77 protein-coding genes (1 of these 77 only partly in view) are annotated in these 114,697 nt (G+C 55.4%); 9 read left to right on the top strand and 68 right to left on the bottom strand.

Annotated elements, in window-relative coordinates; genetic code table 11:
* Nucleotides 1-1,218: 1,218 nt before the first annotated feature.
* From DFP98_RS16680 to DFP98_RS16610, 15 genes are all read right to left on the bottom strand, one after another.
* Nucleotides 1,219-2,808, bottom strand: a complete 1,590-nt coding sequence (locus DFP98_RS16680; protein WP_116061740.1) for a response regulator transcription factor — start codon at nt 2,806-2,808, stop codon at nt 1,219-1,221.
* Nucleotides 2,809-2,870: 62 nt separating this feature from the next.
* On the bottom strand, nt 2,871-3,689 hold the full coding sequence (locus DFP98_RS16675) for a carbohydrate ABC transporter permease (RefSeq protein WP_116061739.1): 819 nt from the start codon (nt 3,687-3,689) through the stop codon (nt 2,871-2,873).
* Entirely contained in the window at nt 3,689-4,558 is an 870-nt protein-coding gene (locus DFP98_RS16670; RefSeq protein WP_116061738.1) for a carbohydrate ABC transporter permease, read from the bottom strand. The genes DFP98_RS16675 and DFP98_RS16670 overlap by 1 nt, the downstream gene beginning before the upstream one ends.
* 100 nt (nt 4,559-4,658) lie before the next feature.
* Nucleotides 4,659-6,026, bottom strand: coding sequence for an ABC transporter substrate-binding protein (locus DFP98_RS16665; RefSeq protein WP_116061737.1), 1,368 nt, complete (start codon nt 6,024-6,026; stop codon nt 4,659-4,661).
* 107 nt (nt 6,027-6,133) lie between these two features.
* Nucleotides 6,134-7,957, bottom strand: coding sequence for a cache domain-containing sensor histidine kinase (locus tag DFP98_RS16660; RefSeq protein ID WP_116061736.1), 1,824 nt, complete (start codon nt 7,955-7,957; stop codon nt 6,134-6,136).
* A 77-nt stretch (nt 7,958-8,034) separates the two neighbouring features.
* Nucleotides 8,035-11,244, bottom strand: coding sequence for a glycoside hydrolase family 2 TIM barrel-domain containing protein (locus DFP98_RS16655; protein ID WP_116061735.1), 3,210 nt, complete (start codon nt 11,242-11,244; stop codon nt 8,035-8,037).
* 19 nt (nt 11,245-11,263) lie between these two features.
* Nucleotides 11,264-12,661 carry a four-carbon acid sugar kinase family protein gene (locus DFP98_RS16650; RefSeq protein WP_116061734.1) on the bottom strand — a complete coding sequence of 466 codons (1,398 nt, stop codon included), beginning with the start codon at nt 12,659-12,661 and terminating at the stop codon, nt 11,264-11,266.
* 5 nt (nt 12,662-12,666) lie between these two features.
* Entirely contained in the window at nt 12,667-13,926 is a 1,260-nt protein-coding gene (locus tag DFP98_RS16645) for a ribulose-bisphosphate carboxylase large subunit family protein (protein ID WP_116061733.1), read from the bottom strand.
* Between the two features lie 46 nt (nt 13,927-13,972).
* Complete coding sequence (locus tag DFP98_RS16640) at nt 13,973-14,689, bottom strand: aspartate/glutamate racemase family protein (RefSeq protein ID WP_116061732.1); 717 nt, start codon at nt 14,687-14,689, stop codon at nt 13,973-13,975.
* 21 nt (nt 14,690-14,710) lie between these two features.
* Nucleotides 14,711-16,435: a glycoside hydrolase family protein gene (locus DFP98_RS16635; protein WP_116061731.1), complete on the bottom strand. Its 1,725-nt coding sequence runs from the start codon at nt 16,433-16,435 to the stop codon at nt 14,711-14,713.
* A gap of 31 nt (nt 16,436-16,466) precedes the next feature.
* Nucleotides 16,467-19,118, bottom strand: coding sequence for an alpha-L-rhamnosidase (locus DFP98_RS16630; RefSeq protein WP_116061730.1), 2,652 nt, complete (start codon nt 19,116-19,118; stop codon nt 16,467-16,469).
* Between the two features lie 73 nt (nt 19,119-19,191).
* Complete coding sequence (locus DFP98_RS16625) at nt 19,192-20,697, bottom strand: FGGY family carbohydrate kinase (RefSeq protein WP_116061729.1); 1,506 nt, start codon at nt 20,695-20,697, stop codon at nt 19,192-19,194.
* Nucleotides 20,694-21,653, bottom strand: coding sequence for a transketolase family protein (locus DFP98_RS16620; RefSeq protein WP_116061728.1), 960 nt, complete (start codon nt 21,651-21,653; stop codon nt 20,694-20,696). The genes DFP98_RS16625 and DFP98_RS16620 overlap by 4 nt, the downstream gene beginning before the upstream one ends.
* Nucleotides 21,646-22,506, bottom strand: a complete 861-nt coding sequence (locus tag DFP98_RS16615) for a transketolase (RefSeq protein ID WP_116061727.1) — start codon at nt 22,504-22,506, stop codon at nt 21,646-21,648. The genes DFP98_RS16620 and DFP98_RS16615 overlap by 8 nt, the downstream gene beginning before the upstream one ends.
* Nucleotides 22,507-22,508: 2 nt before the next feature.
* Entirely contained in the window at nt 22,509-23,939 is a 1,431-nt protein-coding gene (locus tag DFP98_RS16610; RefSeq protein WP_116061726.1) for an L-fucose/L-arabinose isomerase family protein, read from the bottom strand.
* Nucleotides 23,940-24,233: 294 nt separating this feature from the next.
* On the opposite strand from DFP98_RS16610, the gene DFP98_RS16605 reads away from it, so the two are divergent.
* Together DFP98_RS16605 and DFP98_RS16600 are read left to right on the top strand one after the other, a co-directional pair.
* Nucleotides 24,234-25,313: a LacI family DNA-binding transcriptional regulator gene (locus DFP98_RS16605; RefSeq protein ID WP_116061725.1), complete on the top strand. Its 1,080-nt coding sequence runs from the start codon at nt 24,234-24,236 to the stop codon at nt 25,311-25,313.
* 797 nt (nt 25,314-26,110) lie between these two features.
* On the top strand, nt 26,111-27,733 hold the full coding sequence (locus DFP98_RS16600) for a hypothetical protein (RefSeq protein ID WP_116061724.1): 1,623 nt from the start codon (nt 26,111-26,113) through the stop codon (nt 27,731-27,733).
* Nucleotides 27,734-27,854: 121 nt separating this feature from the next.
* Here DFP98_RS16600 and DFP98_RS16595 read toward each other — a convergent pair whose 3' ends face one another.
* The 22 genes from DFP98_RS16595 to DFP98_RS16490 form a co-directional block, all read right to left on the bottom strand.
* Nucleotides 27,855-29,645 (bottom strand): L-fucose isomerase, encoded by a 1,791-nt coding sequence (locus DFP98_RS16595; protein WP_116061723.1) that lies wholly within the window; start codon nt 29,643-29,645, stop codon nt 27,855-27,857.
* A complete protein-coding gene (locus DFP98_RS16590) occupies nt 29,642-30,508 on the bottom strand; it encodes a sugar phosphate isomerase/epimerase family protein (protein WP_116061722.1) in 867 nt (288 codons plus the stop codon). The genes DFP98_RS16595 and DFP98_RS16590 overlap by 4 nt, the downstream gene beginning before the upstream one ends.
* Nucleotides 30,509-30,521: 13 nt before the next feature.
* Nucleotides 30,522-31,445 carry a phosphoglycerate dehydrogenase gene (locus DFP98_RS16585; protein WP_246016572.1) on the bottom strand — a complete coding sequence of 308 codons (924 nt, stop codon included), beginning with the start codon at nt 31,443-31,445 and terminating at the stop codon, nt 30,522-30,524.
* Nucleotides 31,446-31,450: 5 nt separating this feature from the next.
* Entirely contained in the window at nt 31,451-32,035 is a 585-nt protein-coding gene (locus tag DFP98_RS16580; RefSeq protein WP_116061720.1) for a glucose-6-phosphate isomerase family protein, read from the bottom strand.
* A 44-nt stretch (nt 32,036-32,079) separates the two neighbouring features.
* Nucleotides 32,080-33,036 (bottom strand): shikimate dehydrogenase family protein, encoded by a 957-nt coding sequence (locus DFP98_RS16575; protein ID WP_116061719.1) that lies wholly within the window; start codon nt 33,034-33,036, stop codon nt 32,080-32,082.
* 22 nt (nt 33,037-33,058) lie between these two features.
* Nucleotides 33,059-34,573, bottom strand: a complete 1,515-nt coding sequence (locus DFP98_RS16570; protein WP_116061718.1) for a xylulokinase — start codon at nt 34,571-34,573, stop codon at nt 33,059-33,061.
* A 17-nt stretch (nt 34,574-34,590) separates the two neighbouring features.
* Nucleotides 34,591-35,634 (bottom strand): alcohol dehydrogenase catalytic domain-containing protein, encoded by a 1,044-nt coding sequence (locus tag DFP98_RS16565; RefSeq protein ID WP_116061717.1) that lies wholly within the window; start codon nt 35,632-35,634, stop codon nt 34,591-34,593.
* A 28-nt stretch (nt 35,635-35,662) separates the two neighbouring features.
* Nucleotides 35,663-36,679 (bottom strand): Gfo/Idh/MocA family oxidoreductase, encoded by a 1,017-nt coding sequence (locus DFP98_RS16560; RefSeq protein WP_116061716.1) that lies wholly within the window; start codon nt 36,677-36,679, stop codon nt 35,663-35,665.
* Between the two features lie 82 nt (nt 36,680-36,761).
* Nucleotides 36,762-40,442, bottom strand: a complete 3,681-nt coding sequence (locus DFP98_RS16555) for a hypothetical protein (RefSeq protein ID WP_116061715.1) — start codon at nt 40,440-40,442, stop codon at nt 36,762-36,764.
* A 31-nt stretch (nt 40,443-40,473) separates the two neighbouring features.
* Nucleotides 40,474-41,358 carry a carbohydrate ABC transporter permease gene (locus tag DFP98_RS16550; RefSeq protein WP_246016571.1) on the bottom strand — a complete coding sequence of 295 codons (885 nt, stop codon included), beginning with the start codon at nt 41,356-41,358 and terminating at the stop codon, nt 40,474-40,476.
* Nucleotides 41,359-41,371: 13 nt separating this feature from the next.
* Nucleotides 41,372-42,268 (bottom strand): ABC transporter permease, encoded by an 897-nt coding sequence (locus tag DFP98_RS16545; RefSeq protein ID WP_116061714.1) that lies wholly within the window; start codon nt 42,266-42,268, stop codon nt 41,372-41,374.
* Nucleotides 42,269-42,326: 58 nt separating this feature from the next.
* Nucleotides 42,327-43,835, bottom strand: a complete 1,509-nt coding sequence (locus DFP98_RS16540; RefSeq protein ID WP_220377118.1) for an extracellular solute-binding protein — start codon at nt 43,833-43,835, stop codon at nt 42,327-42,329.
* A 289-nt stretch (nt 43,836-44,124) separates the two neighbouring features.
* The gene (locus tag DFP98_RS16535) at nt 44,125-45,801 is read right to left on the bottom strand and encodes a response regulator (protein WP_116061712.1); all 1,677 of its coding nucleotides are present in this window, start codon (nt 45,799-45,801) and stop codon (nt 44,125-44,127) included.
* Nucleotides 45,798-47,534 carry a sensor histidine kinase gene (locus DFP98_RS16530; protein WP_116061711.1) on the bottom strand — a complete coding sequence of 579 codons (1,737 nt, stop codon included), beginning with the start codon at nt 47,532-47,534 and terminating at the stop codon, nt 45,798-45,800. Before DFP98_RS16530 ends, DFP98_RS16535 begins: the two co-directional genes overlap by 4 nt.
* Nucleotides 47,535-47,558: 24 nt before the next feature.
* Nucleotides 47,559-49,943, bottom strand: a complete 2,385-nt coding sequence (locus DFP98_RS16525) for a glycoside hydrolase family 2 protein (RefSeq protein ID WP_181917729.1) — start codon at nt 49,941-49,943, stop codon at nt 47,559-47,561.
* A 552-nt stretch (nt 49,944-50,495) separates the two neighbouring features.
* Nucleotides 50,496-52,904: a glycoside hydrolase family 95 protein gene (locus tag DFP98_RS16520; RefSeq protein ID WP_116061709.1), complete on the bottom strand. Its 2,409-nt coding sequence runs from the start codon at nt 52,902-52,904 to the stop codon at nt 50,496-50,498.
* 23 nt (nt 52,905-52,927) lie between these two features.
* Nucleotides 52,928-54,001, bottom strand: a complete 1,074-nt coding sequence (locus tag DFP98_RS16515; protein WP_116061708.1) for a Gfo/Idh/MocA family protein — start codon at nt 53,999-54,001, stop codon at nt 52,928-52,930.
* Nucleotides 54,002-54,194: 193 nt separating this feature from the next.
* The gene (locus DFP98_RS16510) at nt 54,195-55,538 is read right to left on the bottom strand and encodes an alpha-L-fucosidase (protein WP_116061707.1); all 1,344 of its coding nucleotides are present in this window, start codon (nt 55,536-55,538) and stop codon (nt 54,195-54,197) included.
* A gap of 16 nt (nt 55,539-55,554) precedes the next feature.
* Nucleotides 55,555-56,424 carry a helix-turn-helix transcriptional regulator gene (locus DFP98_RS16505; RefSeq protein ID WP_116061706.1) on the bottom strand — a complete coding sequence of 290 codons (870 nt, stop codon included), beginning with the start codon at nt 56,422-56,424 and terminating at the stop codon, nt 55,555-55,557.
* A gap of 8 nt (nt 56,425-56,432) precedes the next feature.
* Entirely contained in the window at nt 56,433-57,254 is an 822-nt protein-coding gene (locus tag DFP98_RS16500) for a carbohydrate ABC transporter permease (RefSeq protein ID WP_220377117.1), read from the bottom strand.
* Nucleotides 57,251-58,123: a carbohydrate ABC transporter permease gene (locus tag DFP98_RS16495; protein WP_116061705.1), complete on the bottom strand. Its 873-nt coding sequence runs from the start codon at nt 58,121-58,123 to the stop codon at nt 57,251-57,253. Before DFP98_RS16495 ends, DFP98_RS16500 begins: the two co-directional genes overlap by 4 nt.
* A 90-nt stretch (nt 58,124-58,213) precedes the next feature.
* Nucleotides 58,214-59,566 carry an ABC transporter substrate-binding protein gene (locus DFP98_RS16490; RefSeq protein ID WP_116061704.1) on the bottom strand — a complete coding sequence of 451 codons (1,353 nt, stop codon included), beginning with the start codon at nt 59,564-59,566 and terminating at the stop codon, nt 58,214-58,216.
* Nucleotides 59,567-59,754: 188 nt separating this feature from the next.
* Here DFP98_RS16490 and DFP98_RS16485 point away from each other — a divergent pair, with 188 nt between their 5' ends.
* Complete coding sequence (locus DFP98_RS16485; RefSeq protein ID WP_116061703.1) at nt 59,755-61,659, top strand: sensor histidine kinase; 1,905 nt, start codon at nt 59,755-59,757, stop codon at nt 61,657-61,659.
* 3 nt (nt 61,660-61,662) lie between these two features.
* Nucleotides 61,663-62,388: a response regulator gene (locus DFP98_RS16480; protein ID WP_116061702.1), complete on the top strand. Its 726-nt coding sequence runs from the start codon at nt 61,663-61,665 to the stop codon at nt 62,386-62,388.
* Nucleotides 62,389-62,988: 600 nt separating this feature from the next.
* On the opposite strand, the gene DFP98_RS16475 is transcribed toward DFP98_RS16480, so the two are convergent.
* From DFP98_RS16475 to DFP98_RS16405, 15 genes are all read right to left on the bottom strand, one after another.
* Nucleotides 62,989-63,915: a nucleoside hydrolase gene (locus DFP98_RS16475; protein WP_246016570.1), complete on the bottom strand. Its 927-nt coding sequence runs from the start codon at nt 63,913-63,915 to the stop codon at nt 62,989-62,991.
* A gap of 293 nt (nt 63,916-64,208) precedes the next feature.
* Nucleotides 64,209-65,867 (bottom strand): hypothetical protein, encoded by a 1,659-nt coding sequence (locus DFP98_RS16470; RefSeq protein ID WP_116061701.1) that lies wholly within the window; start codon nt 65,865-65,867, stop codon nt 64,209-64,211.
* Between the two features lie 18 nt (nt 65,868-65,885).
* Nucleotides 65,886-66,926: a Gfo/Idh/MocA family protein gene (locus DFP98_RS16465; RefSeq protein ID WP_181917728.1), complete on the bottom strand. Its 1,041-nt coding sequence runs from the start codon at nt 66,924-66,926 to the stop codon at nt 65,886-65,888.
* Between the two features lie 44 nt (nt 66,927-66,970).
* On the bottom strand, nt 66,971-67,798 hold the full coding sequence (locus tag DFP98_RS16460; RefSeq protein ID WP_116061699.1) for a carbohydrate ABC transporter permease: 828 nt from the start codon (nt 67,796-67,798) through the stop codon (nt 66,971-66,973).
* Between the two features lie 27 nt (nt 67,799-67,825).
* Nucleotides 67,826-68,722: a carbohydrate ABC transporter permease gene (locus DFP98_RS16455; RefSeq protein WP_116061698.1), complete on the bottom strand. Its 897-nt coding sequence runs from the start codon at nt 68,720-68,722 to the stop codon at nt 67,826-67,828.
* Between the two features lie 114 nt (nt 68,723-68,836).
* Nucleotides 68,837-70,312: an ABC transporter substrate-binding protein gene (locus DFP98_RS16450; RefSeq protein ID WP_116061697.1), complete on the bottom strand. Its 1,476-nt coding sequence runs from the start codon at nt 70,310-70,312 to the stop codon at nt 68,837-68,839.
* Between the two features lie 141 nt (nt 70,313-70,453).
* Nucleotides 70,454-72,028 (bottom strand): response regulator transcription factor, encoded by a 1,575-nt coding sequence (locus tag DFP98_RS16445; protein WP_116061696.1) that lies wholly within the window; start codon nt 72,026-72,028, stop codon nt 70,454-70,456.
* Nucleotides 72,029-72,043: 15 nt separating this feature from the next.
* Nucleotides 72,044-73,822, bottom strand: a complete 1,779-nt coding sequence (locus DFP98_RS16440) for a sensor histidine kinase (protein WP_116061695.1) — start codon at nt 73,820-73,822, stop codon at nt 72,044-72,046.
* A 366-nt stretch (nt 73,823-74,188) separates the two neighbouring features.
* Nucleotides 74,189-77,608: an S-layer homology domain-containing protein gene (locus DFP98_RS16435; protein WP_116061694.1), complete on the bottom strand. Its 3,420-nt coding sequence runs from the start codon at nt 77,606-77,608 to the stop codon at nt 74,189-74,191.
* Nucleotides 77,609-77,644: 36 nt separating this feature from the next.
* Nucleotides 77,645-79,264: a hypothetical protein gene (locus DFP98_RS16430; protein ID WP_246016569.1), complete on the bottom strand. Its 1,620-nt coding sequence runs from the start codon at nt 79,262-79,264 to the stop codon at nt 77,645-77,647.
* A 33-nt stretch (nt 79,265-79,297) separates the two neighbouring features.
* Nucleotides 79,298-81,112, bottom strand: a complete 1,815-nt coding sequence (locus DFP98_RS16425) for an extracellular solute-binding protein (RefSeq protein ID WP_246016568.1) — start codon at nt 81,110-81,112, stop codon at nt 79,298-79,300.
* A 56-nt stretch (nt 81,113-81,168) separates the two neighbouring features.
* Nucleotides 81,169-82,065: a carbohydrate ABC transporter permease gene (locus tag DFP98_RS16420; protein WP_116061692.1), complete on the bottom strand. Its 897-nt coding sequence runs from the start codon at nt 82,063-82,065 to the stop codon at nt 81,169-81,171.
* Nucleotides 82,059-82,934: an ABC transporter permease gene (locus tag DFP98_RS16415; protein ID WP_116061691.1), complete on the bottom strand. Its 876-nt coding sequence runs from the start codon at nt 82,932-82,934 to the stop codon at nt 82,059-82,061. Before DFP98_RS16415 ends, DFP98_RS16420 begins: the two co-directional genes overlap by 7 nt.
* Before the next feature lie 210 nt (nt 82,935-83,144).
* The gene (locus DFP98_RS16410) at nt 83,145-84,761 is read right to left on the bottom strand and encodes a response regulator transcription factor (protein ID WP_116061690.1); all 1,617 of its coding nucleotides are present in this window, start codon (nt 84,759-84,761) and stop codon (nt 83,145-83,147) included.
* A gap of 7 nt (nt 84,762-84,768) precedes the next feature.
* Nucleotides 84,769-86,547 carry a sensor histidine kinase gene (locus DFP98_RS16405; RefSeq protein ID WP_116061689.1) on the bottom strand — a complete coding sequence of 593 codons (1,779 nt, stop codon included), beginning with the start codon at nt 86,545-86,547 and terminating at the stop codon, nt 84,769-84,771.
* 183 nt (nt 86,548-86,730) lie between these two features.
* Between DFP98_RS16405 and DFP98_RS16400 the strand changes: the two genes are divergently transcribed.
* Both DFP98_RS16400 and DFP98_RS16395 read left to right on the top strand, forming a co-directional pair.
* A complete protein-coding gene (locus DFP98_RS16400; RefSeq protein ID WP_116061688.1) occupies nt 86,731-87,768 on the top strand; it encodes a hypothetical protein in 1,038 nt (345 codons plus the stop codon).
* Nucleotides 87,765-88,628, top strand: coding sequence for a hypothetical protein (locus tag DFP98_RS16395; protein ID WP_116061687.1), 864 nt, complete (start codon nt 87,765-87,767; stop codon nt 88,626-88,628). The genes DFP98_RS16400 and DFP98_RS16395 overlap by 4 nt, the downstream gene beginning before the upstream one ends.
* A 265-nt stretch (nt 88,629-88,893) precedes the next feature.
* Here the strand turns inward: DFP98_RS16395 and DFP98_RS16390 are convergent, their stop codons facing one another.
* Nucleotides 88,894-89,889 carry a Gfo/Idh/MocA family protein gene (locus DFP98_RS16390; RefSeq protein WP_116061686.1) on the bottom strand — a complete coding sequence of 332 codons (996 nt, stop codon included), beginning with the start codon at nt 89,887-89,889 and terminating at the stop codon, nt 88,894-88,896.
* 119 nt (nt 89,890-90,008) lie between these two features.
* Between DFP98_RS16390 and DFP98_RS16385 the strand changes: the two genes are divergently transcribed.
* Nucleotides 90,009-90,812: a Cof-type HAD-IIB family hydrolase gene (locus DFP98_RS16385; protein ID WP_116061685.1), complete on the top strand. Its 804-nt coding sequence runs from the start codon at nt 90,009-90,011 to the stop codon at nt 90,810-90,812.
* A 205-nt stretch (nt 90,813-91,017) separates the two neighbouring features.
* Here the strand turns inward: DFP98_RS16385 and DFP98_RS16380 are convergent, their stop codons facing one another.
* The 12 genes from DFP98_RS16380 to cysT all read right to left on the bottom strand — a co-directional run bounded on the left by DFP98_RS16380 (nt 91,018) and on the right by cysT (nt 108,771).
* On the bottom strand, nt 91,018-94,074 hold the full coding sequence (locus DFP98_RS16380; protein ID WP_116061684.1) for a discoidin domain-containing protein: 3,057 nt from the start codon (nt 94,072-94,074) through the stop codon (nt 91,018-91,020).
* 432 nt (nt 94,075-94,506) lie between these two features.
* A complete protein-coding gene (locus DFP98_RS16375) occupies nt 94,507-96,060 on the bottom strand; it encodes an ABC transporter substrate-binding protein (RefSeq protein WP_246016567.1) in 1,554 nt (517 codons plus the stop codon).
* Between the two features lie 206 nt (nt 96,061-96,266).
* On the bottom strand, nt 96,267-97,208 hold the full coding sequence (locus DFP98_RS16370) for a carbohydrate ABC transporter permease (protein ID WP_116061683.1): 942 nt from the start codon (nt 97,206-97,208) through the stop codon (nt 96,267-96,269).
* 12 nt (nt 97,209-97,220) lie between these two features.
* A complete protein-coding gene (locus DFP98_RS16365) occupies nt 97,221-98,129 on the bottom strand; it encodes an ABC transporter permease (protein WP_246016566.1) in 909 nt (302 codons plus the stop codon).
* Between the two features lie 170 nt (nt 98,130-98,299).
* Complete coding sequence (locus tag DFP98_RS16360; protein ID WP_116061682.1) at nt 98,300-100,036, bottom strand: sensor histidine kinase; 1,737 nt, start codon at nt 100,034-100,036, stop codon at nt 98,300-98,302.
* Nucleotides 100,033-101,652, bottom strand: a complete 1,620-nt coding sequence (locus tag DFP98_RS16355) for a response regulator (RefSeq protein ID WP_116061681.1) — start codon at nt 101,650-101,652, stop codon at nt 100,033-100,035. Before DFP98_RS16355 ends, DFP98_RS16360 begins: the two co-directional genes overlap by 4 nt.
* A 125-nt stretch (nt 101,653-101,777) precedes the next feature.
* Nucleotides 101,778-103,805, bottom strand: a complete 2,028-nt coding sequence (locus DFP98_RS16350; RefSeq protein ID WP_246016565.1) for a GTP-binding protein — start codon at nt 103,803-103,805, stop codon at nt 101,778-101,780.
* A gap of 78 nt (nt 103,806-103,883) precedes the next feature.
* Entirely contained in the window at nt 103,884-104,855 is a 972-nt protein-coding gene (locus DFP98_RS16345; RefSeq protein WP_116061680.1) for a GNAT family N-acetyltransferase, read from the bottom strand.
* Between the two features lie 118 nt (nt 104,856-104,973).
* A complete protein-coding gene (locus DFP98_RS16340; RefSeq protein ID WP_116061679.1) occupies nt 104,974-106,056 on the bottom strand; it encodes a sulfate ABC transporter substrate-binding protein in 1,083 nt (360 codons plus the stop codon).
* Nucleotides 106,057-106,104: 48 nt separating this feature from the next.
* Entirely contained in the window at nt 106,105-107,169 is a 1,065-nt protein-coding gene (locus tag DFP98_RS16335; protein WP_116061678.1) for a sulfate/molybdate ABC transporter ATP-binding protein, read from the bottom strand.
* 1 nt (nt 107,170) lies between these two features.
* Nucleotides 107,171-107,968 carry a sulfate ABC transporter permease subunit gene (locus DFP98_RS16330; RefSeq protein ID WP_116061677.1) on the bottom strand — a complete coding sequence of 266 codons (798 nt, stop codon included), beginning with the start codon at nt 107,966-107,968 and terminating at the stop codon, nt 107,171-107,173.
* The gene (cysT, locus tag DFP98_RS16325) at nt 107,965-108,771 is read right to left on the bottom strand and encodes a sulfate ABC transporter permease subunit CysT (protein ID WP_371822890.1); all 807 of its coding nucleotides are present in this window, start codon (nt 108,769-108,771) and stop codon (nt 107,965-107,967) included. Before cysT ends, DFP98_RS16330 begins: the two co-directional genes overlap by 4 nt.
* A 358-nt stretch (nt 108,772-109,129) precedes the next feature.
* Here cysT and DFP98_RS16320 point away from each other — a divergent pair, with 358 nt between their 5' ends.
* Entirely contained in the window at nt 109,130-109,531 is a 402-nt protein-coding gene (locus DFP98_RS16320) for a secondary thiamine-phosphate synthase enzyme YjbQ (protein ID WP_116061675.1), read from the top strand.
* 467 nt (nt 109,532-109,998) lie between these two features.
* Here the strand turns inward: DFP98_RS16320 and DFP98_RS16315 are convergent, their stop codons facing one another.
* A complete protein-coding gene (locus DFP98_RS16315) occupies nt 109,999-110,634 on the bottom strand; it encodes a YigZ family protein (protein ID WP_116061674.1) in 636 nt (211 codons plus the stop codon).
* 300 nt (nt 110,635-110,934) lie between these two features.
* On the opposite strand from DFP98_RS16315, the gene DFP98_RS16310 reads away from it, so the two are divergent.
* Nucleotides 110,935-111,306 carry a helix-turn-helix domain-containing protein gene (locus DFP98_RS16310; RefSeq protein ID WP_116061673.1) on the top strand — a complete coding sequence of 124 codons (372 nt, stop codon included), beginning with the start codon at nt 110,935-110,937 and terminating at the stop codon, nt 111,304-111,306.
* Here the strand turns inward: DFP98_RS16310 and DFP98_RS16305 are convergent.
* Both DFP98_RS16305 and DFP98_RS16300 read right to left on the bottom strand, forming a co-directional pair.
* On the bottom strand, nt 111,292-112,254 hold the full coding sequence (locus DFP98_RS16305) for a hypothetical protein (protein ID WP_147310208.1): 963 nt from the start codon (nt 112,252-112,254) through the stop codon (nt 111,292-111,294). The genes DFP98_RS16310 and DFP98_RS16305 overlap by 15 nt on opposite strands.
* Nucleotides 112,255-112,316: 62 nt before the next feature.
* Nucleotides 112,317-114,697: the 3' portion of a hypothetical protein gene (locus DFP98_RS16300; RefSeq protein WP_116061671.1), read on the bottom strand. Its footprint extends 151 nt past the window's final position; the window shows 2,381 of its 2,532 coding nt (coding positions 152-2,532); its start codon lies off the right edge, out of view; it ends in the stop codon at nt 112,317-112,319.

Below are 114,697 nucleotides of genomic sequence, written 5' to 3'. Positions count from 1 at the left end.
TCGGCGGCTTTCCTGGGGCCTATCTCATCGCTCAATCTGACTGCTTCCTCTTTAAATGCCTTGTCGTATCTGTTCATTGTCACTCGTCCCCTCGTTTGCTTTCATTTTATTTCATACGAGGGTGTATTTCGACTGCATTTTTATCGTAGCACTCCACAGTCAGCTTGCAGCCCCATCGATCCCTCATTTACCTCGCTAACCCGACTCAGTCTGCTTGCAGCCCCACCAATCCATCATTTACCTCGCTAACCTCACTCAGTCAGCTTGCAGCCCCACCAATCCATCATTTTCCCTCTCTAACCCTACTCAGTCAGCTTGCAGCCCCACCGATCCATCAATTTACCTCTCTCCCCCCTCAGTCTGCTTGCAGCCCCACCAATCCATCATTTACCTCTCTAACCCCACTCAGTCAGCTTGCAGCCCCACCAATCCATCAATTACCGCTCTAAGCCGAACCAGTGTGCTTACAGCCCCACCAATCCATCATTTTCCCTCTCTAACCCTACTCAGTCAGCTTGCAGCCCCACCAATCCATCAATTACCGCTCTAAGCCGAACCAGTGTGCTTACAGCCCCACCAATCCATCATTCACCGCTCTAACCCGACCCAGTCAGTTTGCAGCCCCACCGATCCATCATTTTTCCTCGCTGACCTCACTCAGTCAGCTTGCAGCCCCACCAATCCATCATTTACCTCTCTAACCCGACTCAGTCAGCTTGCAACCCCATCGATCCATCATTTACCTCGCTAACCTCACTCAGTCAGCTTGCAGCCCCACCAATCCATCAATTACCGCTCTAAGCCGAATCAGTGTGCTTATAGCCCCACCAATCCATCAATTACCGCTCTAAGCCGAATCAGTCTGCTTGCAGCCCCACCAATCCATCATTCACCTCTCTAACCTCACTCAGTCGGCTTGCAGCCCCACCAATCCATCATTCACCTCTCTAACCTCACTCAGTCAGCTTACAGCCCCACCAATCCATCAATTACCACTCTAAGCCGAACCAGTGTGCTTACAGCCTCGCCCAACCGCCGTTTGCTGCTTCTAAGCCGAACCAGTCTGCTTATAGATTTACGATATAGGCTAGTTAGATTAATCGTTTCGAACTGCTAGCCATAATCGTTATTGCGCTACTAGCCAAGACAAAAAAGCGCACATAGCCCCTAGGAGCATATATGCACTGCGCTTCGCCTTTTTAATCTTGTAAGGCATGATCATTCCAAGGAGCTGCGGAACTCGCCCAACGTTTTGCCGGTCTTCTTCTTGAAAATCTGGCTGAAATACCGATAGTCCTCGTATCCGACTTTCCGGGCAATTTCATAATTTTTATAGGTCGGAACCCGCATCAGCTCAATCGCTTTCCGAATGCGGGTGTCCGCCAAGTAGTCGACGAAGTTTTGCCCGGTCATCTTCTTGAACAGCCGGCTCAGATAGTCCGCATTGACGAAGCGGCTTTCCGCAATGTGCTGCAGCGACAGCGGCTGGTCGTAGTGCGATTCGATCATTCGCTGCATCTCGCGGACGATTAGCTCTCCTTGCGTCGCCCCCTGCTGCTGGATCGACGCCAACATGGCAGGGATAAGCTCTTCTACGAACAGAGCCCGTACCGAGCCCGGATCGCCCCTATCCCGCAGCGCCTCGATCAGTTCCAGCGGCGGCTTGCCGCAGGTTTGCTCCAATCCGGAATCGTTGGCGCGGAGATGGCGTTCCAGCGCGTGAACGAGCAGGATCGCGCCTTGCTTAAGCTGGCCCACCGTCGCCGATTCATCGCCGATGGAACGCAGCAGCAGCTCGAATTCCCGTTCTGCCTCCTCCCGGTTTCCCATCTGCAGCGCAAGCAGAAACGCCTGCTCATGCCTATGCGGATAAGGCGGCGAGACGGAGGAGCCCGCTCCCGCCGCAGAAACCGAGGCAAGCAGAACGGCTTCCTTCTCGGATAGCTTCCTCCCCGCCAGCGCGGCCAGCGCTTGCTCCAATGCGCGCTTAAGCCAGCCCGCCTCCGCCAAAGCGGTCTCGCATACGCCGATACTGTAGCCGCAACCGGCAAGCCGTTTTAGTTCGGCTTGAACGGCTTCGAGCAGACGCTTCAGCTCTCCCGGCGGCAGCTGGCCCGAGGCGACGGCGACAGCCCCGACTGCCCCCGAGCGACCGTCCGGTAGCGGCGACAACGCCGCCTCCCATGCGCCGCCGAAATAAAAAGCCCGCTCCCGGACAAGCTTATCGCGAAGCGAACGCAGCAAGACCGCACCGCCGCCTTGATCGTCACGGTACAAGTCGGCCTGAACGACGAAGACGGCAGCCGCTTTGCCCGCCCAAGAAGCCGGTATGCTGCCGCTCTCCCGTCCTTGACCCGCCCGCTCCAGCAGCAGGTCGCGGAACCAGCCGTCGCTTCGATTCGCTTCCTCTACTTTACGCCGCTCCCCTTCCCGCCGCTCCAGCTCGACCACCGCCTTGTCCAACACCTCGGCGAGCTCGTCCTTCTTGACCGGCTTAAGCAAATAATCGAAGGCGTGATGAATAATCGCCTGCTTCGTATATTCGAAATCCGAGTAGCCGCTGACGACGATCGTAAGCAGCTCCGGCAGCTCGGCATCCATCCGCGCCAGCAATTCCCTGCCGTCCAGTCCGGGCATCCGCATATCGAGAAACAGCAAGTCGGGCCTCAGCTCCAGCGCCATATCGTAAGCGTCCTGACCGTCTGCGGCCTCGCCGACAAGCTGGAGGCCCAGCTTGTCCCATGGAATCGATTGAATCAGCCCGCGTCGAACCCATTTTTCGTCATCGACTACCATCACCTTGCGCATGCCGGACCTCCTTTCTCTTCTATAACGTAAGAACGTATCGTATCCTCGCAGCGGCGATGCGGTTAGCCTTTAACCGATCCAGCCGTCAGCCCGTCGATAATGTATCGTTGCAGCAGCAGATACACGAGCATCACCGGCAGCACAACGATCACCATAAAGGCGAACACGACGCCCCAGTTCGTATTGTACAGCGACACGAAGTTGAAAATTTGCAGGACGATTGTCCATTTTGTGCTATCTGTGACTAGATAAAACGGCCCGAAAAAGTCGTTCCACACGGATACGATAACGACGATCGACACCGTCACAAGCACCGTAATGAGCAGAGGCAAGATTATTCGGGCGTACAGCCGGAAAAATCCCGCCCCTTCGATCTGAGCCGCCTCGTCCAGCTCTCTGGGAATCTGCTTCATAAAACCAACCAGCAGGAAGACGGAAAAAGGCAGCAGCACCGCCGTGTAGTACATCACCATGCTGAAATAGGTGCCCTTAACGCCCAGTATGTCCATTAATCGGATCGTCGGTACGATCGATACCGGCACGATCAACCCGATTATAAACGTCAAATACAAGCCGCGCATCAGCCTGTCGTCTCGCCGCTGGATGACGAACGCGGCCATCGAGGCGAACAGATTGACGCAGAAGACGGTCAGTCCCGCCAACAGAAAACTGTTTTTGAAGCCGCGCAGAATGTTGCCTTGCTCGAATACTTTTTCATAGTTGCTGAACAGCCACTCGGACGGCAGTCCCATTCCGAACAAAGCCGATTCGCGGACGCCTTTGAACGAATTGACCAGGATCATGTAGAACGGAATGAGGATGACGAGCGCGCCGAGCAGGACGAAGAGGTGCAACGCCAGCTTTTTTCCTCCCTGTCTCATCACATCTCCACCTCCCGTTTCTTAAGCGCGGCAAGCACCGGAAGACCGACAAAGGTAACGAGCGCAAAAAGAACGAGGTTGATCGCCGTCGAGTAGCCCATCTGGCCCATGCTGAACGTGCTGCGGATGTAAGTATAGAACACTTCCGTCGTATAGCCCGGACCGCCGTCCGTGAGCACCATGACCATCTCGAACACCTTCATCGACCCGATGAGAGACAGCAGAATGTTGACTGTCGTGGACGATGCGACCAGCGGCAAAATAATGTTTTTGAGACGATGCCAGTAGTTGGCCCCGTCGATGGCCGCGCTCTCCAGCAAATCCTTCGGAATAAATTGCAAGCCGGCCAAATAGATGACCATCGTAAAGCCCGATACTTTCCACAAGTCCGTCAGAATAATCGAAAACAGCGCCCATTTCGGATCGTTCAGCCAATCCTGGGCCATGAAGCCGAGGCCAACGCCCTCCAAAATCGTGTTGACGATGCCGTGCTCGGGGTGATAGATCGCGCGGAACACGTAACCGATGACGATCGGCGCAATGATGTACGGCATAAAGAACACCATGCGGAAAAAATTTCTCATTCGAATCGATTCGTTCATGACAAGCGCGAGCACGAATCCGATGACGTTCTGCAGGACGGTGACGGCCGCCGCGAAAATCAATGTATTGCTGAGCGCCTTCCCCAGCCTAGGTTCCTGGAAAAGAGCCGCGTAATTGTCGAAGCCAATGAATTTCACCGAATCGGCGTTAATGTTCCAATCCGTAAAGCTGTAATACACTCCGAACAGAGTCGGGGCGATAAAAAAGATCAGAAAAACGGCGACTGCAGGGTACGAAAAATAGAGCGGGTATTTGCGTCTTTCCATAGTCTCGCCTCCTCCCTCCAAGGTGGATGGGGCCGTTCCGCGGACGACTGTATAGCCATCGCACGGAGGCGGCCCCGTCGTTTATCTCTGGTTGATCGAATTAGAAGCCTTCCAGCAGCTTGGCTTTGCCATCCTTCTGATAGTTGGCGCTGAATTCTCCAATCGCTTCGTCGATATCGCCTTTGAGGAAGAAGTTTTGCAGCGTCTTCGAGAAGTCCACGAACGACGCGGTCAAACGGTTTTGAATGTTGACGCGGGACTTGCCGGCGTCAATATAAGCCTTAACGTCCTGCTGCACCGGGTAGAGCTCGCTGGTTGCGCCCTCGAAGATCGGAATACCCGGCTTGTTCGCATAAAACAGGTTGACGTTGTCCGGCTGAAGCATGAACTTCACGAGCTCGATCGCCGCGTCTCTGTTCTTGGCTTTCTCCGGTACCATCAGCTGGTTCGGAGGCGTGATCATCGCCGTTCCTTGATCCGTAGCGGACGGGAACGGGAAGAAGCCGAGATTGTTGTTCACCCAATCCTTGCCGAATTTCTGTTCCAGCTGCGAGACGATGCCGTCCAGCATAAACGCCATGGCTACTTTGCCGTCGCCCATCTCGTTTTGCATTTCGTCGTAGGTCCCGGCCATGACGTTTTTCTGGTACAGGTCCAGCTCCTTCAATTCCTTCTGCTTCGCGAACAGGTCTTTCAGCTCCGGAATGTCGGCGAACTTCAGCTCGTTGCGGTTCAGCTTGGCGACGCCTTCGTCGCCGATCGCCGGATCGACCTGCGTCACCCAGCCCGTGTAGTAGAACACTTGCGGCGGCCAAGCGTCTTTGACGCCTTCATAAAACGGAGTGAAGCCCGCAGCCTTGATTTTCTTGGCGATCTCGATCAGGTCGGCGTAATTTTTCGGCACGTCCACGCCCGCCTGCTTAAACACTTCCTTGTTGTAGAACACGCCCATCATTCCGGTGGAGCCGTACGGCACGCCGAAAATTTTATCGTTTTCCACCTGTGCCTGCTTGATCGAATCGAATACGTTGTCCCAAATGCCGGATTCTCCAGACCATTCGTGCAGCGTTTCGGCCGCTCTTAACTTGACGTACTGCTTCGTGCCCGGCTGCATCAGGAACAGGTCGGGAAAATCTCCGGTGGAGAAACGCGTTTTGATCAGATTGTCGTAATCGCCGCCTGGCAGCGCCTGAAGCTCGACCTTATTGCCCGACTGCTTCTCGTAGGCTTCGAACACTTTCGTAAACGCCGTCGTATCCTCGGTGTTGGAGATGACGAACGTCAAAGTGACCGGGTTGCTGTTTTTGGCGCTTTCCGAAGCTCCGGCCGATGCCGACGGGGAGGCGCTGCTTCCGCTGCTATTGCTTCCGTTGTTGCTGCTTCCGTTGTTGCTGCTTCCGCAGGCTGCGAGCGACGCGCTCAGCAGGCCGACGGCAACCGCTGTCGATACCGCTTTCATATGTTTCATTGTGTGTGACCTCCCAAATGATAATGATGAACTGATGACGTTTTCATTATACGGGAAGCGCTTTCTCTCACCCCATTCATAGATTCGACTCGTTTTGTTGAATAATCTTACTTTTCGAAGTCGTCAAGCGGCAGCGTAAGCTTGATTTGCGTTCCGGCTCCCTTCCGGCTGTCGATATCGAAGCTCTGCCGCTCCCCGAAATGAATGGCGTAACGGGAGTAGACGTTGCGGACGCCAATGCCTCCATCGGCGACCGATACCGTCTCCTCGCTGTGCAGGGACTGCTTCAGCTTCGTCCGCAGGTCCCCGAGATGCTGCTCGGACATGCCGACGCCGTCGTCGGATACGGTCAGAACGAAATGTCCCTCCTCCTTCCACGCGGCAATGCGGATCGTCCCCTTGCCCCGCTTGCGCTCCAGCCCGTGGAAAACGGCGTTTTCGACTAGCGGCTGCAGCGTCATTTTCAACACCGGGTAATTGTACAGACTCTCGTCCACGTCTACTTCGTAGGCGATTTTGTCGTCGAATCGGATGCTCTGGATTTTCATGTACGCCTCGATCTGATCCAGCTCCTCCTGCAGCGTGACGATCTCGTCGCGGTTGCGCGTATTGTAGCGGAACATATCCGCCAGCGCATGGGCGATCTCCCCGATTTCCGGCGCGCGGTGATAGTCCGCCATTGCCCGGATGATGTCGAGCGTATTGTACAGAAAATGCGGATTGATCTGCGAATACAGCATCGCCAGCTCCACTTCCCGCAGCTTGATCCGGTTGACGTACGTGTTCTCGATCAGGTGGCGCAGTTCATCTTGCATCGCGTTGATATTGGAGGCGATCAGCCCGATCTCATCGCCCCGCTTCAGCTCGACCCGCTCGGAGAAATCCCCGCGCTTGATCCGATTGACATGCTTGTACAGCGTCAGGATCGGCTGCGTCATCCACCGCCCGAACAGGACGGACAGAATAAACGTCAGCGCAAAGGCGCCGAGAGCCGTCGCAATGACGATCGTCTTGATCTTGTCGATGGGACCCAGAATGTCCTGGCGCGGGGTCGAAATGACCACTTTCCAGCCGGTCGATTCGGAAGAGATATACGATACGAATTGCTCGTCGTCCTCCCCATCCGTCCAGAATTTTCCTTCGGCTCCGATCAGGCGGTTCAGCAACTGTGTCTCCGGTTTCTTGTCGACCGCTCCCGCCGAATCATAGACAGACACATTCTGCCCGTCCAGGATCAGAATCCGGCTGCCGGCGGACAAGTCGTCATTGCGGCCGATCGCGCGAAACAGATGATCGCCGTATTCGACGCGTACAACGATAAAACGCTCCGGGCTGGAAAAATCGCGAATGAGAATAGACGAGGAGTACGCCGTCTCGTCGGTGTCGGTCGTGCCGTCGCCCGAGCTTGGACCGTTGAAGAACACTTCCCCGTCCTTGGCCACCGTGCGCAGGAACCACTCGGAGTTGCGCACTTGAACGGGAGTCCAAGGCTTATAATCGCCTGAAGCGGCCAACAGCTCCCCGGTGCGATAATAAATCTGAAACCGGATAAAGCCGCGAATCGGCGTAGCGTTAAAGCTCTTCAGATACAGGTTCTCCAGCTTCTGCCGGAACAAAAACTGGTTCTGCTCGCTCATCTCCGGGTAGGCGTTGATGCCGTCGATATATTCCTGATCGTAGTAAGGAGCGAGCAGCAAATTGCGTTTACTGCGAAAATCGTTGTCCATGTTGTTGGCGATTTGCCGCACCAGCTGCACGTTGGCCGACTCGACCCTTCCCTTGATGGTGGAGGAGGAAATGTAAAAGGAGATCGTTCCGACGATAAGAATGGATAGTAGAATGAGAACAAAATAGCTGAACAACAAAACCGTGCGGATTCGGGAAAAGAAGTCGCGAATTTTGCCGACAACCGACTTTCCGCCTGCTTTCATCTTCCTTTCCCTCCCCGTCGCATTTCTGTAGTCTGCGTGTGCTTACAAATTATAATCCGATCCGGGCCGGAACGCCATTAACGCTTCGGACTCCCGCACGGACGAATGTCCAGCGCGAAGGAGAGCGGCCGAGCGGGGCGCAGCAAGTAGGACTCAAGCGTTGGCGCATAACCGCAGCTGTGGTTGCCGATGCCGCTTTGGGCCGCGTCCAGCTTCACGATCGTCTCGCTTAACCTAGTCAGCCGATGAACATGACTCGTCCGGGTCAAATCCTCGGTCGTGTAATGATGCGCGCTGGCATTAAAATGATGATTGCCGACGGCCTCAAAGCGGAGACCGAGACCCGAGGCGTTCGTCAACGAGGCCCAGCGGACATCGGCTTTGTTGCCGTTCTCCTGCGGCTTGATGTAGGGCACGAACTGCTCCTGCACCGTACCGCCGTGGATGCCGAGCTTGCCGCTTTCCTTGCGGTCGGCGTAGCACTCATGCGGCCCCCTGCCGAACCAGTCCATCCGCTCGAAGCCGGCCGGCATCGTCAGCTCGAAGCCAAAGCGCGGCAGCGGAGGGAGCGGCAGCAGCCTCTCTCTCGGCACGATGCATGCTTCCAGCCGAAGCCCGCCGTCGGCGCTAACCGACGCTGTCGTTCGCGCCTCGAATGCGATGCTTTCGCCTTTTGCGCCGATGATCGAGTTAACCGTAACGGAAAGCCGGGATTCGTCTGAGCGGTCGAACGCTACGTCGCGAACATGGGCCGCAAGTCGGTGATACCCGGCCTTGGTCCATTCCTGCGCCATACGGACGTCATTGTCGAGCGGAGCGCGCCAGAAATTCAGCTTCGGTCCCGAGCTCAGCAGCGGAACGCCTTCGACCAGCCATTCCTCAACCTGCCCCGTCCGCTCGCAGAATGCCAAAACAAAGCCGTCTCCTTGAACGCGGACCTGCCCGTCGATCTCCTCGACACGCAGCTTTCTTTCAGCGGCAGGTTTCGCAATTGCAGCCACGGTCGCAGCCCCCCGCTCCGTCTGAGCTTTCGGCACGACAAGCAGAGGCAGGTCCGCCCAGGCCGTCTCAAAGCCCTGTTCCGCCCAAGGCGAACTCTCACTTAGCACGAACCGGGCATGCACCCAGTATTCTCCGGCTTCGAGCACACGCTCTCCCAATTCGCTCTTACGCTCGACGGCGAACGCAGACAGCCAATCTTCCGGAAGCGGGATCTGCACCGTCTCCGTCTCTCCCGGTCCGGCGGACAGCGCGGGCAGCTCGCCGCTCGCTATCGTTGCGCCGTCCCGCTTCAGCTCCCACTCTCCTTGCAAATAGGCGAGGGAAAGGAAGTCGAAGCGATTGCGGACCGTCCATTCGGAGGTGGAGGCGTTCCAAAGTTCCGTTTTGACCGGTTCGAGCACCTTCTTGTACTCCAGCAACGAGGCTTTGGGCGTTCCGTCCGGGAACAGCAGACCGTCGAGACAGAAGTTGCCGCTGTGCGGCTCATCCCCGAAGTCGCCGCCGTACAAATAATAGGGCTCTCCGTCCTCGGTCCGCTGCCCGATCGCCAGATCGGCCCATTCCCAGATCAGACCGCCGAGCAGACGCGGATACCGGTAGACCGCATCCCAATATTCCTGCAAATTGCCGACGGAATTCCCCATCGCATGGCCGTATTCGACCATCAGATAAGGGCGATCATCCGGCTTGTTCGCTTCGGCGATCAGCATATCTACGGACGGATACATCGTGCTGACGATATCGACGACCGGCGCGTCATACGCCCGCTCGTAATGAACCGGACGAGTCGGATCGGCTTCACGAACCCAGGCGGCCATCGCATCGTGATTCGCGCCGTAGCCCGATTCGTTGCCAAGCGACCAGACGATAATCGACGGGAAATTGCGATCGCGCTCCACCATCCGTCTCGCCCGGTCGATATACGCCTCCGTCCAGCCGGGATGCTTGGACAGATAGCTTTCCGCCGCCCCTTTGGCAAAGCCCGGCGTCTCCTGATTGACGCGTTCGCCGGTAAAAGCGAAGCCGTGCGTCTCCAAATCCGCCTCGTCGATCACATACAGCCCATAGCTGTCGCACAGCTCCAAAAATCTCGGATCGTTCGGATAATGGGACAGCCGAACCGTATTGATATTGTGCCGCTTCATCAGCTCAACGTCCCGCTTCATCGCTTCGTAGGTCACGGAGAAGCCGCGCCAAGGATCGAACTCGTTGCGGTTGACACCCTTGACGATGATTGGTCGCCCGTTAACCAATAGCTTGCCGTCCGCAATCCGAACCTGACGGAAGCCGACGGCGATCCGCTTCACCTCCGCCGCTCGTCCGTCCGGATTCGTCACCGTAAACAGCAGCGTGTACAAATGAGGCGTTTCCGCCGTCCACAGCTTCGGACGTTCCAGCTCCTCGTTCAGCGTCACCTTAAGCTCCTCTCCCGGAAGCGGAGCCACCGTCTCGCAGCGATCCAGCACCGTTCGACCCTCCGCATCCAGCAGCTCGATCCGCAACTCGCACGCCGGCTGCTCCGATCGCGTTGCGTTCGCGACGGCCAGCGTCAAACGCAAATTGGCGTCGCCGCCGCTCTCGTCCACCTCGGTGACAACCTTTGCGTCCCGAAGCGTAATCGGAGCAGATGCCAGCAAATACACATCCCGGAAAATCCCGCTGAGCCGCCACTTGTCCTGACTTTCGAGATAGCTCCCGTCCGACCACTGATACACCTTGACCGCCAGCACATTTTCGCCCGAAACGAGCCGATCCGTGATGTCGAACTCGGAAGCCATATGGCTTCCCTGGCTATATCCGACCAGATCGCCGTTAACCCAGACATGAAACGCAGAGTCGACCCCTTCGAAAACAAGGCGGACGCTGCGGCCGTCCCATGCCTCGTCCACGCGGAAAACGGTCCGATAGCACCCGGTCGGGTTGTCAAACGGCACATTAGGCGGATCGACCGGAAACGGATACGGACAGCTGCTGTAGTGCGGCCGCCCGTATCCGTGCAGCTGCCAATTGCCCGGCACGGGCAGTTCGTCCCAGTCCCTGTCGGCATAAGCCGGCTCCTCGAACTTTAAGGGAGCCTGATCCGGAGATTCGCTGTAACGAAACTTCCAAATTCCGTTCAACAAATGAAAAAAAGGGGACGCTTCGCGCGCCTCCTTCATAGCCGACTCGCGGCTCTCATAAGGGATCAGATAAGCATGGGGAGGCTCGGTATTCCTCCCCAGCACGTCGAGATTCATCCAATCCGGCGCAGCTTCCCGTTCCTGCTCAAGTCGCAATTCCTGCATCTCTGTTTCCTCCGTCTTTTTATTGCCCCTGAAGCACTCTTTCGAAAAACCGCTCTCCTCCGACCTGGCCGCCCTTAAGCACAAGCTCCAGCCCGTCGAGCGTCGTGTCGTTCGAGAACGCCCGGCAGAGCGGCGCTCCCGGAGCGAGCGCGGACACGCATTCGAGCGCATAGATGCCCAGCTGCCGCGCGACGTAGCCCGACGTATCTCCGCCGGCGATCAGCACGCGGGACAGTCCCGTCTGCGCGACAATCGTCCGCGTTAGAGCGCCAAGCTCGCTTCCGAGCACCCGGCTGCTGTCTTCCGCTCGCAACCCTTGGGCCTCAAGCGCCCGACGCAGCTCCGCGATGCTCGGATCGGCGGGCCCGGAGGCCGAATACAGCACGACGCTCCGCCCGGACCGCAGCTGCTCCTCCGCTTCCGCAAGCAGCCGTCTTTTCGCCTCATCGGCCAGCTCGGGGCGAATCAATTCGTGCACAGGCACGCGTATTCCGGCAAAGCCGGCGTCGAGCGCCTCCGCGATCTGCCGTTCCGTCACTGGCGAACAGCTCCCGGAGACAACCAGCAGCCGGTCAACCGGGCTAACGGCCGTCTCCGCCGAAGCGCCGGCAGCCGAGCCGGTCTCCTTCAGGCATGCGCCGAGCGCGTACTCAACGCCCGACGAGCCGACGACGAACAGCGGCCCCGCACGCTCCGCTTCCTCCAGCATCAGCTTTCCCGCCGTCTGCAGCCGCTGCTCGTCGAAGGCGTCGAACAGAACGATATCCGGCGTTTCTGCATGCAGCAGCGCTTCCATCCGCGAACGAACGGCCTCAATTGCGCCGTCCAGCGCCGTTATATCCATCAAAGATGTGCGAAGCGTCGTTTGCTTGGACAGATGAAGACGCAAATCCGCTTCGTCCATCGGCGTCACCGGATGGCGCGACATCGTCGGATGGCGATCGAGCCGGAATACGTTCTCTCCCGCCGCGGCGAAGTGATGGCCGAACAGCGTGTAGCGACCCAAGTAAGGCACGCCGACCAGCAGCGGAATATAGCGGCCGCCGAACACCTCGCGGCCGATTTCCGCCGCTTTGCCGATGCTGCCCGTATTCGGGGACGAGTCGAACGTCGAGCAAATTTTATAATGCACGATTGCGGCGCCGGCGCCCTTCAGCGTCTCGAAGATCGGCCGCAATTCGCGCTCCATCTCGTCCGGCGTCATCGAGCGGCCTACGCCCGCCACGCCGAAAGCGTCCGCTTGGGCAAAGCGTCCCTCCAACTGGTCCCCGGTCGGCGGCTCCAGAAACAGCACCGGCTTCATGCCGGAGCGGAACAACGCCTCCAGCACGTCCGTCGATCCGGTAAAGTCGTCGCCGTAGTAGCAGATCGGCCGTCTGCTTGCCGCAGACGAGCGAGCCGTTTCGTTCGCGTTCATCCGCGTCAGCCCTTTCCGTATTTGTCGATGGCGCGCTGCAGAATCGGATGACTAAGCGCGTATTCGCTCAGCGGAATGCCCTGAACCGCCGCTTCCCAGCCAAGCTTCATACTCTCGAAGCCTGCGGTCGGGCCGTCCGGGTGCGCGAGCATGCCGCCGCCCGCCAGATGCATGACGTCGACGCTTCCCGTTGCCTCGTAGGTTGCCGGAGCCGTTCCCGCCCATTGCGCCGACGATACGACCGGCATCGCCTCATAGCTGCCGAGCAGCGGCGTCGTGCACGCTTTAATCGAACGCAGCACCGATTCGTTGCTTTCGTAAAACTTGCTGTTTAGGCCGTTGACGTGCAGCTGATCCGCCCCGGCCAACCGGCACAGCTTCTGGTAAGCGGTAAATTCGAAGCCAAGCAGCGGCGCTCGCGTCAGCATGCCCCACTGGTTGCGATGGCCGTGGATCGGCACCTCGCTAAAGCTGTTCAAATACGCCAGCCCGGCTAGTCCGACGCTCAAAATGCTGACCATGACGCAAGTTCCGCCCGAGCGGACGACCAAGTCGTGATTGGCTTTGAGCTCATCGATATCTCCGGTAATGTTGAACGCGTACATCAGCTTGCGTCCGGTAACGTCGGCAGCCCGCTCCACGGCCTCCATTACCGTCTTCACCTTTAGCTCCAACGGAAAATAGGGCGGATTGGCGTTCAACTCGTCGTCCTTGATAAAATCCATTCCGGCCAAAGCCAGGTCGTACACCAGCTTGCCCAGCTCCTCCGGCGACAGCCCGATGCTCGGCTTCACGATCGTGCCGAGAACCGGCCGCCCGTAGACGCCCGCCAGCTTTCTCGTGCCCTCGATGCCGAACTTCGGCCCCGGGTAACGCCCGGCGAACGATGCCGGCAGCTCGAGATCGACGAGCCTTAGGCCGGACAGCTCTTGCAGCTCGTACAAATTGCCCGCCACCGCCGACATCAGGTTCGGGATCGACGGCCCAAAATTGTGCAGCGGAAACGATACCGTAATATAGCCCCGCCGATACTTGCCGTCATGTCCCTGCGGCAGCTTCGAGCCGGGCAAGGAGGGGGCGTCAGCCTCCTCCAGCGCCTCGATCGCTTCCACTCTGGCGGCATGCCGCTCCTTCAGCGCATCCGTCTCGCCGGGAACCGCCGTGAACGTACCGGTCGACTGTTCCCCGGCAATGATCTGCGCTACCCTCTCCAGCGAATAAGGCGTTTCCGCCAAGTAGACCGCCTTCACGCGTTCCTCGCTCATCTTTCGTTCCCCTTTCAAGTTCCGCGCTTCCGGCTTGCCTAACGGCTCAGCCGCAAACCTGCGTCGCCCCGCCGAAGCTAGGCCGCTCAATCGGTTCGCCCCGGCTCAGCTTCTCCAGCGTCTCCCTTACTTGCTCAACGCCAAGCCGCGGGCTGGATAGCACCGGCTTACCCGTCTCTTCGGCCAAAGCCTTCTCCATCCTAGCCATCGAGCCCTGCGCCAATACGATCGCATCTGCGTCCTTCGCGACGCGCAGCGCCGTCTCAAGCAGGATTCGATCATGCTCCTCCGGCCTGCCGCCGGTCAGCGCCTCGAACGCGCCCTCCGCCAGGCCGTTAACGAGCTTGACGTCGCGTCCCAGTTCGGCCGCTTTGGCTTCGATCAGACGCATCGTCGGCTGAAGCGTCGACGGCAGCGTAGCCAGCACCGCGACCCGGTCGTAGGCCGCGGCCGCCTTGGCCGCCATCGCGTCGTCGATCTTGACGATCGGAACGCCGATGAGCTTGCGCGCTTCCTCGGCGACCTCGCCGACCGACGAGCACGTATTCAGAATGACGTCCGCGCCCAGCTCCTCGCCGTGATGAAAATATTGCACGAGGCGGCGCGCCACGCCCGGCGGAATATGCCCCGCCTGGACGACATCCCCGATCAGGGAGTCGTCAATGATGTTCACCAGCCGCACGTCCGGCAGCACTTCGCGAAATACCGCCTTCAGCGGATCGGCCAGCCCTTGGCCGGTATATACGGCAACGACAGTTTTCATCGTCCTATTCCTCCTTAGGCATTACCATACGATTTCATTGCTCGGCCGCTGGTATTCGCCTTCGCGCATCGGCGCGGTATCGAACACCTGGCGTCCGCTGTAGAACGGATGATAACGTCCTTCCGGGGAAATGCCGACGACGTCGTCTCCGCGCCATTGCGTCAGGAACGTCTGCCCGATCGCCGTCTCGACGGTCGTGCGCGTATCCAGCGGGAACGTCACCGTAATCTTTTCTCCCTCGCAAGCCTCGCCCAGCAGCAGGAAATGCTCCTGTACCCAACTGCTCGGGTCCATGCCGCGGCCTTCCGTAACGTCGTCGCCGCGCTCGCGGACGATTCTCACCTTCGTATAACCGGCCCATTCCGGGATGCGGATGCGCAGCTCCGAAATGTCGCGGCGAACGTGCAGCACCACTTTTCCTTCATGCGGCAAATAGCTGTCCACATCCAGCCAGACGGAGCCGCGGTTGAGCAGGAAGTTGACGCTTACGCTGCCGTTTTTCTCCGTGATCGTATTGCTCCAGCCCATGTACAGGCCGCGAGTGCCGGAGCCTAGGCAACAAATTTGCAGATCGTTCGTATGGCCGCGCCCATGATTGACGTCGCAGCAGAAATCGTTCGGAGCGGAATAACCGGCGAACGACCCGCGAGTGCGCTTGGCGACGTCCGTATAGCTGATATGGCCCGGGACGTTGCCCGACTTGTCGGCCGTCTCCTTCACCCAATCCAGATCGAGCAGCTGCGATTCCGCCAGATGATTGCGGAGGAAACGTTCGACCGTTCCCCAATATTTCGTGTAGCCGTTTTTCGCCAGCGTAATTCCCGTCGCGATCAGATCGACAAGGGAGCAGGTTTCGTGCTCGTACGCCTGTTCCTTCAGATCTCCCGGAGTCCATCCGAACGCGGTACATTTGGTCAGCGCCCAAGCATAGCTCTTCTCCACCCAGGCGATCAGTTTGGCGTCGCCCGTGAAAGCGCCGAAGCGAGCGATGGCGTCCAGCGTGCCAAGACGCGTATGAAAGTGGCCGCTCCGGTATGCTAAACCGTCGTTAAAGCTGCCGTCCTCGTTAAACACGCCGCTGCGCTCGACGATCAGTGCGGTGAAGAAACGGCACAGCTCGAAGGCGTCCTTGTTGCCGGTTACCTCGTAATACTTGAGCAGCGGCATGACGAGCCGTCCGCAGAACGCGGCCGGGTCGGGCGCAAGGCGAAGCAAAGCGGCGTTCTTCGACGGCCATCCGCCCTCCATGTATTCCGACGCCGGGTAGTACCAAACCTCGCGCTCCTTGATCGCGATCCGCTTCAGCGCGGCGACATGACGATCAGCCGCCTCCTTGACCTTCGGATCGCCCGTCGTCATGTACCAGGTCGTCAGCGACAAAATGACGGCCCGCTGATCGATCAAGTTGGCGTTCTGCTCCCAGTCGAAGTTCGGATTGTGCTGCCTGTAGCTAAGTCCGTCTTCCTTGAAGAAGGTCATCAAATTTTCGCGGTACTTGGCCTCGATCTCCTCGCCCAGCGTCTCTCCCGACATAAGGCGGGCCAAAATCATGCCGTCGATCATGCGGCCGTGAGAGGATCCGAAATCCCAGTCTCCGTGCGTCAGGTTGGCCGGCTCGGTCATCAGGTTCGCCGCGAAAAAGGGATAGCCGTGAAAATCGGGATCGGACATACCTGTCATCGCGTTCAGGGCGTGCCCGCCTCTTTCCTCCAGCATCAGCGTATCGGGAATCAGTCGTTTTGCCATGCTTCATCGCTCCTCTTTTTATCTATTGCCGTTAAACGCCTGTAGAAGAAATATGGCTTTCGAATACGTACTCGCCCGAGCCGATCTCGATTGCGAGCGACATTCCGGCACCCGATACAGGCTGGCCATCCATGCGGACGTCCGCTCCGGGTACGAAGACGGCTGCCGTCGCGCCTGCCGGCACGCGGACGTTCAAGCGGAAGCGGCCGTCAGGGGACAGCTTCCAGTCGGTCGACAGAACACCGTACAGCGACTCGTACTCCGCCTTCGCCTCGGTAAGCCGTCCGCCCGGAAGCGGCCGGACAATCGCGCGGCGGAAGCCGGGCTGCGCCGGATCGGCTTCGAGGCCCGCCATGTAGCGGAACATCCACTCGCCGACAGAGCCGAGCGAATAGTGGTTAAACGAGTTCATCGACGGCGTCTGGAAGCCGTTATGCTCGGTCCAGCCGTCCCAACGCTCCCAGATGGTCGTCGCGCCGTGCTTGATCGAATACATCCAGCTCGGGAACGCCTCCTGAGTCAACAGCGTATACGCCACGTCGAGCTGTCCGTTGTCCGTCAGCGAAGGCAGCAGATAGCCGACGCCGAGGAAGCCGGTCGACAGCCGGTTGCCCCGAGCGCGGATGTTATCGACGAGACGGGCGATCGCCAGCTCGCGAACGCGGCCTTCCAGCAGCTCGAATTGCAGCGCGAGCACGTATACGGTCTGCGTCTCGCCGTGGATGCGTCCTTCTTCGTCCACGAAGGCGCGGCGGAAGGCGGCGGCGATATCCCGGAACAGTGCGTCGTAATGCGCTTCGTCTTCCGTTCGGCCCAGCACGCCGGCAATACGCGACAGCAGCTTGGTGCTGTAAGCGAAATAGGCGGTGGCCAGCACTTCTTTAGGCGTATCCGCGTCGATCGACAGCCAATCGCCGTAGTTGGCGTAGTCCGGACGCACGAGTTCGTTCGTATTCGCCTTCAAATACTCGACCCAGCGAACCATCGCTTCGTAGTGCGTGTCCAGAATGCGCGTATCCCCGTACATCAGGTACAACGTCCAGGGAATGACAACGCCCGCGTCGCCCCATCCGGCATTGTCCGGCGCGAACCAGTTCAGGCGAGTGCTCCACATTTTGTGACGAATCCAGCCTGCATCCGGAGCAACGTCCGTGAAGGCGCCGGACGGCTGCTGAGCGTCGATCATATCCCACATAAATTTGGTGAAAAAGCGGGAGACGTCCATGTTATAGGAAGCCGTTCTGGCAAAAATCTGCGCGTCTCCTGTCCAGCCGAGCCGCTCGTCGCGCTGCGGGCAGTCTGTCGGTACGGACAGGAAGTTGCCTCGTTGACCCCAGACGATGTTCGAGTAGAGCTTGTTGACCATTTCGTCGTTCGTCTGCAGCCGGCCCGTGCGAGGCGTGTCGGAGTGAATGACCTTGCCGACGATCGTCTCCAGATCCGCTTCGCCCGGATAGCCGATCAGCTCTACATAGCGGAAGCCGTGGAAAGTGAAACGAGGCTCGTAGCTCTCCTCGCCTTCTCCTTTCAGAACGTAATGATCCTGCTGCACGGCGACGCGCAGGTTGTCCAGGTACAGCGAGCCGTCCGGGTTCAGCATCTCCGCATGGCTCAGCGTCACCTTCCGCCCGCGTTCCCCGCGAACCTTCACTTCCGTCCAGCCGACCATGTTTTGCCCCATATCGTAAATGTACGAGCCGGATTCCGTGCGACGAACGGAGATCGGCTTTAACGTCTCGGTAATCCGCACCGGCGGCTCGATCGAGGCAGTCAGCAATCCGTTGTAGCCGGGCCGAACGTCCGGCTGCTCCCAGCCCGAATCGTCGAAGCCCGGCCGATCCCAGCCGTCCAGCTCAAGACGGGCGTCGTACGCTTCTCCCTTAATCATATCGGAGTATTGCAGCGGACCGCGGTTCGTCCGCCAGGACGAATCGGTCGCAACGATGCGCTTCGTGCCGTCTGCCAACTCGATGTGGATCTGCAGGAGGAAAAACGGGCGCTCCCCGTACACCTTATCGCCCAGAAACCCGACGGTTCCGCAATACCAGCCGTCGCCCAGCACCGCGCCGACCGCGTTATCCCCTTCCGTCAGAAGACGAGTCACGTCGTAGGTTTGCACCTGCACCCGCTTGTCGTAATCGGTAAAGCCCGGCGCGAACAGATCGCCGACCTTCTCCCCGTTCACGCGCAGCTCGTACAGTCCGAGCGCCGTCGCGTAAGCGGTCGCTCTCTGAATCTTGCCTTCGACGGCAAAAGATTTGCGAACGTACGGTGAAGGCTGCATCTGAACGTTAGCTTCCGTCTTGCGGCCGATCCAGCCGGCTTTCCATTCGCCGCGGTCGAGCAGCCCCATCGTCCAGAATGCCGTTTCGCTCCAGTCGGACGGCCGATCTGCGCCGTCCCATACTTGCACCTTCCAATAATAGCAGCCTTCGGAAACAAGCGGCTTGCCGTCGTATTCGATCTGGATCTGACTTGAGGACGCGACTTTGCCAGAATCCCACTGATCTCCTTCATGGCGATCCAGCGCCTCCCTCGAGGAAGCGACGAGCACGCGATAGGCGCTCTGCGCGGCTCCCCGTTCCGTCGAATCCAGACGCCAGAACAGCCTTGGCTTTTTCTCGTCGAGTCCAAGCGGATTTACGACATATTCTGTTTTTAAGTGGACGACGCGCAGTGACATTTGGCGATTCCTCCGTGTTCCTGTATTGGTGTTGGCGGCACGCCGGCTTCCACAGTCGGCCGACGTCCGCAGCTTAATCGTCTCGCGACGTTTCTTCGGCGACGAGCACTGCTTTCACGGCGGCCTGCCAGCCTCGAATCAGTCGCTCTCGCGTATCCTTAGCCATATTCGGCGAATAAACCTTAACCTTGCGGTAAAAAGAAAACAGCTTCTCCCGATCCCACCATCCGAGGGCGAGCCCGCCCATATAAGCGGAGCCTAGCGCAGACAGCTCGGCCGCATCGGAACGGACGACCTCCGCATCCAGCAAGTCGGCCTGGAAGCGCATCAGCAGCTCATTGGCGGTTGCGCCTCCATCGACGCGCAGCTCGCGCAGCGGCTCGCCGGTCTCCGCCGACAGCAGCCGAACCGCGTCCGCGACCTGGAAAGCGATGCTCTCCAGCGCGGCGCGCAGCAGATGGCGCCGATCCGACGAGCGGTTCAGGCCGATGACGGCCGCACGAGCGCGAGCGTTCCAGTGCGGCGCGCCGAGCCCGACGAAAGCCGGGACGAGATATACGCCGCCCGTATCGGCAATCTCGGCGACGGCCGTCTCCAGCTCGGAATAATCGGAGAACAAGCCAAGCTCGTTGCGCACCCAGTTCAAGCAGTCGCCGGTAGAACGGATGACGCCTTCCAGCGCATACTCCGCTTTGCCGTCGATGCTCCAGGCAATCGCCGCAACCAATCCCTGATTGGCTTGTACCGGCTTGTCGCCCGCATACATCAGCACAGACGTTCCCGTGCCGTACGTGCCCTTGGCCATGCCCGGCAAGGTGCACTGCTGTCCGAACAGCGCCGCCTGCGAGTCTCCGATGACGCCCGCAATCGGCTTCGGAACCGGAAACAGCTCCGGCTCGTCCGTCATGCCGTACAGGGAATTGCTATCTCTCGCTTCGGGAAGCATGGACAGCGGAATGCCGAACCTCTCCGCCAATTCCTCGTCCCACATCAGCGTATGAATGTTGAACAATTGCGTCCGGCTGGCATTGGTGTAATCGGTTGCATGTACGCTGCCGCCCGTCAGCTTCCAGATCAGCCAGCTGTCGACCGTGCCTGCGGCCAGTCGCTCGGCCGGGATGCCGCCAGCGGCGTGATCCAGCAGCCAGCGCCACTTGCCTGCCGAGAAATAAGGATCGAGCGGAAGTCCGGTTTTGGAGGCGACGAGCGGCTCCAGCCCTTCCCGCTTCATCCGTTCGCACCAGCCGGCAGAACGGCGGCATTGCCAGACGATTGCATTGCCGACGGGCAGCCCGGTCTCGCGATCCCAGAGCAGCGCCGTCTCGCGTTGATTCGTAATCGTCAGGGCCGCGACCTCGTTTGGTCCGATGCCCGCCTGCTCCATCACGCCGCGAATGACGCCTTTAACGTTATCATACAGCTCTAGCGGATCATGTTCCACCCAGCCGTCCTGCGGATAAATTTGGCGATGTCCCAGCGAGCAGCGGTGCCGGATGCGTCCCTCCCGATCGGTCAGTACGGCTTTCGTGCCGGCCGTGCTTTGATCTACGGTGAGCAGATAGCGATCCAAGCCGCTCATTTCGCCTGTACACCGGTCCGCTTCAGCAATTGTTCGGCCAGCTCCTTGACGTGCTCCGCAGAAATCCCATAATGGCGGAACACTTCGGCCGTCTTGCCGGCGATTGCGGGCTCGTCGGGAATGCCTAGAATCCGCAGAGGAACGGGACAATGCTGCGCCGTCACTTCGGCGACGGCGGCTCCAAGCCCGCCGAATACGCTGTGCTCCTCAAGGGTAATGATCGCCCCCGTCTCTTCGGCTGCGGCGACGATCGCCTCCTCGTCGAGCGGCTTGATCGTATGCATATTCAGCACGCGAGCCCGAATGCCGTCCTGCGCCAGCAGCTCAGCCGCATCCAGCGCTACCCGCACCGTCTCGCCTGCCGCGATCAGCGTCAGATCGGTGCCGTCCTTCAGACGGACGGCTTTGCCAAGAACGAACTCGCGGTCGTCGTTCTCCTCGTACACGTCCTCGACCGGGTTCCGGCCGATCCGCACGTAGACCCCGCCTTCGTATTCGGCGATCGCCTTCGTCATCTTCTTCGTCTCGTGGCGATCGGCCGGAAGTACGACGGCCAACCCGGGGATGGCCCTCGTTACGGCGATGTCCTGCACGGAGTGATGGGACATGCCGAGCGCGCCGTAGGAGATGCCGCCGCTAATCCCGACCAGCTTCACGTTAGTACCCGAATAAGCGACATCCACCTTGATTTGTTCGATGCTTCGCATGCTCAGGAAGCATGCCGGGGAAGTCACGAACGGCGTCTTGCCGCTATGCGCCAGCCCCGCCGCAATGCCGACAATATTTTGTTCCGCAATGCCGGTCTCCACAAACTGCTCGGGGTAGCGCTTGGCAAACGGCGCCATGGCCGCCGAGCCGCGCGAATCGCTCGCCAGCACCATAATATCGCGATCGCTCTCGGCCAATTCGAGCAGCGCCTCGCACATCGCCTGGCGGTTCGGAATCGTATTAGGCATGAGTCCCGCTCCTTTCCTCTTCGCCTTCAAGCGCGGCCAGCGCAGCGTCGAGCTCCTCGTGCGCCTGCTTCAACTGATCGTCGCTCGGGACATGGTGATGCCATTCCGGTTTGTTTTCCGCAAAAGAAACGCCCTTGCCCTTGATCGTATTCGCCAACACCAGCGTCGGTTTGCCGTCCGCCTCCGGAGAGCCGCGAAGCGCCTTCAACAGTTCGTCGTAATCGTGTCCGTCCACGGTGACGACATGCCAGCCGAACGCCTCCCATTTGCGATCCAGCGGCTCCAACGCCATGACGTCTTCCGTGCTGCCGCTAATCTGCAGCCGGTTGCGGTCGATGATGCCGACGAGATTATCGAGCTTGTAATGGGCTCCCGCCATCGCCGCTTCCCAGATCGAGCCTTCGGCCTGTTCGCCGTCGCCCATCAGGCAAAATACGCGATAGGATTTGCCATCTCGCTTGGCGGCCAGCGCCATGCCGACCGATACGGCGAGGCCGTGGCCGAGCGCTCCGGTGTTCATCTCAATGCCGGGAACTTTATTATTCGGATGTCCGATCAGCCTTGTGCCGAACTGACTGAACGTGGCCAGCTCCTCCTGCGGAAAATAACCGAGATCGGCAAGAATGCACCATAGCGATTCTACGCAATGCCCCTTGCTCGCCACGAAGCGGTCGCGATCAGGCAGCTTCGGATGGTGCGGGTCGTGCTTCATCACCTCGTAATAAAGCGCCGTCAGAATGTCCGCGTTGCTGAGCGAGCCGCCGGTATGGCCGCCCTTCGCTCCATGGATCATCGTCAGCAGCTCCTTGCGGATTTGCAGCGATTTGCGTTTCAGCTCCAGTACAGTCGCCATCGTTACACACTTCCTCTCAGCCAAGCGCGAATCTGCTCTTCTGTCGGGTCGACCGGGTCCGGCGTGAGCCCCGGAATATACTGACAAGCTTCATATAGCGCCGGAATAACGTTGGCGTGGATGCCTACGGAATGATGCACGTACGGCCCCTTCACCAGCTTCTCCTCCCACAGCGGCCAATCGTTCACCTCTACCCATACATATGAGCCGCGCGTATAGGGTCCCGCAATCCCCTTCGCCTTGCCGAGGAACAACTGGTATTCGCCATTGTCGCCGTCAAAGCGAGCCAGCGTCATGCTGCCGCCGCGAATCTCGCCCTCGTGCGTGCCCGGCGAGTGATCGTCGAACAAGAAGTGCTTGCGCATTTTCGGCTTGTTTTCCACGCTGAGCGACACGGGAAAGTTCCCGCAGTGGAACAGCAGCTCCCCATTGTCGTTCTCCGGGTGACGGACCGTAATATCGGCGAAAAAGGTCGGCGCCTCGTTCATCGCCGCCGCCTGAACCATAACGGATGTAATCGCTCCGTGAATATCGGTCTCGCAGGTGACCGGAATTTGCTCGTCGGTCAGAATCGCGTTAGCCAGGCATGGCATAATGCCGATCGCATCCTGCAGCGCGGACCAGCATTGAATCGCGATGGCGGTGCTGCCGGAATCGACCGCCAGCTTCTTCATCGCTACCTTGAGCGCGGCCACCCGTTTGACGTCGTCCTCGGTCACTTCGGCGATGTCCAGCTTATCGCGAATGTATGCGATTGCTTCCGTCAGCTCGGGGCCGCCCGATTTCTCGACCTTCTTCGCCGCGTTCGTAATGTCCACCAGCGTAATCGGATGCAGCTCGATGCCGAAGCGCTCCAGCAGCTCGCCTTCGTTGCACATCATCGTCCAGAAAGAGGTCGGGCGAGGTCCGATCTGCAAAATCCGCAGGCTGCGGAAATGGCGCACGACATTGGCGGCCGCCACGAAGTTTTTGAAGCCGCGTTCGAAAACCGGATCGTCCAGACGGCTGTTCGTCACATAGGTGAAAGGCATCCCGAAACGGCGCAGCACCTTGCCGGTCGCGAACAGTCCGCACTGAGTGTCGCGCAGACGCATTCCGTTCTCGAGCGGCGCTTCGTCGCGCGGTCCCCACAGCAGCACCGGCTTGCCGATCGCCTTGGCGACCCGCGCCACCGTGTCCTCCGTACCGAAGTTGCAATGTGGAAAAAATACGGCGTCGACCTTCTCCCTCTGCAAATGCTCGGCAATCTGCTCCGCTCCGATCCGGTCGTCGTACAGCAGTCCTTCTTCGTTCAATCCTTCCAGATCGACGATATCGATATCCATTCCGAATGAGTCCATTTTGTTGCGGATCTGCACCTTGTACTTGAAGGCATCCTCCGCGCTGAACGTAAACCTGCGAGTCGGCGCGTATCCCAGTTTCAGCTTTTTCATGTTCAGCCTCTCTTCTCCGTTAGTAGCGTTTTCCGTTTGTCATCGTCAGCAGAACTAAACATTCAGATAACAACTAAACTAATTCGAAATAAACAATTTAGTTAGTTTAGCGCTTTACCCTATCGTATCATCCCTAAAATAGACCGTCAACTCGATTTTTAGCTGTAGTTTAGCTGATATAACTAAACAAATTAAGTTGTTAAGTTTATTCTGTTGCGCAAGTGGAAAGATTAGTAGTAAACTAAACTTAATGACGCAAGCTATACATTCAGTTGATAGAACGGAGAAAATCCGATGAGAATGGAAGATATCGCTAAAATCGCGCAAGTGTCCAAATCCGCCGTCTCTTTGGCGTTCAGCGGCAAGCCCGGCATCGGGAACGAGACGCGGGAACGCATTTTGCGCATTGCCCGGGAAATGGGCTATAACGCCAAGCCCCGCGTCACCGCAACGGTACAGGAGAAAAGCTCGAAACAGCTCGTATTTCTCGTTATCACCAATCTGGGGATTATATCGGAGGAATATTATCAGCAGCCCTTTTTCCGGGAACTGATTCATTTCGTCGAGGAGCGCTGCCGCTCCAAAGGATATTCCGTCGTTTTTTCATCCGTAGATATGGAGCATTTCGATCAGAGCATCCGCGCCGTTGCCGACGATCACCGCAACAGCGGAGTCATCCTGCTCGGCACCAATTTGAGTCGGGAACAGATCGCCTTCGTCGCGGACAAGCTGCCGCAGCTCGTCGTGCTCGACACTTGCTACGATACGCTGCCGATTCACTTCGTCGAAATCAATAATGCAATGGGCGCCTATCAAGCGGGTGCGCATCTGTGCGACATCGGCCACAAGGATATCGGCTACGTCGCTTCCAACGTGCGAATTCATAACTTCGAGGAACGCAAAGCGGGCTTTGCCGCCGCGCTTCGGGAGAAGGGCTTAGAGGTCGCGCCAAGCCGGACGTTCTCGGTCGCGCCGACGTTGTTGTCGTCGCAGGACTCGATGCGCCAACAGCTTGAGGGCTGCCTTCACGCCGAGGGCAAGCTGCCTACGGCGCTTTTCTGCGAGTGCGATTATATCGCCATCAGCGCAATGAAGACGTTGACCGAACTTGGCTATCGCGTTCCCGAGGACATTTCCGTCATCGGCTTCGACAACATCAACGAGTCCGTGATCGTGACTCCGGAGCTGACGACGATCCATGTCGAGAAGGAGAAGATGGCCCGACTGGCCGTCGATCTGTTGACCGATCCCGCCGAACACGGCTCCAATGCCCGCAGCAAAACCCGAGTGGACACCCGTTTCGTCGCTAGGCTGTCTACCTGCGCTCCGACCGCCGCTGTCGGGGTTGGCAGCTCAGGCTCGAAGCCCGGTTGAGCGCGATCTGGCAGGCCGTTCGTCGCCGCTTTCCAACACGATATGAAATTTCGAAATTTCGAATTTCCGCTCAAAAGAATTCGGCCCTCTTCGTCTATTTGAGACCAACTTGTACGATTAATCATACAAATCTGCCGCCCCGACCGCTCCAATGCCGTATTTTGTACGATCAATCCTACAAAATAGACGCAGCGCCCAACAAAATCGCGGCATTTGTACGGTTAATCATACAAAACCCATATTCTTCAAACTAAATACGTCACCTGTCTAAAAAAGAGAGTCTCTTTCATACCTTGCTGAACCGCTTAAAAAAGCTCGAATCCCTTTACACCTAGGGCTGCGAGCTTTTTTCTATGCGTTTAACGCGAGCTTTCCCGAAGATTGAAACTCGAAACTTGAAGCTCGAATCCCGAGGATCGAAACTTGAAGCTCGAAACTCGAAGTTCAAAACCCAAGCTCGAAACCCGAAGCTCGAAACCCAAACTCGAGTCCCGAGGCTCGAAACCCGAAGCTCGAAACTCTAAACCCAAGCTCGAATCCCGAGGCTCGAAACCCGAAACTCGAAACTCAAGCTCGAAACCCGAAGCTCGAAGCTCGAAGCTCGAAACTCTAAACCCAAGCTCGAATCCCGAGGCTCAAAACCCGAAACTCGAGGCTCGAAACCCGAAGCCCAGCCTAAAACTCCGCCTAAAGCTCCACCGCCCGGACAAACCTTCCTAAAATGCCGCCCGTTTGAGCAGGAATCCTCGCAATCGCTATGGTACGATTCCCCTATATTGATTGATGGAGGAGATTCGATGAACGTTCAACCTAAGCTCGGCATCCAGGGGCCGGTGCTCGGCTGGAACGATCCGTGGAATCGCGCCGGCTCCGGTCGGCTGATGCGGACCGGAACCGGCAGAATGATTCCGCCGCAGGAGCCCGACGTTGCGCCGGAGTCGTATATGGCGTTACTGAAGGAGCTGGGGGCCGAATTTTACGTCCACCACCTGTTTCCGGATTTGCAGGAGCTGCCCGCACTGATCGAGGACTGCCGGAAATTCGGCCTTCGTCTAGTCGTCGGCAACGAATACGGCAATATCAACGGTCCGTGGAGCGAAGGCGCCAATCGTTACGACATCCCCCCGGAGGCACTGCGGACGCTAGCAGACAGCGGGCTGCTGGAAGCGCTGCTGCTCGACGAGCCCGAGCATCTGCAGATCAACGCGGCACAATACCGCAAGAACGAATGGTTCCCGCACTGGGGCAAGCTGCAGGCGGACAGCCTGCAGGAAGCGCATGGGCAATTCGTAGAGAAGGTTCAAGAGGGGCTAGTGCCGCTAAAAGCAGCCTTGGAAAGTAAGCAGCCGGTTCTATCGGAACAGGTTTTCCCTACGCTGTTCCATGCCCAGGCGAGAGCCGGCATGACCCCGGCGCCGAAAATTATGAAGGAATCGTTCCATCCGCTCCAGCTCGGCACGGCGCTTGGAGCGGCGAAGCAATACGACCGAGCGCTCTGGATTTGCGCCGACCTGTGGGGACCGGACGTAGGGGCGTGGCCGACTCGCCTCTCCGGCTTTCCCGGACATTCGCCGACCGAGTTTGCTTCCGCTTTGCGGCTGGGTTACCATATGGGACCGTCTCATCTGTTCGTGGAAAATATAGACGGACTGCTTCTTACGGGTGAAGGAAGAAAGCTAGAATCGACCGTTTTCGGGGAGGAGTGGCTGCGGTTCGTGAGAGAGTATGTGCCTGCCCATCCGCTGCCTTACAATCATCGGCAAGCGCGAGCGACTGTCGCGATCGTTCACTCGGACGACAGCAATTACGGGCAGAACGAGCGGCCGTTCGGCATTCGAGAGCTTCCTATGCCCGAGCACAGCCAGTCGATCTTTCACGCCTGGCATTTGGCGACGCAAGGAGCCGTCCCCGCCCATGGCAGTTGTCTGCATATTCCCGGCTACAGCTTCCCGCGCCATGCGCTGCAGTTCAGCGAGCCGCCGGCGGAGTATCCGCTGAGGGAAGGCGTGCATGAAGAGAAATACGGCGAGCCGATCCATCCGTTGTTCCAGCCGGCGAACAGCGTTCTGGCCTTCGACGCCTATGCGACGGCTGAAGCGATCGGCGAGCCTGAGCTGATTCTGCTAGCCGGCAGTTACATCAGCGACGATACGTTGGCGGCTTGCCGCAGGCTCGCCGAACAAGGCGCGGCCGTCATTGCCGGCAGTTGGCTGCTGCCCGAAGAGCTGCGGCGCCCGCAGCGATGGAACGGAGGCGGTTGCTGGTTGCCGGTAGATAGCCTGCTCGGCGAAGACGCGCGAGAGCTAGCCGCTCCTTATCTCGGCTCCGACAAGCTGTGGCGGCAGCGCTTCGGCGAGCACACTGTCCGCATCTCCCCCGCTGACGAGAGAGGCTTCTCGCTTCATATTGAAATTGAATAAGTTTTCGGCTGCCCCATCAGTGAGGTCGTACAGATAATCGATCAAGAAAAAAGTGCATGTAACTCCTGAAGATTGCCACATACGTTCCTTAAATCACCTTATCAAGGGTTAACTCTAGAGCTTAGCCGTACAATGGGCCAAAAGCCGCACAAGCGCGGAAATCCGCGCTTTCTGCGTCCTTCGTGCCGAAGGCTCCCCACGCGCTCGGACGAAAAAGCTTCTTGGCGGGAACGTTATGCATATTGACCGGAATGCGCAGCAGGCTGGCCAACGTGATGAGCTCCCCGCCGATATGTCCATAGCTGACCGCGCAATGATTGGAGCCCCAGTTCTCCATGACAGTGTAGACTTCGTCAAACACCGGATCGCCCGGAATCAGCCTTGGCGCGAACCAGGTTGTCGGCCACGTCGGCGTCGTCCGGCTGTCCAGCTTCTCATGCACTTCCGGAGGTAGATCAAGCGTATACCCTTCCGCGAGCTGCAGCACGGGACCGAGTCCCTCCACCAGATTAATACGCGCCATCGTCACCGGCATGTTGCCGCGCGTCAAATAATCGGAAGAATAACCGCCTCCGGCAAATTGATCCCGATAAGTCGGACGCCAGGAAGTGGCGTTCAAGCATCGCTCCGCTTCCTCAGCGCCGATCTCCCAATGCGGCTTCATAACGGGCATTCCCTCCCGCTGTTGCTCCCCGGTCCCGTCGAGCGCTGCCGGACCGGAGTTGATTAAATGCAAAATGCCGTCCGAGGCCGGTCCCGTCAATTCGTAACCCGTCACCCGCTTCACGGCCTCCGGGCTCCAGTAGGTGCGCACATCTGCGAAAATTTGCGCCGCGTTCGTCAGCAGATGACCCATCAGCATTGTGACCGCATTTAAATTATCGTTCTCCGTCGCTACCGTATAGGGTTCACGAATTCCGTTCCAATCGAATGAGGAGTTCAGGATCGCTTCAAGGAAATCGGCACTCGGATAATGATCGGTCCATTCCCGTTGTCCCTGAAAACCGGAAGCGATCGCATTGTAGCCGTAGGCCTCTTCCTCATATCCCCGATCTGCCAATTTCGGGTTGCCGACCATCAGATCGCGCACGATCAAAGCCATCTTGACCGACGTCTCCCAATCGGCCTTCTTCCTGTTCGGGTCAAGCTGCGCCTTTAAGGGATTCGGATCTTCTCCTTCCCGGCAATGCTCTCGGACCCAGGCCATGGCCCGATCGAACTCCTCACCGTCGAATATGCCGTACTCGATGCGTCTTGTCACCTCCGTCATATCGACGTAGGCGTTTCTCATCCCGAGATACCGTTGGAAGAAAGTCTCGTTCACGATGCAACCCGCAATGCCCATCGACACCGAGCCGATCGACAAATACGTCTTCCCCTTCAGAAGCGCAAGAACCAGGCCGGCCCTTGCGAACTGCAGCAGCTTCTCCTGCACATCCGACGGGATGGAAGCATCGTCCAGATCCTGGACGTTCCGTCCGTAGATCTTGAATGCGGGTAATCCTTTCTGATTATGGGCGGCATGCAGCGCAGCCAGATAGACGGCACCGGGCCGCTCCGTGCCGTTGAAGCCCCAGATGGCATGGGGCAGCTGCGCATTCGTCTCAATCGTTTCCAACGGATAACACCAGCCGGAGGCCACCGAGACGATGACGCCGACGCCTTGCTGAGCGAAATAATTGGAGCATTGCGCCGCTTCCTTGACGCCGGAGATGCAAGTATCGTTGACCACGCATTGGACCGGCGACCCGTCCGGATAACGCAAATGTCGTGACAACAATTCCGCTACCCCGGCGGCCAATTCCAGTGTCATGTCCTTGAGTGCGGCTTTGACCAGCCTGCGACGATCAATGATTGGACGAATGCCGATCTTCGGAAAACCTGCCCCGTATCGATGCGAAGAGCTAGTCATTGGGAACCCCTCCCGTCCGAAAGGCCGTGCTTGCGCATCATTTCCCGAATGAAGCGGACGCCTTCCTTGACGAGTGTATTCCCGTCTGGCGCCAACTGCCTCCACACCCAAGTGTTCATATTGTCCGTCACGTCAACGAAGGATTCGAGCGCCGCATACCCTTGGTAATTCATTTCGCCCAACGCGCGGAACAGCTCGTCCCAGTTCACCAATCCGGTGCCTGGAATCCCGCGGTCGTTCTCGCACAGATGGAAGTGGTTCAATTGGTCTCCGGCAGTTTTGACCGCGTCATAGAAGCTCTTTTCTTCAATGTTCATATGATAAGAGTCGAGATGGATTTTAACGTTCGATTCTCCGATCCTCTCTTTCAGCTTCAGCGCCTGCCCGCAAGTATTCACCAAATTTGATTCGTAGCGGTTGACCGGCTCCAATCCGATCTGCACGCCGAAGGACTGCGCATATCGCGCAACCTCCCGCAAGGCTTCCGCCGAATACTCCCACTCCGCTTCCGCGGGCCTTGCCTTCCCCGATTTGACATGCTGGGAATAGACGACGCCGGACAGATTCGTTTTGCCGATTTCCGCTGTCGCCTGAACGCAAGCTTTCAAGTATTCCACGCCCTTGCGCCGAATTGCCGGTTCTTCGCTCGTGATGTCGGTACCTTCCAGCAGCACCGTGGACGTCACTGCGTCGAGTCCGGCGTCGTTTAATCTGGAACGCACGGCCGTGGCATCGAACGTGTCCAGCTTCATCAACGGAATTTCAATAAAATCGAGCCCCAGTTCCTTCACCCGATCGATCAGATGCAGGGTGCTGTTGCTCCATTGCGAGCACCAAGCGTAGGCATGAATCCCAAGCTTCATGAACGGAACCTCCCTATAGGTAACGAATCAGATTTTGCGAGGCGAGTATCCCCATATTGTCGATCGCGCTTACCGTCGACGCCGCGCAATGCGAGCCGATCACGAGATTGTCCAGTTCCAGCAAGCTTGTGTTGCGCGGCGGCTCTTCCTCGAAAACGTCAATGCCCGCTCCCCAAATCCGCCCCGTGTGCAATGCTTCGAACAACGCCTCTTCGTCGATCAGACCGCCGCGCGCGGTATTGACAACAACGGCTGTTTCCTTCATCAGAGCGAATTGCGCCCTTCCGATCAGATGGCGCGTGTCGTCCGTCAAGGGTAAATGAAGACTGATGAAATCTGCCTCTTTGAGCACCTCATCCATCGACTCCGTATAAACGATTCCGTGTTGCGCGGCATACGCCTCATCCCGGAACCGATCGAAAGACAGAATTCGCATATCGAAACCCGCCGCCCGGCGAGCTACGGCCTTGCCGATCTGGCCGAGCCCGATCAAACCGAGCGTCTGTTTGTGCATATCGACCGTCGTCCGCTTCGACCAATTACGTTGTCGGCAGGCCTTGTCGATTTCGTTCAGCTTTCGCGCTGAAGCCAGCATCAGCGCGATCGTAAAATCCGCAACCGCGTCGGTATTGGAGCCCGGGGTAACCGTAACGGCGATGCCGCGTTCCTCGGCATACCGCAAGTCGATGTTGTCCGTTCCGACTCCGTATTTAGAAATGACCCTGAGCCGCTCCGCACGCTCCAATACCTCCCGATCGAGCGGATCCACGCCGACGATAATGGCATCGGCGTCGCCGATCATCGAAACAAGCTCGGATTTCGTCATAATTCTGCCATAAGGATTCAGCGACACTTCGCATCCGTTGCGAAGCAGAATTTGCATCGGTTCATCGCTGTGCGCGGCGAACGAACGCGGTGTTACCACAACCTTGGACACTGAACTCACTTCCATTTCGGATTGTCTACGATGCTCGGGTGGCCGCCGTCAGGGTCCTCGACTACGATTTTCCGAAAGCCCTTCGTTTCGATCGTCCCGTAATCGTGCCCGGCGTCCGCGCGGAAAACATAGAACGTGATCAGCGGCTCCTTGCCCGTATTGATGCTGCGGTGCGCGTACCTCCCCGGCACATAGACCGCATTGCCTGGAGCAAAAGGCTGCGCATCCCATTCCCCTTCCGGATTCTCCATTAGCATCAGGCCGTGACCGCCGATGCAATAATACACTTCCGCCGTATCGAGCACGTTATGGTAATGCCCCTTGGTCATGTAGTACTCCGCGCCGACTTTACCCGGATAGACGATGCTAGTTCCGAAAGCCAAGTTTCCGTCGCTTTCGGGAATACCGAGTTCATGAAACTCGTAGGCCAATCGATCTCCTTCACCGATTGCGGCTCTGAACGCTTCATCGTCCGCATACATACCCGGCATCTGCGACAAAAAACGCCGCAAGGCCGGCTTATTGTCGGAAAGCCCGTTATTCAGGCTGAAATAGGCCGTGAACGGCTTGACGATTTCGTTTATAGTCATGTGTGACTTCCCCTCGTTCCTTGTTTCATGCCCTTACGCTTCGGTTATTGCGAAGCGTTCCGCAAATTCATCGCGATTTGCTCCAGACGACCGAACATCTCTCCGGTTATCTCGATATGGAAAACCTCCTGTATAACCTGGGTCCAGCCGTGGATAAAGTAGATCCATCCGTCCTCCACATGCAGCCGCTTTAGTTCCCGTTGGCGCAGCGCCTGGTGCATGAAGTCCAGCGCGCCGCGATAGTTCAGCTCCCATACGAGGCTGTCCGCAGGAAATTCCGCTTCATCCGTCAACGGCGATCCGGGGCGGTCTTTCCCGAGGCCGGTCGCATTAACTACAAGCGAATTGGGCGGAAGCTCCCGCAGAACGTTGTCGTTGTCCTCCGGCTCCGGGCATAGACGGTATTCGAATTGGACCGGCGTGTCGATCCTGCCCAGCAGCGCTTCCGCCGACTCGAGTCTTGCGCGGCTGCGGTTCGTCAGGATGATTGTGTCCGGCACGTCATCGCTTCGTTCCTTGTCCCTCCGTGTCAAATAGGAGCTGATGGCGAGTGCGCTTCCGCCCGCTCCCATCAACATGGCGTGTCCGCCGCGGCGCCAGAAACCTTCCGGCACGAACGCCTCCTTCGACAAGCCGCTGGAGATCGGATCTTTGGCGTGAGCTGCCAGTGAGGCTCCGTTCTTGGAAATGGACGAAACCTCCTCAAATCGGCGGGCGTAATCGTCAATTTCCCCGAACAGATCGGCTGCGGCGTGATACAGATCGATCTTGTGCGTCGTCACAAGCGCCCCGAGCGACAGGAGGTCCTCTTTAATGAAGCGGACGCACGCTCTGTATAGTTCCGGGTCGGCGTGGATGCCGATATCGATGCCTTTGATCTGCGCATCCTTCAGCCCCAGCTCCCGGGCCCAAAGCGGAAACAGCTTCATAATGGATGATTGCGCCGTCGTGACGCCAATAAAGTACATCGTCGGCGCTTGCGCCGGTGTCGGAAGCTTCATATCCGTCTCCTCTTCTTCATCTTTATTTCAAGTTCCGATACAGTTCGGTCAAGCATTCGATTGCCGTCCGGTAGCGGGCCGCATGCTTGGCATACAGGAGGTGTGCGGAATAGTCGGGGCTGAAGGCGGTCTCCGGTATGGCCATGCGTTCGGCGGCAGCGGCCATATCGGGATAAAGTCCCACGCCGTAACCGGCGATGACGGCATTGGCGATCAGCGCCGTATCTTTGACCTTCAACGTTTCGTAAGGGATGCCCAGCACATCCGCTTTAATGCGGTTGAACAAAGCGCTTTTGGCCCCTCCGCCGACGACCCGCACCCCAGTATAAGCCACTTCCCCCGCCAATCCCGTCAACGTGCGAAGATAAGAATGGTACTCGTAAGCGATCGACTCCAGGATGGAGCGATACAGGGCTCCGCGTTCGTGCGCCCATTCCATACCAAGCCATGCGCCCCGCAGATCGGGATTGTTCGGACATACCCTGCCGCCGAAATGCGGAACAAACAGCAGTCCCCCGCAGCCGGCTGCAACCGCTTCGGCGGAGCTGTTTAAGTCGGCGTAACCGAGCCGCCCCCCCTCTTCCGGATGGCCCCAATGATCGCGGAACCAGGATAGGCATTGCCCGCCGCCATTGATGTAGGCAAGCGGAGTCCATAGGCCCGGCAGCACGGAACGCGCATAGATCAGTGTTTTACCGGCCGTATCCGGCGTATAGGCGTCCACGCAGCAGGACAGCACGGAAGCCGTCCCCGCTACATCGAACAACTGACCCGGCCTCACGATTCCCGCGCCGAGCGTCGCGGCCGCTGTATCGCCGCAGCCTGCCACAATCGGAGTACCGGTCATCAGCCCTGTCTCCCTGGCGTACGTTTCCGTCAAACAGCCGATCGTTTCCCACGGACTTACGATCCGCGGCATTTGCTCCGCCTCGATGGAGAAGGCTTTCAACAATTCGCCTGACCATTCCCCTTCGGAGGTATGGGCAAATCCGGTAAAATGCAAATGAGTATGGTCGATATAAGCCTGTTCGGCACGCAATCCGGCAAGTTTCCCGGCGATGTATGCGCTCGGAACAACAAATTTCCTGATCCGTTTGTACACGTCCGGCCGTTCATGACGCCACCACAGAATCTTGGGTCCGTGCGAATAAGTCACCGGACAGCCGGTTATTCGGACGATGTCCTCTTCTCCCCAACTTCTAACCATCGGCATGTAGGCTTCGCAGCGGGTATCCAGCCAGGAATCATAGGGCGTCACCGGGTCCCAGTCTTCATCGATTCCGATGATGCCGGCCATCTGGCCATCAAGCGAGATGGCCGCAATTCGGTTGGCGGATACCCCCGATTGCTGCATCACCGCTTGAATTCCTAGCACGACCGAAGCAAACATCTCTTCCGGATCTTGCTCGACGTGCCCGCCAGCCCGTTTGTACAGAACGGAAGGATGAAAGGAAGAGGCGACGATCTTTCCCCTCTCATCCAGCAAGGCGGTCTTTGTTCCCTGTGTGCCGATATCCGCTCCGATTACGTATGGCATGCGGCAAATCCCCTTTTCTAATCGAAAGCGATCAACGTCTTCACGCCCTGAGAGCTCATCGCATATTGAATCGCTTCTTCGGCCTGCCCGATCGCATATTTGGCCGAAACCAGCAGTTCCGCCTTAAGGATGCCGCTGCCGATGAACTGAAGCGTTTTGCGAAAATGGTGGTTGTTCGCTTTGGTTGAGCCCGTTACTGATAATTGCTTGTAGTGAATCGCATTGGTATTAAGGGTCACTTGCTCCGAAGCCTTGGGCAACCCGCCAAAAAAGTTGATTTTTCCGTTCAAACCGACCAGCTCTACGGCGAGCTGCTGCGCCTCCGGAGAAGCGTTGGCCGTGACGCACACATCGACGCCTCTGCCGTCCGTCCATTGCCCGATTCGCTCGCGGATCTCTTCGGCCGGCGCAGTCAGGAACGAATCGTCAATCCGCTTGGCGATTGCCAGACGTTCCGGCGACCGATTAGTCAAGATGACCCGCGCCGCGCCGCACATTTTCGCCATTTGGGCATACATCATCCCGATCGGACCTGCACCGATAATAAGAACATCGTCCCCGACCGCAATCGGGCACTGGATAATGCCGTTATAGACACAGGATAGCGGCTCGTTGATTGCCGCTGCATCGAACGAGATCGTCTCCGGAAGCTCGACAAGGTTGCCGAACCGGACGGCTTGCTCCGGAATGCGGACATACTCCGCGAAGCCTCCATCCATTTGAATGCCCAGCGCTTCGTATCGGGCGCATAAGTGCTGGTCTCCCCGAATGCAACAATCGCATATTCCGCATCCGAAATTCGGGGCGATCCCCACTCTCATCCCTTTGCGATAGTTTTTGACGCTCCTACCGACTTCGGCGATGATCCCTCCGATTTCATGGCCAAGCGTTCGCGGCGTTTGCGGTCCGACGCCCGTAATACCGTTCCTGATTATTCGCAGATCCGTACCGCAAATCCCGACGCTTTTGACCTTTACCAAAACCTCATGATCGCCGATATCGGGCACCGTTACTTGCACCACACGCACATCTCCGGGACCGAACATTCGCAATGCTTGCATTCTGTCGCTTCCTTTCCGCAACTCTGGTTCAACCAAGCCGTATCACTTCGCCTTTTCGAATCGAGGCATTTCCGGCATTGACTGCGGCAACGGCCATTTTCCCGTCATATCCGGACACGCGAGGCTGAACATCTTCAAGGATGCAGGCAATAAAGTGCCTCGCCTCGCTCAAGTACGCGTCTTTGTACAACGTCTTCCAGCTGTTCATAAACGGCCTCGTCAACTGTTTGTTTTTATCCGCTGTCACCAATGTGCGTTCATGCGTTTGTCCGATGAATATCGCGCCTTCGGTACCGACAACCTCCACGCGCGCATCGTACCCGTACTGGGCCGACAAAGCGCCGTCGATCACCCCTTGCTTCCCGTTTTTGAACGATCCCGTCAGCACGACATTATCGTAGAAATCCGGAAATTGCTCCTGAATTTCCTTGCAACGATAATTGCCTCCGATTGCATACACGGAAGCGAAGTCGGAACCCGCAAACCATCTGAGCGTATCGATATCGTGACTGTTCACTTCCGCCAAAGGTCCGTTGCTCAGACGCAAGTCGTACATCCACGGCTGCGGCTTGCTTGGTCCGCGCGTCAACGACTTGACCAGGATTACTTCCCCGATAACCCCCTCCTCCGTCAGCCGTTTGGCTTCGAGAAAACTCTCATCGAAGCGTCGCATGAACCCTATCTGCAGCTTTACCTTCGCCTGGGTGCAAGCATCGATCATTTCATCGCATTCCGCCGCGTTCATCGCCATCGGCTTTTCGCACAGCACATGCTTGCCCGCTTTCGCCGCGGCCACGACAATCTCTTTGTGGTATTTGGTTGGCGTAACCACGACAACGGCGTGAATGCGTTCATCAGCCAGCAATTGACGGTAGTCGGTGTACCAATCGCCGATCTCCAATTCCGTTGCCGCCTGTTTGGCGATGCTTTCGTTCGGATCGGCAACGGCGACCAGCCGCGCGTTGTTCAAATTGCTGCGAAAATGGCGGGCATGAATCATACCGGCCCGGCCCGCTCCGATTAATCCTATTCCGAGTTTATCCACTGTCCTTCTTCCTCTCTTCGTCTGGAGGGGCTCCTTAGGCTGTCTAGCTTCCCGGAAGCCCCGCCGACGTACAACTGCCAAACTACGAGACGATTTTTACGACCTTGACTTCACCTGGATTTATACTGACCGCGAACGTGTTATTTGTGATCGCTACGGGCGATCCCGATAACATTTCCGTCGCACTTGGCGAACCGTTTATGCCCAAAGAGCCCGGCGCGAATGAAATAACGGCGCTGTTCGTTGTCGTCGATTCGTTCATGAGCGTAAGATAGACGGCCGATCCTCTTCCATACCTTTCGACCAGAATGCTCGCATTGGAGCTTTCCGCATAAGTCAAAGGCTCCCACCCCGCCTCGGCAACTTCTTTGATCACGGGCACATACTGCACGAACAAATCGCGGTCCCGTTCGAAGTACTCGACGCAGCCGGGCGTACTGTCGCACGCTACCCAGTAATTACTGGTGTTGCTGGCATTCGGGCTAAAGGCGCTTGGGAAAATGCCGTAAAACAGGCTTCGCTGCATATACTTCTCCATGTGCTCGTAGCTGAACTTGCTGAAGTCCGTGTTCTGCAGCATTAAAAATGGCTTCTGATAAGCGAGCGTGCGATACTTGCTTAAAATTTCGTCCCCGTCCGGAGCAAAGGAATCGCTCGCGCCAAGCCAATTGCGTTCGATTCCCATGGCATCCAGCCACGGTGTATAGATGGAATACGAATGCGGCGTGCCATTGGCCATTGTGAAATTGTCCATGCTGTGCATGCGGTCCGCAATGCGTTTCGTCGCTTCCCAATTCGTAAATCCGCGATGAACGGCAGGTTTGTAATTAAGCTTGGAGAAGGTCAACGGCGCGATCGCATAAGGGAAATGGGCACGGTTAAAGTTCATCGCATATGGCCATCCGTCCAACGTGTCCAGATACTCGCCATTCGTCTTGGGCGCCGAGGGCGGCGTATCGTACCTGTCTTCGAGCTTCTCTTCGCTGTAGTAAATCTTGTAACCGTTCGTCGTGCCGGGTAGATCCGGATTGGCGTTGATCATCCACAGGGCGCCGCTGTTCCACGGCACATCTACCCACCTCAGATAAGGGCTTCCTGCCGAATTGAGCATTGCGGCAGATTGACCCATCTGCGACTTTTCGTCTCCGTTGAGAGCCTCGGCGTCGCGCACGGCAATGGCGTTGGCAATCGTTTTGTCCTCTTCCGGATCGAGCGGCTGCCACCACGAGCCAAGCTCCTCATAATGGAACACCAGAATATCGTTCTGATTGGAGAAGAGGGTGTCGGAGGCATCGTCATCTCCTTCCTTGAATTTAAAGCCGAAATCCTGCCAGTCCGGCAACGCGCCGATCGGTTTGAACGGCATCCAGATTCCCTGATCCTGTATTCGAACCGTATAGTGCTCCGGAAACAGCTTCGTATATTGATCGAAGGCGCTGCGGAAGCCCCAATCGGCGTCGAATCTATAAATGACGAAGGAGAAATCCGCGCTGGACGGGAAATTGGCCGTATCCGGCGCCAGTCCGAACTCGAACGTAATGAGCAATTGTTTCGTACCGCCGTTGTAATCCAGACGGTAGTGTGCCGGCTTACCGTAATCCAAGCCCATCGATAACGATTTATTCCCTTGCTCGTCGTAGATGGCGGAGATCGGATAGATGGACATTGCGCCCGTTTCAAAATCGACCGGATCGCTATTCGTGAACACATGACCCGCTTGGCCCGTTTGGATCGTTTGCGCCGAGCGGATATAGTCCCCCCATTTCCAATTGTCGGCATCGACGGGCAGTGCAAAGGTGAGGCTTACCGCCCGGTCGATTTCCTTGGTGTCTGTCAACCTTCCGGACACCTTGATCCCTTCGGCGACAGCCGTGAAATCGGCGTCGATCTCCAACCCCAAATCATCGGCCCGGCCCTTGAATTTATTGGGATTGCTATGCGGCACTTTGTTGAAGTAATACACATCGGATTTAGCCGCGTGGTCGCGCACTAGAAAACCGGACGGAATGGCCGAATTGGAGATGACATTGCCATCCAGATTGACGGAAGTGACCGAATGATTGCCCAGGGACAGGCTCAATCCGTTCGAGGTGGTTACCGTCATCGCGGAAGTTTGGGCCGGGACCGCAAGCGGCTCAACCAGCGCATCCTCGAAACTGACCGCTTCGGTTGTCATTTTCCGGACAGACAAATCATCGAACCATACCTTGCCGACTTTCCCCCGCAGCATCGCATAGAACGATAGGGTCGCCACCGGCTTCTCCGGGTAGTAGTACAGCTCGCGATACTGCCAGTCGTGAGCGCCGGTGGAGAAAGGTACCGTAACCGCGTATTTGCTCGTTCCGTCGGTATAGAAAATATCCATATAAAGCGCATATCCGTTATCGGGATCGCCGGTTACTCCCGCATTGCCCGCAACTCCGGAGGTCGCCGCCGCTTTGCTCCATCCACTGATAATCAGAAGCGGATCGGAGTTGTTCAGATACAGGGTCTGATACAAGCTTTTTGACTCGTTATCGCCCGTGTTTTCCAGCACAACCGCCTTGGAACCGTTTCTTCCTCCGTTCGGATCGATCCCGTAGCTCTCGAAAGTCCCCCAATTGTCAAAGGCGCTCCCCGTTACCGATTCGTAAGAACCGTTGACAAGCAGCTCCACACCCATTCCTGAAGAGTTCAGCTTGTTCATCGCTTTAACGGACGGGCTCTCATTGAGCAACTCCTCGACGGAAATGTTGTCGAACAGGACCGTTCCCGTATGATTGCGGAAGAGACCATACACGGTAATCGACTTGACCGGCTTGACCGGATCGAAGTAAATTTGTTTCATTTGCCAATCATGGGTGCCAGTGTCGAAAGGCATGTTCAATCCCCACTGGGCCGTACCGTCGTAGTAAAGAATATCCGCATACAGGGAGTAGTCCACATTGGTGCTGCCGCCGACCCCGGTTGCCTTGCTCCACCCCGTTACAAGAAGCGGGCGCGTGTACGTGCGATTTAGCTCTTTATGCTGGAATACGCCGTAGGTTTGATTCGGGGTCGCGGCCGACATTTTCGCGGCGCTGCCGCCTCCCCGCCCTTCCGTGCCGGCTACCGTGTATCCGTTGCCATGCGTTCCCCAGTGGGTGAAAACGCCGCCGCTGCTTAACGAGAATGAATTATCCTGCAGCAGATTGGCTTGAACTTCTTCGACTTTAATATTATCGAACCAGACTTGACCGGTTTTATTGCGGAATAGCACGTACAAGGTAACAATCTTCACCGGCTTTTCGGGATCGATATAGAACTCCGTATATTCCCAATCGTGAGTCCCCGTTTCAAACCCCAGCGCTTCGCCGAATAACGTCGTGTTGTCCTGGTAAGTAATGTCCGCGTACAGCGCGTAATCGGTATTTTTTTCCCCGCTGGCGTTGGACGATTTGCTCCATCCGCTGATCCTAATCGGGTACGTATCCGACCTGTTTAGCACAAGGCTCTGGTAAGCGCCGCATTGTGCCGTTGCCGTGCTATTGCTGCAAGTGATCGATTTGCTTCCGTCCTTGTAAACGGCAGAATCGACAGCGTAAGCGGCCCCCCATGCGTACCAATAATCAGAGGCGGATCCCGTTACGGTCTCGAATCCTCCATTCTGCAACACATCGTTCACTTGGTGGTTATAGGAAGCAGGCTGTTGAAAATGAGCATCGACAGGGGAAACCGTTGAGAATGTCTGAAGCAGCAAAACCAGCGCCAATAACATAACCGCCGTGTTTTTCAACTTACGCATCGCATGAAATCCTCCTTTGGTTTCTTAACGCTTACTCTTTCACACTTCCAAGTACGATCCCGCTGACAAAATACCGTTGCAGGAAAGGATAGATGACCAGAATAGGGAGGGTGGCCACAAACACTTGCGCCGCCTTGCTTGTTCGTTCCGATACATGGATCAGCGATTTTACTTCTTCCGGCGTAATGAAGCTGGTATCCCGCTTGATCAGGATGGTCTGCAGGTAACTCTGCAGCGGATAATTGTGCGGATTGTTCATAAAGATAATGCCGTCGAACCAACTGTTCCAATGCCCGACAAGCGCGAATAACGTAATCGTTGCAATCGCGGGCATGGCTAGCGGGATATATATCGCCCACATGATGCGATAGTGACCGGCACCGTCGATCAACCCCGATTCCTCCATTTCCTTGGGCAAGGAACGAAAGAAATTCAGCAGCAGAATGACATTAAAAACGGGTACGGCAGCCGGCAAAACCAACGCCCAGATCGAGTCGATCAAACCGGTGCTTTTAACCGTCATATAATAAGGGATAAGCCCTCCGCCAAAAAGCATCGTAAAAACGAAATACCAGGCGTAAACGCTTCTCGAGCGGAACGACCTCGAATCCTTCGACAGCGGATAGGCTATCAGAATCGTCAACAAGCAGTTGATAGCCGTACCCAAGACCACACGCTGGACCGAAACCCATGTCCCTTGCAAAAATTGCTCCTTGAGGACGACGAATTTGTACGAAGACAGCGTAAAATCGACCGGCCACAGTAATACCTCTCCCGACCCGGCTGCGCTTGCCGAGCTTAAAGATACGGCAAACACATGAATGATCGGCACCAGACAAAGAAAGGCAGCGACCGATAAGAACGTGTAATTGAACCATTGAAAAGCTTGAGAGCCTGTTATCTTAGATCCGCTCACGGAAACACCTGCTTTAGAAGATTCGATAGTTGGCGAACCGAAAAGCCACGAAATAAGAAGTGGCAATCAGAACAAAAGAAACCAGAGACTTGAATAAGCCGAGAGCCGTAGCAACGCCATACTGCGCGCTTTCCAATCCCAAACGATAGATCAGCGTGTCGATGATGTCTCCCTTTTCATAGACCAAAGGGCTGTACAGGTTATAAACTTGGTCGAATCCGGCATTCAGAACGTTACCCAAGCTCAGCGTGCCTACCAGTACGATCATCGGCACAATGCCGGGGAGCGAAATATGCAGAGTTTGTTTCCAGCGGTTGGCACCGTCGATCTTCGCCGCTTCGTACAGGGAAGGATTTATGCCGGTCAGAGCGGCCAGGTATACGATTGTGCTGAAGCCGAATTCCTTCCAAACATCGGAGATCACCAGGACATAAGGAAACCAGTCGTTGCGGCCCAGGAAAAACACGGGCTCCAATCCGATGAAAGTCATTGCTTTGCCGACGAGTCCGTTCGACGGAGAGAGAATGTCGATCAGAATCCCTCCCAGAATGACCCAGGACATAAAGTGCGGCAAGTAGACGAGCGTTTGGACGGTTCTCTTAAACAGCATCTTCCTGACTTCGTTTAGCAACAGGGCAAACAGAATGGGCACGACGAATCCGACCACGATCTTCAGCACGGCAATGAATACGGTGTTATAGATAACCTGAAGGGTATCTTCCATCGTGAATACGAACTTGAAATTGTCCCAGCCGATCCAAGGCGAATGAAAAATCCCTTTGCCGGGAATAAACTTTTGGAAAGCAATCATTATGCCAGCCATCGGGATGTAGCAATAGATGAACACCAACAGCACGCCGGGAAACAACATGGTATGGTAGGGCCAAATTATTTTGTTTCTTTTGCTCATTTGCGCTCCTGGCTTTCTTAAATAATAAGGGAGGACCTTCCAGACCTCCCTTGCGATGCTATTGTTTAACGGATTGGTGCCACTCGTTCACTTCTTGGGTGATGTCATTGCCGCCCAAAGACTTCCATTGTTCGACGAAGGAATCGAATTCTTCCAGCGGCGCGGCGCCGACGATAATCTTCGTGAAAACCTCATCCTGCTTTTTGGTCAATGTGCTGTTCTTCTCGGCCATCGAGGGGGTCAGTGCCCCGTAAAATTCATTAAAGACAAAGCGGTTTTCTTGGGTATATTGATACATGGTTTCCAGCGTGCCGCCTTGTTCCAACTGTATGGCATAACCCCAATGGTCGGTATTTCCGTTCAAATAATCGGTCATGAAATTGTACAAAATTAATTCTGAGTCCGGTAGAAGAGTCGGGTCCTTTTCGGCCAGCGCCTTCGAGATGGTTTTGCCTACCACCGGGAAACGGTCCTGCTTGCCTACGAATGTCGGATTCAATACATAATAAGTCTGATCGGCTCCGCCTTCGATTTGAATTTTCCCTTTGACGTACTTCACGGCGTTCGGATCCGAGGCCGGAGCATCCATTGCCCAGATGGATTGGTTATACATTTTAATAATCGCTTCGGGATTTTTGGCTTTCTTGGATACCACATAGTATAATCCGGTCGATTTTTGCAGCTGTGTCTTGGCGATCTGATCATCCGCCGCCACAATCGGATATACGCCCCAATCCTGAACGACTTTGCCGTCCTTTACAGCCCCGGATTGCAGAGGATAATTGCCGGTCCAGAAGAGGCCGTAGGTAATGCCGATTTTGTCCTGAGCGATCAATTCCGCTTCTTTGGCCAAATCCTTGACGCCAAATTCCTGGTCAATTTCGCCGTTCTTGTACATCTCTTTCAGCTTGGCCAAAGCGTTTCTCACTTCCGGTTGAATGCTGCCGTATACGAGTTCGCCCGCTTCGTTCTTGAGCCAGATGTTGGGATAGGCGTGGAATCCGTTAAAAAAGCCTTGCAAGCCCAACGATCCGCTCATAAGATCCTTTTGAAGCGCCAAGCCGAATGTATCGTCCTTGCCGTTGCCGTCCGGATCGTTGCGGGTAAACGCCGTCGATATTGCCTCCAGATCCTGCATCGTCTTGGGCGGTTGCAAGCCCATCTTGTCAAGCCAATCCTTGCGGATAAATAGAAAGGTCGAGTCATTATGAACGCCGTTCGTATAGGGCAGAGCCATCATCTTGCCGTTGATTCTCGTAGAATCGAGCTGCCCGCCGCCGTCTCTGGTCACGTATTCTTTGGTATAAGGAGTGGCGTATTTCTCAAACGCCTCCCCAATATCCATGATCATATCCGCATCCAGCAATTGTTGGAATTGAACGCTGTTCACTTGCATAAGATCGGGAATATCGCCACTTGCGATCGCAATGTTCACCTTCTGGTCGTATTGGGAACTGTCCACGCTCCACAGATTTCTGATCTTGATCCCCAGATCGTTCTCGTAGGCCGCGTACACCCCGTTGCGTTCGTAGCTTTCGCCTTCGTCCCACACAATCGAAGGGTTCATGGACCTTACCGTCGTAACCTCGATCGGCGGGTCATATTTCTGCATAGGGTCAAAATTTTGTTCCGAAGAATTAGACGATGATGCCGAAGCGGTCTCTTGTTGCGCTGTTGAAGACGATCTTTCCTGCGGTTCGTTGCTGCTGCACGCCGAGAGCAAAAGGCATGCCGCGACAACTCCCCCTAATGCGAGTTTCCTGTACACTCTGAGATCCCCCCTTGATTTCTTGGATGAATGCGTTCTCATCTCAGTTTGATTATAAGCAGCGTGACTTCCTTATGTTAGATGCGAGTTATGACCTCTTTTCCATGCTTTTCTTTACTTCGCGGTATTCTTGCGGGGTCATTTGCGTCTGACTTTTGAAAAACCGGCTGAAAGCCAAACTGGACTGATAGCCCACTGCTTGCGCAATATTCTGAACCTTCATATCGCTTTCAAGCAGCATATATTGAGCCTTCTCCAGCTTCAGATCCAATACGTATTCCCGCAAGCCTCGACCGGTCATTTGCTTGTACAGCCTGGACAAATAAGAGGAGTTAAAATTCACGAGCTTCGCCAAAGTCGTCAAGGATACGTCGTTCATCAGGTTATGTTCGACATAATTTTGAATTTTTTCGATCACGCCGTGGGATTGCTCCCGTCGTTCTTTCTCGATGCAATCGAAAATATATAACGCCGCTTCGGTAAATCGGCTTTTGATTTCGCTGGCGGATTCCGAATCGATCGCCGAATAAATGCGTTTGGGGTCGTACAGTTCGTGATTTACGGCTCTTCTGTTGGTTTTGGAAATATAGTAAACAAGAATGGAAGCCAATCCGTGAAGATAACCCAACCGATGATAGACGGCCGTCCCGCTGTTGAAGGAGATATCCAAATATTCTTCAAAGGTTTGGAAAAAGAGCCACCGTTGATTGTTTTCCAGATAATCCGTCAGTTGATTCAGTCTTTCGAATCGCGGCCGCCCTTCTTCGCCTTCTTCCGGTAAGTTCTCGTCATGATTGGCAGTGCGATCGGTCAATTCTTCGTCCGTCACTAGAATTTCCCGATTTACGCCCAGTCCCCAACCCAATTCCAAACAGAGATCGTCGTATTTTTGCGCAATGTCGCGCCAATCCACAGGCTTGCTGCCGATCAATACGGAAAGGGGAATCTGAAACAGGTTTCGGCAGGTGTTCTGAACGTCCTCGAATATTCCGGTCAACCAGGAAGAAAACGAGTCGGATAGCGTATCGCTTTCCGCTCCGCTTTCAATCCGTTGGATGAGCCAGATACATTTGGAAGGTTCATTCGGAATCGCGAAATAGCGAAACCTGTCCGGTGCATATTCTTCGAATACGTGCTGCACCAAATAAATCGACTGGATCTCCTCTGGCTCCAGGTTATCGCTTGCCTGTCTATCTATGCGACCAATCGTCACGAATACAGGCTTTGCCGGATCAAGCGGGATTTGCAACAAATCGAATTGATGTCTTCTGACTTCAGCGGACACCTGTTTGCCCCTCAGCAGGTCTCCGAGGTAAGATCTTTGCGTGTAAGGAAGCGACTCCTGCAATTGCTCCTTCGTTTTGGCATAGAGCTCGTCCCGCTCAAATTCTTCGTTCAACGCTTGAATGGCTTTATCGACAGTTTCAACGATGATCTCATCGTCTTCGGTCTTCAGAATGTAATCGAACGCCCCGAGCGAAATGGCTTCCTTCGAATATTTGAAGTCGCTATAGCTGGTCAGGAAAATCACTTTACACCGCGGCCAGTGCTCTTTGATTTGCTTCAACATCTCCAAGCCTGTCATACCGGGCATCTTGATATCGGTCAATACGATATCGACTTTGACGGATTTCATTAGATTAAGCGCTTCCATTGCCGAGCCGGCAGACAGAATCTCCAGGTCCTCGCGATGTAAATCCTCGAACAACTGCACCATACTCTGCACGATAATAGTCAAATCGTCGACAATCAGTAATCTGTTCATAACGATCCGCTCCCTCCTCTTATCCTGATTTCCACTCTTAATCCGCCCAAGCTGCTGCGGGACACTTGGATACCCGACTCGTCGCCGAATTTGATCCGCAGCCGATTGTGAATATTGATCAAAGCCGTCCCTTCGCCCACGGACGTTTCCCGTGCATGCAAGCTTTGGCGAATATGCTCCAGGACCGAGGAATCCAGATCATCGCCATTGTCTTCGATAAAAGCGGAAACAAAGCTTTCGTTCTGCGAGAATGAAAGCTTTAATATTCCTTCCGTCAATTTGTTCTCAAGCGAATGCTCGAAGGCATTTTCCAGGATCGGCTGCAGAATCAGACGCGGCACTTTTAAGGCGCATAACTGGGGAGGCGGAGGCTCCAATTCGATTCGCACCCTTTCGGTATAACAAATCGATTGAATGTTGGCGTAAGCTTTGGCAAACAGGAATTCCTGTTCCAGCGTAATTTCGTCCTGTTCATCCTTCGTAACGTAACGCAAATATTCGCCGATGTACTTGGCAAAGACGTAGGCTCGTTCATTGTCCCCCGCTTTGATCAATCTGGCCAATATAAAATGGTTGTTGTACAGAAAATGGGGATTAATCTGCGACTGAAGTCTCTTCAATTCCGCCTTCTGGCTGTTGATTTTCTGCTCGTACACTTCCTGGATCAATTGAACGAGTCTAGTAATCATATTGTTGAACCTTTCATACAGAAAACCGAATTCGTCTCTCCGGTCATGGGAAATTTGGATCTGCAAATCCCCCGCCTCCATTCTGCGGAAGGACTGAACCAGATACACCAAAGGCTTGTGAATAATGCGCCGAATCCAATAGGAAAACAAAAAAATGAAGCCTATGGAGGTGATCGACAGAATCCAGAACCAAACGGTGTACAGTCGAACAGGCCCCATAATTTCCTTTTGGGGGATAAAGGTTATATAGGTCAAACCGAGGTAATCGGAACTTTCATAGGCTGCAAACTCCCGGTTTTCAACCTGAATAAATCCCGATCCGCTGTTCTTGTTTTCATGAACCGCATCGGCAATAAAATGTTCGATCTCTTTCGTATTCCCAATCTGGCTGGCGTTGGCAATAACGCGGTTATCCTGTATGTCCAACAGCAGCGACCCTTCGTTTTTAAACGTTCTTTTGCCGGTCATGGACTTGATAATCTCTTCGGTCGAAAGCTCTATCGAAAGCAAATATAACAACTCTTTGTTGACAACATCCCTTCCCGGGTATGGCAAACTCAAAAACAACCGGCTCCCGGTAATCAACAGCCGATCCTCATTATGCCGACTAAGAATGTCAAACCATTCTTGGTCAATGCTTGTCACATACTCATATGTTGTAATCGTTCGGTCGATGGCAGGGATCCATATCCCGGTATTTTTTATCAACGAACTGGACATCTGCATAATCTGTAGTCTTTTCTGCAAGGCAAGCGTGATTCGGAAACGCTCGAAGATATTAAGGCCCTCGCTGATGGTGCTGAGCTGCAACAGATCGGCATCCATGACGTAATCCCGTTTGAGTCGGGTAATTCTTTCGATCTCTTCTTCCATATTGTCGATGTAAGAGCTTACGCGAAACTGCAAGGAGCTTGCGATTTGCGATTTATTCTGTTCCGCTCCTTTCATATTAATAAATAAATTAACCGCATAGAGCGGCACCGCTACCAGCAGGAAGGCCATTAGCAATTGATTGTATATGGTGCGCGGTCTCGTAAGCTTCAATGCTCCACCCTCCAGGTCTCATCTTCAATCGACATTCCAAGCTTGCAAAGAGACATCCCGATCCCCGCTTATGTCGACCTCTCTCGTTTCCCCCGGATTCATCCAGAAAAAATTGTCCTCTATTGTCAATTCGTCTGAATGGGGAGAACTCATGTTCACGCCTACGGCAGGCAGGCTGCCCGTGTTTCGGATTGTGATTTTCCCGGGATGCCGTTCGCTTTGGAGCGTTGTTCTCGGCAGACGGAACAGACAGCCTCGGTCGGCTAAATAATTCAGCCAGTAGAAGGACCGATATCGGAGCGCACCCTCCAGGCGCAGTTCGCTCACAATAAACAAAGGCGTATGATTCATTTGCTCCTTCGTTAACGAGAACTGGCCAACCTGCCGACGAACGTGGATCGCGCCACGTCCGCGGAAACTCGTCTTTTTCACTTCCCGCAGCGTCGAACCGAATGCCGTCACTTCAACCTCCCAGTTTTGACCGGCGAGACAACTGGAATCATCCAGAATAAAAACAGGCGCTTCCATCGGAGAATCCCCAGGATTCAAGCCGTCCAGCAGAACTACGGCAGCAAGCGGCGAATAGGCATCCTGAACAAAATAATAAGCGAGTTTAGGAGCGCCATACCAATCGACAATCGACCAGGAGACAGATGGGCAGTTATCGTTCAGTTTGTAGAAGGCAACCCCTGCCGCTTCCGGCCAGCGGGTTCTGGCCAATTCGAGCGTATGGCGCAGTCCGGTAGTCTGAGCAAGCTGCGTTCCCAGCACGAATGCAGCCATGCTGCTGTTATCGATAAAATCGGCAACATAGTGCGACAGCCTACTCATATCTTCATTGCGATTAAACACCGGGGTCTTATGGGCGAAGGTCCCGAACGGCGGAGGCGGCCATGCTCCCCACTCGTGTCGCGGAATATATTTCTTTACCGACTCCAGGTTCGGAGCCGAGGCTAGACCGAACTCGCCGAGAAACGGCGACTCCAGCTGCAAATTCCGATCCAGGGACTGACGTCCCCAATAGACATCGTAATTGTTCAAGCTGCCTCCCCACGGCTGTGTGCGTCTGAATGCTCGGGTCCCGTCCAGCTCATAGCTTAAACGCCCCATCATATCTATCGCTACGCCTGTCGGATCGGGCGACTCGTTGCCGCCGCCCCATTGAATGAGCGACGGATGATTGCGCAGACGCATCATATTTTGTCTTACCGTCTTCTCCAGAATCGGAATCGGTTGAACTTTATGACTGTCCCAGGCCGTCGGCCACTCTTGATAGATCATGATGCCCATGCGATTGGCCAAGTCGTAAAACTCGTCCGTTTCCGGCAATCCCGCCCCCCAAGCGCGCATCAATTGAATGTGAGAACGTCGGGCCATATCCATAAACCGAGCGTATCTCCTCTTATCGAATCTCATTAAAGCGTCAATCGTACACCAGTTGGTTCCTTTGGCAAAGAGAGCTCTGCCGTTCACTTGCAAAGCCCAGTTGTATATCTCGGGATCCGGTCCTCCCGGCAATGGACCGAATTGAACCTTCCTTATCCCGAAGATGACCTGCTTCCGGTCACCGATACCTTTCTTCGGCATAAAATTGAGGGTCATGCGGTACAGATGGGGATCGCCCAACCCGTTAGGCCACCATAGCCGATGTTCAGGAATTTGAAACTCAAAATGCAGCTCCGGCTCGTTCTCGGACGGCCGGACTTCATATTCAATGCCGAATGAATTTCCCTCGAAATTATCCGGCTCAATTTCGATACGCAGCGTGCCTTCCCGCTCATGTACCCCTCCCTCCAGCTCAGCAGACAAATTCATCGTGCCGGTCATGTAGTCTTTTGTTGCAATAAAAGGATTTTTGATCTCCACATGAGGTTTCTCTTCAAGAACTACCGTTCTCCAAATGCCTGTGGCCGGCACATCGATATAGTGCCAACCGTACACGTTATTAAAGATTACCGTATCCATCCATCCCACGTTCATGCCGATCCAGTATGGGTTGGGCTCTCCCGTACTGATCCGGTAAGGCGCCGATTCCAGTCTAACCAACAAGGTGCTGCGGCCTTTGCGTAACACCTTGTCGGTCAGATCGAACTCGAAAGAAGTAAACATGCCTTGATTGTCAGCAATTTGATGCCCGTTGAACCAAACCGTGCAGGAGTCGCATACCCCGTTGAATACAATTCGCATAGCTGCGAAATCGGCCGGAATCTCGAATTCTTTTTTAATCCACCATGTGCGGAAACTCTGAGCTCTTGCAATCGAATCGTTTTTCCCTACATAGGGATCGGGAATGATTCCGGCATTCATCAATGCGGTGTGAACGCTTCCAGGAACGACAGCCGGCCACCACTCCCCCGCCGGCCCGTTCGTTTCCTCGGAATGCTCGGCGATGAACCATTGATCATCCAATACGTATTTCCGGGCAAAACCCGATTCCGATGAAACTTGGGGAGTTATTCTTTCCATTCTAACACCTATGGATTTCCCGCTGAAGGGTATGGAACCGGGATTAAAGGATAAACGCTCAACCTCATCCAGACTATGTCGAATATTCAAACGTATCTCTTCCTCTCATTCTGGCACTAAATTCATTCTATTCTCCGCTGTTGTCGATTTGTAGAGATACTTCTTTACATGAAAATAGATACTCTTTTACTTTTCTACCCCGTTTGTCAGCCTCTGCACGGTGCAAACACGGATCTGAAAAACGTGCAATCAGATTAACTTTGAACAAGTAAGCTTAGAGATCGGATGGCTTTCGCTTGCCCATAATTTGCTCAAGAAGGCCGCAGTAGACCTAAAACACGAAATGACGGCGCAGGGTCAGCACCCTTAACGCCGTCATTTTTCATTTAGGAACCTTTTTTTCTCAAGCAAGCTGTTCTAAAAGTGAGCTAGAACTTACTTTTGGGATAGCCTCTTCCTGCCCATGAGGGTCTGGATCCGATATCGAAAGCCAATTCACTCCGCCGGTCGGATCACATAGATCCGGCCTTCTAGCGCGGTAATCTCATGCTCCAATGCGGCTTGCTCCGTTAACGGTTCGCCTGTCTCGGCGGACAGCACCTGAACGGGATACCTGTAAGCCACGCGCAGCGGTTGAGCCGACGGAGCGACAATGCGAGCATATGTCAGCTTGCCGAGCTCCCAACGCAAATCGACAGTAAGCCCGCCCCTCGCCTTCAGCCCGCTGATTTCGCCCTCCTGCCAGGCTTCCGGCAGAGCCGGCAGCAAGTCAAGCCGGTCTTCGTGCGATTGCAGCAGCATCTCGACGATTCCAGCTGTTGCCCCGAAGTTGCCGTCAATTTGGAACGGCGGATGCGCGACGAACAGATTCGCGTACAGGCCGCCCCGATGGAAGTCCATAACGCCGTCGTCCTCGACTTCGACCAGCAGGCGACGCACGATGTCGAAAGCGCGGTTGCCGTCGCGAAGACGCGCCCACAGGGCGATTTTCCAGCCGATGCTCCAGCCCGTGCCGCCGTCTCCCCGCAGCTCCAGCGTACGCTTGGCCGCCTCGAACAAATGCATCTGCCTGTTCTCGCCCCAAGCCGCGCCGGGAAACAGGTCGTAGAGATGCGATACGTGGCGATGCTCCTCGTCCTCGTCGTCGAAATCGTAATACCATTCCTGAATTTGTTGGCGGCTGCCGATCTTCGTTGCGGGCAGTCCCTCCAGCACCTTCCTCATCTCCGGAAGAAGCTCGTCTTCCAGACCCAGCCGCTCACACGCCTCTAGGCAATGAGCCAACAGCTCTCGGATAAGGCTGACATCCATCGTGGAAGCGACCGTTAACGCCGGCGTTCTGCCGTCCGGCAGCCGGAAGCGATGCTCGGGAGAGGTGGAGGGGTTGGTCATATACTCTCCGGCCTCGTTCAACTGTACCCAGTCCAGGCAGAACAGAGCCGCTTTCCTGAGCACCGGATATGCCTTTTCTCGCAGAAACCTCTCATCCCGAGTGAACAAATAATGCTCCCACAGATGCCGGCACAACCAAATCCCGCCCATCGGCCAATTCGCCCACAGCGGATTGCCGTCCCCGTAGTTGCCGGGGGGAGCGGACTGCCGCCACAAGTCCGAATTGTGATGCGCCGTCCAGCCTCTGCAGCCGTAATGAATGCGGGCAGTCTCCTCGCCGGTGACGGACAGATCCTCGACGAACTGCAGCAGCGGCTCATGGCATTCGCCCAGATTGGCCGTTTCCGCCAACCAGTAATTCATTTGCAGATTGATGTTCAGCGTATAGTTGCAGCTCCAGATCGGCCGGATATGCGGATTCCAGATGCCCTGCAAATTGGCCGGTTGTGTGCCGATACGGGAGGAAGCCAGAAGCAAATACCTGCCGTATTGAAAAAACAGCGCCGCCAGCTCCGAATCGTCCGCCCCGTATTGCCGAAGTCGTTCGTCCGTCGTCCATTCCCGTACCTCTTCGGGCAAGGAGGAACGCAGGCGAAAACGGACGCGCTGAAACAGCGGCCGATAATCGTCCTCGTGCCGCCGCTTCAGCTCCGCGAACGATCTCTGCATCGCCTTTCGCAGCCGCCGCTCCGCCAGCTCGCCGGGCGGGAACGTCGCGCGGTCCGGCATCCGGTCAAAGCCGGCAAAGCTCGTCCCCGCAGCAAAGAAAAAAACAACCTCCGTCGCCTGTTCGATGTAGATGCCCGTATGATCGACCTTCAGCCTTGCTCCGGCATCCGTCCGACACGCCAGCCGACCCTCGAACGCGATCGTGCGGCCGTTCGCTTCCGAATCGTACTTAACCGGCTCCGGATCGTGCACATAGTTCGGGCTGACTTCGTACGGACAGTCGCCCTGTACGGCATAGAACGCCTCGTCTTCCCCGCCGTCCTGCCAGGCCGTCGTCGAGCGAAGCGGGCTGTCCAGCCACGCCTTCAAAACAAGCTTGCCCGGCCGATTCACGGCAATCCGGTACGCCAGCGCCTGATCGGGATGCGAAGCGATCAGCTCCCGAGTGTAGCGGACCCCGCCGATTTCGTAGCTGACCGTCGCGCTGGCGTCCTCCAGATTCAGAGAGCGACGGTAATCGTCGGCGAAATGGCCGTGATAGAAACGAATATGCCAATCGCCGAGCGGCATGAAGGCCTGCGTGTAAGGCCCCATCATGCCCGCTTTGCTGAGCCGCTCGGCGTCTTCGTACCGGCCTTCCCGTACGGCCCGCCGCACCTCGGGAAGGACCTGCAAAGCCTTCGGATTGTTCCAGTCGCGCGGATAACCCGACCACAGCGTATCCTCGTTCAGACTGACGCGCTCCTGCTCAATCCCGCCGAATACCATACCGCCAAGCCTGCCGTTGCCGACCGGCAGAGCCTCGGTCCACGCTTCGGCGGGCCGGTTGTACTTCAGTTCCATCGGCTCGACGCCTCCCGTTCCTTCTACAATCCGTACTCGGCGATCACCTCGGCCAGCTTGACGGGCTGTCCTCCGCGCTGTACGCTTCTGGTCATCGCTTCCATCAACGCCAGCGTATGAACCGCCTCCCGCGCGTCCGGCAGCGGCGCTTCGCCCCGATCCAGGCAATCCGCGAAGTATTCGATGTAGTTCTGGTATTCTCCGGCATGATGGCTCTTGTTCTCAAATCGGAAGTAATACGGCTCCTTGTCGTCAAAGGAATGCACCTTAGGCCCCTCTCCGGCAAAATGCGTGTAATACGTCAGGTTCGAGTATTCCGCCCGCGTTACGCCCTGCGTCCCGCGAAGAACGCAGCCGATTTGCGATTGGGCGTGCTGACCAAGCGTAGGCAGCGCGTAATCCCCGGCCATCGTTGCGATCTGTCCCGCTTCGTTACGGGCGATAAAACGCAGCGAATCCCACGCCTCCAGCCCGAAAGCCTTCGTATTGGCGCTCGTCCGCGCAAACCCGGACACCTCCGATACGTCGGGAATGTACCAACGTACGAGATCGACCGCGTGAATCATAAAGCCATGGAACCAACTGAAGCCTTTCTGCCTGCTCCAGCCCTTATCCAGAAACCAGCGCCCATCCGTAATGTAGTGCGTCTCCACGACCGACAGTTCGCCGTGCTTGCCTGCTTCGAAATCCTGGCGCTGATGAAGCATCGGCTCGAAATAACGCGTACTCTGGCCGATAAACAGCTTACGATCCGTCTGCTTCATAAAGGCGAGCAGCTTCGCGGCGTCGTCAAGCGAAGGCAGCACCGGCTTCGTACAGATCGCATGCTTGCCGGCCTCAACCGCCTGCCTAATATGTGTGAAGTGAAGCTGGTCCGGCGTATAGATCGCGATGACGTCGATCTCGTCATTGGCCAGCATCTCCTCGTAAGAGGTCGTCCAACGGTGAAAATCGAACTCCTGCGCCCGCTGGCGACACAGCTCCTCATTCAGATCGCATACCTGCGCCAGCTCGAACCGCTCGCTGTGCAACGCGGCCGACATAATGCTGCGGCCTTCTCCCAATCCAATGACGCCCATCCGGTATCTTTTTTTCATGATCATTTCCTCCCTCTCTCCGTTCGCGCGCTAGGGCGTGTATACATACTCCGAGGACAGCAGATTTGGCCGAATTTTCGTTCCATGCAAGGAACTTTTGTGAAGGCGTACCGGGGGTACGTCAAGCAAAAGTGACGAAGCAGGGAGCGAAAAGGCGGTGATAGATGCCCCTGAGCGGGTTTGCCTACACGCCCTAGCCTTTCAAAAACAGCTCGATGACCGGTATCGTCGCCTTAGGCTTCTTGACCGGCAGCTGCAGCGTCAGCATATTAGCCGGACGGCCTTCGTCGAACGCGCCCGCCTCCATCGTCAGCTTCTTCTCGCCTGCCACCATGCGAATCTCCGAAGCGTCGTCCAGCAGTTGAGCGTATTCCACCATTCCGGAGAAATCAGCCAGATGAATCTGCTTGAACGGCCATGCGAACAGATGCAGGTATAGCCGATTCGTCTTCGGATTGTACGTAAACCTGCAATCCTCCGGACATGGCGGCAGATGGGCCGGCGCAGCCGTGCAGCCGTGAATGGAACGCTCATGCTTCCTCATCCACACGCCGATCTCCTCCAGCCGCTCGACCGCCCGTTCGTCCAACTCGCCGCGAGCATTGGGACCGACGTTCAGCAGGAAGTTGCCGCCCTTGCTCACCGTGTCGATCAGCATACGAAGAATTTGCTCCGTGCTTTTCCAAGATTCCTCGTCGCGATAATAGCCCCACGAGCCGCTGAACGTATGGCAGGCTTCCCACAGCGCCGGCTTGCCGTCGACCTTGATCCACTCCCGCGGCTGATACTGCTCCGGTGTCGTAATATCGCCCGGCACGCCGAGCCGGTCGTTAATCAGCGTATTCGGCTGCAGCGAACGCACCATGTCTACATACCGCTCGCTCTGCCACTCTTCCTTTCCTTTTCCCGGGAAGCCCTCTTCGGAAGGAATGGAGAAATCGAGGAACAGTACGTCGATATCGCCGTATTCCGTCAGCAGCTCTCGCGTCTGTCCATGCATATAATCCACATAGTTCTGCCAGTTCCGCTGCGCGTCCATCGCGACGTATTCCTTGTTGTAACGCATCGGATGCTTCACATCCACCGTATAGTCGGGATGATGCCAGTCCAGCAACGAATAGTACAGCCCGGTTCGGACGCCCTCCGAGCGGAAAGCCTCCAGCATCGGTCGCAGCAAATCCTTGCCGTAAGGCGTGTTGGTCGCCTTGTATTCGGTCAGCTTGGAATCCCACAAACAGAAGCCTTCGTGGTGCTTGGTCGTTACCACCATATATTTCATCCCGGCATCGGCAGCCAGCTTGGCCCACTTGGCCGGATCGTACAGATCGGGGTCGAAGCGCCGGAAATATTTTTCGTACTCCTCATTGCTCAGAAATTCCCGGGATCGCATCCATTCATGACGCGCGCCCAAGGCGTACAGCCCCCAGTGAATATACAGCCCGAACCTGGCCTCCGTGAACCATTCGCTGCGCGGATCGTGCGCCGCCAAAATGTCCTGCCGATTTTTAGCGGCCGTTTGCCCATTGTCGTTAGCCATTGTACTGCTCCTCCTCTTAACCTGTCGCTCTGTCCAGATTGCGAAATTCGCGCGGCGTGACCGCATACAACTCCTTAAAATGCTTATGAAAATAGTTCAACGACCTGTAGCCGCATTCGTATGCGATGGAAGTCACGCTCAAATTCGAGGTGCGCAGCAGGCGAATCGCCATCCGGATGCGCAACCGATGAATAAAAGACTTCGGATTCATGCCGACCAGGCTGCGAAACTCCTCGTAAAACTGCGTCTTGCCCAGCCCGCTTCGGCAAATGACCGTCCGTATGTCGAGATCGCTCGTTACATGCTCGATCATATAGGCGACCGCATCCAGCAGCTTCTCCTCCACCGCCTGAACGACGTCTTCCCGCTGCTGCCCTGCCAGCTCCCTGCTCAAGCCTTCGTACAGATAACCGAGCAGTTCGATTAGCTTCGCATATTGAAGCAGAGGCCTGCCGCCCTGACCGACTACGCCCTTCTGCTGTGAGGCCAAGCTTTCAGCCGCCTTCCGCATCGCCTGCGCCCACCATGCGTGCGGGCGGACGATCTCGCCAGCGCACGCCGCATACAGCATCGCCAGCAGCCTTCCGCCCTGCGGCAAGCCGAGCAGCAGCTCAGCAGGCAAACGGAGATGCAGCAGACGGCAGCCGCCCGCCGCGGCTGGCACGACCGACGTCCGCGCTCCGAGCAGTCCGTCGATCAGCAAATCGCCGCTTTGCAGCGCCTGCTTCCAGCCCCCTCGCTCCGCATACGCCTTGCCCTCGCATAGCCAGAGCAGGTCCACGGTATCGCTGCGGCCTTCCAGCGTTTGCGTCTGCCGGACCTGCATGGCGGCAACATGCCAGGAGCCGTCGACGCATTGCGTATCCCGTTGCGATAGCAGCTTCATCACCCTCTTTACCCTTTGACCGAACCGGCCGTCATGCCGGAGATGATGAATCTCTGGCCGAGCAAATAAATGACAATGACCGGAAGCGTCGTCAGCACGATGTCCGCCGAAACCAGGTTCCAGTTCACCTGGAAACGACCGAAGAAATTGTATACGGCCAACGTCATCGGCCACTTATCCGAATTGTTCAGGAAGTACAGGGGATGGATAAAATCGCTCCACGAACCCATAAAATTCAGAATCGCAACCGTCACCAGCACCGGCGTCAGCATCGGCATCACGACCGATACGAACAGTCGGACCGGCGAGCAGCCGTCGACGATTCCCGCTTCGTCCAGCTCCCGCGGCACGCCTCCGACAAAACCGTAGATCAGAAACACGCTGAATGGAATGCTGGACGCCGCCAGCATCAGAATGATGCCGGTCTGCGTATTGATCAGATGCGTCCACTGCATCACCTTCATCAAGGTGACGAAGTTGGTCGGCATCGCAATCCCCATGATCAGATAAAAGTACATCGCTTTGTTCAGCCGAGTCCGGTTGCGCGAGAACACGTAAGCGGCCAGCGAGGCGAGCAGGATGCTGCCGACGGTCGCCCCGCACGCATACAGAAGACTGTTGAAGAACGACTGAATCAGCTTTCCTTCCTCGATAACGATCGAATAGTTCGACCATTGGAATGCCTTCGGCAAAGACATATTCATCCCGTTAGCCTCTGCTCTTGTCTTGAAGGAGTTGACGAAGACGAGCAGCAGCGGTATGAACATGATCGCGCTCAGGATCCAGGCAATGGAATTACGCAATACCGGCAGGATTCCCCGGTTCATCATCGTTCGTTCCCCTCCCTCGACATCAGACGTACGACAAAGTAGCCGAGCACCGTCATGACGACGAACAGGACGGAAGAAAGCGCCGTGCCCATTCCGTAATTTCCGGTAGAAAACTCCTTAAATATCGCCGTATACATAACATCCGTCGCATAACCCGGCCCGCCGTTGGTCAGCACGTATACCGCCTCGAATACTTTTAGCCCATGCAGCAGGTTCAGTACCGTCGTGACCACGAGCGCCGGTATAATGAGTGGAATCGTAATGCGCATCAGCTTCTGCCAGAAGTTCGCTCCGTCTATGGCCGCCGCCTCGTAGTAGGTTTTATCGATCGACTGCAAGCCGGCCAGCAAAATGATCATAATGTAGCCGACTCCCTTCCAGATATCCACCGCGATGATCGACTTGAAAGCCCAGTTCAGATCGGTCAGCCATTTCTGCGTCATAAACTCAAGGCCGATCGCCCTCAGCGATTCGTTCAGTAATCCTGTGGCCGGATTCAGCACCGACTTGAAAATCAGACCGACAACGAGCATAGGGACGATGGAGGGCATGAACAGCATGACGCGATGGAACCCCTTCGCCCGGATGCCGTCGTTCAGCATAATCGCGAAGAGCAGACCGAGCGCCGTCTTGAGCACGACCGTGCTGATTGTGAACACCAGTGTATTTTCAATGTAGCTAAGATACTTTGCTTCTCCGGAGAAAATTTTCGCCAGATTGTCGAAGCCGACAAAATGGATTTCGTCCGTATAGCTGTTCCAGTCGGTAAACGAATAATAAATCCCCATAATGCCCGGCACCACGAAAAAGATCGAATAGACGACCAAAGTCGCGACGCCAAAATAAAACGGATAGACAGCTCGATTCATCGCAAATCCCCTCTTTCCCCCTGGAATGAAGATTGGCAACGGCCAGCTTCCGGGCCATTGCCAACCTTGATTCTGTGCGGCTCGCCGAACCTACTTCCAGTTCGGGTCCTGCGCCACCTTGGCCATTTCTGCGCGGCGCTGGTCGATGCTCTTCAACACGTCGATCGGCTGAATGACGCCGGATAGCATCGCGACCATATCTTTGCCGATGTCCATCCATTGCGGATTCACGTAGTTGACATAGTTTTGAATATCGGTCCCGCGCTTCGGATAGCTATCGAACATTTTTTGCTGTTCGACGGTGTATTTGTTTTTAAGATCCGGGAAGTTCAAGTTGGAAATCGTCGCGTCGTTGTCCAGCATGTATTGCAGGTTTTCCTGTTCCGTCAGGAAGTTGAAATACTGCTTCGCTTCCTCGATGTACTTGGAGCCGGAGTAGATGAATTTGCTTGGTCCGCCCGGATTGATGTAGTAGATCTGGTTGTCCGTCAGCGGAATCGGGAAGAAACCGATGTCCTCGATCTCGAACTCCTCGTACTCCTCCGCGATTTCGAGCGCCGCGCTCTGCGCCACCAGGCTCATCGCGAATTCGCCGCTGCCCAGTTTCGCCACCGTATCGGATCCCGTATCGGAGAGCGTATTGTCGCCGAAGAAGTTCAAGTCGTACATTTCCTTCAGCTGCGTCAAGGAGTCCAGCATCGCCTTGCTGTCTACGAACTTCTTTTTGTTCTGGTTCAGATCGTCATAGAGATTCGGCTCCAGCTCTTCGTAGTTCGGCCCAGGCTCAGAGAACCAGAGCACGTGATGCCACCCGTCGGCGATCGGTTGATAGATCGGCGTAACGCCGGCTTCCTGAATCTTGAGCGACGCATTTTTGAACTCTGCGTAGGTTTTGGGAACTTCCAGATTCAGCTCGTTGAACAGCTTTTTGTTATACGCGATCACGAAGCTGCTGTATGTGTCCCAGATCGTAAGCGCATACACTTTGCCGTTAGCGGTAAGCTGCTCCACGGACAGCGGGTCCTCGCGCTTCACCCATTCCTGATCGCTCAGATCGACTGCGTTTTTCTCTACGTTATAATTCATCGTAATTTCGCTGTAGCCGCTCTGCCCGCCGAAAATGTCGGGACCCTCTCCGGCATTCAGCTTCGTTTTCAGCACGTTGAAATATTGGTCGGAGGGTACAATTTGAAAATCGATTTTAATGCCGGTTTGTTCTTCAAATTTCTTCGCCAGCTCCATCTCGGAATCTTTGATCCAGCCCTGGCTCGCCATATACGTCAGCGTCACGTTCTTTTTGCTTCCTCCCTGCTCGGAAGTCCCGCTGGCTCCGGCCGATGGAGAAGCGCTGCCTTGTTCGCCCTTGTCGTTGCCGCCGCAGCCGGCCAGCACCGCCGTCATAATCAGAAGTACGGAAAGCAATGTCGTCGTCCACTTTTTCATTTCCCTAATCCCCCTGTTCGTTGTTCGTTAGCTCATCGATGGATGATACTTTAAGTATAGTGAGCTGATTTTTTTCCTCCATAGATTAATCAATCCTAAACTTGTCTAAATTTAACCGCTTACATACATAAAAATATCAGGTATAATTTAAAATGTTTAGTTAAGTTTAGCACAAGGAGTACGAAATCATGTTTAAAAGTATGAAAACGGCTTTGTTTCTGACGTATTCCTCCATTATCCTGATCGTCTTCGCCACTTTCGTTCTCTTCTTCTACTCCTGGTCGACTAATCAATTGCGAGGACAAGCGATGAGCACGCTGGAAAGCTTTGGCGTCTCAATCCAGGACCAGCTCGTTCAGCAGATCGAGCAGCTCAATCGGGTTTCCCTGAACGTGATGTACTCCAATCTGGTCAAGGAGCGTTTCGCCAGCTACATGTCCGACAGAAGGGCGCCCGACGAAATCCAGGAAGAAAACGAAGCGCCCCCGGCAACCTCCGGCCAAGCCGGCGACGGTATGGACTCGGCCGCGCAGCAGCGTATTCGGCAGAACAACGACGCCAAGGTGCTGACCGACGCGCTGACCGCTATCATCGGGCCGTCCAGACTGGCGGAGCAAATCTACTTGTACGCTTTTAACGGCCGCTATTACGGCACCGGCTTCGACAACCGGGAGCAAGCCTACAAGCCGGAGGAGAAACCGTTTATCGAGCAATTGCGGCAGGGGCCTCCAGGCAAGCTCGTATCCGACCCGAACCTGGATTTGCAGCTGTCCAAGTATTATTCTTCCGAAGTCGGAAAATACTCCATCTCGCTCTATCGGCTGCTGTACGACGAATATAACGTGCCGATCGGAGCGATTGAGGTCAAGCAGTACGCGCACCGCATTCTTGCAAGCGCTGCCGATTTCGAGAGCAACAATCCGTATAACGGACATATTTACGTGCTTAACCGGGAAGGTCGGATTATCTATCCGTTCGACCACGACAGCCAGCGAAGCGAAGCGTTCCGCAGCCTCGTTGCCCCGATAGACGGGAGCAGCGACTCTTATCGCAGTCTTCCTTTCACCGATCCCGTCACGGAGGAGAAGCAGCTGCTGTCGCTGCACTATTCCGCGTCGACCGGCTGGTATACGATTCTGACGACTTCGGAAAGCGACTTGTTCCGGCCGCTTAAGAGATTTACGTTTCAGCTGTTCGGCACCGCCTTCGTGCTCCTTGCTCTCGGTATCGGCCTAAGCTTCTATGCAGCCAACAAAATTACGTTCCCGATCTATCGGATTCGTCGCGCGGTACGCAACTTCTCGTTCGAGCATATCGGTTCCAACATTATCGCCCAGCAGAAAATGAAAAGCGGCTTCATCGAGCTGGACGAGCTGCACGATGCGTTCCAGAGCATGAGCGAGCGGCTGAAGCAGTCGCTGGACAACCTGCTGCTGGCCGAGGCGCAAAGTCTGCAAGCGCAGTTGAACGCCTTGCAATCTCAGATGAATCCTCACTTCCTGTACAATACGTTAGCCAATCTTCAGGAAATGGCCGAGCAGCAGATGAACGGGCCGCTGATTGCGACGATCGAGCATATGTCGGATTTCCTGCGGTACATTACCTCTAAGGAGCGGCAAGTGCCGCTGAGAGACGAACTGATGAACACGATCAACTATTTGGAAGTCAATCAGATTCGCTTCGGCGAACGGCTGACTTACTGCGTTTCCGTGCCGGACGAGCTGCTAGCGCAGACGATACCCAAGCTGGCTGTACAGCCACTAGTCGAAAACTGCATTAAATTCGGCACTTCCCAAGCTCCTCCCTGGAGGGTCGAAATTATCGGCACGATGACCGACTCCAGGTGGCAGATCGAAGTGAGAGACTTCGGAAGCGGCTTTGAACCGGATAAGCTCGCCCGGCTGCAAGCCAAACTCGCTTCGCTGGAGAAGGAGAGCAACCTTCCGGCGCTGGAGCTAAACGGAATGGGGCTTCTCAATATTTATTTAAGATTGAATTTGATTTATGGCGAACATAAAATTTTTGAAATTCGCAACCTTCCGGAGGGCGGTGCGTCCGTACGCATCGGAGGGCTGCTGCATCAGGAGGGATAAGTCATGAGGGACATTACGTATTCAACGGTAATTGCGGAGGACGAGGATCTGATTCGCAGCGGCTTGATCCGCAAAATCGAGCAAAGCCGGCAAAGCTTCGCCGTCGTCGGCGAAGCGACGCATGGAGAAGAAGCTTTGGAGCTCGTCCGGCGCGTGCAGCCGCAACTGCTCATCACGGACATTCGCATGCCCGTCATGGACGGGCTGAGGCTGATCGAAGAGGTGCATAAGTATTATCCGAGAACCGCGATCATTATCGCCAGCGGATATGCCGACTTCGAATACGCCCGGCAAGCGATGAAATTCAACGTCAAGCACTATCTGCTGAAGCCGGTCAAGCAGCAGGATCTCGCGGATGTACTGGACGACGTTCGGGCACAGCTCTCGAAGGAGCCTATTATCGAAGCCAATGACATCGAGAAAACGGTGCAGCGCGTTCAGCAATACTTGCGCGAGCATTTTCACGAGGAAATTAGCCTGGAGCAGCTTGCCAAGCAATTCAACTTCTCCTCCGCGTATTTAAGCAAAATTTTCCTCAAGCATACCGGCGAGGCGCCGTCGAAATATATTGCTACATTAAGAATCAACGAAGCGAAGCATCTGCTCAAGCATCGTAAAGATTTGCCCGTCAAGACGGTCGGCGAACAGGTCGGCTACGGCGATCCGTTTTATTTCAGCCGCATTTTCAAGCAGGCTACGGGGATGACTCCTCGCGATTATCAGAAATGAGTGCGTACGGGGCTGAATTTTCCTGATTTCTCTATCGGCTCGGGTGGATCGTTTAAGACCGTCTCGCGCACTTATCCACCCAACACCGACTCAGACGGATCGATTTAGTCCCTCCCAGACACTTATTCACCTGTCACCGACTCGGACGGATCGATTTAGTCCCTCCCAGACACTTATCCACCTGTCATCGGCTCGGACGGATCGAATTAGTCCTTCCCAGACACTTATCCACCTGTCACCGACTCAGACGGGTCGATTTAGTCCCTCCCAGACACTTATTCACCTGTCAGCGGCTCAGACGGGTCGATTTAGTCCCTCCCAGACACTTATTCACCTGTCATCGGCTCAGACGGATCGAATTAGTCCCTCCCAGACACTTATTTACCTGGCATCCCGTCAGACGGATCGATTTAGTCCCTCCCAGACACTTATTCACCTGGCATCCGGTCAGACGGATCGATTTAGTCCCTCCCAGACACTTATTCACCTGTTATCGGCTCAGACGGATCAAATAAGCCTTACGTCATCCTTTATGGGATAGCCCCTCCGCGCGAATAGGCAGTCCCTGAGGGCTGCCTATTCGTAATTTCCCTATTTCCCTTACTCGGAAGATTTCAGCTCGTAAAAAAGCTGAAGCTTGGCGTACAGATCCTCCATAATGAACCGGGAGTCTACGCTTTTGTATACCCGGATTTGTCTTGCCGTTCCAGGATGATCGTAGCCCATATCGTCTCGAATTACCGGGGCGTGCCGCAGCTCGTAATCGAAATTCTGATCGTCGATCAGCAGGGACACCGCCGGCGAATCGCCCATATTCCACGACTCTCCGGGCGGCCAGCGCAGCGTATGCGTCGGCAGCATATTGAATTCTTCCAATTGGCGGAACAGATATTCGCCGATTGCTCCCCATGGCTTTACCTTGACGGCAAGCTCCGCGAGCGAGACGCGCGGCATTTTATAGACGTCTCTCGGAACCTGCCACAGCGGGATGTCGGACCCGAACACGATGTTGGCGGCAGCGACGTCGTTGCCCAGATTAAATTCCTCTCCGCCATGCGGGTAAGCGCCGCCTCCGATCCAGACTGCCGTCAATCTTCCGGCGATTTCGGGTTTGGCCTTGTAGGCCGCCGCCAAGTCCGTAATGGCGCCGAGGAAGATCGCGAATAGCGGCTCCGTCGCATCGTCCCGCATCGCCTCGTCAACGATAAACTGCGCTCCCTCGCTTATAACTGGAGAGTCGAGGTTGAGGCAACCGGTCGAACCCCGGTATACGTGGTAATCTTCGCTCATGTCCATCAATCGCAAAATCCGCTGGATCTCGTCATAGGACTGCTCCATGGACGTATCCGTTCTATTCGTGCCAAAATGCGTCGCAACAAATCCGCGTATATCCAGCTTTGGCGTCAGCAGTGCCTGCACGATCGCATACTGGTCGTCCGCCTCGTTCGCTGCATCGGTATTGACTATAACGCGCACGCGTTTATTGGCCGGTACCCGATAAGGAAACCGTTCGAAAATTGGATGCAACCGCAAACTCCCCTTCCCGTGATAACGATACTTTTCCTCGAATGCACTTCCAAGCCAGGACTAAACAAATTGAAATCATTAGCTTAATAGCCATTGCGTCGTATCCTATCGTAGCATCCTAAAAATGTATGGTCAACTAAATTTAATCCGTAGTTTAGGTTTAAAAACTAAACATTAGAATATTAGTTTAGTCGACTTTATTCCATAAAGAGAAGAAAAATCAGGGTGCATCCGCTTAGTCGGAATTCCCCTGATCCATTTGGAAGTAAGCTTGTAGGGAACGAGCGACGCAATTAACCCCCACGTTTCCCTACAATCTCAAAATCTAGCGTGAAACCCGCCGCATCTCCCCGGAACATCCTCACTTCCCCGCTGCCAAAACGTTGTCGCCAGCAATCTCCGCCTCCGATGAACGGCTCCAACGTCTCCTGCACCGCGTCATTGTCGAGAAAGCTATCCGCCACGATCCACGTGCCTTCTCCGACCCGACCGCTCGTTCGCCAGCGTTCCGGCACAAGCCAAGAAGCAATGATGACGGCTGCGCCCTGCTCGGCACGGCGGCGAACGGCCAACAATGTCTCCTCCGACAGTCTCGTACCGGCGACGACGATCAGTCGAGGGGTGCCTAATAAAGCCTCACCCACCCGTTCGTCATACACGAGCACGTTGTTCATCGGATAGAACAACGGATGCATTCGTTCCTCAGGCGGCATCGCAACGCCTCGTTCCAATGGAAAAGCCTCCTGCGGAAAATCGGCCTTCAGCTTATGGCGAGGAAAGGAATAGCCCGGAATGTGCATACAGCTCCCATGCGCGGGAATTGTGCGATGACTGAGCAGATGCCAGACATGGAACACGCTTTTGCCTTCATCTCCGGCCGTCAGCCCATGATTGCCGTAGAGCCGCTCGTTTTGGCCGTAATTGCTATCGTCCGCATGGATAAAGGCAATGTCGGGCTCTGCTTCCGAATGGCTCCAGGACAGCGGATTTTCCGGAACGTATTTGCGTGCGAATTCTTCCCATACTTCTCCGAATTCCGTCTTGCGGAACTCGCCCCCCTCGTACTTCAGAAGCACGTCGACGTTCTCGGCGAACAGATGGGACGGCCCCATCCAATACCCCATCCTTAGTGCGGAAGCATACTCCTCCGGCGAGTGACCGGGAAAACCGGAAGTACGGGTAAACCAAGGCCCCGCATCCGGTCCCCACAGATCGGCGCATATCCAGAGTCGGCGTCCGTATTGCTTCGCCGCTCCGAGCGCTGTCGACAGTTGCAGCGGCTGGAACGATTCCTTCATTATTTTCGGACACAGATCCATGCCCCCGCGCGCATGCGCATGAAAAAGCACCGGAAACACATGTTCAGCTATGAGAGGCGCATCGCCTGGCTCAAAGCCGCGGCTCTCCAGCAATCGACGAACGCGAGACGTCGCGGCGGCAACCGTTTCGACAACCGCCTCCTGCGACTCGGCAAGAGTTAAGCCGTTCGTCGCTCCCCAATGCGGGTAAAATCCGTCTTTACGATATTGCGCCGCATTAATTTGCAGATGCTCGGGCTCATCGTACAACAGCCCCATCAGCCGTCCGCTTTCGGCCGCCTCCAGAACGTCGGCGTCGGCAATGTCGAAACGGCTGGTTTCCTCTATATAAGGGCCGTTGATGTTGCCGTATTCATTGCCGAGACAGACATCCATCCCGCAGGCCTCGGCATCGCGCCAAAGCCCGGCATGATCCGGCGCTCCCGGAATCACGTGATGGACATAAAAGTCGGCGCCCAGTCGCCCGATCGCGTCCATAAAATCCCTCGGCGGCGGAGTCTGATCCTGTGCCGGAACGACGCTTCCGGTACCCGTGCGCATGATGGAGGCAGATCGTTCTTCTTCCCATGGGTCCAGCCAGGACACCGTCGGTCCCTGAATCCCAAGACGCGGTCGTCCTTCAAAATGCTTCATTCGGTCTCTCTCCTTTTCTTAGCTCCGTTGCCCGCTCCTCTTAGAAGAACGGTAAACTTCCAGTACTAAGGCGAGCGCCTCTCTACCGGCTTCCCCGGCAACGGTCGGCTCGCGTCTCCGGATAATCGCATCGACGAAGTCTTCGTATTGCCGAACGAAGGCCTCCTGATTAGAAGGGATAGCCGATTCTCCCCCGATGAGAACTTGCTTGTCCAATTCCTCCGTCTTCTGAACTCCGGAGCTTCCATTGCCGTTGTTCAAATCAAGCCTAGTTAACGACTCGCCCTCCAGCAAAGCGGACCCTTTGGAGCCAATCACTTCTATTCTAACGGAGGAACCGGGATAGGCCGACGTCGTGCACGACAACGTCCCCATCGCGCCGTTGGCAAACTTCAGCAGCGCAACCGTGGTATCCTCCGTCTCCATCCGCTCGTGGGTCATCGTCGCGGTATGTCCGGCGACCTCCGCGACCGGCCCCAGCAGATGCAGCAGCAAATCGACGGTATGGATGCCTTGATTGATCAGGACGCCGCCGCCGTCTCCCGACCACGTGCCTCTCCAGCCGCCGCTGTCGTAATAAGCTTGGTCCCGGTACCAGTGAACGCAAGCGGAAGCCAGCACCGGACGGCCCAGCTCCCCGGCCTCTAGCAAAGCTTTAAGGCGGACGACGCCAATGTCGAAACGGCGCTGCGAAATGACGCCCAGCCTAAGGCCTCGACTTCGAAAGGCGGCGATCGTCTCGTCCGCCTTGGAAAGCGAAATATCGATCGGCTTCTCGATCATCGCGTGCTTGCCCGCTCCGGCGGCGCGAATCGCGATATCGCCGTGGCTGCCGCTCGGCGTGCAGATCGCGACGGCGTCGATATCCTTTCGTTGAAGCAGAAGCTCCAGATCGGTATAGCCGTCCAGCCCCCAGGCTTCGGCGAAAGAAGCAAGACGCTGCGGAGATTGTCCGACGACGGCGACAAGCTTCGCGTTCGGCAACGACGCTATCGCCTTTGCATGCGTCGAGGCCACTGCTCCGCAGCCGATCAGTCCGAATCGGATAGAGGAAACCATGGCCGATTCTCCTTTCATGTATCCGCAGCATAGGCGAGATAGATTTAAGCTTTGACGGCGCCGCTGGTCAGCCCGTCCACAAAATACTTCATTGCGAAGCCGATGACTAGCATAAGCGGAACGGAAGCCAGCACGTAAGCGGCCATCATCGGACCGTATTCCGTCGCGTATTCGTTCGAGAACGTCATAATTCCGGTGACGATCGGCTTCAGCGCCTTGTCGTTAATCGTAACGAGCGGCCAAATATAGTCGTTCCACGAGGAGTGGAAGTTCAGGACGGCGATCGTACCGAGAATCGGTTTGGACAGCGGCAGCACCAGACTTCTTAGAATACGACCCTCTCTAGCTCCGTCTATACGGAAGCTCTCGAACAGATCCTCCGGCAAGCCCGCGAAAAAGCTGCGAAGCAGAAATACCGCAATGATGCAGCCGCTGGCGATTTGCGGAAGAATTACGACCGCGTAGGTGTTCAGCATCCCCATGCCTACCACCAGTTTGAACATGGGGATAAGCAGCAGGACGGCCGGAACCATCATCAACGCGATAACCAGGTAATATAGAATTTCCCGGCCGGGAAACCGAAATCTCGCGAACGAGTAGGCCGCAAGAGCGGCAACAAACACTACGCCCGCTACAGCGCACACCGCAATAATAATCGAGTTGAGCGCGAACGGAACGACCGTGTCGAACGCCCGTTTATAGTTGTCCCATTGGATGACGTCCGGCAATTGGAAGACGCCCATACTGACCTGCATTTTCGACTTGAACGAGGTCAGCACCATAATAAGCACTGGAAAAAAGCTGAACAGCACGAACAAAACCAGCAGGCCGATTAGAATAATAGAAACGTACTTTCTGTTATGCGATGACATCGAGAAGATGCCCCCTTCCGTTCAACTCTAGTCGCCGTCCGATTTGATCAGCTTGTTGGAAGCAAACGTCAGCGCCAGCATCATTATGAGCATCACAAAGCCGATTGTGGAGGCATAGCCGAAATCGTTGTGCGAGAAGCCCGATTGAAACATATAGAGACCGGGTACGAGCGTCTCGTTGCCCGGACCGCCGTTCGTCATAATCAGCGGTTTATAGAAAGCCTGCATGCCGTGCAAAATGCCGAGGATAAAAATGAGCTTGAGCTGGCCCATAATCATCGGAATGTCGATAGACAAGATGCGCCGCCACGCACCGCATCCTTCCATTACGGACGCTTCGATCAGCGATCTCGGGATCGCTTGAAGAGCGGCGAATACGACGAGCAGGAAAATCGGATTAATAAACGGGAAGCCGGAGAAAATGACCGAGAACAAGGCGGTGTCCGAACCTCCCAGCCAGAGCTGCGGAGAAATGCCGAACAGCTCCACGATCACGTTCATCCCGCCGACGACCGGGTTGTACAAGAACACCCACACCAGAATGAGAATGACCGACGGAACCGTAATCGTGATGACGAACAGCGTCCGAAACACGTACTGAAGACGCGCGCTCTTCAAATGAAACAACAACTCGGCGATAAACAGCGGCATCAGGACGCCAATCGTGCAGTCGAACAGGATGAACCAAAGCGCGTTCGTCAACGACTTATAGAAAGTGGCGTCCTTAAACAGCGCCACAAAATTGTCCAATCCGATGAAGATCGCCTCGTTGCCGCCTTTCCACTGATAAAATGACATCTTGAGCGCCATGACGATCGGATAATAGCTGAAGACGCCCAGCAGAGCGATAAGCGGCAGTAAAAATAAATAGGCGTGCTTGTTGCGATAAATAGAGCGAAGCAGGTTTAATCCGTAAGTTGACATCGTTGGGCCCTCCCGTTCCTCGCGGCGCGGGGCCGGAACGCCTTAAAAGCAGCGCCGGCCGCGGAATCCGTTCCGCTGCCGGTCGCCTTGGCCGGTCCGATCCCGGACAGCCGTTTACTTGTTGCCGTAATTGTTGTCCTTAGACCAGCCCTTCTCCTGCTTGATCTTCTCCGCTTCTTCCTTCATGTTCTTATCGATAAGCTCGACAAGCTGATCCGTCGTAATATCGTTGAGAACATAGCGCTGAATTTGCTGCAGCACAAACTGCCGTGCGTTCGTGCCGAGAATCGCCTGCGAGTTCAGGTCGACCTGGTTTTGCGGTCTGTACTTCGGCAAGTAACGCTCCAGGTTGACGTTCGGCTCGATGCCGCTAGCCGTAGGCGTAATCCAATTCATGTCGGCAAGCTGAGTAGCGATCGCCGGAGACGTATAGAACATAATGAAGTCCATCACTTCGTCTTGAATGTTCTTCTTGATTGCCGACGGCATCACGACGAACGCATCGGCCAGGTCGCCGAACTCGGCGGGATCTTCATTGGACGTCGGAGCGATCTCCTTCGTAATGACCGGAAATTCGAACGTATCCCAGTTAAAAGACGGCTTCATGTCGCTGGCAAACGGCTTGGCGTCAATATTGATCGTGAACGTGTGCGCGGCTTTGCCTTGCAGCCACATATCCCGCGCTTCCGCCATCGTCATCGCCATTGCGCCGGGCGCCCAGTAATTCGTGAACTGCTTGAACAGCTCGTACAGACCGCGTACCTCCGGCTTGTTGACGTCGATAATGCCCTCGTCCACGGCTTTAACGTATTCGTTCTGCTCGTACTTGTTGTTTTTGTACAGCGAATCGATCTGACTCACGTACTGCTCCTGAGTCTGCTGCGCCGTAAATCTTGCGAACCAGTCCCACGCCGATGTCACCTTGAGGAAGCCGGAGAACGGCTCCGTCCCGATGTTGGCCTGACGAATCGCCTCGAAGTTGGCGATCATCTCCGGGAACGTTTTAGGCGCTTTAAGCCCAAGCTGATCGTAAATGTCTTTGTTATAAGCGATTTTCAACGTGACCATCGAAGTGGCGATATTGTTGAGCTTGCCGTTGCGCGTGGAGCGCATCAGGTTAAGATCGACTTCACGGAAGCTATCGCCCCATTTTTGGTTCGTATAAGGGCTTGTCTTCTCCAGGTACGGGTCCATTTCCAATACGTTGTAGCCTTTATCGTTGTATTTTGTGTAGGGAAGGTCGTAGCTGAAGTCCATAATGACTTCCGGCTCCTGATTTCCAGCGAGCTGGGCAGCCATCCAGACATCGAAATCCGCGTTGTTCTGAGCGACTTCCTCAAAGCTGATCGTGACATTCGGTTTGATTTTTTTGTACTCGGCAATGGCCAGATCCAAACCGGCTTTTTTGCCGGGACCGGCCCATGAGGCGATTTTGAAGGAGATTGGGGCGTCCCCGCCGCCGTTTGCCGCGGCCGGAGACGAGCTTTCTTTGGAGCCGGAGTCGCCGCTGCCTCCGCATCCGGCGAGCAGCGTTGCGAATAGACTGAGAAGAACCAGCAGGGTAACGATTGTTTTAGATGACGCTTTCATATCTGTTTTTCCCCTTCCGATGGATGAACTGACGACCGTATCCGGGTTCCGCCGAAGCGGTTGTCCGCGAACTGGAATCGCTTACTTCAAAGTTAACCCCTCGGCGGGAAAATGATAATGCGGTAAACTTGTCTCGAATGTTTAATTTTTTGTCTTGCTTTTCTGATAGTCGCTTGGCGTCATTCCGGTATGCTTGCGGAATACTTGGCTGAAATACCGTTGATCTTCGTAGCCGACAAGACTTGCGATTTCATACACTTTGCTGGACGGATTGCTTAGCAGCTGGCAGGCTTTATCGATGCGGATTTGGGTCAGATAGTGCAGATACGTTTCCCCCGTCTTTTTTTTGAACACTTTACAGAAGTAGCTGGGGTCGATGAAAAACTTCTTGGAGATCACGTCCAGATCGATATTGTCCGCATAGTGCGTTCTCATGTACAAAATAATGTTGTCGAGCTGTTCGCCCCCGGTATGCTCGAAGCTTCTGTCGAAGTGCGCCCGAACGCGCTGTAAAATAGTTGCGAGCCAGTCGCATAGTCCTTCGAGCGTATCGTGCCGCCTCATTTTGTCCGAAGAAGAAACGTCCTCTCCAACGAGCTTATCCACCGCAAGCCCCATTTCGCTCAGCGCCTTGCGGACTTCGTACAGCAGCTCCGAGCAGGTGCGATACACATCGTGAGAGGGCAGACTGCCGCTGCGGCGAATTTCCCCAAAAAAGTCGTCCAGCTCCGACAGAACGCCCGCTTCGTCGTTCTCGCTCACAGCCGCCAACAGCCTGCGAGCATGCTCCTGAGGTACCGGCGAGTATTCCCCGCTCTCTTCAGGAATCGTCCCATAGGCAATGACCGAGCCTCCGCCACGGAACATTTTGTGCTGCAGCGCGAGCTCCGCTTGCCTGTAGAGCTCCTTCAGTTCCGTCAAAACTCCGGACTCCGACACGCCGAACGTCAGCGTCAGCCCTAGCCACTCCTTTACCTTGCCCGATATGTCCGCCAGCCCCTCCGTAACGTCCCGCTCCATGTCCCGCTCTCCGCCAAGCAGCATCGTCCCGATTGCGTCCCCGCGCGCCAGATGCAGCCGGATTCCCCTCTTTTCGAGAGCCGACGTCATGAACTCCTGCAGTTTGTCGTCGCCGAGCAGTTGCGCCTCGCCTTGCAGCAGCGCCACCTGATAGCGTTCGTCCGCTAGCCGAATGTTGTAATAAACGAGCCTTTCGTCTTCGATCGACGACGGAGAGATTTCCCCTGTCGCCAGTTCGCGGACAAGCTTCTCCCTTACGAAAGAGAAGCTTTCCGATACGGCAGACTGCAGGACATTCCAATCCTCCTTCGTTTTCGCGGTCCTTTCAATTTGCGTGCGAATTCCGCCCATGACGGCGATCAGTTCCTGCTCTTCCACCGGCTTGAGCAAGTAGTCGGATACTCGGCTCTTGAGCGCGCGTCTGGCATACTCGAATTCGTTAAATCCGGTCAATACGACAAAATGAGGCGAAAGCCCATCCCGAAGACAATCCTCGATCATCGCCAATCCGTCCTTGTACGGCATTTGGATGTCGGTCAGCACAACCTCCGGTTGAAGCTTGCGGATTGCCTCCATGCCCTCTTCGCCGTCCCTCGCGGTTCCGACAATGTTAAAACCCAGTTCCCCCCAATCGACGAACTGCTCCAAGCCTCTTACAATCATGGCGTCGTCATCCACAATAAGAACCGTATGCATAAAATACTCCCCCCGTTAAGTTCCGATCTGTCTTTTGCAAGGTATCCGTACGTTAACGCTCGTATAGCTATGCTGCACGCTGTCGATTGAAAGCCCGTAAGGTTCGCCGAAATAGAGCCGCAGCCTGCGATGAACGTTGATTAAGCCGATATGGTCCTTGTCCGTGCTCGGATCGTCCAGACTGCGTTGAATTTCTTCTAAGCGGTCCCGAGCGATGCCCGCCCCGTCGTCCCAAATCCGAATCCGTACATCGTCGCCGTCGTCGCCAGCCGTAATGGAGATCAGCCTCGCCCCCCGCCTTCGGTTGATGCCGTGCTCAATTGCGTTCTCCACCAGCGGCTGCAGCACCAGCTTCAATATCGCGATGTCCTGTAGAGAATCCGGAACCTCGATTCGAACGTCCAAACGATCCTCGTATCTTAGCTTTTGGAGCTTGATGTAGCTGATCAGGTACGACAGCTCGTCGGCCAACGTCGTGCGCTCCTTCTGGTCGGAAATAATATAGCGAAAAAGATGCCCCAGCGCCTTAATCATTTCCGCCGTGCCCGGGTCTTTGTTGACGATGGCCAGCATACGAACGGATTCCAGCGCATTATACAGAAAATGCGGCTTGATCTTGCTCTTCATGGCGTCGAATTCCGCTTCCCGCTTCATCAGCTCCACCTGATGAATGCGATTCTTCGTTTCGTTCAAATCGGCTACGAGCCGATAAAAGCCTTGACCGAGTCCGGCAATCTCATCCTGCCGCACGTGTACCGGGGTAGGCCAGAAGGAGAAGTCGCCGTTTGTAATCCGCTGCTTCACTTCCTTGGACAGCCTCTTAAGCGGCAGTGTCATTCGGTGTGCCAGTAGCGCCGCCAACAGAAACGCCCCGACGACGCATAAGCCGGTAGACAGCATAATGACACGCTTGATGCCTTGCTGCGTCTGCTGCGTCTCCTCAAACGGGGAGGAGACAATCAGATTCCAATCGCTGTTTGGCAGGGCGTCGTATACTGTCAGTCGGCTGCCCGTTCCAGGCTCGTACACGCCCGTCAAATCGAGCTGAACGCCGTCTGCCGCTTGAGCGAATGAACCGGAGGCAAGCGTTTGGCCGACCGCTGCCTCGTCCGACCCTGAGATCATCCGTCCATTCCGGTCGGAGATCAGTATTTCCGAGCCGTTCGCGAGATTTACCGCCGAATTGATGCTGGAGAAATCGCGCTCGGAGAAGGCGATCAGCACAACGCCAAGAGGACGGAACGCTTCCTCCGCCTTGATGAACTGTTTGACCTTGCGGGCGACAAAAATATATTTTCCGTTATGGTCGTAGCTTCCCCAATACGGTTTGCCGTCCAGTCTGTCCACATCCTCCAGCCAATCCGTATCCTGGCCGGGCAGAAACGTATTGGCGCCCGCATACGTTCTGTCTCCGGATGCGCTCACGATGGCGATTTCCTTGGCGCGAATGCCGTGAATTTTCAACTCATAGAATTGCTTCTCCAACAGGTTGGAGGCCGAGATTTTCTGCTGCACGTTGCCCGTCCAGTTTGTCTTCAGAATCGGATCGATGATCGCCGGATTGGTCATAATGAGCAGCGCGGCGTCCGCCGCGCCTTCCATGAAGCTCGACAAGTTTTCTTTCGAGTGCTCCAGCGCCGTCTCCATCATATCCATGCCGTTGCGATGAATCATTTTGGAAAATTTATCGATCGTAAAAACGGAAATGATCGTGGTCGGAGTAATAATAAACACCAGCAGCAGAATCAAAATTTGCGAGCGAACGCTGCCGCCGATCATCCATCCTTTCATCATCGTTATGCCTCACCCCTGAATTCGTAAGCGCTGTCATTAATCAGCCGTCGTTATTTCAGCAGTATAGCAGGATATTTCCCGTTCGGATACACTGGGTGAAAATGCGTGAGGGGAATTGCTGAGGCGGAAGGTACGTAGCTTATAAGTGTTGGAGGCAAGATGAGGCTGTCCCATAAGCCAAACAAGTTGCTGTGAAAAATAATCGATGATAAAGGTACAAGGGGGATGTGCCTCTCTCCGATGCTATACGCTTTCTGAAATCTGAATGGGTAAACCCGTGATAAGGTGATTTCAGAAGCGTATGAGGCAGTCTCCGAGAGGCACATCCCCCTTTCTTTATATCTCGATCATCTCAAGCAACTCTGCTTACGGGACAGCCACATTCTTCCAACTAAGCAATCTGATCATCGCCGTTACAGCCTCCGCGCGCGATACTGCGCCGCTCGGATTAAACCTGTTGTTCGGCTGTCCCTGCACGATTCCGGCATCTCGGGCTGCAGCGATCGCGCCTTTGGCCCACTGCGGAATATCCGTATCGTCGGAGAAGCCTGAAGCGCCAGTCGCCTGAAGCGGCAAATTCAGCGCGCGCGCCGCCAGTGATGCCATCTCCGCGCGGGTGATCACGTGATTCGGGCGGAACGTATTATCCTTAAAGCCGGTCACGATCCCGGCCTCAACCGCTTGCGCAATCGCGGCTTGCGCCCAGGCGCCGATGTCGTTGACATCCGCATAGGACAGCTTGGCGCCCTTGGTTTCCAGCTTTAACGCTCTCATCAGCATGGCGATGAATTCTGCCCGGGTGACAGAGCGATTGGGCTGAAACGTTCCGTCCGAATAGCCGTTGACGATTCCCCGTTCGATCGCTTGCTTGATCGAAGACGCCGCCCAATGATCGGCGATGTCCTTGAAGGACATTTCGGAAGGCTTCTCTTTCTCTTTCTCTTTCTCTTTCTCCTTCTCCTCTTTCTGTACCACCGGCGTCTTCGGACCGGACTCGGGAACGGTTGCCGGACCTGATGCGGGAGCCGTTCCCGAACCGGAACCATGATTGTTCGGAGGCGCTTTGATCTGGCCGCTTGTTAGCGTCAGCAGCTTAAAGCCCGCGATCTTATTCGTCGCGTCGATCTCATAGACGCCGACATACGTTCCGGAAGTTACGCCGCCAATGTCCGTACCCGATACATAAGGATCGACTACCCCCGCCCCGGACGGAACGGCGTCGCCTGCGCCCGGCGTCGGCAGCAGGGTCGCAGAAGTTTTGACGACCACACGATTGCCGACAGAAGCGGCGGCGGTGACCTTCGTCGTCCCCGTCAAGCCTCCCGCCGAAGCCGTGGCGGAGACTTCCGGTGTAATGCCGATCGTGACGGCGGCCGTGTTCGAATCGGAATGGCCGTCGTTGACCTTAAATGTAAAGGAGTCGCTGCCTGTTGCTCCCGCTTGCGGAGTGTAAGTAAATGCGCCGGTCGCGGCATTCGTAATCGCGGCAACTCCTTTGACTCCGTTGTCTACGATGCTGTACGTCAATGATTCGTCTTCCGGATCGTCGGCGACAAGCGTGCCGCTGATCGCGCTGTTTGCCAGAACCGTCAAGCTTTGCGGAGTTGCGGTCGGCGCCAGGTTGACGGCTTCGGCGTCAACCGCATACAGTCGGCCTTCGCCCGGGGCAAAAGCTGCGGTCAAGCTTCCTGTCGTACGGTTGTAATTCGCCGGAACCTCCGCCCCGGTCGTCTTGGAAACTTCCATGACGGAGCCCGGTTTCGTACTCAGCGTGAACGTCGACGTACGGGACGTCGCCATATCGCGATTGACCACCATCACGTACTGGCGTTCGTTCTCATCCTTGAACGAGCTGATGACGAACGGTTCGTTCCAATCGTCCGGTTTCCAGAAGAAGGAGCCTGGAAGTACGGTCGTCGAGGGCGGGATCGCAGAGCCCGTATGATAAACCGCTTCAGACGTCAGCCGGTTCAACGTCGTTCCGAGGTTCAGCACCTCCGCGTTCAGATCTCTCGCCCAACCGTAAGAAGGATTCTGCGTGCCGTCGGGATTAATGATCGATCCGTTAAATCCCGGATAGATCGGATGCGAATACGTAAAATAGATCAGACCTTTGGAGCCGTACGCCAGATTCGTATACACGTTATAGCGCATATCGTTCTCGGATGGCGAACGAAGCCAATTGCCGATCCCGACGGATTGGACGAACGTCCAGAAGTCGACGGCGCCCGCTTTAGCCTGACGCCGAATGATTTCCAGGTTGTTGTAATACTCCTGAGAAAATCCGCCGTCGGCCAAAAACGGATAGTAATCGAACAACAAAACATCCGGCTCTGCTCTTACCCAACGGTACACATAGTCCTCGTAAGATAGTGCGGCAATATTTTGATTGATCGTAAACCAAAAATCGGAATCCATAGGCTGACCGTTGCTGTAAGCGTTTCCACCATTGTACCAGTTATCCCCCGTTTGACTTCTCCAGACCCCGAGGAAGTTGTCTCCGCCGCCATTATGCGTAAACTCCAAATAATACGTCGTATTCGGCTGCACCTCCGCATTCAGCAGGAACCGGGGTTGGCTATTCGTGCCGACAGCCGATTGATTAAGCGTCGTTTGCGCGATAAGCGTCGATTGGGCCGGAGAATCCCATAACTTTAACGTCACCTGTTCCCCCGACTGCCATTGATCCCACGGCACATACCATTGAACGCTCGAAATATTCGTCTCATGCGCGCCTGTCGTGAACGTTTGTCCGATCGGCGTAACCGAATTCAACACGCTTCCATCCAGATGCTCCATTAACCCAAGCATGCTTGAAGGCGCATCGCTCGGAAGCAAATTAACAAGCGACATGTGATCGGGGTCGAGCGTCTTCAGTCTCTTGATCATATAACCAAGGCGCGTAAACAGCGCGGAGGGTGGCTCGTCGTACAAGTTATAGCCCATCAGAGCCGGATGATTCCAATAGTGTGAGACAATATCCTCAAGCGCCTCCTGCGCTGGCTCGCCGCCGTCGTTAAACACCGATTTGGAGAAAAGAACTTTGAACCATAGATCTTTATCGCTATCAGCCGTCTGATTGACATACGCTTCGCCGCCTGCGTATACATCGGATGCGCTAGCCGCCACGCCCACAGCAACCGCACTGTTGCTTGTCAGCTCCAAATAATACGCTTTGTCGGCCTCAATGCCTTGATGAATGCGAAATATCGAGGCATTGCCGTCGACAATACCGGGTCCGGTTATCGAATCGGAACCGATCAGCGTCGTCTTGGCCGGGCTGTCATACAGACTTAACGTTAATGTCGCGCTTTGCGGCCATTGCGTCTTGTCGATCTGCAGATCGACCGTGTTCAGCGACCATCCGGTGCCGGTATCGGGCGATTCGATGGTTTGCCCCCACGGGTTGGCGCTGTCTACGGATACCGTCGCATCGCCGACGGTTTGCGCGAGCACCGGTTCATACCAGCCGAGCTTCGTATCCGCAACCAGAATCTGCAAACCGTTCTGCGCCGCGAAGGTCAAAGCCCGATCGTTGACGTCGTACGTGTAGTGGCTGTTGCCGCCGACGATGAAGTTGACGTTCATCCCGGCGATTTCCGCATACGATTGCGCATTTACGCTTTCCGGAGGAGGCGGGTTGAAAATACCGATGTGAAAAGGATCGCTTCCACCGGTCGCCGATAACGAAGCTGAAGCAGAAGAAGGCGATGCGCCGAACGAGACCGTCGAAAACAAAAGCGTGAAAGCAAGCAGGGATGTGACAGGAAGCTTTATTTTTCGCATATACTCCTTATCTCTCCTTTAGAATCTCATTGATTCCTACCGTGCCAATATCCACTTCAATTCCCGATCGAGCGGACGGATCGCGATCGCGTTCGCCGGTTCATCGTTCTCCTGAGCTTCGGGGGAATCGAGCTTTCGGTCATACGCAAGCGAATACGCGCCTTCCATTCGTACGTCGTAGGAGTGACCGAAAAATCGATAATGGATTCCATCCGCAGCAGCCTGCAAATCCGGCTGCTCGGCCGTGTCCCCCCACGCCATCCGGAGCCCCCAATTATCAAGCGCGCTGCGAAACGTAATGGCCGTTTCCGCGCAACGGATCGCAATGCTGCCGCCCCCCTCGAGGAGCAGTTCAACCTCGAGCTCTCCCGTCACGGTATCGTCTACTTTCAACGAAACGACGGGGGCCGGTCTCGCATGGCCGGATGGATCGAATAGAATAGGCTCGATCCCCGTCCGGGTACGGAAATCGTTCCACCGTGCTCCGTCCATGACCGGGAGCGTGTCGTAACGGCAATCCTCCGTCGCGCATACGTCTCGCAAATACCGCTCCTCATACGTTTCGTCGAATAAATGAATGTCCCTGATGCGGAAATGCTCTTTTTCACGGAACAGATTAACCCGATAATTGCGGTTGTAGTACCAGACCGATTGCCGCCCTTCGTTCTTCCAATCCTCGAGCGCGCATATCGCGGACGCAGGGGTGAGCGGATACCGGCTCTTAAACCATGCTCCCGATGCGGCCAGCGTTTCGACGACCAGTTCGCCTTCTTCTCGCTTTTGGGCAAGCAGGTCGATTTGATCGGTCAGTCCTGCGCCAATCCGCTCCCAGCCGAATGAATTTTCCTGACCGATCTGCGCATAGCCGAAGGACAACTGGGCGGGACGGAAGCTGACATCGAAAAACCAGCGTACCCAGGAAGGAAGGCCGCCTCCTCCCTCGTTTCCGGTATAGACGGGCTCCAGCGTCACGACGGTTTGGCCGTGCCCGTGATCCGCGGCATCGTATTGGTAGATCGGGTCGCTTCCGAGCATGCGGAATACCGGCACCGGAATTTGATTAGCCGCGGTCTGCGCAGGCATGAAACCGTTGAGACGGCTAGGATAATAGGCCTGGTTGTAATAACCGCCCCAAAGCGTATAGCCGTCCGTGCCCCATTGATCCTTGCAATTGCAGGAAGCGACGATGGCATAGCGATCGGCCAAATAACCGAGCAGATGAGCATCGATAAACCATGAGCCTACGGACTTCGGATATCGGCCGAACTTGGCTCGGAACTCTTCCATGAAGACGTCCGCAAGCCGCTCTCTCTCCTCGGGAGTGTAGCCGATTGAAAACCCGACATGGGCATGCCAATCCCACGCATATCTGCCTCTCCAGACCAAGCCTGCCTTCTCGACTAACGGCTGTACGACTTCGAACCAGGCGCCGATTTCCTGCTTTTCATCCGTCTCCTGCTTCAGCAAAGCCACGAAATTGTCGTCGATCAGGGCGTCGTACTGGATCAGCCACGTCGCCGGCAGCCCGTGCTTTCGCACGAGCGCCAGCTCTTCGCGCAGCGTCTCCAACAAATCGATATCCAGTCTCGGTTCTACTCCGCGAATAAAATTAACGATATTGACTCGGTTAGGCCATTCCTTGTTCAAGTAGGTCAAAATCAGCTCTCCAATGCATTCTTATAAATGGTTTTAACGACCGATGACTTCCGGCTTGTCGCTGTATACGTTTCGAGGCAGCGTTCTTTTCACCTCGATCGAGATTTTTCCCGCCGGCGTTTCTTTGTAAGCCTTATACTGCTCGTTGAACTCGGCGATCGTTTCCTCGTCGTGCCCGCGAACCTTCATTTCGTTCAAGAACTGCTCGTAAGCGGATTCGAATTCATTCTCGTTTTTGGCGAGCAGCATTTTGGCGTAATATTGCATTCTGATATCGTTCTGTACCGGGCTATACTTCTCCACCTGGCCGCCTATGAGCGTCTTCGTCCGACTTACGGCCGGAATCAGGCCAAATGTTCCCTGCTCGTGATTCAACTCCTCGGCTTTGTACAGCATCGCGTTCGTAGCCGTCCAAGGCGGCTCCATCGTCGGAATATGCGTCTGCAGCGTGCTGCCGAGGTATTTCCACCAGAAGAAGCCTTTCTCGGTCACGTTGGTCATGCCTTCTCCGCCCCAGAAGTCCGGCCCTCTGAACACCGCATCGTTGACAACGACGACCCCGTCTTCCATTTTGTACGCGCCCATCGACTCCGGTCCGTATTCCATCAGGATGAACGCTTCCGGCGTTTGATGCCAGTCGAGCCCTTTCATGATCAGATCCGGATTTTTGGCCGTGCTGCTAATGCCGGTTCCCAATCCGCCGAAAGGACTGAAGTTGGCGTATTGCGCAGGTTTGATTCCTTCAATGGCGGGCAGATAGGCAGGAACGAACCAGCCCTCCGGAAACCCTTGCGACTCCAGCGCTTTGTACGTGATCGAGTCCGCAATACCGTTATTTTTCAACGTGCTCGCATTCGGATTGTCCCAACCGTCGAAGAGCATCGAGCCGAATCGCAAGGAATTCCCCTTTTCCAGGAACAGATCTTTTTTGTGGAACGCGGTTTCCGGGTCCAACAGCCCGTTCAAATGAAGCTTATTCAGCCATTGAAAGCCTTGCTTGAAGCCGGGCATTTTGTAATCCGGCAGGGCCGAGCCGTCGGCCTGTTCGTTCCAGCCGGTTCCGCCGACGATCGTCCTTACGCCGAACATCGACATCACGACATTTAGTCCCGCAAAATTTTCCCCGCCCAACGACAACGGGATAATCGAGCGGCCCTTCTCGTCCTTCGTACCTTTAATCGCGTTCAAATACTGCTCGAAGCCTTCTACTGTCTTAATGTCGTCCACCTTCAGCCCGGATTTCTCAAGAAGGTCGTCTTGAATCCACAACCCCTGGGCGTTGCCTTGCCAGGCGGAAGGCTCGTCCAGAACCGGCTCATACCCCATCGGCACGAAGTAGATATGTCCGTCCGTTGCGCGCCAGTAATCGACCAGCCGCTTATCGATCTTCGCCAGATTCGGATATTCCGCCGCGTTGTCGAAGTACTTATCGAGCGGAAGCAGCTTCTGCTCCTTGATCAATCGCGACCACATCGCATTTTCGGCATCCAGAATAATCGCATCCGGGAACTCTCCGCTGACGAGCTTAAGATTGATTTGTTGGGCGATATCGCTGCCGTTGCCGATTTCGACTTTATCCCACCGGACGCCCGATTTTTCCATGATCATCTTCGTGATTTCGCCGTCCAGATTAATCGGCGTTGTCAATATCGGATTGTACAAAGTGAAGCCGTTAATCTCTTCCCCCGCCGGCGTCTTCGACGCGGATTCCGTTGCGGCTCCGCCGCTTGAAGTCGGGGATGGCGTGGAAGTCGCTTCATTGTCTTTATTGGTGCACCCTACAAATAAGGTCGTGCTCAAGGTCATTGCAAACGCCGTCTTACCCCACTTTTTCCATCTCTTGCTCATTTTCGTAGTGCCTCCCCATGGATGGTTTGTTCAAGTTTTTTCTTTTGTCATTTCGTTCATTCCTTAACGGATCCGATTAGCACCCCCTTGACGAAATATCGCTGCAGAAACGGATATACGAGCAAGATCGGCAATGTCGTCAGCATAATCGTCGCCATCCGGACCGACTTCGTCGTCACTGCGGCAGGATTGTACATGCCGGCGTCTCTGGCCGCGCTCATCTGCCCGGCGCTGATCATATTGCTCGCTTCTACGGTGCTCATCACGCGTTGAAGATACGTAGGCAGAGGTTGCAGCTGGAGATCGTTCACGAAGAACGCCCCGGTAAACCAATCGTTCCAATGAAAGACGGCCGTGAACAAGCCTAGTGCCGCCAGCAACGGCATCGAGAACGGCAGGATGATGGCGAAATAAATTCGCGCGTACCCTGCGCCGTCGATTTTGACGGACTCGATCACATTTTCCGGGATATTGTTCTGAAACGACGTTTTCATGACAAGCATATTCCATACGCTGAACAGGTTAGGAATGACGAACACCCAGAAGCTGTTGATGAGATCGAGCCGAATCAACTGAATGTAGAACGGGATAAGCCCCCCGTTAAACAGCATGATGAACAGAAAGACAATTGTCAGCTGCCTTCTTCCCGGGAGCTCCTTCCGGGACAGTGCGTAAGCGACCATGGAAGTAACGAGCAGAGAACCGATCGTGCCGATCGCCGTGCGGAGCACGCTGATTTTGAACGCATTTAATATGATTTCGTTTTGCAAAATGACGATGTAGTTGCCTATCGTAAAGCTTCTCGGCCACCAGTAAATGCCGCCCATCGCAGCGTCCGCGCCTTCGTTAAAGGAAAGAACCAGAATATACCACATCGGATAAGCGGACAAAAATGCGAACAGAATCATTAGCAGCGAATTAAATACCGTAAACGTATTGAGTTTGGTTACCATATGCCCTCTCCGCCTATGCGTTTCGATATGAAATTGCTTAACACGAGCAGGAAGGTCGTCATAAAGCTCATGACAAGCCCGATTGCCGTCGTCATGGAATATTGGGCTTGACCGACCCCAAGCCGCAGCACATACGTATCGATCACTTCCGCCACGCCGATATTCGCGGGATTGATCATCGCGTAGATCTGATCCGCGCCGACGCTAAGCAGACTCGGAATCGATAAGATGAAGACGATCGTGATGATCGGAAAAATGCTCGGCAGCGTAATATAACGCATTTGCTTAAATCGTCCGGCGCCGTCCAGCTCCGCGGCTTCGTATAGAGCGGGGTTAATGCCGGCGATCGCCGCCAGGTACAGAATCGTTCCCCAACCGATTTCCTTCCACATGCTGCTTAGAATAAAGATCGGGCGGAACCAAGTCTCCGAACCCATAAAAGCGATCGGCTCGATTCCGAAGATCCCGAGCAGCGAATTCGCTCCTCCGCTGTCGATCGAGAAGAAGGCGTCCAGAAAACCGACAACGACGATCCAGGAAATGAAGTGCGGAAGGTAGCTCATCGATTGAACGAATCGCTTAAATGCGAAAGACCGGATTTCATTAATCAATAATGCAAACAAGATCGTCGTCGGAAACACAAACAGCAGCCTCAGCATCGTCAACAGGAACGTATTGCCCATCGCTCTCCAAAAATCCGCGCTTGCCGTAAATTCCTCGAAGTTTTGCCATCCCACCCATGGGCTGCCCCAAATGCCTTCCCTGAAGTTGTAATCCCTGAACGCCATCTGCAAGCCTAGCATCGGAAGGTAGTTGAACATGACGACCAACGCAATCCCCGGAACGATAAACAAATATAAGGGGAGCATTCCCTTCCTCTTTATTGCAGAGAAACCCACAACATCACTCCAATCTTAGCTGTATAAATTAACTATAGAGAGTCGGGTAAGCGTTCTCAATCGTCCTATCGCACGATTACCGCTGCTCTCGCACGATCTTGACGAGATCCAAATAAAACAAGACCGCCAGGAGACGCAGCGTCTCCTAACGGTCATCTTTGCAAAGCATGCGCTTGGGCTTTATTCGTCATCGGCTGCGCCGACGAAGTTTCTGTACTCCTTCGGCGACAGCCCCGTGATCCGTTTGAACAGACCGGTGAAATACCCGATATTTTGATACCCTACGCTCTCCGCTACCTCGTAAAGCTTCAACTCGGAGTGGTGCAGCAATTGCTTCGCTTGGGCGATCCGGATGTGAATCAGCAGGTCGGTAAAGGATTGCCCCAACTCCTCTCGCAATAACGCCCCCAAATAATTGGGACTGAGGAATACCGCGTCGGCAACCGAGCTAAGCGACAAATTTTCCTTGTAGCGGGCGTTCATCATATCCAGCGCCTTCCGGACAATGACCTGGGCATGGCTCAGCTTCTTGTCCGCGATATAATCGCAGAACCCCGTCAAAATCCGAATCGTCGTCTGCAGCAGCTCCATTTCATCCTCGCACTCGAGAAGCTCCCCCCATAGTTGCTTCTCCGAGCCCAGATGCTTGCCCGCGCCTCCGATTTCATCGGCTGTCCGGCTTGCTCTGCTCACCCATTCGAGGCACAAGCTCCTCATCTCCGAGCCTCGAATGCGGATGTCGCCAAGCAATCCCCTCATCAGGTCCCCAAGCGCACTCCGGCTGCCCAGGCTGTCCCCCGCTCCCATCCGTTCAAAAAATTCGTTGCTGCTCTCCTGCAAGCTTTTACCTGAATGTTCGGGCTGATCGATAAACTCGTGCCAAAAGAAGATTTGTTCCGTCCGCCCAAGCAGCCGCAAATTCACCGCTCTTCTCGCAAGCCGGTAGCTTTCGCTCAAGCCGACCAGCGATTCCGCAGGAGGGCCTACTCCGATGCAGATCGAGGATAGACCGATTGTTCCCGCTTCGCTCTCGATCTCTTCCAGCAGCAAGGTCATCATCCGATCCCCAATAAGGGAATTCCCTTGTTTCACAAAGAGCACCAAATCTCCGCGAGGGGTCACTGTCGTCTCTTCGATATGCGAGGCGCAAGCTTTGTCTGCGCTCCTCCGAATTGCCGCTTGAGCGATTCGCGTCGCGGCTTCCTTCGTGTGCGAGGGATGCGGAATGAAATCGATCGAGACGATCGCGATCGAACGCGGAACGGCGTCGGCGAACATTCCCAGTGAACGGGCACGCTCAGCCGCTTCGCTCTCGTGTAGAAGAAGACCGTGAATCAGCTCTTGCATGAGGTTCTCCCGAGCAATAAGCGCGAAAGATTTAAGCTGGTCCTTTACCCGAGCCTCCTCCTCTGTCTTCCTCATGTCGATCAGCCTCTCGCCGTGCATTTGCTCCAGGATTGCCGCCAATTTGCCAAAGTCGATCGGCTTGACGAGGAATGCGTCGACGCCGAGATCAAGCGCGGTTTTGGCATATTCGAATTGTTCATATCCCGTTACCATGATGATGCGCAGCTTCGGATTGTAGACACTCATCCGGGATGAAAGCTCCAGCCCGCTCATCCCCAATAGCCTAATATCTGTGATCAGAAGATCGGGCGGGTCCAGCTCTGCGAGCGCGAGAGCTTCAGCGGCATCTTCCGCTTCGCCGGTAACTCTCATCTCGTAACGATTCCAATCCACATGGCGAATAATCGATTGTCTTTGTCTGATTTCGTCATCGACAACGAAAATTTTCATCTGTATATCAGCCCCGATCCAAAGATGTATTTAACGAAGATTGCCTGAGTTCGATTGTCTGCGGAATGACGATCCGTACGTTAGTGCCTCGGCCGATCGAGCTGTCGATCGTCATCCTGCAGGAGGGGCCAAAGTACCGCTTAAGACGTTCATTGACATTAAAAATACCGAAACCGCCGCCAGTTTCGCGCAAGCCGGAGCCGCCGCCCAACAGCAGTTCGTTCAATTGCTCCGCCGACATGCCCTTGCCGTTGTCCATGATCTCAATGCACAGCTCATTCTCTCCCTGCAGCCGAGCGCGAATGCCGATTTTGCCCTTGCCGCCCGTGCTTTCGAAAGCATGCAGCAACGCGTTCTCAACAATCGGCTGCAGCGTAATCTTGATCATCTCGCAAGACAACGCCCGCTCCTCTACATCGAATTCAACCGCGATCCGTCCCGGATAACGCTGCTCGTGAATGTCCAAATAGGCTTGGACATGCTCCAGTTCTTCGCTTAACGGCAGAATATCGCCGCCTCGATTCAGCGCCAGCCGGAAAAACTTGGCCAACGCGTCCACCGTGCCGCTAATTTCGGACGAGTCGATATCCATCGCCATGCTTTTCACCAGCGCAAGCGTATTATACAAGAAATGCGGGTTAATCTGCGCCTGGAGAAGACGCAGCTTCTCCGTTTCCGTCGCGCTTCTTGCTGCCGCGATTTCTTTGACCGATTCCTCCAATTGCGTCGACATCCGATTAAATTCCGCCTCAACATCGGCGAGTTCATCATTCCCGTGAACTTTCACCATTAGCCCCAGATCGCCGTCCCGCACTTTGCGCATGCTTCGAATTAGAGCGTTCAAGCGCTTCGTTAATCTCCCCCCGAAGCCGATGAGTACGACTAATGTAAGTCCGACGAACAACATACCGACCACGATCGCCGCGTTCTTGACGAGCCGTAGCTTCTGCCAAAGCGATTCCTGGCTAACAACCGAAACGATTTTCCAACCCAGTCGATTCGTCTCAAAAACAATCAGGTTCATTTTGCCGTCAATTTTCGTTGCGTACCAGCCCCGCTTGTCGGCGAACGCCCTGTTCAGGTACTCCAATTCCTTGACGTTCTCGCCTGTTCGAACATCCCTGGCATCGATTAAAGCCCTTCCTTCGGCGTCAGCCACAACCATCCAACTGTCGCTGTATTCCAGCGGACTTGAGAGCTGGTCAAACAAAGCGCCGGCCGTCACTTCGATATCAATGATGCCGTATTTCTCGTTGCTCAAGTAGTCGACCAGCCATTTGCTGATGTGAAACGTCGGGGGACCGCTTCGGCTAAAATGCCAATAAAACTGCCGTTCCTCCGCTTCCATTGCAGGATACCATTCTTTTACAGAAGCCTTTTCTATGTTCAAAATCGTGCCTCCGTCCTCGTGCAAGGTCGGATTGGTTTTATAGAATTGAATGCGTTTCATCGGAAAATAAGCCTGAGTTCTGCTAACGAGCGAATTCATTTGCTGAAGGGCTGCGACCTCATCCTGCAATCTTTCATATTTCTGTGTAAGCGCTGCCGAGATTCTCGGATCGAACGCCATTTGCATCAAAATATTTTGATATCCGGTAATTCGGTATTGAATATTTTCGTTGAATTGATAGACGACCTTCTCCAGCATTTCGCGATTTTCTTTTTGCACAAGCGGCAAACTCGTGGAAAATAAATAGAGCCCGATGACCAAAACCGGGATAATGAGAAAAAAAATAAACACCAGGATAAGCTTTTGGAGCAAACGCACTCTCTGCCAATACTTCATGAAGACGCCTCACCGACCTCTTGTGTGATCCGGTTTCGTTCAAGCAATACTTCTTTTATAGCTTGCGCTTCTATCCTTGTCAATTTCCGCGTATTGCTGAAGGCTAATTTCATTGCGAACCTTTTGTAAACCCGGAGCCAATATACTCCAAACAAATCTATTTGAAAGTTAGGGGGCTCGGCAATGAACACGTTGAAGGTTAACACTAGCGTACATATGCTTACCATGCTTATGGGAACATGGTTGGTAGTCGGTATTTTCGTTGACGGGTATGCGCACAATCATCGGGTTCCCGAATCTTTTTTTACGCCATGGCACGCCATTCTTTACAGCGGATTTGTGGCTTCGGCCTTATGGATCGTCGGGCTGATCTATGCGAACAAGAGGCGGCACGGGGGAACTTGGCGGCAAGCAATCCCCACAGGATATGGACTGGGCTTGATCGGCGTTGCTGTTTTTCTTTTTGGCGGAATTGCCGATATGAGCTGGCACCTGATCTTTGGCATAGAGCAAGCTCTGGACGCTCTCCTCAGCCCGTCTCATCTCCTGTTAATGCTGGGAACTCTATTGATTATTAGCAGCCCTTTTCGCTACGGTTGGGCGCTCTCTCCCGATCAACCCGGATGGCGCCACTTTTTCCCCATACTGCTTTCTACTGCTTTGACCGTAGGCGTCGTCAGTTTTTTCCTGATGTACTTATGGACGTTTCGCTACAATTTGCCCGCACCGGACGTCATCGAGTGGTATAGAAGCCGAACCGATCCCTTCTTCGGCATACGAGTAATCGAAGATTTGGAGATTCGCGGTCTTTCCTACATTCTATTGAACACCTTGCTGTTCATGTCGCCGGTATTCCTGCTGCTCAAGCGATGGCAAGTTCCTTTTGGCTCATTTACCTTCCTCTTTACATTTATTAGCGTACTTATGGGCGTGTTGGACGGATTCCAGCAGATTTTGGCTATTCCCGTCTCTCTTATGGGCGGACTGGCTGCAGATTTAATCTATGTCAAATGGCGACTAGGAGGGAGCTCGACGAGAGGTTATCGATTTTTGGCGATAGCTGTACCTGTGGCGCTGTGGGGCAGTTATTTTCTCAGTATGGCGTTGTCGGGCGGAATTGGATGGTCTCCGGAGTTATGGGTGGGCTCCATTGTTCAAGCTTCGCTTTTGTCCCTCGCATTAAGCATTCTTGCTATCTCGCCTGCTCGGGGTAGTCAATGAATATTCTAAAAAGCACCCTAAAGATGGCGGCGTTCATAATCGGTTTAGCTCTGGTCGCGGGCTGCTCCGGAACCAAGTGGGACAATGTGGATAAGAGACCTCCTGCACGAGGTCTGCTGGCCATGGTCCAACAAGATCAAATGACCAATATAACCGACAGAGGTTATCGCGTTATTGCGGCTGAATCTGACGGGAAGCCCTTCGGGGAAGGAGACGTCGACATCAGGCTGTTAGTACTGGACTCTTCCGGTATCCCTGTGCAGAAGTTTACTGAAGATCGAACCAAGCTGATGCATCTGATCGTGGTAAGCAAGGATCTGGGTACGTTCATGCACGTTCATCCGGAATATGAGGGGGATGGCGTCTTTACAGTCCCAATTTCCTTCCCCCATGCCGGTCCTTATCTTCTAATTAGCGAATTTATACCCGAGCGTCAGGACATGACCGTTCATAAACAATGGATCACAGTAGCCGGTGAAAAGCCGCCGAAGGTAGAGACGTTGCCCGATGACTCCTCTAGCAAAAGAATGGGCGATCTGAATATTTCTCTTTCCGCCAGCTCAGGTCTTGATCACATTATTGCCGGGGAAATGGTCATGCTCCTCTTCCAACTCTCCGATGCCGAAACTCTTCAGCCGGTTGGAAGGCTCGAACCCTATCTAGGAGCTTCTGGGCATAGCGTTATTCTGAACAGCGCAGCTGACGTGTATGTTCACGTGCATGCCGCTGAAGAGATGAGCTCGGGAGGCAGCGTTATGTTTCACACTGTATTTCCCGAGGCGGGGATCTATAAGATTTGGGGGCAATTCCAGTATGAGGGTAAACTCACTACAGTTCCATTTGTTATACAAGTCCGGTAATGCCGGGGAAAATGGAGCAAGATCAGTTCGACACAGCGCGCGATTACGGCTGTCTCCTAAGTAAACAGAGCCGTACCGAACGATTATCGATGATTCCTATGCGGTGCATCTATCTCCTTCCGATGCTATACGCTCCCGAAATCTGAATGGGGAAACCCGTGATAAGGTGATTTCGGGAGCGTATGAGGCAGTCTACAGGAGATAGATGCCCTTCTTTTTCATCGATAATCTTGTACGTCCCTACTTACGAGACAGCCCCTTCTCCTTATCCCATCACAACCCGCTGACGTTGGCGAGCCGACGCTAAACAAGCGTCGATCAGCTTCATATTCTCAACGGCGTCCTGTGCGGAAAACAATGGAGCTTCCTCGCCCCAGACGACGCGGGCGAACTGGTCGGATTGCGCCACGTAGGCGTCCACGCCGTAAGGGCCTTCCGTGCGAGTTTCCCCGCCGACCTGTACGACAATCGTGTCGTTCTCCTTGTTCGGCAGGAACGACGGCTTCAGCACGATCGTCCCTTCCGTGCCGACGATCTCCAGCTCGTTGCGAAACGAAGCCCACATGCCGCAATCGAACGTCAGCGCCACACCGCCGGCAAATTCCACCAGACCGGACGCCATCATATCCACATTGTCGTGCTCCGGGGAAAACAGCGCATGCACCGTTACCGCCTCCGGCTCGGTCCCGACAATCCAGCGGGCCGCGCTGAGCGGATACACGCCGACGTCGTACAGACCACCGCCGCCCCATTCCTTCACCTGTCTAATGTCGGTTTTATTCGCGGCTCCGTTGTACGTGAATACGCCGCGAATCGCCCTGAGCGCACCAATCTCCCCGCTGGCGACGATTACTTTCACCCGCGCGATTCGCGGATGATGCCGATACATGAATGCTTCGGCCAGATGCACGCCCGCTTCCTTGCAGGCGTCGACCATCTCCTGCGCTTCCGCGGCGTTCATCGCAAGCGGCTTCTCGCACAGAATATGCTTGCCTGCCTTCGCCGCCGCAATCGTCCATTCCTTATGAAGATGATTCGGAAGCGGGATGTACACCGCATCGATATCCGGATCGGCCAGCAGCGCCTCGTAGCTGCCATAATGCTTCGGAATGCCGAATTCCTCCGCCTTCGCTTTGGCCTTCTCTTCGTTCCTGCTGGCCACGCCGACGAGCTCGCCCGTCTCGGAAGCCAGAACGGCCGGTATGACAGCGCGATCCGCGATTGCGGCGCAGCCGAGTATTCCCCAACGCAAACGTTTCATTGCCAATTCCCCTCTCCTCGCCGATGATCCCTATCATTATAGCATGCCGTCCTTCTTTTCGATTAAGCCGATTTGGGGTACAATGGGACGATACCAACGAGACAGAGAGGGAGAAAAGGATGCCATACCGCCTCATAGCCATGGATCTTGACGACACGCTGTTAACGGACGAATTGACGGTGACGGAAGGAACCCGCCAAGCGATGAACGACGCCATTGCCCGGGGAGTCCATATCACCATTGCGACGGGAAGAATGTTCGATTCCGCGCAGAAGATCGCCCGTCAAGTCGGACTGAACGTTCCGATCATCACTTATCAAGGCTCGCTGATCAAAAACCTGCTGGACGAAGAGGTGCTCTACGAGCGCTCCATTCCGATAGAAGTCGCCCGCGAGCTGTATGAATATTGTTTGGCTAACGATCTGCATCTGCAAAGCTACATCGACGACAAGCTCTACGTTGCGGAAGACAACGACAAGATCAAAGGATATGTCGCGCAATCCAAAATCCCTTATTTCGTAGAACCGGACTTCAAACGCATTATCGACCATCCGAAGCAAACGAAGCTGCTCATCATCGACGAACCTGCGAAGCTGGACGCCCTGATGCCCGAATTGAAAGCTCGTTTCGGCTCGCAGGTGCACCTGACCAAGTCCAAGCCGAACTACCTGGAGTTCCTGCATCCGGAAGGCACCAAAGGTCACGCGCTGCGTTTCCTCGCCGCCCATTACGGCATCCCGATCGAAGAGACGATCGCCATGGGCGACGCGATGAACGACCACGAGATGGTCGAAGCGGCCGGTCTCGGCGTCGCAATGGCCAATGCCGTTCCGGCGTTGAAGGCGATCGCCGACTACGTCACGCTGTCCAACAACGAAGACGGCGCCAAACACGTCATCGAGAAATTCGTGTTGAACGCCTAGGGCGTGTCTGAATACTCCGAGGGCAGCAAATTTTGCCGAATTTTCGTTCCATGCAAGGAACTTTTGTGAAGGCGTACCGGAGGTACGTCAAGCAAAAGTGGCGCAGCAGGGGAGGTGAAAGGTGCCCCTGAGCGGGTTTTCAGACACGTCCTAACATCAAACAAAGCGCTTCCCGCCTTAATTGGAGGGAAGCGCTTTGTTTCATTTATTGACCCGCTATCTCGACGTCGTCGAAATAATACGTTCCCGTCGGCGTCTCGCCGGAGGCCAATTTGACCGCTCCGATATCGGCCGTCGGCGTTTCCAGCGCCTGATGGCTTACCTTCAACGCGCCGTCGATGTACAAGTCGTACGTATCCGTCGAAGTATCGATCAGCAGCAGCACATCGTACCACTGATTCGCGTTATAGCTCATGAAGGGCGACCAGTTCGTGCCATTGTTCGCATAAATATCCCCGCCGCCGTTGAACCCGATTTGCAGCAGCTCCGCGTCCGAAGAATCGTTGACGATCAGCGACTTCCAATTGGTTTTGTCGGCGATATTGATTCTCGCTCTGACGGCAACATTGCCGCTTGCCGGCGCGAAAGTCCGCACGCTCACGATGGCCCCGCTCCCTGTCTTGGCGACCCTCACGCTTTTATTCGCCGCGCTCGGCACATTTTCTACTGTAATCCCGGAACTGCTCACCCAGCCTGCAGGCGCCGTTCCCGCGCTTTGACTATTGAACGTCTCGGCCACAAGCGGCGGAACAGCCGTCACTTTGACGTCGTCGAAATAATACGTTCCCGTTGGCGTTTCTCCCGATGCGAAGCTCACGCTTCCGACATCCGCCGTCTCCGATTCCAGCCGCCCGTTATGGACTTTGCGAATGCCGTCAATGTAGAGATCGTATCGGTCCGACACCGTGTTGACGACAGCACGGACATCGTACCATTGGTTCGTATTGTAGCCCATGAAAGGCGACCAGCTTGTGCCGTCATTAGCGTAGATATTGCCGCCGCTGTCGAAGCCCACTTGCAGCAATTCCGCCCCGGCGGAGCTGCTTACGACGAGCGATTTCCAGTTGGTCTTGTCCGCCACGTTCATCTTGGCCTGTACCGTGACGACTCCGCTTGCGGGAGTGATTGCGCGGGAGGACACAATATCCCCGCTTCCGGTCTTGCTTACCCGCACGCTTTTGTTCGTTGCGCTCGGCACGTTCTCGACCGTAATACCCGGGCTGCTTACCCAACCGCTCGGCGCCGCGCCCGCGGTTTGACTATTAAACGAATCGTCCAGCAGAGCGTCGGAAGGAGAAAAAACGACGTCGGTTACGTTCCCCTGAATCCCGATGTTCCCGTTTATCGCATTCGTTGCGAACGTCCCGGCTCTCTTGTAATCGGTAATCCGAACGCTGCTCACATAAGACGCGCTTCCCGCGCCTTTGATCATAGATTGCATCTCGCCCGATCCGTAGTAATCGACGTTTTTCATCTCGACGTTTCGTATGCTCGCCCCGTTGCCTTCTCCGGGGAATCTCTCGTCCGTACGGAATTGGAAGATCATCGATTCGCTGGGGTTGCGGAACGTCTCGATCCGAATGTCCTCGAACAGCACGTCTCTGATCTCGTTGCCTCCGTTCGGCCATAGCTTCAGAACCCCGTTGAATTTGTTCAAATCGTATACGCCTTGCTGCGCAAGCACGTCTAGGTTCTGAACGGTAATATCCGAAATATCGGCATTGACGGCGGTCCCTAAGCCGATCAGCACGATATGGGCGTCGTCTCCCCACAGCACGCTGTTGCGGAACGTGTTATGCGCCCCCGCAGCATAGTGATACATGACCAGATTGTCGTCGTTCGTCCGGATGAAGACGCCTTCGACGAGGCCGTAGCTGCTTCCGCTCATATGAATGCCGTCGGCATTAATCGTACTGCCGAAAATGTTCACGTTCTTAACGACAGGCCGGGTCGAGAAGTTCATCACGATCGTCCACATCGGGGAATCCAGCACCGTAATTCCCTCGATGCGATTGTCCGTTCCGGTGACGAGCCAGATCGCTCCCGCCCGACTCTCCGCCAGCGTGGTCGGGTAGTGCGTCAATTCGCCCGCATCCAGAATCCCTCTCCCGGTAATCGAAACGTTGCTGACCCCGTCCCCCATGAAGGAGCCTTTCACTACGGAGCCTGCTTCGATATAAACCTTGTAATCGTCCTGCGAGAGGAAGAAGGATTCCCCGGCATGCCAGTTGCCGTACTCCGCGCTTGATCTCCACACCGTAGCCGGATTGCCGTCCGCCATGCGCTCATAACCCGGCATAGCTCCGGCGATCGCTTTGTTTAGAGCGACGTTCGTCGTGCTTCCGACAGCATATAGCGACAGCTCGCTCGCGAACGAGCTTAGAAAATCGCGTCCCGTTCCATTATTGCCCGTCAGCATCAGTCGAACATATCTGGCGCTCTTCGCCGGGAACGTTCGCTCGATGGTCGTTCCGGCCTCCGCGTTGCCCGTGCCGTCGTAGGTCGGCGCATAGTCGTCCGCTTCGTTTATCTTCGTCTCAAGAACGAACTTGAGCGGATTCACCGTCGCCGACGCCCCGGCTCCCGTTCCCTGGCCTAATACAAGCTTATTTAGAGAATAGACGGCGCCCAAGTCGAATTCGACCCACATGCCCCGGGGAAGATGATGCACGCCCGGCTTAAAATAATACGTGTTCTTGCCCGTCGGCAGCCGCAGCGGAATTTCGTCCCCCTGTTCGATGACGAATACGTTGGAAGCCGTATCCGAGACGGCGTTCGTCTCGATCGGGTTCGTTACGATGTGCAGGACGTCCTCCTCCCAGTCGCCGTTAATCCTCAGCGCGAGCTTGCGCGGCGACGACTCGTTCTGGGTCATGGAGAAAACCAGCGTATTGCCGGTTTGGACTGGCGTTATCCCGTAGGAGGTCGGCCTCAAGTCGTATGCCGCAAGCGTGCCCGCGGCATACGTCACTTTGACGTCAACCGTTCCGTTAAAGTCGAAGCTCACCATCGAGGAGGGAGAAAGCGAGCCGTCCTGATGCCCGACGTTGACGTTGTATTCGAACAAATCCGTCCACGCCGTATCCCCCGACTTGCGCACTTGAACCTCGAATGTGGAATTGGACGGCGTTCCCGCGGGCGGATTCCATACCTTGAGCTCGTTGCTCCCCGAAGCCTCCGCCGCACCAACGAATCCGATTCCCGTAATCAAGCCTACGCTCATGCACAGCACGACCAGAACCTTGAACCAACGCATCGACATCTCGTTTCCCCTCTTCCTCGTCTCGTTAATAGGTCATTCTTCGATGTTGTACGCTCCTGAAATCCGATTAGGTAAACCCATTACAAGATTTCAGGAGCGTATGAGGCAGTCTACGGGCTAATTAGGATCAATCCTTGATTTTGGCTGCTTTGTACGGTTTTCCCTACAAACGTCCGCCGTTTGAGACTAGGCCGAGCTGCTTTGTACGGTTTTCCCTACAAACGCCCACCGTTTAAGCCTAGGCCGAGCTGCTTTGTACGGTTTTCCCTACAAACGCCCACCGTTTAAGCCTAGGCCGGGCTGCTTTGTACGGTTTTCCCTACAAACGTCCGCCGTTTAAGCCTGGTTCGAGCTACGTTGTACGACTTTCCTACAAACGTCCCTGCGTAAGCTCATGTGCGCAAATAGATCCGCCGTAAAAGGATTTTCGTCCTACTTGGTTTTCGCCCATTCGTCCAACTGCTTCTGCTTCTCGGCGATTACCTTTTCCAAGCCCGCAGCCTTCATCGCTTCCCTGTACTTCGGAATGTACACCTCGGGATCGACGGAGCCGGAGATGATCGCGTCCTCGAACTGCTTCGACACGTTGGTCAGCGCCGCAATCTCGTTCTTGACCGGCTCCGAATCCCAGGCAAAGCCAAGCGCGATCGACTTCTCCGCCTGGTCGTTAAACGCCTGGAACGCGCTCCACTTGTTCGGGTCCTCGCTCGGGAACAAGTACGTGTTCATCTGGTTGCCGAACATCCAAGGCTCGTTGCGATAACCGACGGTTTGCGCGTCGACGCCTTCCGGATAATCGATCACCGTGTCGGACTTCTTGACGAAGTGCTTGTTCTCGATTCCGAAATCGAGCATGTTGATGAGCGTCTTGTCGCTGTACAGCAGGTTCAGTAACATCATCGCCCGTTCCGGGTCCTCCGAGGTTTTGGAGATTGCCAGCATAATGCCCGCTACCGTAGCCGTCGACGTATAAGGCACGTCCATCTGCTTCTGCACGACCGGGAAACCCCAGGCCATGGACATCTCCGCGTCCTTGCCCGGCTTCAGCTCCTGCATGACCGCGAAGGCTTTGCCCGCTTGCATCAGGCCCCAGTCCTTCACGGTAGCCGCATCCTTATTGACAAGCCCTTCTTTGTACCATTTGTGCGCCGTTTTCGCGATTTCCATATATTCCGGCGCTTCCGTTTTGTCGATGACCTTCAGCTCGCCGCTGCTCCGGTTCAATACGCCGTAACCGTCTCCCAGGCTGTCGTATTGTCCGTTCAGCACGAGAGATCCCAGAAACCGGCTGTTGCCTTCGAACAGCGGAGTGATGCCCGGCTCCTTCTCCTTGATCGTGCGCAGGATCGGCTCGAGATCCTCCAAGCTGTTGATCTGGTTAAGATCGATGTTGTACTTGTCGACCAACGCTTTGTTGAAGAGGAACCCGTTCGAAGCGGCGAACTCCTTGTTCGTAGGCGTTCCGTAGATTTGTCCTTTCACTCTCATGCCGGAGAAAATATCGTCCCCCAGCACACTCCGGATGTCCTGACCCTGCTTGTCGATCAGTTCGTCCAGCGGAAGATACGCACCCTTGGCGACATTGCTGTAATAGCCCAACGTCGCGGCCGATACGACCACATCGAAGCTTTCCTTGGACGCGAACATCAGATTGGTCTTCTCCATCCAAGATCCCCAATCGATCGGCTTCAGCTCGATGGTTGCGTTGATCTTTTCCGTCAAGTACGCGCTCATCGCATCCTGAACTTGTTGCAGATCCTTCGGAGCGTCGCCCGGATAGACCATCGTGATTTTGTAAGGCTTCAGTTCGCTAGTCCCGCCTTTTGTCTCGCTGCTTGTCGCTGTTGCTGACGCTTCCCCGGCTCCCGAACCGGCGCTTGCGGACGGCGAAGCCGTACTGTTGTTATCGCCGCATCCGGACAGAATCAGGCTCAAGCTGAGTGCAGATACCGCGAGTGGAAACATTTTCTTTTTCATAACCGACATGCTAAACCCCTCCAATGATGTGTTTAACTTTTTGAACTCGCACTGAGGGTGTGTCTGCAAACCCGCTCGGGGGCGTCTTTCACCGCCTTTTCGCCCCCTGCTGCGTCACTTTTGCTTGACGTACCCCCGGTACGCCTTCACAAAAGTTCCTTGCATGGAACGAAAATTCGGCAATATCTGCTGCCCTCGGAGTATGCAGACACGCCCTAGCCTTTTACGGCTCCGACAGTCAAACCTTTAACCAAATATTTCTGAAAAAACGGGTAGGCCAGCACGATGGGACCGATGCCTACAATCGCCATCGCCATGCGAACCGTTTCTGTCGGCATCTCCGAGAGAAGCTTTCCGACGTTCGAATTCTGCGTATTGCTTTGCAGAAACTGAATGCTTAGCAGCGTCTTCGTCATCAGATACTGCAGAGAAATCAGACGATTGTCGTAAATGAACACCAGACTGTTGAACCAATCGTTCCAATAGCCCAGCGTCGTGAACAGCCCGATTGTAGCCAGCACCGGCAGAGACAGCGGAAATACGATGCGGAAGAATGTCCTCCACTCCCCCGCCCCGTCAATCTGGGCCGATTCGATGAGTGAGCCCGGAATCGAATTGGAGAAAAAAGTTCGCATGATGAGGATGTAAAACCCGTTCATCAGCAGATTCGGCACAAGCAGCGCCAGCAACGTGTCCTTCAGGTGAAACAGATTCGTGTACACCAAGTACCAAGGCACCAATCCCCCGTTAAAAAGAATCGTGAAGAACACGAAGAAAGCAAGCAGGTGCCGCTGGGCAAAATCCCTGCGGGACAACGGATAAGCGAGCAGCGAAGAGATGAGCAGGCTAGCCAGCGTCCCCGCTACGGTAACGAGGATGCTAATCCCGTAGGCGTGAAGCAATCGTCCGGAATCCGCCAGCAGATAGCGGTAAGCATCCAGGCTGAACGCTTCAGGCAAGAAGGAGTAGCCGTTCGCCAGAATCGAGCGTTCGTCCGTAAAGGAAACGATCGTGACGAGAATGAGCGGAATCAGGCAGGCTGCGCAAGCCGCGATGAAGAACAGATGGATCGCCGTCTGCGCGAGAAGCGAGTTCTCGCGTATCCTTTTGCGGGTTCCGCGGACGGCTGCCGCCGGAGCGTTTAATCTAGCATTCATGAGGTTCCCTCCTTAGAACAACGCGTTTTCCCGATCGAATTTGCGAATCAACAGGTTGACGGAGAAGACGAGCAGAAATCCGACGACCGACTGGAACAATCCGGCAGCGGACGACATTCCGACGTCTCCCGTCTGAATCAGCGCCCTGTACACGTACGTATCGATGACATTCGTCGTCGGCAGCAGGATCCCCGTATTCAGCGTTACCTGATAGAACAATCCGAAATCGGCGTAGAAAATCCGACCGACGAGCAGCAGCATCATCACGATAATGACCGGCTTAATGAGCGGAAGCGTAATTCTCGTCATCTGCTTCCAGCGGTTCGCCCCATCGATTCTCGCCGCTTCGTAATACTCCTGATTGATGCCCGTCATCGCCGCCAGATAGATCACACTGGAGTAACCGATGTATTTCCACGCATTAACCAGAACGAGAATGAACGGCCAGTACTTGGCTTCCATGTACCAGGAGACGGGCGGCAGTCCGAGCTTCTCAAGCACGGCCGTGTTGATAAATCCGTACTCCATGCTCAGAAAGCTGTAAACCAAGTAACCGACGATACTGAAGGAGATCAAGTAGGGCAGCAGGAGTATGCTTTGATAGACGCTCTGCAGCACCCTTCTTCTGATCTCGTTCAGCAGCAGCGCGACGGTTAACGCCAGCACCAGATTAAAGACGATAAACACCGCATTGTACAGCAGCGTGTTTCTGGTGATCACATAGGCGTCCTGAGTGGCGAATAAAAACTGAAAATTTTTAAGCCCCGACCACGCGCTCCCCCATAGTCCGTCCGTATAGTTGAAATCCTTAAAGGCGATGACGGTTCCGAACATCGGCAGGTAGTTGTTGATCAGCAAGTAGATCAATCCCGGCAGCACCATGATCCACAAGGACCTATGCTTGACGAACGTTTTAGGCATTTCAGGCTCACTCCTATTTTCTCTGTGAACCCATCATAAACGAGAACCGGTAGCACAAATGTCACTTCCGTTATCACTTTTGTTACCTGCCGGCCAGCTGCCTTCAGCCTCCTCCCCACTTGTGTCGCGCCTCGGACTACGCTCAACAAAAAAGCCCCGCACAGGGGGCTTTATCCGGAAGTTGGCGCAACGGTTTGTAGCGGCAGGCGCAGAGCGACCTCAGCTCCGCCGTCGGGCAGATTGTCGAAAAGAAGCTTAGCGCGCTCCCCGTAGTTCATGCGCAAGCGATCATACACGTTGCCGATACCCAGATGCTCGTGATCCTGCTTAAAGCTTGCGCTCCCGAATTTCTCCAGTTGCTCCTCCGTAAATCCCGTCCCGTTATCCGCAATTCGAATGACGAGCCCGCCATCCGGGCTCTCCGGGTCTTTCTCCGCGGAGATCCGGATTACAAATCGTTGATTGCGAATGCGGAACCCGTGAATGATCGCATTCTCCACGAACGGCTGAAACAGGACCGGCGGCAGCAAGTAGTCCTTCAGATCGCCGTCCGCCGCAATCTCAAAGTCGAGAAAGTTGGGAAATCTCATCTTCTGAATCTCCAAATACGTAGAGATATGCTCGATCTCCTCCTCCAACCGGACGAAGGGGACCGAGGTGCGAGTCACGAACCGGAAGTAGTTCATAATGTACCGGATCATTCGCTGGGCAAGCTTGGTCTCGCGGGATTCGACCAGATGAAAGACGACATTGAGTGAATTCAGGAGAAAATGGGGATGAATTTGCAGCTGAAGCTGCTTGATCTCCGCCTTGTTTAATCTCAGCTGCTCCTCGTATACGTGAATTTTCAAATCCTTGATCTCCGAGGCCATCGCATTGAAATTGTCCGTGATCAGGCCGAATTCCTTCGAGGCGGAAGGCTCCAGTCGATAGATCAGGTCTCCGTCCTTAATCCTTCTCATCCCTCTGACCAATTGCGCAGTCGGCTTGAGCACGACCCCTCTCAAGAAAAACAGCAGAAGCAGCAGCAAGAGCGCCGCCGCCAGCGGAGCCAGCTTGATGATCGTCTGGAACGTAACGAGTCGTTTAAGAAGCTGCGACTCGGGGATCAGGACGACAAGCCGGGTGTCCGACTGCTGCGAAGCGTTCGTGACGACGAGCATCTCCTCCCGATCGAAGGCGATCGTCTCGTAAGGCTTGTCGGAGCCGCCCAACAGGCGCAGCCGTTCCTCCGTCGACGGCGGATCGGCCAATCCGGAGGACAGCAGCTCGCCCGAGTCGTTCAAGAGAAGAACCTGTGCCGAGCCCTCGGCCATGACGCTGCGAATCGGCTCCATCAAAGTGGCCACGCGGATCAAAGCGCCCGTATAGACGTTGAAATCGTTCTTCTCCACGCGCATCAGCCACGGCTCGCCGTTGAAGGTTATTGCGCTCCAGGTTTGCAAGTATGCATCGTGCGCATTTAGCGTCCTCATCGTCTCGGCCAGCTGCTCTCTGATCGCTTTGGGGACGTTGCGATTCGGCTCCGACGTCATCAAATCTTCGTTCAAGGCCGCATAGGCGAACAGCATGCCAACCCGGTTGTAATGGACCAAATCTCTGTTCAACTGATTCAATACTTGAATTCGGGTCAGCGTGTACTCGTCGCTGTCGGGAGCGTTAAGCATCAGAGATGTAATACCCGCATGCTGAAAAGCCGAGCTCAGCAAATAGTGATCGACCTGGGTCAGCGTTCCGTCCATATCGTTGGCATGCATTCTCAGCAGACTGAGCTGGGATTCCGCTACCTGGGTCCTCACGACGTCCATCGCGTACCGATTAATATAGACGAGGAACAGGAGGAACGGGATAGCCACGGCAATAAAAGCTACGACGAGTTTGGCGCTTAGCGAACGCTGCCTCTTCATGGGAGGAGCCCGTTCCCGGCGTCGATGCTCTTGCGATAATCCTGGGGATTCATTCCGTGAAACCTTTTGAACGTTTTCCCGAAATAAGAGAGGCTGTTATACCCCAGCGAGCGCGCGACTTTGCTGATCGGCTCGTCCGAATAAGCGAGCGCGTTCTGGGCCAACGCCATCCGCTCCCTCAGAATGTAATCCGACAGCGATTCCCCCGTCTCCTTCTTGAACAGCCGAGACAAGTAGCCCGGGTTCAGGAAGACGTGATCGGCAATTTGCTCCCGGCTTACCTCCTCCTTCAGATGCTCGCCGATAAACCGTTTGGCCTTATCGATCGGCGATTCGTCCTGCTGTCCGGATTGAATCGCTTCCTCGTAGGTTTCCAACACTTGCTCCGCCCATGCCTGCAAATCGAGAATCGAACGGGTAGCCGCGTCTTTGTCCAACAGTTGGCCGCCTTGAAGCCGGGGAGCCGCCGTCCTTTTCTTGTGCAGGAGATAGTGCACCATTTGGAGCATTCCGTGGTAGAACGCGTGAAGCGTCGCGACCGTCAGCCCCGCCTCCCGCTCCAGCCGAACGAAAAAATCGCGTACGCGTTCGCGCAGCGGCTCGATTCTCCCCGGCTCCAGCAGCTCCGCCCACTCGTAAAAGTCCGGCAACGCATCCGTTACCCCTGCCTGACCGGAGGCATCCTCGACATAACAGACGATTTGCCGGTTGCGCCTAACATTGTTTTGCTCCGCATACTGCAGCGCTCCGTACATCGCTCCCAGCTGCCGGACTTCCGTCTCTTTGCCCAAATAACAAGTAACCGTGCTGAAAAAGTATTCGGCGCAAGCTTGGACGAAAGCTTCGCAATCCGCGATCCATTGCCGGATCGTCCGTTCTCCTCCGCCGCCGTAAGCCAGAATGACGATCATCCCTTCGCGGTCCTGAAAGACGATCCCCGGCCGTTCCGCCAAAATGATCTCCTTCGCGGCGCTGCGCAGCGCATACTCCATAATCTCCTCATCGCGGGTATCGATTTCCTTGTGCCAGCGTTCGATGCTTACTAACACCGGGAATACGCGGGACTCCTTCGTGAGCTCCGTACCGTAACCGGCCAGCTCGCGGTCGATCCAGCCGTCGGCGGGTCGGCTTCGGTGGTCCAGCAGCTCCTGCCAGAATCTCTCGAGCATAAGCGGCCTTCTAGCTTCCCACAGCTCCAAATATTTATGGTATTCCTTCTGGACATGGCTCGCTTCCTGTTCGCGAACGACATTGTTAAGCGCTTTCACAACAATGCTTTCCAGCTCGATGAAGTCGACAGGTTTGACCAAATAGTTCAAGCTGCCCAACTGCAGCGCCTTCTGCGCATATGAGAAATTGGAGTGGCACGTCAGAAATATCGTCTCGATCGGATATCCCCGCTCATTGATCCATTCCAGCAATTCCAAGCCGCTGCTGCCGGGCATCTCAATATCGCAAATCATGACATCGATCGTATGATTGCCGATCACCTCTTGAGCCATAGCGCCGTCATAGGCTTCATAGACAGCCGAGAAGCCCATGACCGACCAGTCCAACCCCGATTTGATGCCGTTAACCGCATAAAATTCATCGTCTACGATGAGAAGACTATACATGATGACTCGCTTCCTTCCGATGCCGGCGAATGATCCGCAGGCCTCTGATTCGGTATTCCGATTCTACTATACCCAATCCGCGGAAGTAAACCGTTCGGCTAGATTCCTCTCGAAAGCTGCGCGAGTCACCCCATCGACAAAGCCTTGCGAGTCGCCAAAATATATTTGGACGTATCGAGCGGATTAACTCCGCGTCTCGTTCTCTCCGCTTGCACGTCGGGAGGACACACCTGATAGCCGTCGAAGTACGTCGTTAACGTCCCTCTCCCCCTGGTCATCGAACCCAGACGGGCCGGAAAATCCAGCGAAGTCGCGACGGGGAGCCGTCCTTCGAGCTCCATGCGGCCTTGACGCACGACCGGCATATCGAACTCTCCCCGCATGACGGACAGCTCGCTCATCAGCTTGCCGCCGAACTCCTCGGGCGTCGACAGTCGGAACCGCAGCATCGGCTCCAGCAAAATCGTCCCCGTATTCGCCAAGCCGTCCATAATCCCCATCGGAGTTGCCACGACGAAATCGAGCGGATGCGTGTGCCAGACATGGTGCTCGCCCTCGATCAGCGTCACCTTCAGATCGGTGACCGGCCAGCCCTTCAGCCCTTGCTCCAGCGCCTCCGGCACGCGTCTGGCCACCTCGTTCTGATAGCTGTCCAGCAGCCTTTCCGGGCGAACGACCGAATGATACTGCAGCCCGCTCCCCCGCTCTCCCGGCTCAATCACGAATCGGAGAATCGCCCAGCAGGGCTTCGGCATCGTATAGGCGACGAAGCCTTCTCCCTTGCGAGCCGGCGTCTCCTTGTAGATCACGGACGGCTCGCCGAAGTCCACGACAAGTCCGAAGCGGCTCAGCAGCATTTGCCCTAGCACCTCTACCTGAATCGGTCCCATTACTCGCAAGTGCAGCTCCCGATCCTCCTGCAGCCACTGCACGTCCAAATACGGATCCTCGTCCGCCAGCTCCTGCATCGCGGCGACAACGGCCGGATATTCCGCTTCATTCCGCCAATGCGCCTGTACGGTAAGCAGCGGCTCGGCCAATCTTCTGACCCCTGGAACCCCTTCCTCGGAGCCGATAATATCCCCGATCCTCGCCCGGCTCCACCCGCAGACGACGGCAATATCCCCAGCCTTCAGAATGCCTACGTCCTCGCTGCGCTGCCCGTCCATTTTACGAATTTGCGTCACTTTCTCTTCGATATTCAACGAATGATTGCGAGCCGTATCCCGGTTGCGAAGAACGCCGCCATACAAACGAACGTAAGCGAGCCTGCCCATTGTCGAATCTTTATCGAGCTTAAACACGACGCCGGACAGCGGCATTTCTTCCTTCCCACCCGGGGCAGGCAGCAGCCCGACGATCGCATCCATTAAAACGTCCACGCCGATGCCGCGGCCGGACGCTCCGTACAGAACGGGGAACAGCTCGCAGGATCGAACGCCGTCCTTTAACGGCGCTATCACCTCGGCATCGTCCAACCCCCCTTGTTCAAAATACCGTTCCAGCAGCGCGTCGTTCCGCTCGGCAATTTTCTCCGCCAGTCGTGTCCGATCCTCGTGCGCCCGCTTCGGCCAAGCGTCCTCGCCGTCCACGCGGGCCTGCACCGGCCTGAGCGAGTCCGCTGTCCCTCCTCCGTCAGCTTGAAGCAGCTCAATCGAGCCCGCGAACTCTCCTTCGACCCCTACGAAGCTTTGCACTGGAATTGCGTCCGGCGACAGCAGTCGGCGAATCTCTTCCAGCACCCGATCAGGCTCCGCGCCTATTCGATCCAGCTTGTTGATATAGAGCAGCGTCGGAATGTTCAAGTCTCTGAGCGCCTGCCAGATGACCTCCGTCTGAGCCTGCACGCCCTCTACAGCCGACACGATCAGCACCGCGCCGTCCATTACCCGCAGAGAACGCTCCACCTCGGAGAGAAAATCGGCGTGCCCCGGAGTATCCACCAGATTAATCTGAACGCTCTTCCATTCGAATCTAGTCACGGCGGAACGCACCGATATTCCTCTTGTCCGTTCAACCTCCAGCCAATCCGTCTGCGCCGTGCCGTCGTCTACGCTGCCCAAGGCGCGAATTCGTCCGCTACGATACAGCATCTGCTCCGTCGTCGTCGTTTTGCCGGCGTCGACGTGAGCGAATATCCCGACATTCCGCATATGGTCCTCCGTATTTCCCATGAATAGGAACAAAAGCCCGCACGATCCGAGGATCGGCGAGCCGTCGTTGTCATCCTTCTACTCCCAAAGCTTCTTCTCCATCGTCAGCGCCTTAACCGTTCCCTCAGGACGGACAATCAGCTCCTGATCGACAATCTCGTAGTCCATATTCTGGTACAACACCAGATTGTTCTGCACCGATTGGCGGACTTTGCAGCGGCTGATCGTCTTGCCGTTGGCCACGCCTTCCTTCTCGATCCATTTCACGAGCTGTCTGGCGTAGCCCCTTCTGCGACGATGCGGTACAACCGACAAGCGGAAGAAGCAGATGGCCTCGTTTTCATATTTGAAGCGAGCCATAGCCACCGCTGTATCGTCCTCGTACAGCAGCACAGCCGATTCGCTGCCGCTGCGCAGCGCCTCCTCGACCGACTCCTCCGTCTCCGCCAATGCGCTCGAAGGCGGGATCGCCGAGCGATATTCCTCGAAGGCCATGATCATCAGCGAAAATACCGTGTTCGCATCCTGCGGCGTCGCGGCGCGAATGCTTACTTCCGGCTCCTTCTTCAGCTTGACGAGCGGTGCGGCAGGCGCTTCGTCCGGCTCGGCCAACGCCGCCTTCTCGGACTCCTCGTCCTCCGTCGACTCCGACTTAGCCGTCGCGGCGGCTTTGGCTCGCGGGGAAGGCGGAGCGACGTATACGCCGCGGAAGTATTCGCGAGACGATCTGAACAGGAACATCACGATGATAAGGGTCGTCATCATCGAGTGCAGCTGGTTCATCATGGTGGAGCAAATCAAGAGTACAAAGGCAATGAGCAGCGTGGGCCAATATTTTTTCTTATTGATCGTCAAAATCATGCCGGCTATACAAGCAATCGACACCGTCGTAAGAATGGTAATCGCAGTGATAAACGTACTTCTCTGCGCTTCGTCGATTTCGTTCAGGGAACCAGGATTAAAGACGATCGTTCCAACGTTCATGAGAAGCAATACGAGCTTAAGATAAAGAATCATGAGCATAATGCGTATCGTGGTTGGTCTCTGCAAAGGTTAATCCTCCTATGGGCTGCACAATTCCGTTCCTACGCCATAATTATAACAAAAAAAACAGCCCAGCGGTGCATAGCATTCCCACTAAAGCTGTTTTTTACCGATTTCGCGCATTCTATTGTCCGGCTAGCACCTGATACCAAATTCCCCGCTTGGAATACAGCGTGTCCTTGACCCCGTCCCAGCCGCCCAAGTAATCGATCGTGAACAGCTCCGGCGGCTGCGGATAGCGGTCTTCCATCTGTGCGGCAAGCGTTTCGTTCACCGGACGGAAGCCGTGCTTGGCGAACAGAGTCTGCGCCTCATTCGAATAGAGGTATTCGACGAACGCATCCGCGACCTCCCTCACGCCGTGACGATCGGCATTGCGGTCCACGACTGCCGCGGGATTCTCGATCAGGATCGTGCTAGGAGGAACCACGATGTCATATTCTACTCCCTTGGCGATGCGCGCCAGCAGTTCGTTCTCATAGGTGACGATAACGTCGCCCACTCCGTATTCGAAAGCGGCCATCGAAGCCCGCCCGCTCTTGTCCATCGATTCGATGTTGCGGTGCACGTCGACGAGGAATTGTTTGCCTGCCGCGGCGTCCTTCGATCCGGTCGCTAGCTCCGCTTTCTTAAGACCTGCTCCGTAGATGGCGTTAATGTCCCACTGGGCGCCTCCCGACGTTTTCGGATTCGGATACAGCACCTTGACGCCGGGCTTCGTCAAATCGTCGAAATCCCGGATGCCGAGCGGGTTGCCTTTTCTCGTGCCCAGTACGACGATCGAGCGAGTAATCATTCCCTTCGTCCGATCCCCGTTCCATTCGGGGGACACAAGACCGGCATTCACCAGCTTATCGACATCCCCTTCGAGCGCAAGCAGCGTCACGTCCGCATCGAAACCGCCGATGATCGAACGGGTCTGCGTGCCCGAAGCTTCGTACGATTCCTGGAACGAGACTGTCTGACCCGCAACCTCCTGCCAGTGAACCGTAAACGCGGGAATAATCTCCTGCAGCGCGTCTTTAGCCACCGAGTATGCTCCGAGCACAAGCGTGACGTCCCCTTTTACCGGGGAAGCTCCCGAAGCGCTTTGCTTCTTCCCGCCGCCTCCGCAGCCGGATAGCGTCGAGAAGGATAGTATAGATAAGATAAATACGCCATACCAAGCGATACGCCCGATAGCGCGCATGCGATTTTCTCTCTTCATCGCGACCTCCCGGTGCCTGCGCAGGCTCCCATCCTGACCATGCGATCGTTAAATATGAACCGGCATCGGGTCTTCCTTCAGCCTGTTTTCCATCACCCAGCTGTCCGTGTCGTTAAACAAATAGGCTCTATGAATCAGCACCCGAACCTCGTTGCCCGGCTGCAAAATTTCCTTCTCCAACGAACGGTAGGTGACGAGCTTCGTCGCGCCGATCTCGACTTCCACCAGCCATTCGCTCCCGCGGAAATGAATGTGACGGACGGTTCCTTTCTCCGTCGCCGACAGAAGCTCGAAATCGGACGCTTTGCCGATCTCGACATATTCCGGACGGATGAGCGCTTTGGTGCCGGACAGCTCGCCGGTTCCGCCGAAACCGCGCAACGACGAGACGTCCTCGACGATCGTCGATTCGCCGATAAAGCCCGCCACGAACGGAGACTGCGGATTTTTATAAATTTCCCAAGGGGTGCCCTTCTGCTCCAGACGCCCTTTGTTGATAATCATAATCTGATCGGCCACTTCGATCGCTTCGTCCTGGTCATGCGTGACGAAAATCGAGGTAATGCCGAGACGGTCGATCATCTCGCGCAGCCAGGAACGGAGCTCGTGGCGGATTTTCGCGTCGATCGCGGCGAACGGCTCGTCGAGCAGCAGCAGCTGCGGCTCCGGAGCAAGCGCTCGGGCGAAAGCGACGCGCTGCCGCTGACCTCCGGACAACTGGTGCGGATAACGCTTCTCGAAGCCTTTCAGTCCGGTCAGCTCGACCAGCTCGGCGACCCGCTCTTGAATTTTGGGCTTGGTCCACTTCTTCACTTCCAGGCCGAATGCGATATTCTCCTCTACCGTCATATGCTTAAACAGCGCATAGTTCTGAAAGACGAAGCCGATTCCCCTCTCTTGGGGAGGGAGCTCGTTCACCCGTTTGCCGTGGAACACAATATCGCCATCGTCTACCGTTTCCAGGCCCGCCAGCATGCGCAGAATCGAGGTTTTCCCGCCGCCGCTAGGCCCCAGCAGGCCGATTAGCTGGCCTTTCTCGATCTCGAAGTTAACGTCCGTTACCGCTTGGAAATCGCCGAATTTTTTGTTTAATCCGCGAACCTCGATATGCATCTTAATGCACTTCCCTTCTCGATTTGGCCCATTCCATCATCAGCAGCAGCGTGACGGAGCCCGCCGCCAGCACCAATGCGATAGAGTTCGCCGCGGTAAGATTAAAGTTCTCGACATCCTGGTACACCAGCGTCGTCGCCGTCTGCGTCTTGAACAGAATGTTGCCGGACACGACGAGCACCGCTCCGAATTCTCCCATAGCTCTAGCCACCGTCAGCACGACGCCATAGACGACGCACCAGCGAATCGAAGGCCAGGTGACGCGCCAGAACGTCGTCCAGGCACTTGCTCCCAGCGTAGCCGCCGCTTCCTCCTGAGCGCTGCCGATTTCCTGCAGCACGGGCATCACTTCCCGAACAATTAGCGGAAACGTCACGAACAACGTCGCGATAATCATGCCGGGCAGCGCGTACACAATGTCTACGCCCGCCTTATTGAACAGCGCCCCGAGCGCCGTCTCCGGTCCGAGCAGCAGCACGATCATCAAACCTCCGATGACCGGCGATACCGCGAAGGGGAGGTCGACGATGCTGTTCAGCAGTTGCTTAAGACGCTTGCCCAGCCAGCTTGCCCTAACGAGATAGAGCGACAGCATCACGCCGAACAACGTATTGACGACCGTTACGATTACTACGATTAGCCCCGTCATATATAAGGCGTGCAGCGTCTCCGGTCTGGCCAGCCCTTGGGCGAAGCCGCTCCAGCCCGCGTCGAACGCGCCCATGGCGATCCGGATTACGGGAATGATCAACAGGAAGCTGAATACGGCAACGGTTAATCCGATCCATAGCCTTCTCATCCGTTCTTCCTCCTCATCTGGACGTAATTGACCGTCCACAGAATCAGGAAGGAGAACGTGAGCAGCAGTACGCTGACCGCCGTCGCCCCGATTGCGTTATCGCTCTCGATTTCTCCAAAAATATAGACCGACGCGATTAGCGTCTTGCCCGGAATGTTTCCGGCGACGAGCACGACCGCGCCGAATTCCGCGAGCGCTCGGGAGAACGCCAGCATCGCCCCGCTCAGAATGCCCGGCAGCATATTCGGCAGAATAACCCGCCAGAAGGTCGTCGCCTTCGTCGCGCCCAGCGTGTAGGCGGCTTCCTCCTCCGATGCGTCCATCTCCTCCAGCAGCGGCTGAACCGCGCGGATCACGAACGGGAAGGTGACGAACACCATTGCGATGACGATCGCCGGCTGATGGAACAGAATTGTAAAACCCAGCTTCTCCGCCAACGCTCCGACTGGACTGTTCGGTCCGAGCAGCAGCAGAATCATCAGACCGGCTACGGCTGTCGGCAGCGCGAACGGCAAATCGACCAGACTGTTCAGCAATCTTCGTCCCGGAAACCGGTAGCGAATAAGCACCCACGCCGACATCGTTCCGATAAGCATATTGACGACAGTGGCGATCAGAGCCAGCTTAACCGTGAGCAGCACGGCCTTCCAGGCCAGCGGCTCCGTAATATTTTCGGCGAATGCCGCCCACCCCGACGAGAACGATTGCCCGTAAATCCCGATAATGGGAAAAATAATCAGCACAATAAAATAAAGCATGACGGTGCTGCGAAATCCCCAGCTCCACCAGCGGCCCTGCAGCATGGAACTCACGTTGACGTGTACCTCCCGGAGCTTTGAGAGCTGTATATAAGATAATTCCTATTACCTTAGTAGGTATTGTTGTTACTTTACCAGATACAGGCTGATTTCGTCAATCCATATTAGCTGTCCAATTGGCAATTTCATCAAAAAATCTAATGTAACTTATTCAAAATCCTTATGGGCGGTGTATGTTCAAAAAGTTCGATTTTCGGAATCGGGAAGGCGGGAGGGAGGCGGCATAGCCATCCCTTCTGAATGCGGTGGGCTCGCTTCTATTGGTTCGACTGAAAAAGAACGGCAAACCTCTTTTAAAGCTGTCGTGCAGAGATGTTATAATCGGGAAAAAGGAGGGCTGATCATGCTCATTAAGGAAACGTTGACGACATCGCGTCGCGACGAGATGATCGATATTACGAGGCAGGTCGCAGCAGCCGTCGCCAAGCAAGGCGTATCCGCCGGATTGGCTATCGTCTATTGCTCGCATACGACGGCCGGCATCGCCATTAACGAGAACGCCGACCCCGACGTCAAACGGGACGTGCTGATGAGGTTGGACGAGGTGTACCCGTGGGAACATCCGAAGTACCGCCATGCCGAAGGAAACACCGCTTCCCATCTGAAGGCAATCACGACCGGCACTTCGCAGACCGTCATCGTCTCCGGGGGACGACTGCTGCTCGGACGTTGGCAGGGCATCTACTTCTGCGAATTCGACGGCCCCCGTCAGCGCGAGTATTATGTGAAGCTGGTTAACGGGTAAAATTAAGACCGCGTGGCGGACTTATCGGGCTGCTACTGGGTCGTCGGCGGAGAATAAGACCGCGTGGCGGGCTTATCGGGTTGCTACTGGATCGTTGGCGGGGGAATAAGACCGCGTGGCGGACTTATCGGGCTGCTACTGGGTCATCGGCGGGGGATAAGACCGAGTGGCGGACTTATCGGGCTGCTACTGGGTCGTTGGCGGAGAATAAGACCGCGTGGCGGGCTTATCGGGCTGCTACTGGGTCGTTGGCGGAGAATAAGACCGCATGGCGGACTTATCGGGCTGCTACTTGGTCATCGGCGGGGGATAAGACCGCGTGGCGGACTTATCGGGCTGCTACTGGGTCGTTGGCGGAGAATAAGACCGCGTGGCGGACTTATCGGGCTGCTACTGGGTCGTTGGCGGGGGATAAGACCGCGTGGCGGACTTACCGGGCTGCTACTGAAATGAAAAAACTACAATCGTCACTCGCCCTCGATGAAATAGCTCTCTTCCCCGGCTTCGATGACAGCCTGCCCCTGCGTCAAGTCGGTGATCCAGGCTTGGAAGCGATCCGACGCCTCTCCGGCCTCGGGATAGCAGGGGACGCGCACACGATCCATAAAAGCAACCTCGCCGACCCGGAACCCCCGGCCTCTAAGCTCGTTTTCCAGCTTGCCGTACCACGTATAATCTACATCGACGACAACCTCCTGATGCAGCACCTTGACGATTGGACCGGCCGCATCGATGCCGACGACCGCCCCGTCCGTATACGCCCGCACCAAGCCGCCTGCCCCCAGCATAATTCCGCCGAAGTAACGGGTCACGACCACGACGACATTTTTCAGGCCGCGATTGCGGATGACTTCCAGAATCGGCTTGCCCGCTGTACCGCTCGGCTCCCCGTCGTCCAACGCCTTCTGGAACTGGTCGCGCTCCCCGATCCGGTAGGCGGAGCAATTGTGCGTAGCGTCCCAGTGTTTCTTCTTGATTTCTTCAATGAAAGCGACCGCTTCCTCCTCGGTATTCGCCGGCTTGGCGTAACCGATAAAGCGAGATTTCTTGATAACGATTTCGTCTGAGCCGAATTGTCTGACGGTTGAATATCTAGGGAGCATGGGTCAACCTCACTATCGTAACGTAAACCCTGTAGCGGGCTTCTTTTTGACTCCATACTAACATATCGCGGCAATCGAAGGAACTTGGGAGAGGTATGAATAGGAATAGAGAGCCGGCTGTCTAAGGAAAAGAGGCTGCCGTCCTTCCGGCAGCGGCTCGTTTCGGCACGAATCCCGCGGATGAAAGCATATGGTAAACATGCTATAATTATGGGTACATTCTAGAGAAGTACGACGAAATCCGTTGCGTTCGCTTTGCCATGCGACAAGTAGAGAGGACTCGAAAGGGGGGGGCTGGATATGTTTGCCAAACGGTTGAAGCAGATGCGGAAAAAACGAAAACTGACGATGCAGGAAGTGGCCGATAGCCTTGGAGTTGCCAAAAGCACTTACGCAGGGTACGAATCCGGATACCGGCAGCCTACGATCGAATCCATACAGACGATTTCCAGGATCTTGCGCACGTCGGCGGATTACCTTCTGGGGCTGACCGATTATCCGGAGCCGCCTGCCGAGCTTAACCATAACGCAAAAGAATATTTGAATGTTGAGCAGCTTCATTGGGACGGAGTTCCGCTGGAGAAGAGCGATCTCGATTTGATCCGCAGCCTGCTCGAAAGAATGATTCGCGACCGTGCGCTGGCGAACAAAGACGATTCACCCTCCAATTAATTTCGCCGCTTTGGCGTTCGACTCCGCTTTGATTTCTTCCTTCGCGGCGTTGAAGGCCCTCCTCCACTCTTCGATGACTTCCGGCGATTGGGAATCTTTCTCCGCGTCCCGGGTCAAATCCCGAAACCGATTGTCGCATTCCGATTCCGCAGCCGCCATCTCCTTCGTCAAGCTCGTCTGCCACGTCTGAATCGCGTAAGGATCCCTCTTGTCCACTTGCAGCCAGCCGTTTTCCGCCCCGACCATTACCGTTTTCATCTCTTTCGCGCATTGAGCTTGTACCTCCTTGATCTCCTCTTCATAATTTCGCATTCGATTATTGTCCGTGATTGTCGGAGTCTCATAAGGCTGCGCATATCCCTCTGTCCCGGATCTCCCCGTCTCCTCCGGATTTTGTGACGGTTGAGAGCTTTCCGCTACACCGCTTGTTGTTTCGGACGTCCCAGTGTCGGACGAAACCGGGGATTCGGGTTCCGTCAGCGCAGAGTTCGACTTTTCGGGGTCAATAACGCTGTCCGGCCCGGATCCCGCTGATTTACCGTCTCCCGCCCCTGCCCCAGCCTTGGACTCGGAACGGTTGGGCACATTCGGCTGCGGGATCGCTTGTCGTTCCGGCTTCTCATCTAGGTCCCCGTCGCTCTCTGCTGAACCGTCAGCGGCGCTCGGCGTTAACGGCCGTCCGTCCTCCGGTGAATACGAGCCATCCGTTTCGGCCGGATACCTTACGTTCGGCGCAGAATGCGAAGAGCCGCTATACTCTTGCAGCACTCCCGCTTGTTCTTGATTTTCGGCAGCAGCGGCTACCAGCTTCCTCTCCGAAACTTCCCGCATATGCAAGCCTCCCCATAGAAGAAGAAGGAAAAATGTCACCGCCGACAACGTGACGATAGCGGCGTCCGGCTTTGGAAAATCGCGCCGTTTTCTTCGGCGCAAGCGTTTTTTACCCATCTTAATCCCTGCCTTATTCCGAAAAATAGGAGCTGCCCCCTAAGCGACAGCCCCCTTGTCGTTTACAAATCCAATAGGCTCTGGACAATTCGCGTTGTCATTTTCAGCGTCAGCTTTTGCGTTTCGCCGATCGCCTTGTCCTTTTCCCGTTTCGGCGCTTCGGCGGCGCGAATCTCGTTTACGGTGTCTTTGTTAAGCTGGATTGTCTCCAGCAGAAGCTGTACCTTCTCCTCGTCTCCTTCCGCGCCTTTAAGCCTTCTGTCGATGTCGCCCAGCTTCTCCTTCATTTCTTTAACGATGTCATCGACCTTCCTCACGTAGTCTCCGTTCACCAGAGTTACTTCTTGCCGGAACAATACTTTTCCGCTGCGGATGCTGCTATTGGTCCATACCGCTTGTATGACCGCGGTTGCCTCCGCGATCTTTTTGGGAATCGTGACCTTGCCGCTTGCGGACACGTTGACGTCCTTGCTTCCCGACACCTTGGTCCATTTCAGAATGGAAGGCGGAATTTCAACTCCCAGGAACGTCAGCCCGTATTGATGCTGCCTTCCGTTTGGAGCGACGTCGACCGTCGGCACCGCTTCAGCCAGGATTGTCGCGGCTGTCCATGCGACGGCGGCGAGCTCATCATAGCGCAGCTTACTCCGGAAGCTTGCGATCGCGGAGCCGATATCGTCCGACCGAACGCCAAGTCCGGTCAGTGCGGCGCTTAACGGATAAGCCTCCGTTCTGGACAATACGGCGGCTATCGCTTGGTTACGAACGGTTTCTTGCCTATTCGAGCTGCCGAGAAGACGCGCCAGCTCCGAAGGCTTCATTCCGGAGATGATATTGCGAATCTCCCCTTCGACCCCTCCGCGTCCTTCGCCGTCTCCGAACCAGAAGATCAGGTAATCGTCCATCGTCAGCCGCTTGATTCCCGCAGCCTCTCCAATCGTCAGCATGGCTGCGCGATAGTTCGAATCGGATAGAACGGTCTGCAGTTCCGATGCCTGCGGATCGTAATGGATCGCGCCTGCGGCTCTGACCGCTTCGAAGAGACGTTGACGAAGCGCCGCCTGGTCGATGTCCGCCGGAAGCCGGGGAGCGATGCGACGCCAGACTGGATCGATCAGCTTCAGATTCGAAGCGGCATCCAGGCCGGCAAGCTCGTCGCGCAAATGACGCACGGCGCGAACATCCGAAGGATCGCCCGCAAGTAAAGCATCGCGAATAGGGCTCATCCTGGCGATGAACGCTTCGATTGGGAACTGCTCGCCTTCCGCTTGTTTGGCCGTCAGCGTAATCTGCAGCTTGAAGATCGTCTTCGTCGCCCCGTTAAGAGGGTTTACGAGACTGGCCTGAATGACGGCAGACGCGCTTTCGACGTCTCCCGGAATCGTAACGACGCCTTCCGGCGTAACGTTTGCTTCGGGATCTCCCGACAACTTATCCCATCGAAGCAGGAAGGAAGGAATCTCCGTTCCGTGTACGGCCAAGCTGTATCGATGCTCGCGCCCGTCCTCGCTGATCTGCACGTTCGCTTCCGCAACCGTGCGGATGTAAGCGATCAACAGTGCGCGAACGGCGGGCTCGTCCTTCTGCAGCTTACGCTGAAGCCCGCGAACGACGTTCCCGATATCTCCCGACGTGATGCCGAGATTATTCAGCAATTGGCTGACTTTGTAGTTGTCCGTATCCCTCACCACAATGTCGGTTGCCTGAATCAGCACTTCCGTCAATTTCTCCTGGCTCGCCAGCAATTGCGCCAATTCCATCGTAGACAAACCGGACGTGAGGTCGACGAGCGTACCCTCAATGCCTTTGCGAGCTCCGCCGTCACCTAACAGGAACTCGGCCGTATCCTGCAATGTCACGTTCACTCCGCCTCCGGCGGTTTCGATCAGTCGGATCATCGCGATGAATTCCGGATCTCTGCGAATGGCCTTGAATTCCGACAGCTCGGGATCGTAACGGGCGGAGGCGATCGCTTTCACCCATTTGAGCAGATTGGCCTTCGCCGCCTCTCCGTCGACTCCTTCGGAAAGCTTGCCGGCGATTTTGCTCCAGATCGGGGCAATTAGCGGCTCGTAGTCGGATTCGCCGAGGCTGGCGATTTCGCTGCGCAGGTTCAGCACATCCTGGAAATCGGAGGGATCGCCGGCGGCAAGCGCTTCGAACAATTCGTTGACGCGATCCAGAATGCCCGAAGCCAACAGGCGTGCCCATTCCGCCTGATCGTCGTACGGCTGTACGACAATCGGCGACTCTATTTCGGGCAATTCCGCCTCCGGGGACTCCGCTTCGGGAGGCTCCGTTTCCGGCGGTTCGACTACTGGAGGCTCTGTTTCCGGCGGCACTACGATCGGCGGCTCCGTTTCCGGCGGTTCGACTACTGGGGGCTCCGTTTCCGGAGGCTCTACGATCGGCGGCTCGGTTCCCGGCAGTTCTATAACCGGAG

Source organism: Cohnella phaseoli (assembly GCF_003386235.1).
In the GTDB taxonomy this organism is placed as follows: domain Bacteria; phylum Bacillota; class Bacilli; order Paenibacillales; family Paenibacillaceae; genus Cohnella; species Cohnella phaseoli.
The sequence above is the reverse complement of the archived record's forward strand: the minus strand, read 5'-3'. Positions and strand labels throughout refer to the sequence as shown.

Coding starts and splice junctions, on each gene's coding strand:
- DFP98_RS16680 (WP_116061740.1), bottom strand. CDS start 2,808: ATGCGCAAGGTGATGGTAGTCGATGACGAAAAATGGGTTCGACGCGGG.
- DFP98_RS16675 (WP_116061739.1), bottom strand. CDS start 3,689: ATGAGACAGGGAGGAAAAAAGCTGGCGTTGCACCTCTTCGTCCTGCTC.
- DFP98_RS16670 (WP_116061738.1), bottom strand. CDS start 4,558: ATGGAAAGACGCAAATACCCGCTCTATTTTTCGTACCCTGCAGTCGCC.
- DFP98_RS16665 (WP_116061737.1), bottom strand. CDS start 6,026: ATGAAACATATGAAAGCGGTATCGACAGCGGTTGCCGTCGGCCTGCTG.
- DFP98_RS16660 (WP_116061736.1), bottom strand. CDS start 7,957: ATGAAAGCAGGCGGAAAGTCGGTTGTCGGCAAAATTCGCGACTTCTTT.
- DFP98_RS16655 (WP_116061735.1), bottom strand. CDS start 11,244: ATGCAGGAATTGCGACTTGAGCAGGAACGGGAAGCTGCGCCGGATTGG.
- DFP98_RS16650 (WP_116061734.1), bottom strand. CDS start 12,661: ATGAACGCGAACGAAACGGCTCGCTCGTCTGCGGCAAGCAGACGGCCG.
- DFP98_RS16645 (WP_116061733.1), bottom strand. CDS start 13,926: ATGAGCGAGGAACGCGTGAAGGCGGTCTACTTGGCGGAAACGCCTTAT.
- DFP98_RS16640 (WP_116061732.1), bottom strand. CDS start 14,689: ATGAAAACTGTCGTTGCCGTATATACCGGCCAAGGGCTGGCCGATCCG.
- DFP98_RS16635 (WP_116061731.1), bottom strand. CDS start 16,435: ATGGCAAAACGACTGATTCCCGATACGCTGATGCTGGAGGAAAGAGGC.
- DFP98_RS16630 (WP_116061730.1), bottom strand. CDS start 19,118: ATGTCACTGCGCGTCGTCCACTTAAAAACAGAATATGTCGTAAATCCG.
- DFP98_RS16625 (WP_116061729.1), bottom strand. CDS start 20,697: ATGAGCGGCTTGGATCGCTATCTGCTCACCGTAGATCAAAGCACGGCC.
- DFP98_RS16620 (WP_116061728.1), bottom strand. CDS start 21,653: ATGCCTAATACGATTCCGAACCGCCAGGCGATGTGCGAGGCGCTGCTC.
- DFP98_RS16615 (WP_116061727.1), bottom strand. CDS start 22,506: ATGGCGACTGTACTGGAGCTGAAACGCAAATCGCTGCAAATCCGCAAG.
- DFP98_RS16610 (WP_116061726.1), bottom strand. CDS start 23,939: ATGAAAAAGCTGAAACTGGGATACGCGCCGACTCGCAGGTTTACGTTC.
- DFP98_RS16605 (WP_116061725.1), top strand. CDS start 24,234: ATGAGAATGGAAGATATCGCTAAAATCGCGCAAGTGTCCAAATCCGCC.
- DFP98_RS16600 (WP_116061724.1), top strand. CDS start 26,111: ATGAACGTTCAACCTAAGCTCGGCATCCAGGGGCCGGTGCTCGGCTGG.
- DFP98_RS16595 (WP_116061723.1), bottom strand. CDS start 29,645: ATGACTAGCTCTTCGCATCGATACGGGGCAGGTTTTCCGAAGATCGGC.
- DFP98_RS16590 (WP_116061722.1), bottom strand. CDS start 30,508: ATGAAGCTTGGGATTCATGCCTACGCTTGGTGCTCGCAATGGAGCAAC.
- DFP98_RS16580 (WP_116061720.1), bottom strand. CDS start 32,035: ATGACTATAAACGAAATCGTCAAGCCGTTCACGGCCTATTTCAGCCTG.
- DFP98_RS16575 (WP_116061719.1), bottom strand. CDS start 33,036: ATGAAGCTTCCGACACCGGCGCAAGCGCCGACGATGTACTTTATTGGC.
- DFP98_RS16570 (WP_116061718.1), bottom strand. CDS start 34,573: ATGCCATACGTAATCGGAGCGGATATCGGCACACAGGGAACAAAGACC.
- DFP98_RS16565 (WP_116061717.1), bottom strand. CDS start 35,634: ATGCAAGCATTGCGAATGTTCGGTCCCGGAGATGTGCGTGTGGTGCAA.
- DFP98_RS16555 (WP_116061715.1), bottom strand. CDS start 40,442: ATGCGTAAGTTGAAAAACACGGCGGTTATGTTATTGGCGCTGGTTTTG.
- DFP98_RS16545 (WP_116061714.1), bottom strand. CDS start 42,268: ATGAGCAAAAGAAACAAAATAATTTGGCCCTACCATACCATGTTGTTT.
- DFP98_RS16540 (WP_220377118.1), bottom strand. CDS start 43,835: ATGAACCCTTCGATTGTGTGGGACGAAGGCGAAAGCTACGAACGCAAC.
- DFP98_RS16535 (WP_116061712.1), bottom strand. CDS start 45,801: ATGAACAGATTACTGATTGTCGACGATTTGACTATTATCGTGCAGAGT.
- DFP98_RS16520 (WP_116061709.1), bottom strand. CDS start 52,904: ATGGAACTGAAGTACAACCGGCCCGCCGAAGCGTGGACCGAGGCTCTG.
- DFP98_RS16515 (WP_116061708.1), bottom strand. CDS start 54,001: ATGAAAAAAAGATACCGGATGGGCGTCATTGGATTGGGAGAAGGCCGC.
- DFP98_RS16510 (WP_116061707.1), bottom strand. CDS start 55,538: ATGGCTAACGACAATGGGCAAACGGCCGCTAAAAATCGGCAGGACATT.
- DFP98_RS16505 (WP_116061706.1), bottom strand. CDS start 56,424: ATGAAGCTGCTATCGCAACGGGATACGCAATGCGTCGACGGCTCCTGG.
- DFP98_RS16500 (WP_220377117.1), bottom strand. CDS start 57,254: ATGATGAACCGGGGAATCCTGCCGGTATTGCGTAATTCCATTGCCTGG.
- DFP98_RS16495 (WP_116061705.1), bottom strand. CDS start 58,123: ATGAATCGAGCTGTCTATCCGTTTTATTTTGGCGTCGCGACTTTGGTC.
- DFP98_RS16490 (WP_116061704.1), bottom strand. CDS start 59,566: ATGAAAAAGTGGACGACGACATTGCTTTCCGTACTTCTGATTATGACG.
- DFP98_RS16485 (WP_116061703.1), top strand. CDS start 59,755: ATGTTTAAAAGTATGAAAACGGCTTTGTTTCTGACGTATTCCTCCATT.
- DFP98_RS16480 (WP_116061702.1), top strand. CDS start 61,663: ATGAGGGACATTACGTATTCAACGGTAATTGCGGAGGACGAGGATCTG.
- DFP98_RS16470 (WP_116061701.1), bottom strand. CDS start 65,867: ATGAAGCATTTTGAAGGACGACCGCGTCTTGGGATTCAGGGACCGACG.
- DFP98_RS16465 (WP_181917728.1), bottom strand. CDS start 66,926: ATGGTTTCCTCTATCCGATTCGGACTGATCGGCTGCGGAGCAGTGGCC.
- DFP98_RS16460 (WP_116061699.1), bottom strand. CDS start 67,798: ATGTCATCGCATAACAGAAAGTACGTTTCTATTATTCTAATCGGCCTG.
- DFP98_RS16455 (WP_116061698.1), bottom strand. CDS start 68,722: ATGTCAACTTACGGATTAAACCTGCTTCGCTCTATTTATCGCAACAAG.
- DFP98_RS16450 (WP_116061697.1), bottom strand. CDS start 70,312: ATGAAAGCGTCATCTAAAACAATCGTTACCCTGCTGGTTCTTCTCAGT.
- DFP98_RS16445 (WP_116061696.1), bottom strand. CDS start 72,028: ATGCATACGGTTCTTATTGTGGATGACGACGCCATGATTGTAAGAGGC.
- DFP98_RS16440 (WP_116061695.1), bottom strand. CDS start 73,822: ATGATGAAAGGATGGATGATCGGCGGCAGCGTTCGCTCGCAAATTTTG.
- DFP98_RS16435 (WP_116061694.1), bottom strand. CDS start 77,608: ATGCGAAAAATAAAGCTTCCTGTCACATCCCTGCTTGCTTTCACGCTT.
- DFP98_RS16425 (WP_246016568.1), bottom strand. CDS start 81,112: ATGAGCAAGAGATGGAAAAAGTGGGGTAAGACGGCGTTTGCAATGACC.
- DFP98_RS16420 (WP_116061692.1), bottom strand. CDS start 82,065: ATGGTAACCAAACTCAATACGTTTACGGTATTTAATTCGCTGCTAATG.
- DFP98_RS16415 (WP_116061691.1), bottom strand. CDS start 82,934: ATGCTCCCCTTATATTTGTTTATCGTTCCGGGGATTGCGTTGGTCGTC.
- DFP98_RS16410 (WP_116061690.1), bottom strand. CDS start 84,761: ATGAAAATTTTCGTTGTCGATGACGAAATCAGACAAAGACAATCGATT.
- DFP98_RS16405 (WP_116061689.1), bottom strand. CDS start 86,547: ATGAAGTATTGGCAGAGAGTGCGTTTGCTCCAAAAGCTTATCCTGGTG.
- DFP98_RS16400 (WP_116061688.1), top strand. CDS start 86,731: ATGAACACGTTGAAGGTTAACACTAGCGTACATATGCTTACCATGCTT.
- DFP98_RS16395 (WP_116061687.1), top strand. CDS start 87,765: ATGAATATTCTAAAAAGCACCCTAAAGATGGCGGCGTTCATAATCGGT.
- DFP98_RS16390 (WP_116061686.1), bottom strand. CDS start 89,889: ATGAAACGTTTGCGTTGGGGAATACTCGGCTGCGCCGCAATCGCGGAT.
- DFP98_RS16385 (WP_116061685.1), top strand. CDS start 90,009: ATGCCATACCGCCTCATAGCCATGGATCTTGACGACACGCTGTTAACG.
- DFP98_RS16380 (WP_116061684.1), bottom strand. CDS start 94,074: ATGTCGATGCGTTGGTTCAAGGTTCTGGTCGTGCTGTGCATGAGCGTA.
- DFP98_RS16375 (WP_246016567.1), bottom strand. CDS start 96,060: ATGTCGGTTATGAAAAAGAAAATGTTTCCACTCGCGGTATCTGCACTC.
- DFP98_RS16370 (WP_116061683.1), bottom strand. CDS start 97,208: ATGAATGCTAGATTAAACGCTCCGGCGGCAGCCGTCCGCGGAACCCGC.
- DFP98_RS16365 (WP_246016566.1), bottom strand. CDS start 98,129: ATGCCTAAAACGTTCGTCAAGCATAGGTCCTTGTGGATCATGGTGCTG.
- DFP98_RS16360 (WP_116061682.1), bottom strand. CDS start 100,036: ATGAAGAGGCAGCGTTCGCTAAGCGCCAAACTCGTCGTAGCTTTTATT.
- DFP98_RS16355 (WP_116061681.1), bottom strand. CDS start 101,652: ATGTATAGTCTTCTCATCGTAGACGATGAATTTTATGCGGTTAACGGC.
- DFP98_RS16350 (WP_246016565.1), bottom strand. CDS start 103,805: ATGCGGAATGTCGGGATATTCGCTCACGTCGACGCCGGCAAAACGACG.
- DFP98_RS16340 (WP_116061679.1), bottom strand. CDS start 106,056: ATGAAGAGAGAAAATCGCATGCGCGCTATCGGGCGTATCGCTTGGTAT.
- DFP98_RS16335 (WP_116061678.1), bottom strand. CDS start 107,169: ATGCATATCGAGGTTCGCGGATTAAACAAAAAATTCGGCGATTTCCAA.
- DFP98_RS16330 (WP_116061677.1), bottom strand. CDS start 107,968: ATGAGAAGGCTATGGATCGGATTAACCGTTGCCGTATTCAGCTTCCTG.
- cysT (WP_371822890.1), bottom strand. CDS start 108,771: ATGCTGCAGGGCCGCTGGTGGAGCTGGGGATTTCGCAGCACCGTCATG.
- DFP98_RS16320 (WP_116061675.1), top strand. CDS start 109,130: ATGCTCATTAAGGAAACGTTGACGACATCGCGTCGCGACGAGATGATC.
- DFP98_RS16315 (WP_116061674.1), bottom strand. CDS start 110,634: ATGCTCCCTAGATATTCAACCGTCAGACAATTCGGCTCAGACGAAATC.
- DFP98_RS16310 (WP_116061673.1), top strand. CDS start 110,935: ATGTTTGCCAAACGGTTGAAGCAGATGCGGAAAAAACGAAAACTGACG.
- DFP98_RS16305 (WP_147310208.1), bottom strand. CDS start 112,254: ATGGGTAAAAAACGCTTGCGCCGAAGAAAACGGCGCGATTTTCCAAAG.